Source organism: uncultured Sulfitobacter sp. (genome assembly GCF_947497275.1).
Classification (GTDB): domain Bacteria; phylum Pseudomonadota; class Alphaproteobacteria; order Rhodobacterales; family Rhodobacteraceae; genus Sulfitobacter.
The window spans coordinates 1-110730 of the sequence record NZ_CANMFS010000005.1 but is presented as its reverse complement, the minus strand read 5'-3'; the positions used below and the strand labels follow the sequence as shown (position 1 = coordinate 110730).

Here is a 110730-nt window from a genome sequence, read left to right as displayed (position 1 = left end):
TGACCCATTTTTCGCTTGATTTTCTGCGTGCGCAAAGTAATTAAGTTGCACGTCGGAGCTTTCGACGGTCACTTTATTACCGAAGGGTGTGAAATGTTGGATAATCTTCCGCGCGGCACAATCGTTATCGAAGACATCGAAATCGGCATGTTCCGCTATCTGCGCAAGCAGGTCACGGACGAAGATATCGAAATGTTCGCCACCGTCTCCACCGACCGCAATCCCGTCCACCTCGACGACGACTATGCGCAGGACACCATTTTCCAGGGCCGGATCGCGCACGGTATGCTGACGGCGGGGCTGATCTCCGCGGTGATCGGCGAACAACTTCCCGGTCATGGCACGGTATACCTTGGCCAATCGCTCAAGTTCCTGGCCCCTGTCCGGCCCGGCGATGTTGTCTATGCCGAGGTCAAGGTGACGGACATCAACCCGGCCAAACGGATCGTGAAGATGGACTGCCACTGCTCTGTCGACGGCAAGAAGGTCCTTGCGGGTGAAGCCACTGTTCTGGCGCCATCGCGCAAGTTTGACTGAGCTTGCACGCCCCCGCCCGCGCCGCTAATCAGGCGGTATGCGGATAATCACTGACTACGAACAAGTAGACCCTCTCCACCGCGGCGCCAGCGCCGCGATCGGTAATTTCGACGGCGTCCATCTGGGCCATCAGTCGGTGATCGCGTTGGCCCGCGATGCCGCCCCACACGCTCCGCTTGGTGTCGTGACGTTCGAGCCGCATCCGCGCATCTTCTTCGCGCCCGACGCGCCGCCTTTCCGTCTGATGAGCTCCGCAGCGCGCGCCAGCCGGCTGGCCAAACTGGGGGTCGACACGCTTTTCGAGCTACCCTTCAACGCAGACCTCGCGGCGCTGAGCCCGTTCGATTTCGCTCAGGCAGTGCTGAAGAATGGACTTGGCCTGTCGCATGTCGTGGTGGGTGCCGATTTCTGCTTTGGCAAGGCCCGGAAGGGCACAGCGTCGGATCTGGTTCGCTTTGGCACCGAGCTGGGGTTCGACGTGACCATCGCACCGCTGATGAAATCTTCCACGCAAACCGTGTCATCGACGGCCATACGCGCCGCGCTCAGTGACGCGCGTCCGCGCGATGCCGCCGCGATGCTGGGACACTGGCATCGCATCGAGGGACCGGTAATCGGTGGGGAGCGACGGGGCCGTACGCTCGGCTATCCGACGGCCAACATGTCCATCGAGGGGCTGCATCCGCCAGCCTTCGGCGTCTATGCGGTACTGGTGGACGTATTGGATGGACCACACACCGGGAGCTATCACGGCGTCGCGTCCCTTGGCGTGCGTCCGATGTTCGGCGAGAACCGGGCGAACCTCGAGACCTTTATCTTCGATTTTACCGGCGATCTCTACGGTGCCAACCTGTCCATCGGGCTTGTGGAGCACCTGCGCGGCGAGGAGAAGTTCGACGGGCTGGAGCAGCTTATCACGCAGATGGACGCCGACAGTGCGCGGGCTCGCACGATCCTGGCGGCGCTATGAGCGATCCGATCGACCGCAATGGACTGGCACGACGGTTCTGGGAGAAGAAACCGCTCAAATCATTATCACCGAAGGAATGGGAAGCCTTGTGCGACGGCTGCGGCAAATGCTGCCTGAACAAGCTTGAGGACGAGGACACCGGCGATGTGGCGCTCACCAACGTGGCTTGCCGTCTGCTGGACGACGGAACCTGCAGATGTTCGCAGTACGACATCCGGCACCAGTTCGTGCCCGATTGCATTGTGATGACACCCGAAAACATAGACGCGCACGCCTATTGGATGCCGGAAACCTGCGCCTACCGCCTGCTGTGGCAGGGCAAGCCATTGTACGATTGGCACCCGCTGATTTCTGGCACCCCCGACAGCGTTCACGCCGCAGGCGTATCAATGCAGAACCAAACCGTCAGCGAATGGGACACCCCGTTCGAGGATTGGGAAGATCACATCATAGAGGAGCCGACCTGATGTTTTTCGCAAGCGACAATTCCGGGCCGGTGCACCCGCAGATCATGCAGCGCCTCATGGACGCGAATACGGGCTACGCCATGCCATATGGCAACGATCCGATCATGGAAGAGGTCCGCGACAGCATCCGCACCGCATTCGAGGCCCCGGACGCCGCCGTCTATCTGGTGTCTACCGGCACGGCGGCCAACTCCCTCGCTCTCGCGTGCTATTGCCAGCCCTGGCAGACTATTTTTTGCTCCCGCGTGGCCCATATCGAGGAGGATGAGAGCAACGCGCCGGAATTCTACACGTCAGCCGCAAAGCTCACCCTGATCGACACCGACAACAAGATGTCGCCCGACGCCCTGCGGGCTGCCATCGGGCGGCGTCCCAATGGCAATGTGCATATTGCGCAGCCCGGCCCCGTTTCCATTACCCAGATCACAGAACGCGGAGCCGTCTATTCGCTGGATGAGGTGCGCGCACTGACGGCCGTGGCGCAGGAATACGGACTGCCCGTGCATCTGGATGGGGCGCGGTTCGCCAACGCGATTGCGAAACTCGGCTGCACACCTGCCGAGATGACCTGGAAATCGGGTGTCGACGTCGTCAGCTTCGGGGGCACAAAAAACGGCTGCATGGCGGTCGAGGCGGTTATCTTTTTCAATCCCGAAAAAGCATGGGAATTCGAAAAGCGGCGCAAGCGGGGCGCGCATCTGTTTTCCAAGCACCGCTATCTTTCGGCGCAGATGGCGGGGTATATGCAGGATGATCTGTGGTTGACGATGGCACAAAGCGCCAATGACAACGCCCGGCACCTCGCCGAAGGTTTGCGCGCCGCCGGGGCGGAAATGATGCACAGCCCCGATGCGAACATGGTCTTTGCCCGCCTGCCGCGCGCCTCGCATCAGAAACTTCACGCGGCGGGTGCCAAGTATTACCTTTCGGAGGGCGATCTTGACACCGGACCGGCGGATGAAATGCTGGGCGCGCGGCTGGTGTGCGACTGGTCGATCCGCAAAGAGCAAATCGACCAGTTCCTGAACCACCTTTGACCGTTAGCTGCGTGCCAGCAGCGCCTTGATCGGTTCTGCGACTGCGTCAGGGTGCGTAATCGGGGCCATGTGCCCCGTTCCCTTGATCACCACGCGCTCTACATCCGGCAGCCGCTTTTCGAGAGATGCCGCAACCTTGGCGCTCATCGGCGGCGACTGATCGCCCTCGATCAGCAGCGCCGGCATCGCCGCGCGGGCGAAGCGCCCCGGTTCAAGCAATCCGGCGCTGTCATGGTGCAGGAAGGCAGAGCTTGCGGGAACGTAGTGCACCAATTTCGTCATTGTCTCGCGCATCCGTTCCGGCAGGTCGTCCCACGGCGTCCCGTCGCCCCAGTCGCGGTTGAACACCCGCGCGGCCTCCCGTTCGTCGCCGGTTGCAAATGCATCATTCAGCGCCTTGTTCTGCGTCTGATAGGCACCGAGTAACTCCGGTTCATCCTGCAACGCCGCAGCGAAATACACCGGTTCGATCATCGTGAGGCTGCGCACCCGCTCCGGCGACTCGACAGCAATCCTCAGCGCGACGGTGGCACCGAACGAATGACCGATCAGATCCATGGGGTCATTGTCCATCAGCCCCCGCGCAATATCGGTGGCCACATCATGCACGTTTCCGGTCCGGTCCCATGCCTCTGACCTCCCGTGGGACGGCAGATCGAACGCAAGAATACTCAACTCGTCCTTTAGTGCCGAGGCAAGTCCCCGCCACGCCCCGGAATGGCCCAACGTGCAATGGATCGCCAGCGCGCGGCGCGCGCCGCCTTCGAACAGATGGGTATGGATTGAAAGGCTCATAGCTTGCCTTCCAGATGGAGGTCGAGGTCCTCGATCCGGTCCTGTCCCCAGAATCGGTTGTGCCCGACGATATAGAAAGGCGCACCAAAGACGCCCGCCTTGACCGCCTCTTCGAGGTTGCGCTCGTAGCTCTCGGCCCCTTCCAGCATGCCGTTGTCCGCCAGAGCCGGATCAAAACCGGCCTCCGTCAGACTTGCCCGTATCACGTCATCCTGGGCGATGTCCTTGTCTTCGGCCCAGACCGCCCGCATGAGCGCGTGCGCCAGCTGCCCCAGATCACCGCCGCCCGCGTTTTGCGCGGCGATGAAAGCATAGGACGCAGGGGCCGCGTTCGTGGGCCAGTGAGCCGGTTGAAGTTTGAACGGCATACCGGCCTTCTTGGCCTGACGCGGCAATTCCTGCGCGCGGTATTCGATCCGGCTGATATGGCGATCCTTGGGCGGTTGGCCCCCGGTGCGTCCGAACCCCTGCATCAGATCGAAGGGTTTGTAGTTGATTGTTGCACCGTGTTTTTTCGCGACCTCTTCGAGCCGTGTGCCGGCAAGGTAGCAATAGGGTGACAACAACGTGAAATAATAATCGATCTGGCTCATTTGATGCTCCGCTGGGGGGTGTCCACTTTGCCTGACCGTAGGCGCATGTTAAGGCGTGTTCAACGTAACGATTCTATTATACCGCTGCCACGGAGCCTCCCCCACATGCCCAGCACCCCTGAACCCAAGCTGATTTCCGGCAACGCCAACATGCCTCTCGCCAAGGCGATAGCGCGGCGCATGTCTTTGCACCGCGGCGTGAATGTCGGTCTGGTCGATGCAAGGGTAGAACGTTTCAACGACGGAGAGATCTTCGTCGAGGTGTTCGAGAACGTGCGCGGTGAGGATATGTTCATCATTCAGCCGACATCGAACCCCGCCAACGACAACCTGATGGAACTGATGATTATGGCCGATGCGTTGCGTCGGTCGTCCGCTGCGCGTGTCACGGCCGTGCTGCCCTATTTTGGCTATGCACGACAGGACCGTCGGACGAAAGCGCGCACACCGATTACTGCCAAGATGGTGGCCAATATGCTGGTAGGTTCGGGCATCGAAAGGGTGCTGACAATGGACCTCCACGCAGCGCAAATCCAGGGCTTCTTCGATATTCCGGTGGACAACCTTTACGCCTCGCCGGTCTTCGCGCTGGACATCAAACACGCGTTCAAAGAGCAGATGAGCGATCTGATGATCGTCTCGCCCGATGTGGGCGGTGTGGCGCGTGCGCGCGAGCTTGCCAAGCGGCTCAGCGCGCCGCTGTCGATCGTGGACAAGCGGCGCGAAAAAGCAGGCGAAGTGGCCGAAATGACGGTGATCGGCGATGTGACCGGCAAGACTTGCCTGATTGTAGACGATATTTGTGACACGGCCGGCACGCTGTGCAAGGCCGCCGAGGTACTGATGGAAAACGGTGCCAAAGAAGTGCACGCCTATATCAGCCACGGCGTGATGTCCGGTCCGGCGGTCGACCGTGTCGCCGCCTCCGTGATGAAATCGCTGGTCATTACCGATACGATCGCGCCGACAGCGGCGATCAAGAATGCGCTGAACATCCGCATCGTGCCGACCGCGCCAATCTTTGCGCAGGCGATCCTGAACATCTGGAACGGCACCTCGGTATCGTCACTGTTCGAAGCCGACACGCTTGGGCCGATTTATGACGGCATGTACGATCCGGATTAATCTCTGGGTAATCATTGGGTCGCGCTGGTTCGGCCTTGCGCGATAAGCCATCGGTGCGTTGGGATGCCTATTCTACGTCCCAATCATCCGCTTCGCGCAGTTGTCCGATGGATGTCCATTGCATGCGCACCCGCGCGACGCGGGTATCACCCCACGTCCGAAACACCATGTCGAAGCCCTTTTCCGTCACGGATTCGGCGACCACGTCCGCCCGCAGGACCGTTGAAGCGTCCATGTCCCATAGGGAAATCGAGACCATCACCGTGGGGATGTCGCGGTATTTTTCGCCGAACTTGATGTGCCGGCGCCGCTCCCGCTGGCCCCGGCCTGTCCACATTTCTCCACCGTCCTCGAAATCCGAGAACAGGACGACGTCGCCGCCATCGACGCCAACCAAACTACTGCGCAATCTCTTCATTCCGAGAGCCCCGGCATTTGCTGAACACATCCCACCACCCTGCGCTTATGCCTGAATTGTGGCAGCGTTGAAAGCAAAAGGCCCCGCACCTGCGGGGCCTTCTACGTTCATCTTTTTCGTCCGCTCAAAGGCTGGGCTGCTTGGTGGAAAGGCCGATCTCGTCGCCCATTGCCACCATATCGGACATCAGCTTGGCTGCGTCGTCCACCGGCCCCGGCTCATTCTGAAAGTTTTCTTTCACTTTCTTATAGGTGCCGTGGGCCTCTTCCATCATGTCGTCCATCGCGTCCTGCGTCATGTCGCCCTTGGCAACCGCACGTTCGGCCAGAACGGAAACACCCGACGCCGTAATCTCGGCGAAACCGCCGGTCACGACATACTCGGACGTGCCATCGGGTCCGCTTACTTTCAAAATGCCGGGACGCAGCGTGGTGATGGTTGGCGCATGATCGGGCATCGCCGTCATGTCACCATCCGCACCGGGGATCTGCACCGAGGCTACTTGAGCCGAGGCAAGGCGCCGCTCAGGCGACACCAGATCGAATTGCATCGTGTCTGCCATTGCTGGAGCCCTCCTTAGGCGGCGTCTGCCGCCATTTTCTCGGCTTTCGCCTTCACTTCATCAATGCCGCCCACCATGTAGAACGCGCCTTCAGGCAGGTGATCGTATTCACCGGCCACAACCGCCTTGAACGACTGAACCGTTTCGGAAAGCGGTACCTGCTTGCCATCCGCGCCGGTAAAGACTTTCGCAACGTCGAAAGGCTGGGACAGGAAGCGCTCGATCTTGCGCGCACGGGCCACCGCCAGTTTGTCCTCTTCGCTCAATTCATCCATGCCGAGAATGGCAATGATGTCCTGCAACGATTTGTACCGCTGAAGCACCTGCTGCACGTCGGTCGCAACCTTGTAATGCTCTTCGCCGATGACCTGTGGATCAAGCAGACGCGAGGTGGAGCCAAGCGGATCCACAGCCGGATAGATACCCTTTTCCGAGATCGAGCGATCCAGAACGGTTGTCGCATCGAGGTGCGCGAACGAAGTCGCAGGCGCGGGGTCGGTCAAGTCATCCGCAGGAACGTAGACGGCCTGAACGGAAGTGATCGAACCGGCCTTGGTAGAGGTAATGCGTTCCTGCATCGCGCCCATGTCGGTCGCCAGCGTCGGCTGATACCCAACAGCGGAAGGAATCCGGCCCAGCAAGGCGGACACTTCGGACCCGGCCTGCGTGAAGCGGAAGATGTTGTCGACGAAGAACAGAACGTCGGTTCCGGACTGGTCGCGGAACTGCTCGGCCAGTGTCAGACCGGTCAGAGCCACACGCATACGCGCGCCTGGAGGCTCGTTCATCTGGCCGTAGACCAGGGCCACTTGGCTGTCTTCGAGGTTGTCGGGGTTGATGACGTTGGATTCGATCATCTCGTGATAGAGATCGTTCCCTTCACGTGTCCGCTCTCCTACACCCGCAAATACGGAGTAGCCCGAGTGCACCTTCGCGATGTTGTTGATCAGCTCCATGATCAGAACCGTCTTGCCCACACCGGCACCGCCGAACAGGCCGATCTTGCCGCCCTTGGCGTAGGGGGCCAGGAGGTCGATCACCTTGATCCCGGTTTCCAGGACTTCGGATGTCGTGGACTGGGCCGCGAACTCGGGCGCGTCCGCGTGGATCGGACGACGCTCTTCGGATGTGATCGCGCCCTTCTCGTCGATGGGCTCGCCCACGACGTTCATGATGCGGCCCAGGGTCGCGTTACCCACGGGAATGGAAATCGGACCGCCGTTGTCGGTCACTTTCTGACCGCGGACCAGACCCTCGGTCGCATCCATCGCGATGGTCCGGACGGTGTTTTCACCAAGGTGCTGGGCAACTTCGAGGATCAGATCCTTGCCCTGGTTCTGGGTGGTAAGCGCGTTCAGGATGTCCGGCAGGTCGTTCTCGAACTGCACGTCAACGACCGCGCCGATGACTTGGGTGATTTTGCCGACTGCTTGTGCCATGTCGTGTCTCTCCGGTTTGTCTTACAGCGCTTCCGCGCCGGAAATGATTTCGATCAGCTCGTTGGTGATAACGGCCTGACGGGAACGGTTGTATTCGACGGTCAGATCTTCGATCATCTCGCCCGCGTTGCGTGTCGCGTTGTCCATCGCGGACATCCGCGCGCCTTGCTCGGACGCCCCGTTCTCGAGCAGAGCCGAGAAGATCGCCGTAGCGACGCCGCGTGGCAGCAGATCCGCAAGGATCGCTTCCTCGGAGGGCTCGTAATCGAACAATGTCGCGGCCGTATCGTCATTCTCGTCCGCTTCGAACTTTGCGGGAATGATCTGCTTGGCCTGAGGAATCTGGCTGACGACGTTGACGAACTCGGCGTAGAACAGCGTCGCCACGTCGAAATCACCCGCATCAAATCGACCGAGAACATCCTTGGCGATGCCTTGCGCATCAGGGTAGCTCACGCGCTTTACATCGGTCAGATCAACGTGACCGACAAAATACTTGCCATAGTCACGTTTCATCTGGTCGCGGCCTTTTTTGCCGACGGTCAGGATCTTGACTTCCTTGCCGTTCGCCAGAAGGTCGCGTGCAAAGGCGCGCGCTTTCTTCGCGATGTTGGCGTTGAAGCCGCCGCACAGACCGCGTTCGGATGTCATGACGATTAGCAGATGCACATCCTGCTTGCCCGTTCCGCTCAACAGTTTCGGCGCGCTGTCGGACTCGCCGACGGACGCCGCAAGCGATGCCATCACAGCATTGAAACGCTCGGTGTAGGGCCGCGACATTTCCGCAGCCTCCTGCGCGCGGCGAAGTTTCGCCGCGGCAACCATTTGCATGGCCTTGGTGATCTTACGCGTGGATTTCACGCTTGAGATCCTGTTTTTAAGGTCCTTGAGATTTGCCATTGGCTTATCTCTCCTTAAGCGAAGTCAGAGGCAAAACCGTCGAGAGCGGCTTTGATTTTCTCTTCAAGCTCGTCTTTCACCTTGCGGTCGTTGTTGGTGATGTCAGCCAGAAGATCGGCATGCTTGCTGCGCAAGTGGTTCAACAGACCCTGCTCAAAGCGGCCCACATCGGATACGTCGACCTTGTCGAGGTAGCCGTTCGTACCGGCATAGATCACGCAGACGATTTCGGCGTTGGTCAGCGGGTTGTATTGCGGCTGCTTCATCAGCTCGGTCAGACGGGCACCACGGGCCAGCAGCTGCTGTGTGGCGGCGTCGAGATCCGAACCGAACTGCGCGAACGCGGCCATCTCGCGGTACTGCGCGAGCGACAGTTTCACCGGACCGGCGACGGAAGACATCGCTTTGGTCTGGGCCGAGGAGCCAACGCGCGACACCGACAGACCGGTGTTCACGGCAGGACGGATGCCTTGGTAGAAAAGCTCCGTTTCCAGGAAGATCTGACCGTCAGTGATCGAAATCACGTTTGTCGGAATAAACGCGGACACGTCGCCACCCTGCGTCTCGATGATCGGCAGCGCGGTAAGCGAGCCGTTACCGGCCGCATCGCCCAGCTTTGCCGAACGCTCCAGCAGGCGGGAGTGGAGATAGAAAACGTCACCGGGATAGGCTTCACGCCCGGGTGGGCGGCGCAGCAGCAGCGACATCTGGCGGTAAGACACGGCCTGCTTGGACAAATCATCATACACGATCAGCGCGTGACGGCCGTTGTCGCGGAAATGCTCTGCCATCGCTGTTGCGGAATAGGGTGCGAGGAACTGCATCGGCGCAGGTTCGGACGCGGTCGCAGCAACGATGATCGAATAGTCGATGGCACCGGTCTCTTCGAGCTTCTTGACCAGCTGCGCCACGGTGGACCGCTTCTGACCGATCGCGACGTACACACAGTACATCTTCTTGCTTTCGTCGTCGCCCGCCGCCTTGTTGACCTGCGCCTGGTTCAGCATCGCGTCAAGCGCCACGGCCGTTTTGCCGGTCTGACGGTCGCCAATGATCAATTCGCGCTGGCCCCGGCCAATCGGGATCATCGCGTCGACGGACTTCAGGCCTGTCGCCATCGGCTCGTGCACGGATTTGCGCGGGATGATGCCCGGTGCTTTTACTTCGGCCAAGCCACGCTTGGTCGCGCCCAGCGGGCCTTTGCCGTCGATGGGGTTGCCCAAGCCGTCAACAACGCGGCCCAGCAGTTCGTCACCGATCGGCACGTCCACGATGGAGTTCGTCCGCTTGACGACGTCGCCTTCCTTGATGTCCCGGTCGGAGCCGAAGATCACGACACCGACGTTGTCGGCCTCGAGGTTCAGCGCCATGCCCTGAATGCCACCGGGGAATTCGACCATTTCGCCGGCCTGAACATTGTCCAGACCGTAAACGCGGGCGATACCGTCACCGACGCTCAGAACCCGGCCCACTTCGGCCACTTCAGCTTCCTGACCAAAGTTCTTGATCTGGTCTTTCAGGATCGCAGAAATCTCTGCTGCTTGGATACCCATTTATCCGACCTCTTTCATTGCATTCTGAAGGGAATCGAGCTTCGCGCGGATCGACGTGTCGATCATCTTGGAGCCCACTTTAACGACAAGACCACCGATGAGGCTTTCATCGACGGTCTGATTGAGAGTTACTTTCTTGCCGGTGCTGGCATTGAGCGATTTCGCCAGCTTGTCGGCCTGAGTCTTGGTCAGTGCCTTCGCAGAGGTCACGTCAGCGGTCACTTCGCCCTTTTCAGTGGCGATAATCTCGCGCAGGGTCTGGACCAGCTGCGGCAGCACGAACAGGCGACGTTTCTGCGCCATAAGTGCCAGCAAGTTCGCCATCATCGGGGACAGCTTCATTTTCTCTGCCAACGCGGTGATCGCGCCGCCCTGCTGTTCACGGGTGTAGATCGGTGAATGGATCAGATCGCGAAAGTCTTCGCTGCTGTTCATAGCCTCTTGCAGGGCTGTCAGATCGCCCTCGAGGGCCTTGATCTTGTCGGACTCTTTCGCAAGATCGTACACGGCTGTCGCATAGCGGTGCGCGATGCCGGTGGAAATCGAAGCTGGTTCGGACACGTCCATCCTCTCGTACATCAGATCCGGCGTACGCGAGGGTCGCGTCACCGGGGTGTTGGCGCGGCTTGAATATAGGCCCAAGCGGTTAAATCAGGGCGGATGTAGCAGACACCACCGTGTGCCGCAACACTCTATAGTGATGAACGAGGTTGCTCTGAACCGCAAGTTTTCAAGGCTTTCGCGATAGAAAGAGATTTTGCGGAACGCATTATTTTTGCCTGCCGGGCCATATTGATGCAGAATAAGGGCGGTTTTATTCGATTCCTTCGGTCCTGCTCTGAACGGAACGGGCTGCGGCGCTGACCATTCAGGTGCACAATACCCGCTCCAACCGCTTATTGTTTCTTAGGGCGCGTGCGTCACCGCTTGACCGGCCCAACTTTTTAACCAGACCTTGACAGGCCAGAGCAACGGGCAAACCATCATCGGCATCAAGGGAGAATTTCATGTCCGCGCTTGCACTGATGGCCCTGGTGGGGCTCACCGTATTCCTGTCTTTCTTTATCGATGACGCAGACGACACCGATGACACTGAAGAGGTCGACAGCACCGACACACCGGCCGATCCCGATGATCCGCTGGGTCCGGCTGTTGATCGCGACGAGATAGACGGCAGCGGGGACGCCGATACACTCACCGCGCAAAGCGGCGAGACGGTTGCCGGGCTGGGCGGCGCGGACGTAATGACCACCGCCCCCGGATCGGAAGGTGCCATAATCGACGGCGGGGACGGCGATGACACCCTGGAGCTTTTCGGCTCGAGTGCGACCGCCCGCGGCGGCGCAGGGGATGACACCATCGCGTCCTTCGATGTCCTCGACGCCGAGGTGGACGGTGGGGCGGGCAACGATAGTATCGTCTTCCAGCCCCTTACCCCCGGGACAAACCAGTCGGCCGCAGGCAGCGTAGATGGCGGCGCCGGGAACGACACGATCACCGCTTTTGGCATCGGAGGAGAGGTGTTCGGCGGAGAAGGCGACGACCTGATCCAGGGCCAGGGCAGCCTGTTGCGGCTTGACGGCGGGGCCGGTGATGACACGATCGGGGCCGACAGCGCGGACTACGGGGGCGGCACGCCGGTATTCGGTGGCGACGGTAACGATTTGATAAGCCTCACCAACTCACCCGGCTTTCAGGTCGGCTCGACCGCCGATGGCGGGGCGGGGGATGATGTAATCCAGACACAGACATTCCTCGACAGCGGCAAGTCCTTCGATACGCTTACCGGTGGTTCCGGGGCAGACCGGTTTGAGCTGTCGTTCCTTGGCGGTGCCCCCACGGGCGACCCGGTGGATGCCGGCATCGTGACGACCATCACCGATTTTCTGCCCGGCACCGATATACTTTTCGTCGATACACAGCTCGACCCGCTGGCCGATGGAACAGCGCCGACCCTTGCCCGCGTCACGCTCTCCGAAGAGCCGGACGGCAGCTTTACCGACCTTGTCTTCACCACTGGCACCGACGAGGGCTCGGCCCCCCTGATGGGCACGATCCGTCTGCTTGGCACGACGGGTATGACACTGGACGATCTTGCCTTCAGGGAAGGCAGCGAAATCAGCCTGATTTCCTAGACCGGCTTGGGAGCGCCTTCCAGTGCACCGACAGGTACACGTGCGCGTTTGCGCTGGACCTTTCCTTTGGGCGGATAAACCAGTTTCGTGGCCTCCACCATAAAGGCACCACCCGCCATCATTGTGGGAACATGACGACCGATCCTTTCGAACAGTCCCGCCGATTTCATCCAGAGCCGGTCACCGGACGGAAACTGGTAAAGCGCGCCGACATGACGTTCCGGCAGGAACTGGTGCTTGCGCAGTTGCGCGTCGAGCTGGCCCGGCGAATAGGGGCGACCGTATCCGAACGGTGTGCGATCACGCCGCGCCCAAAGGCCGCCGCGGTTCGGCACGATGAAAAGCGCCCTGCCGCCCGGTCCCAGTACGCGCCAGCACTCCTCCAGCAGGTCTGAGGCGCGCTCCGACGTTTCCAACCCATGTAACAGCACCAACTTGTCGACATGGCCCGTCTCCAGCGGCCAAAGCGTTTCTTCTGTCAGCACCGAGGTATTTGCCATTCCCGCAGGCCACGGCATGACGCCCTGGGGTCCGGGCATCAGCGTGACAACCCGCCGCGCATCTTTGAGATAGGGGCGCAGCAGGGGCGCGGCAAAGCCAAAGCCGACCACCGTCTGCCCCTTGGCTTCCGGCCAGATTTCCACCATTCGGCCCCGCAGTGATTTCTGCGCCGCCCGGCCCAACGCGCTGCGGTAGTAGAAATTGCGCAGATCCTGCACATCAAGATGCATTGCGGACAATCCTTCGTTGCGCCATTCTGGACTACCCTAGACCAGCAGCGGAGCCTTGAACATGCCCTCAGATCCCCATGTCGAAACTATCGCGACGGACACCCATACCCTCGTGACGATCCCGTGTTTGTCGGACAATTATGCATTCCTGCTGCGCGACAATAACAGCGGCGACGTCGCGCTGATCGACGTGCCCGAAGCGGCCCCGATCACAGCAGAACTCGACCGGCGCGGCTGGACCCTCAGCCAGATCTGGTTGACGCACCATCATTTCGATCACATTGACGGCTTGCCCGAGCTTGCCAAGACCCACAGCGCGCCCGTTTACGGTGCCAAGGCCGACGCAGAGCGCCTGCCCGACCTTGATTCAGCTTTGGCAGACGGTGACACTTTTACGCTGGGCACGCTCGATGTGCGGGTTATCGACGTATCCGGCCATACGGTCGGCCATATTGCCTTCTTCGTACCGCAAGCCAAGGCTGCCTTTACCGCCGACAGCCTGATGGCGCTGGGGTGCGGCCGCCTGTTCGAGGGCACGCCTGAACAGATGCACGCGAGCCTTGAGAAGATGCGCGACTGGCCGGACGACACGCTGGTCTGTTCGGGTCACGAATATACCGCATCGAATGCGAAATTCGCGCTCAGCGTCGATCCTGACAACACCGACCTGAAGAAACGCGCCAAGGATATCGACGCGATACGCGCCGAGGGCCGCTTTACCGTGCCCTCGCTTATGTCACTGGAACGCGCTACCAATCCGTTCCTGCGGTGCAATGATCCCGGCCTGCGGGCCAATATCGGGCTGGCGCAAGCTACCGATGTAGAAGTCTTTGCCGAAGTCCGCAAGCGCAAGGACAGCTTTTGATTGTCATGCAACAGGGGCACGCGGCGTTGTGCCGCGCGCTCCGCAACCGTGGCCATTGAAACACATGGGCATCCCTCCCATATCAAGGTTTCAGGACGCCTGAGATGGCGCACAAACCCCTCCAGCCCCCGGTCCGAAACAGCTTTGCGAAAGCACGCTCACATTAAATGTGACATCTTTATTTCAAAAAAGACTTGAAGCTGAGCCGCGATCAACCAAACTCTAATACTATCAGGCCATGGTCGAACCGAAGGCGCTGGCATCTTTCAGCCCCCCCCGCCGACCCTCATCGAAAAGGAGCACGCCCGTGCCTTCATTCTCGAACACACTAGAACAATCCATTCATGCCGCGCTCGCGCTTGCGAATGCACGCCGCCATGAATTTGCCACGCTTGAGCATTTGCTGCTCTCGCTTGTGGACGAGCCTGATGCATTGCAGGTCATGAAGGCCTGCTCGGTCGATGTGGACGAACTGCGCGAAACGCTGGTCGAATTCATCGACGAGGACCTCAGCAATCTCATTACCGACGTCGAAGGATCCGAAGCCGTGCCCACAGCCGCGTTCCAACGGGTGATACAGCGCGCGGCGATCCATGTTCAGTCCTCCGGCCGCACGGAAGTAACCGGCGCCAATGTGCTTGTCGCCATCTTCGCGGAGCGCGAAAGCAACGCCGCCTATTTCCTGCAGGAACAGGACATGACGCGCTATGATGCGGTGAACTTCATCGCGCATGGCGTCGCCAAGGACCCGGCATACGGTGAACAACGTCCCGTTTCCGGCGCGCCCGAGCATGAAGAAGAAGCGCAGGGCGTTACCGAAGGCGACAAGAAGGAATCCGCACTGTCGAAATATTGCGTGGATCTGAACGCAAAGTCCCGCGACGGCGACGTCGATCCATTGATCGGGCGTGATACCGAGGTGGAGCGTTGCATTCAGGTGCTGTGCCGCCGGCGCAAGAACAACCCGCTTCTCGTGGGCGATCCCGGTGTCGGCAAAACGGCCATCGCGGAAGGGCTTGCACGCAAGATCGTGGCTGGCGAGACGCCAGAAGTTCTGGCCAATACCACCATCTTCTCGCTCGACATGGGCGCGCTGCTGGCGGGCACACGCTATCGCGGTGATTTCGAGGAGCGGCTGAAGGCGGTCGTGACCGAGCTTGAGGACCACGATGACGCTGTACTGTTCATTGACGAAATCCACACGGTTATCGGTGCCGGCGCGACCTCGGGCGGGGCGATGGATGCATCGAACCTTCTGAAACCAGCGCTCGCAGGGGGTAAGCTGCGCACGATGGGCTCGACCACTTACAAAGAGTTCCGCCAGCATTTCGAGAAGGACCGCGCGCTGGCACGCCGGTTCCAGAAGATCGACGTGAACGAACCGTCCGTCGAGGACGCACAGAAGATCCTCAAGGGCATCAAGCCATATTTCGAAGATCATCACAGCGTCAAATACACCGCCGACGCGATCAAGACGTCCGTGGAGCTGGCGCATCGCTACATCAACGACCGTAAATTGCCGGATTCCGCCATTGATGTAATTGATGAAGCCGGTGCCGCGCAGCATCTTGTCGCAGCGTCCAAACGGCGCAAGACCATCGGAACCAAAGAGATCGAAGCCGTAGTGGCCAAGATCGCCCGCATTCCGCCGAAAAGCGTCTCGAAGGACGATGTCGTCGTCCTGCGCGATCTTGAGGCATCGCTCAAACGGGTGGTGTTCGGCCAGGACAAGGCGATCGAGGCGCTTTCGTCCGCGATCAAGCTGGCGCGTGCGGGTCTGCGTGAGCCGGAGAAGCCCATCGGGAACTACCTGTTTGCGGGTCCGACCGGTGTGGGTAAAACCGAGGTTGCCAAACAGCTCGCCGATACTTTGGGTGTCAAGCTGCTGCGGTTCGACATGTCGGAATACATGGAAAAGCACGCCGTCAGCCGCCTGATCGGCGCGCCTCCGGGTTATGTCGGATTTGACCAGGGCGGGATGCTTACCGACGGTGTGGACCAGGATCCACATTGCGTTCTGCTGCTCGACGAGATGGAGAAGGCGCACCCGGATGTCTACAACATTCTGTTGCAGGTCATGGATCACGGCAGGCTGACCGATCATAACGGTCGGACTGTCGATTTCCGCAATGTGGTTCTGATCATGACGTCGAATGCGGGTGCTGCGGAACAGGCGAAAGAGGCCGTTGGCTTTGGCCGCGACCGCCGCACGGGTGAAGACACCGCCGCGATCGAGCGGACGTTTACACCGGAATTCCGTAACCGTCTGGACGCCGTCATCTCCTTTGGCGCGCTGCCCAAAGAGACGATCCTGCGTGTGGTCGAGAAATTCGTACTGCAACTCGAAGCGCAACTGATGGACCGGAACGTGACCATCGAGCTGAGCAAAAAAGCCGCCGAATGGCTGGCGGACAAAGGCTATGATGACAAAATGGGGGCGCGCCCGCTGGGCCGCGTTATTCAGGAGTACATCAAGAAGCCGCTCTCCGAGGAGCTGCTGTTCGGCAAACTGGCCAAAGGCGGTGTCGTCAAGGTCGGCGTGAAGAAGGGCGAGCTCGATCTTCAGATCGACGGCCCCGACAGCCCGCGCCTGTCTGGCGACAAGCCGCCCCTGCTCACGGCAGACTGATCATGCTGAGAGCGGTCCTCGCTCTGTTATCCCTCGCCGTGCCAGCCACGGCGGGGGATTTTTTGCTTGTTCATCCAATCGACTGTGATCTCGACGGTCCCTGCTATATCCAGCAATATGTCGACCATGATGCAACGGACGCGGCAACCGATTTCACTTGTGCGGGCCTGACATACAACGGGCACAAGGGCACTGATTTCGCCTTGCCTGATCGGTCGTATATCAACCGCGGCATAGATGTCCTGGCCTCCGCTTCCGGAACGGTGAAAGGGATCCGCGACGGCATGCCCGACACCGGCTATTCCGATACGACTGCGGCTGCCGTTCAGGACCGCGAATGCGGCAATGGCGTGGTCGTTGGGCACGCGGAGGGATGGGAAACCCAATACTGCCACCTGCGCAGCGGCTCGATCCGCGTGAAACGCGGGGACGTGATTTCGGCGGGTACCGTTCTGGGGCAAGTCGGCATGTCGGGCCGCGCCGAGTTTCCTCATGTTCATCTGTCCGTGCGACAGGATGGTCGCGTGGTCGACCCCTTCGATCCAGACGGAGAGATCACCTGTGGCGCCCCGGACCGGACGACACTCTGGGCAGACGCACCGCAGTACAGGGCCGGTGGCATCATCAGCATCGGCACCAGTACCGCAATTCCGGATTTCGCCGAGATCCGCGTAGGTGACGTAGCCGGGGCTACCGCGCGCGGTGATGCTTTGGTCATCTGGTCCTATCTTTTCGGTGTGCGGAAGAATGACATCCTGCGCCTTGACCTGCGCGGTCCCGACAGGATCACGATCGCGCGCAACATAGAAATTGAGCGTAATCAGGCGCAGGCATTTCGTGCCATCGGAAAGAAACGCAAGAGTGAAAGCTGGCCTGCTGGGCGTTATGCTGGCGAAGCGACCCTGCTGCGCGATGGCGTCGAAATTGACCGTCAGTCCCTGACGCTTACCCTGCCCTGATCCCTATTTCTCAGTAAATTTCAATTCGATCCGGCGGTTACGCGCGCGTGCGGCCTCTGTGTCGGCAGTGTCGACCGGCTGATACTGGCCAAAGCCGTTCGCCGCGAGCCGGTCCGGCGGGATACCCAGAAAGTTGCTCATGTATCTGACGACGGAGAGCGCCCGTGCTTGGCTTAATTCCCAGTTGTCGGCGAATTCGCCCTGCCCCGACAGCGGCACGTCGTCCGTATGACCGTCCACACGCAGGACCCATTCGATGCCTTCGGGAATATCCGCCGCGACATTCCGCAAGATATCCGCAACCTTTGCGATTTCGCGGGTGCCTTCCGGTGACAGTTCCGCGCCACCGGACGGGAACAGCACCTCGGAAGAGAAAACGAACCTGTCGCCTTCGATTCGCACGCCGTCCTGCGTGCCCAGCACGTTGCGCAGACGACCGAAAAACTCTGATCGGTATTGCTCAAGATTCTTCGTTTCAGCTTCGAGACGCTGGCGCTCGGCCGCTTCCAGCTCGGCGCGTCGACGTTCTTCGGCGGCGACGCGTGCGAGTGCGGTGTTCAGTTGCGATCCAAGTGACTGCAACTCGACCTCGCGCGCCGCATCCACGGCCACGGCCTGATCCAGAAGGCCTTGCAGATTACCTAGCTGCGCACGCAGCGCGGCGACCTGCTGGTTCAGCAACTCGGTCTGCCGCTGCGATGCCGCGGAGGTTTCACGCTCCTGTGCCAACTGCCGTTCGGCTTGCGCAAGCAGGGCGGCCCGTTGTTCCGCCTCGGTCTGGGTGGTGCCCGCCTCCTGTTCGGCGGCAACCTTTGCCGCGAGCGCGGCGGCAAGACCGGCGCGTAGATCCGCCATCTCTTCGGCGGTCTCGCTTTGCGTCGTATCCAGCTGCTCTTCGAGCGTCGCAATCCGGGTCCGAGCGGTGCGCAAAGCGTCCCGCACATCTGCAAGCTCGACATCGCGTGCTTGCGCAGTTTCAACCTGTTTTTCCAACTCATCCGCATCCAGCAACGCCGCGGCCAGCTTCAGATCGAGATCTTTTTCCGCAGCCCGCGCCGCTGCCAGGAGGGTAAGAGTTTCCTCTGCCCGACGCCGTTGCGATTCCAGTGATAGCGTCATTGCGGTCAGTTCCGTATCGGCGTTTTTCAGACGCTCGCGCAGTGCCTCTGCCGCCGCCGCTTCCGCCAACCGCGTGCTTTCCTGCGCGCTCAACGCATTTTGCGCGGCAGTCACATCGGCGCTGAGTGTGTCGATCTCTTCCTGCGCTTGCGCGTTACGCACCCGCAGATCAGCCGTGAGCGCCTCCAGTGCCTCGCGGCGCGCAGCAGCAAGGCGCGCGGCCTCCGCCTGCGCATCCACCTCATCGCGGCTTGCCGCGAGGGCAAGGTCAAGCGCCTCGCGCTCGCTCAACAGCGTCTGCGTCCGTTCCTCAAGATCGGCAACCTCGGCCAATGCGGTATCCCGGTCGGTCAGCAACGCAGCGACCTGCGCTTCGAACCCCGTGATCCGGTTGCGCGCATTCGCCAGCTCCTCCGCCTGTTCGGCGCGTTGCGTGCGCAAGGATGCAATAAGCGTTGCCTGTTCCTCAGCCTGTTCCTGCGCCTCCTCTAACGTCGCGCTTAGTGCGCCGACGCGTGCTTGCAGGTTGGTATTGTCGCGCTCCTGCAAGCCGAGAGCCTGCGCCAACGCGGCCACTTCGGTCGACAACGAGTCCAGTTCTGTCTCCTGGCCCGATATCTGTTCAGTCAGCACGAACTGAACGACCATGAAAATGGTGAGCACGAACATCAGGACCAACAACAGACCAGTCATCGCATCGACGAAACCAGGCCAGATCGATGCCTGAAACCGCGATCCTGTCCGCCGCGACAGAGCCACGCTCAGCTTCCTCCGTTATCGGAGGTGTCGGATCCGTCCGGCCCCGCCTTGGCGCGCATACGGCGCGGTTCGGTCAAGCTGCGCGGTTGCGAAAGCGCCTTTGTGAGATAGGAAAGCTCTTGGCGCAGTTCCGCCATGGTTTCCTGGCGGCCGGCGGAGATTTCCTCGAGAATCCGCAGCATCTGTACATCAATGGACCGAAGGCGCATGCGGCTTTCGGCGTCGCCACTGCTGTCGCCGTGGTCTTGACCCTGCGTTTCGATAGCCGAAATCATCCGTTCCTGCCCATCGGCAATGCGGTCAAACGCGTCCGACACGCTGCCCTGATCGCCCAACTGTACGGCCATCCGTTCGATCGCCACCGCGAGGCTGCCCAGTTTGCCCTCCACCTCGGCGCGCCCGGTTTCGGAGCGGGCGAACATATCCTGCAACGTTTCCATCTGCTCGGCCACATGGTCCACCATGCTGGCCATCACCGCCTGCTCGGGCGTGCTTTCGTCACCGGCCGAAAAACCGACCCGCGTGATCGAGCTCAGCCAGTCCTCAAGCTCTTGGTAGAAACGATTTTGCCCGTGCCCCGCGAACAGCTCCAACAGCCCGACGATCAGCGATCCCGCAAGTCCCAGCAGCGAGGATGCAAAGGCCACGCCCATGCCGGCAAGTTGCGATTCCAGACCCGTCATCAGCCGGTTGAAGACATCCGTGCTGGCCTCGCCGTCCTGCGGCGCGAGGCTGCGGATGGTATCGACGATGGCGGGCACGGTCGTTGCAAGACCATAAAACGTACCCAAAAGGCCCAAAAAGATCAGCATGTTGACGATGTAGCGTGTGATTTCGCGCGCTTCGTCGATCCGGGTGGCCACGGAATCGAGGATCGAGCGCGTCGACGACGCGTTGATCTGCATACGCGCACCACGGGTACGCAGCAGTGCCGCAAGGGGCGCCAGCATTTGCGGTGGCGTCTCCGACGGTGCCTCTCCCTCGGAGGCGAAATTCTCGATCCAGCGTACAGAACCGATCAATTGCAGCACCTGATAGAAGCAGGCGACGACACCGATGAGAAAGACAAAGACGATGAACCCGTTGAGATAAGGGTTGGCCTGAAACACCGGCAGGACACGCGGCAACGCCACGAATATGCCAAAGCCCGACAATCCAAGCACAAGCAGCATCAAAGTGATCTGCCGCACCGGTTGCGAGAATTGTGTTTTTGCCCCACGGTCTGGTTGCGCCATGCGCTTCCTGCTCCTGACCTTATTGTTCTGTTATCGCAGCTTAACCCGAAATTCACCCAATCCCAAAGGGATTATGCCGCAAGCGCACGAACCCGGTTTGCCAACCATTCAAGCGCCGGATCGTGCAGACCCACTTTCACCAGATGGTCGAAGGTATTGAACAGATATTCGGTATTGGGTCCCCTCCCCCCGACCGCGCGCGCAATGATCTGCGCCTGCTCCTCAAGCGGCAGATCACCGCAATACTGGTTGTGGCTTTCATCAATCACATAGACCAGCGCGGTCACATACCGATCATCCGCAAGCTGGATCGTGATCAGTTTTTCGACATAGGCCGACGAAATCAATTCACGTTCGCGCAGGTAGGCCAAAGTCGTTTCTTCCGCGCCGTCCGCAACCCGCAGCGCAAGTCCTTCGCAGGCCTTCCCCTCCTGCCGGTCCAGTGCCAGAACCAGCCCCGGGTCCACGTCTGTGCCGCGATGATGGATCGAGCGCATGCAGAAAGACCTAGCGTACCCCGGCAACGTACCGATCACGCTTTCCGCCACCTCGAAACCTGGATTCCAAAGCAGACTACCGTACCCGAATACCCACATACTCATAGAACTGGTCCTCCTTCGAAGCACAGGGTAAACCCCATCGACGCAAGGATGGAAAGGGGCAATGCCCGTGGGACGCATGCTGTGGATAATCGTGATCGCCGTGACTGTTGCATGGGCGGGATGGTGGTGGATCGCCACGAAGACGTTGCAAGACAGCGTGGCCGGGTGGCGCAGCGCGCGGCAGGCGGAAGGCTGGCAGGCGGACATCGGTACCAGCACACGTGGCGGCTTTCCCCTGCGCATTGCCCTGACGCTCGAAGACCTGAGCCTTGCGGATCCGCAGACGGCGGTCGCTTTGATAGTGCCGGAATTGACGCTTTCTTCGCCGGTGTACTGGCCGGGACACGGCACCGTCGATATGCCGAGTGGTCCAGTGATCCTGTCCACCCCCTCCGACGCTCTGACTCTCGACACAGATGGCGCTGTCGCCGCATTTCGGCTGCGGCCAGGTACGGCGCTGCAACTGGAGAAGATGACAGCACAAACGGATGCCTTAACGCTTGATCTGCCCGATGGGCGGCTGGCAGACCTGTCCTTGCTCGAAGCAGAGGTACAGCAGACGCAAGATCCTGCAGCCTACGACATCCGCGTCGATGTGGTTGATTTGGCGCCCGGCGCTCTGCTGCGTGAGGCTCTGCGCCTGCCGCAGGCATGGCCCTCCGCGTTCGAGACCTTTGGGGCCGACATGACCGTCTTGTTCGATCGCCCCTGGGACCGCACGGCGCTGGATGTGCGCCGACCGCAACCGCGCGCCATCACACTGCGCCGCGCCGAGGTGCGATGGGCGGACATTGGCCTTGTTCTCAGTGCCGATTTGACGGTCAGCGATCGGGGCATTGTTTCGGGGACGATAACCGTAGAGGCATCCAATTGGCAGGCCATGCTGGATATCGCAGAAAGCGGCAGCGTGATCGGTGCCGAACAACGTCCGCAAATCGAGAACGGCTTGCGGATGCTGGCGGGACTGTCCGGTGGCGCGAACACGCTTGAGCTGGACATCGCGGTCCGCGATGGTCGCATGCAGATGGGCTTTATCCCGCTCGGCACCGCGCCACGTCTGATCCTGCCCTAGCGACAGTAGGTTCCCGATCTGTAACGTGCCGTGTCGAAGTGGAAGTGATCGAGATGATGACGGTTGGCGCGCGGCCCCAAAACGGTGCCGAACGGACCGCAGGCTTCCTTGTGCATCCGCTGCAGCGGTTTTTTCATCCCACGCTTGTTCCATCCGTGCAGGACCGTGATCTCGCTGCCATCGGCAAGCTGAAAACCCGAAATATCAATGGCACGTCCTTTGCCATGTTCGGAGATCTTGCCGGTTTTCGCGTTGTTGCGGCGGCGACAGGCATAGTGGGCGGCCACCTTCAATTCGCGCAGGCCACCACCCTTTTTGGAAAGCGCTGGCTTTGCGCTTTTGTCCACCCATGACTTGAGGGCGCGCGCAGTGCCGCAGTCCATCGTGGACCGTGCGCTGAGCGAGACGCCGGAAACCGAAGAGATCTGAACCGCGTTGTCCACACCACACCCGCCGGCCGACCCGGATACGCTGCCGATCGCCCTGCCCTGAATGGCAATGTCGCCACAGACTGCTCCGGCGGCCAATACCTTTTGCTGCTGACGCAGTTCCCGAGCCGCCTTGGGGGAACGGAAAATGGGACGCAATGACGCAAGGAACCCGCCTTGCTTGTTCTCTATCGCGGAGCGGTCGATCGTCCCGTCAGGCACGATCTCTATGAATTGTGTCATCGGGCGGCCTTCGGGCCGCAGCGAACTGTCCGGACCGCCGCAGGCAACCGTTGCGGAAAGACAAAGGAACAAGGTCAGCTTTTTCATGGTTTACGCCCCGGTACACGCCCGAAGTTCGGGGCGTCTGTGTCCTGTCCCGCGTCGATGATGCTGCGCCGAATGGCGCGCGTGCGGGTGAAATAGTCATGCAGGTGTTCTCCGTCACCCTGCCGTATCGCCCGCTGAAGCGCAAATAGTTCTTCGGTGAACCGCCCGAGAATCTCCAGGGTCGCTTCCTTGTTGGAGAGAAAAACATCGCGCCACATTGTCGGATCGGAGGCCGCGATACGCGTAAAATCGCGGAAACCTGCCGCAGAATATTTGATTACCTCGCTGTCGGTCACGCGGCGCAGATCGTCCGCCACGCCCACCATGGTATAGGCGATGAGATGTGGCGCATGCGACGTGACCGCGAGCACAAGATCGTGGTGATCCGCGTCCATTTCCTCGACGTTGGAGCCAAGACCCTCCCAAAAGGCGCGCAGTTGCGCCGTCACCGACGGATCGGTGCCTTCGCTCGGCATCAGCAAACACCAGCGGTTGTCGAAAAGCTCGGCAAAGCCCGAGCGCGGACCGGAATGTTCCGTTCCCGCCAAAGGATGGCCCGCAACGAAATTCACGCCTTCCGGCAAAAGCGGCGCGATCTGATCTATCACATCGCGCTTGACCGATCCGACATCGGTGATCGTCGCACCGGGTTTGAGACTGTCGCGAATGTCCTTCATGACGGTGCCCATGACCCCCACGGGAACGCACAGCACCACCAGATCGGCGCCTTTCACCGCGTCGTTGATATCGTCGCAGACGACATCGCACAGCCCGATGTCGCGCGCCGTCGCGCGGGTTTCTTCCGAGCGCGCGAAACCACGCACTTCGCGTGCAAGGTCCGCGCGCTTGATCCCCCAGAAAATCGAGGACGCGATAAGGCCCAGACCGATCAGTGCCACGCGGTCGTAAATCTGTGCCATCGCTCAGCCCCCCTTGAACTGGCGCACTGCGTGCACCACCCGACGGCACGATGCCTCATCACCCACGGTAATGCGCAGACAGTTGGGCAGGTTATATCCCCCCACCTGCCGCACGATCAGCCCCTGCGATTGCAGATAGGCATCACAGTTCTGCGCCTCGTCCTCACTCGCGAAGCGTGCCAAGATGAAATTCGCGCAGGAAACATCCGACGGCACACCGATCTCGGCCAGGGCCTCTGCCATCCAGTGCCGCCATCTGGCGTTTTCGGCACGGCAGTGATCGGCATACTTCCGGTCGCGCACGGCGACCTGTGCGGCATCAATTGCAGCGCCGCTCAGGTTGAACGGACCGCGGATCCGGTTCAGGACGTCGATCACCGGTTTGGGCGCGTAGCCCCATCCAATGCGCAAACCGCCCAGACCATAGAGTTTTGAAAAGGTGCGGGTCATGACCACGTTTTCGCGCGAGTCCACCAGCCCCGCACCCGCGTCATAATCCTCGACATACTCGGCGTAGGCCCCATCGAGCACCAGAAGACATTGCGCGGGCAGCCCATCCGCCAGCCGCGCGATCTCGGCGGAGCCGATCATGGTGCCCGTCGGGTTGTTGGGATTGGCGATGAAGACGAGCCGGGTCTTGTCCGTGCAGGATGCAAGAATGGCATCCACATCTGTCACCCGCTCGCGTTCTTTCACCTCGACAGGCGTCGCCCCCGCCGCCAGCGCATAGATCCTGTAGAGCGCGAAACCATGTTCGGTATGGATGACCTCCGTCCCCGGACCCGCGTAAGCCTGACACAGATAGTTGAGGATATCGCCGGATCCTGCCGCGCAGACGATCTTGTCTGCATCCAGGCCGTGCACCTCGGCGATGGCGTGGCGCAGGCCCGCGTGGTCCGATGACGGGTAGCGGTGCAGTTTGAAGGCCGCTTGTTGAAAGGCCTTGATCGCGCCGTCGCTGGGGCCAAGCGGATTCTCGTTCGAGCTGAGCTTGACCACATTCTCGACGCCGGCCACCTCCGACGCGCCTCCCTGATACAGGGAGATGTCCATGATGCCGGGCTGCGGTGCAATGGTCTGTGTCATATCGGGCGCTCTTTGGTTGCTTGGCGCCCTTCTAGCGCCTCGACCGCGCCCTCACCAGAAGCGATTTGCCCCGTCGCACGACCGGCGCGCAGCCTTGGCGAGATGCATATGGGCCCACCGGGTCTGGGTAAGCCGCATCAAACGAGGGTGAGCATGGGTTTGGCAGCCGCGCGGCGCAGCAGCGCGTCTGTGGTACTCTCGCTGGGTTCGGCACCGTACATCGTGTACAGGATCTTCCAGGCGTCGTCGATCAGACCCAGGGTGATATAGGTCGTATGCGGCGCCCGCGCGAGAAGGTCACCAGCGTACAGGCTGGTGGAGTAGACACAGTCGATTTCGTTGGGTGATTTGGAGAATGCTTCGATACAGGTCCGCTTAATTCGCGTCACGCCAAGCCGTGCGTTCTCCGCGCAAACCTGTTTGATCTGCTCGCGCATTCCTGCCACATCCCTGACCAGAAAATCGCCAGACAGTGTTTCGAATCTCTGGGGGCTGTTGAAAAACGAAATGAAAGTTTCAGAATCCCCCTGCTGCATCGCTGCTCGGGTTTTCTCCAGGACGGTCTCGGCAATTGCCAGCGCCGCTTTTGCTTCAATCACTTTCATTCTCCTCTAAAAGCGACCAGTCCCCAAAAAAAATCGCACCGGTCCGAAGGGCCATCACCACCGCCGAAATAGACGCGTGTCTGCTCCCTCAAGACGTTAATGCATGTCAAACCGGACGTGAGTATGTTCAAAAAATGTCAAAACGTACAAAAAACGCCCCGCCGGAAAGCCGGCGGGGCGTCAAAAAAACCGTTGAATGCAAAGATTAGTTCTTTGCGTAGAATTCGACCACGAGGTTCGGTTCCATCACGACGGGGTATGGCACATCGCCCAGAGTGGGTGTACGCACGAATGTCGCTGTCATCTTGGAGTGATCTGCGTCGATATAGTCGGGCACATCGCGTTCCGCGAGTTGCGTCGCCTCGATCAGCGCAACCATCTGCTTGGAGCGGTCACGGACCTCGATCACATCACCTTCCTTTACGCGGTAGGACGGGATGTTCACCAGCTTGCCGTTCACACGGACGTGACGGTGATTGACGAACTGACGTGCAGCAAAAACAGTCGCGACGAATTTGGCACGGTACACGACCGCATCCAGACGACGCTCCAGCAGGCCGATCAGGTTTTCACCGGTGTCGCCCTTGACCCGCTCCGCTTCGCCGTAGATGCGGCGGAATTGTTTTTCGGTCAGGTCGCCGTAGTAGCCCTTGAGCTTCTGCTTGGCGCGCAGCTGGATACCGAAATCGGAGATTTTACCCTTGCGGCGCTGGCCATGCTGACCGGGGCCATATTCGCGGCGGTTGACGGGGGATTTAGGACGGCCCCAGATGTTTTCGCCCATGCGGCGGTCAATCTTGTACTTGGCAGCGGTGCGTTTGGTCACGGCTGTTCTCCTTTATGTTGCCCCGGAAGGGGCGGTAAAGGGCGTTGTCCTCTGGGAAAACCCCGACAGGCCTCCCCTCACGGGGGCCACCAACACCAACGATTGCGCGCTTATACGGGGGATCGGGCGGGAGTCAATGCGCGATATGGCACCTATTCCCCCGGAGTTGCTTCAAGGCGCCGGATTACTTCTAAAACGCCACGCTCATGCGATCACGCTCGGGCAGATGCGGAATCCCACACCTCGCCACGGTCACCGGATGCTTCGAAACCTGCCGACTGACGTGTTTCGATGCGCGCCCGACGGGTGGCGCTGCCTGCATAACGCATGCGGTGGCCCATGACAAAAACGTTTCATTCGCTTCACCGACTCTTTCGCCTGGCCCGAAAACGCCGCCGATTCTGCAGCTGTCGCCCGAGGATCGGACGGACCTCCCCCAAATCCGCGAGCCAATGCCTAGCGTAGTGCCATCTGTTTGACTGCCGCGTGGCGCGGACAGCATGTAAGGTGGTCGTTGACCAATCCGCACGCTTCCATCCACGCATACACGATGGTCGGGCCGCAAAATTTGAAACCCGCCTTTTTCAGATCCTTCGACACCTGCTCGGACATCGCTGTTTTCGGGGGAACATCAGCCATGGTGGCAAACCTGTTCTGCAGGGGTGTTCCGTCGACGTAGCGCCACATGAAAGGCGCAAATCCATCGCGCTCCTCCAGCGCGATCCAGGCCTGCGCGTTTGTGATTGTTGCTTCGATCTTGCCACGGTGGCGAATGATGGCCGAATTACCGAGCAACCGCTGCACATCGGTCTCGCCCCAATGGGCGATCACCGCAGGGTCGAACCCTTCGAACGCCGCGCGAAAGGCGTCGCGCTTTTTCAGTATCGTGATCCAGCTGAGCCCCGCCTGAAACCCGTCGAGGATCAGCTTTTCCCAAAGCGCGCGGCTGTCATGCTCGGGGACGCCCCATTCGTGATCGTGGTAATCGATGTATATCTGTTCGGGCCCTGCCCAGTCGCATCTCGTCATGGCGTTTTCCTCACAGCGCAGGTGTAATCAATTTTCACAGGATTCGCACAAAAATCTTCGCTTAACATCTCTTTAGGGTCCACGCGCGCAGGGTAGCCGGACACGTTCAAAACAGGATTCTCGCACGATGGGCATTCCCAGACGCAAGCTTGCCGATATGGCGCCCGGTGCGGACAGCCCGCTCAACTTCGCCATCACCCAGCAGGATCAGAGCACCCTCGCGCTGGTGCAGGAGGCGATACGCTACAAACAGACGCTGCTTGCGTTTCAACCCGTAATGCGGGCCGATGGCGCGCGGGAGCCTGGCTTTCACGAAGGGCTGATCCGTGTTCTTGATCCAACCGGCCGGGTAATTCCGGCGGCACAGTTCATGGACAAGATCGAAACAACCGAAACGGGACGCGAAATCGACGTGCTGGCTTTGCGCCACGGCCTCCTGACGCTGAAGGCAAATCCCGCTTTGCGCCTGTCGATCAACATGTCGGCCCGCTCCATCGGCTATCATCCGTGGACCAGCACGCTCAACCGCTTCCTGCGCGAAAGCCCCACGATCGGGGAGCGCCTGATACTTGAAATCACCGAAAGCTCTGCGATGTCGGTGCCCGAACTGGTTATTGATTTCATGAAACGCCTCCAATCCAGGGGCATCTGCTTTGCCATGGACGATTTCGGTTCGGGTCAGCTGGCTATCCGCCACTTCAGGGAATTTCTGTTCGACATCGTGAAAATAGACGGGCAATTCGTGCGCGGGATCGCAGCCAATCCTGATAACCAGGTTCTCATGCGCGCCCTCTTGGCGGTTGCGAGGCATTTCGATATGCTGACCGTTGCCGAAAATGTCGAGACCGCTCAGGACGCGCAGATGCTGACCGATATGGGCGTCGATCTTTTGCAAGGTTATTATTTTGCCGCGCCCACGACCCGTCCACCGTGGTTGCAAGACGCGAAAATACGCCAGGGCTGACGGCTCTGGCCCGCCCACGCAGGACCGTGCCTGTTGCCGGTGCGCATCCGATGCGATATGCCTCGATCAGAAGGTGGGGAGCGCCACAGCGGACCGCGATGGCGGTCTCGCACGCCCCCTCCTACCCCGCGTCATAAGAGAGGACTGCATTCCATGACCAACGTTGTTATCGCCTCCGCCGCCCGCACTGCCGTTGGCAGCTTCGGCGGCGCCTTCGCCAACACACCCGCACATGATCTGGGGGCTGCCGTGCTGAAGGAAGTCGTCGCACGCGCCGGTATCGACGCCTCGGATGTGTCTGAAACAATTCTGGGTCAGGTGCTGACCGCGGCACAGGGCCAGAACCCCGCGCGCCAGGCGCATATCAACGCGGGATTGCCACAGGAATCCGCCGCCTGGTCGATCAACCAGGTTTGCGGGTCCGGACTGCGCGCCGTTGCCTTGGCCGCGCAACACATTCAGTTGGGCGACGCGAGCATTGTCGCCGCTGGTGGTCAGGAGAACATGACCTTGGCTCCGCATGCGCAGAACATGCGCGCGGGCCAGAAAATGGGCGATATGAAGCTTATCGACACGATGATCAAAGACGGTCTTTGGGATGCCTTTCATGGCTATCACATGGGGCAAACCGCCGAAAATGTCGCCGAAAAATGGCAGATCAGTCGCCAGCAACAGGACGAATTCGCTGTTGCATCCCAAAACAAGGCTGAAGCCGCGCAGAAGGAAGGCCGTTTCAAGGACGAGATTCTCGCCTACACCGTTCCCGGTCGCAAGGGTGACACCATCGTCGATGCCGACGAGTACATCCGCCACGGCGCGACTATGGATGCGATGGCCAAACTGCGGCCCGCGTTTACCAAGGACGGTTCTGTCACGGCGGCCAACGCCTCCGGCCTCAACGATGGCGCCGCCGCCGCCCTGCTGATGAGCGCGGACGAAGCCGAAAAGCGCGGCATCGAGCCGTTGGCACGGATTGCGTCCTATGCAACAGCGGGTCTTGATCCGTCGATCATGGGTGTCGGGCCGATCTATGCATCGCGCAAAGCGTTGGAAAAAGCCGGCTGGAAGCCCGAAGATCTGGATCTGGTAGAGGCAAACGAAGCTTTTGCCGCGCAGGCCTGCGCCGTGAACAAGGACATGGGTTGGGACCCCGAGATCGTCAACGTCAATGGTGGTGCCATCGCAATCGGCCACCCCATCGGCGCTTCCGGGGCACGCATCCTGAATACCCTGCTGTTCGAGATGAAGCGCCGCGGCGCCAAGAAAGGTCTGGCCACACTGTGCATCGGCGGCGGCATGGGCGTTGCCATGTGCCTCGAGCGCCCCTAATCCGAGCGCGGTGCGGCCCTTTTTCGAGGCCGCGCCGCATCTGTCCATGCCAGGGGGTGCACGATACCCACAATTCGACCAGCTAGTCTGCTCGGGCGGTGGGCCCCCTGCTTCTGGGAGGGTGGCTGGCTAGACATGATGCGCGACGTGATTGAACTTGCCCCCGTCCGGATCACCGGGGTCAGCGGCGGCGCGGGCACCGGAGCCGGGTTTATCAGCCGCCGGGGCGGGCACTTTATCCGTGCGATGTGCGCGGCCTTTTCGGACCTCTACAGCAATATGAATCCCCACGAAACTGGCGAAACCGGATTGTCTCCGCATCAATCGATCTACCGTGACGTCGTCTCGACCGTGTTCGATGCGCAAGCGATGGATATTGCTCACCCGGAACTACGACATATTGCAGGATGTGATTATATCGCGCCGGATAAGGCCGTACCGGCAGACAAAATCGATTTTACTTACCCTAAAAAAATTCGCCGCAGTTGAGATACAGGAGCAAGCGACTGCCATCCTTTTTTGGAAAACCGGCGGTGGCACGGGGCACCGTAAGAAATCTTCAAGCAGCCGCCGCTTCGGTGTTGCCATAGGCCGCGCGACTGCCTAAACCGAGATATAAGAAAGAAAATTGCGATTTTTGCGCGCAATTAGAAACATAGTTACCGGAGGAAACCAAATGTCCCGTGTCGCACTTGTAACCGGAGGCAGCCGTGGAATCGGCGCCGCCATCTCCAAAGAGCTGAAAGACAAAGGCTATACCGTCGCGGCCACCTATGCGGGCAACGACGATGCCGCAGCGAAATTTACCGATGAAACGGGCATCAAGACCTACAAGTGGAATGTTGCGGACTACGAAGAGTCCAAGGCAGGTATTGCAAAGGTCGAGGACGAACTCGGCCCCGTCGAAATCGTCGTTGCGAACGCCGGCATCACCCGCGATGCGCCCTTCCACAAGATGACGCCCGAACAGTGGCACGAAGTCGTCAACACCAACCTCACCGGCGTGTTCAATACAATCCATCCTGTCTGGCCCGGCATGCGCGAACGGAAGTTCGGCCGGATCGTCGTAATCTCGTCGATCAACGGTCAAAAGGGCCAGTTTGCACAGGTCAACTACGCCGCGACCAAGGCGGGCGATCTGGGCATCGTGAAATCGCTTGCACAGGAAGGCGCGCGGGCAAATATTACAGCCAATGCAATCTGCCCCGGCTATATCGGCACGGACATGGTCATGGCGGTGCCGGAAAAGGTCCGCGACAGCATCGTCGCCCAAATCCCTGCGGGTCGCTTGGGCGAGCCCGAAGAAATCGCTCGTGTGGTGTCGTTCCTCGTGGCGGACGATGCGGGCTTCATCAATGGCTCCACGATCTCGGCCAATGGGGCACAGTTTGTCGTCTGAACACGTTCGTGTCCGGAAAGCTCACGATTGAAAATGGCCGGTGGTGCGCCATCGGCCTTTTTTCTATGCGCGCGCTATGTGAACTGGCGATGCGGGCTTACGGATCGCGGACAGGCTTGCGGAGCCACGAAAAAAAATCAGTAAACGCGCGGGCGCGTTCCGCATGGGCGGTTTGCATTGCGTGACGGGCAGCAGTGTTTGTGGTGGCTTCTATCATCAGGACTTTCGTGTATGTGACCCTTCTTCGAGGTCCGTGCGTTTTACCTCTCCTCAATATGTGTGTCGTAAAGGCCCCTGACAAACGAGACGTGCCCCAGCTTCAGTCAAGATATACTCGAGTGTGGTGTCGAACCGTCTTCCTCCTTGCACCGCGTTACGTGCGTTCGACGCCGCCGCGCCCAAGCTGCTGCGGAATTGAACGTCACCCCTGCGGCTCCTTCCTTTAGGATCAAATCACTCGAAGAGCATCTGGGCACCCTGCTGTTCCGCCGCCTCAATCGCGCGGTCGAACTGACCGATGCCGGAAGGGCTTTGGCGCCTGACGCTGCTGAAGGTTTTCAGCCGCGACAACATCGATGTTGCGATCCGCTTCGGCCAGACGGCCTATCCCGGTCTTTACGCGCACCCCCTGGCCGAGGAGTGGGTCGTACCCGTTATGACGCCCGCCCTCGCCGCCCGCTATCCCACCGTGCAATGCCTGAAGGACACGCCTTTTATCTTTGACGATTCGATCAAGTTCATCGAGCCACCGGTCGATTGGACAGTGTGGTTTACGGCCATGGGCGAAGTCTACACTCCGGTTCACGGCCCGCGTTTTTTCGCAGGCCGATCATGCGCATGATGCCGCGATGGCGGGGATGGGGGTGGTGCTGGGGCGTCGTGCGCTTGTGGTTAAAGATATCGCCGACGGGTGTTTGGTGGCACCCTTTCCGACTGCTCTCGCAACCAGAGCGCGCTTCAGCTTTCTATGTCCTATGGGTCAGGAGCCGCGCCCACAAACCGCTGCCTTCCGTGACTGAATGTCGGCGGACATAGCGAAAATGGCACATGTCACCGACGCGGTCGCGCTTGCCACGCTATTGGATGATTAATCGGGAATTTCAGCACTTCGTCACCGAACGGTGTCGAAAATTTCGGTATTTCCTGCTAACCGTCCCCGGGGTATTTGATCGCTGGCGGCGCGCTGACCGTAGCGCGCGCCAGCTTTATCAGGTGAACTCTACTCTGAAAGTCGCGTAATTTCTTCTTTCAGACGCATTTTCTGTTTTTTCAGATCCGACAGATGCAAAGCGTCTGTCGCGGGCGAACGCTGAGCGGCTTCAATCGCCTCACTCATGTCGCGGTGCTTCTTTTTCAACGCCTCAAGATGTGCAGTCAGTGCCATACGTCCTCCAGTTGTTAAAGTGCCTGTTCAGATGAGCATGAATTAAAATCAAAGTCACGCTGCCATGCAGCATAGGGGCGCGATAGGTAAACAGCCGCTTAACGCGGCTTAAAATTCGAGCGCGGCACCAGAACGCAACGCCGCGCGAACGCGTTCTGTGTATTGGTCACCATCGCGGTGCACTTGTCCCTCGTGCATCACCAGCGGCGCGTGCAGCCGAAAATCCGCACGGCCTGATTTGCGTGCCCTCACGATCACCAGCTCGGCCTGTCGCCCGCCGCGCGGGGCCAGAGGCAAAACCTCGACCGACCCCATATCCGGCGGCAATGCCGCAAGAAGATCGGGCAGTCGTGCAGCACGGTGAATGAAGTGCGCCTGTCCGCGCGGAGCCAGCCGTTTCGCCGCTGTCTCGACCCAGACCTCAAGCGGTGTCTGCTCACCCAATGCCGCCTCTCGCTCGCCGTTGCGTGCCGCGATGGACGCCGCGCGCCGGTAATAGGGCGGATTGGCAAGGACGTGATCAAATTGTCGCTGTCTCAAATCAAGCGGCAGCGCCGCAATGTCCGCAGTAACCACCTCCAGGACCGGCCCGCCGTTGCGCACGGCAAGTTTCGCGTAGGATGCCTCACGCTCGACCCCGGTAAGCGTCAGCCCCGGTACCCGCGCCCCAAGGCACAGGATCGCGGCGCCCACGCCACAGCCCAGTTCAAGCACGCGCTGCCCGGAATTTGCAGGGATCGTCGCGGCCAGCAGGACCGGATCCACACCTGCGCGGTAGCCCTCGCGCGGCTGCCACAGATGAAGCAGACCGCCCAGAAATGCATCGCGGGTCAGGGTATCGTCGTTCACCGTCCCAGCGGGATCTCGTTGTCCCGCATCACGATTTCGGCGGCGGCGTGATCGCTGTCGCGCACCATCAGACGGCGGGGAAAAATTCCGATACCACCTTCGAGGATGCTCATATTTACGTCCATCTGAAAGCAGTCTATATCCTCGCCTTGCAGGAGAGCGGAGGCAAAGGCGATGATCGTCGGATCGGTGCTGCGCAGGAGTTCTTTCATATCAGCGATCTAAGCGCAGGCGTCACGCTTGTCGAGCGTTCGGATGTTTTTGTACGGGAATAAGCGATCATGACCACCCAGATGAGCCAGAAACCCCACGACCACCTTGCCGGGCTTCTGGCCCAGGATCTGGATGCCGTGAACACGCTCATCCGCGCGCGGATGGCATCGCAATACGCGCCGCGCATTCCCGAAGTCACAGCGCATCTGATCGACGCGGGTGGCAAGCGTCTGCGGCCCATGCTGACGCTGGCAGCGGCGCGGCTGTGCGGCTATGATGGTCCGTATCATGTACATCTCGCGGCAACGGTGGAGTTCATTCACACCGCTACGCTGTTGCACGATGACGTCGTCGACGAAAGCGAGCAGCGGCGCGGCAGACCCACGGCGAACCTGCTCTGGGACAACCAGTCTTCGGTGCTGGTGGGGGATTATCTGTTCGCCCGCAGCTTTCAACTGATGACCGAACCCGGGTCCATGCGGGTGATGAAGATCCTGTCGAACGCGGCGGCGACCATCGCGGAGGGCGAGGTACTGCAACTCACGGCGGCTCGCAATCTGGCCACCGACGAAAGCATCTATCTGCAAGTGGTGCGCGGCAAGACCGCAGCCCTGTTCTCTGCCGCGACCGAGGTGGGCGGCGTGATCGCGGATGCCGACGAAACGTGGGTGAGCGCGCTCTACGACTATGGCGACGCCCTGGGCATCGCATTTCAAATCGTGGACGACCTGCTCGACTATCAGGGCCAATCGGGCGCCACCGGCAAGAACATCGGCGACGATTTCCGCGAACGGAAACTGACGCTGCCGGTGATCAAGGCCGTTGCAAAGGCCGACGCGGACGAGCGCGCATTCTGGTCGCGTACCATCGAACGGGGCAAGCAAGGCGAGGGCGATCTGGAGCATGCCTTGGCGTTGATGGAAAAGCACGGCACTTTGCGCGCGACGCAGACCGATGCGTTGTCGTGGGCTGCCAAGGCGAAGGCGGCGCTTTCTCCCCTGCCCGACCACGAGATCAAGGACCGGCTGACCGATTTGTCGGATTACGTGGTGAGCCGGATCAGTTAAGACACCGGCCCCGCATGACCCACCAGTCAGGGCGCGCGGTGCGGATGCGCGCTTCGGCGTGCGCGGCATTTTCGTAGATCCCGAAACAAGTGGCCCCGGACCCGGACATGCGCGCCAAAAGGGCGTCGTCCATCGCTGCAAGCACATCGTCGATCTGTGGCGCGATGGTCCGTGCCGGTGCTTCGAGGTCGTTGCGCTGCCGTGCCAACCAGCGACACAGCGTCGCAAGATTGTCGAATTGCGGCAAAATTCGCTCCATCGGTGCGTTCGTTTTCTCCCGCAGCCCTGCGAATACCGCGCCCGTGGGCACCTCGATGTGTGGATTGACGAGCAAGAGCTCAAACTGCGGCAGGCCGCGCACCGGATCCAACTGATCCCCTATGCCACGCATTCTTTGTGGCGCATTGTTCAAGCACACAGGCACATCCGCACCAAGCTCTGCTGCGCGCGCTGCACCGCCGAATTGCCGCAGCACAGCCGCCGCGTCAGCCGATCCGCCGCCAATGCCCGCGCCGTGCGGCAAATTCTTTTCCAACCGGATCCGACCGGTCCATCCAGCCAGTTCGGCGGCACGCCAGACCAGGTTGCCTGCGTCCACCGGAACCCCTTGCGCAAAAGGACCGCTGGTTTCAATCGAAAGGGTCGGCGCGGAATCGAACGAAAGCCGGTCACCGATGTTTGCGAAAACGACGAGACTGTCGAGAAGATGGTAGCCGTCATTCCGCTGACCAGTGACATGCAGGCTGAGATTCACCTTCGCCGAAGCGAATGACTCAATCGCCATTGGCAACCTTCAAGGGTGCCGCTCCCTCTTCGCTCAGCACCTGGTCCAGTCCCACTTCGATCTTGCGACGGATCCGGTCGGGCTCGGCTTCGGTGTCGGTTTCAGCGAAATCCAGAAACGACAGGGCACGCTTCCATTGGAACTGCGCTTCGCGCTTGCGGCCAACGGCCCAATAGACATCGCCAAGGTGGTCGTTGACCACCGGATCGACGGCTTCCAATTCCACCGCCCGTTCCATTTGCTCGACGGCTTCTTCATAGCGCCCGAGGCGGTAGTAAACCCACCCAAGGCTATCGACGATGTAACCGCTGTCGGGGCTGGCAGCGACGGCGCGCTCGATCATGTCGAGCGCCTCGTCGAGTTTGCGCTGCTCTTCGACCAGCGAGTACCCCAGATAGTTCAGCACCTGAGGCTGATCGGGGTTGATAGCAAGAGCGGCACGAAAGTCCGCCTCGGCGGCGATGCTGTCGTCCAAGCGCGATTCCGAGATCCCGCGCGAGAAGTGAAGGAACCACGCCCGCGTGTCGTCGTCGGGGGTAAGGTCCAGCGCGCGGGTATAGGCCGCGATGGCGCCCGCGTCGTCGCCTTTGGCGCGCAGGGTATCGCCCAATGTCGAGTGCACGACCGCCAGATCACCGTGACTGCGTGTCAGCTGCGCCAGCACTTCGATTGCCTGATCGCCCCGGTCAAGACGCCGCAGCGCAGCGGCACGCCCCAACTCGGCCACGTGGTAAGCCGGATCATCCGAGGCGATTGCGCGATATTCGTCGATGGCAAGCTGGTGTTGCCCGAGGCTTTCGAGAAGATCCGCAGTCAGCAGGAGCGCATCGATATGATCCGGGCGCAGATAGCGCGCCATGCGTGCGTAGAGCAATGTGTAGTAATCATTGGCCTGCTCCGCCCGAAGCAGCGCAGAAAAAGTATAGAATACCTCGGCCAATCCTGCCCGCGTTGTCGGCGCCAATGTGAAGGGCAGCGTTTCACCGGTTTCAAGAACCGCAATCAACGCGTCAAGCTCGGGATCGCTTGTTCCTGCGAACGAGTCGCGGATAATATTCAGCGCGTCGTCGTTACGGCCCAGTTGCGACAAAATTTCCGCCTGCGCGAGGACACCGCGACGTGTCCGCGACGCAGCCCCCGGCGCACCGGCATCAAACAGGGCTTGGGCTTCGGCGTAGCGGCCAAGCGTACCAAGAGCCAGCACCTTGTGATAACTTACGATGCCCTGCATCCCCGCCTGTTCGGCAATGGCGTCGAATTGTGCCATCCCGGCATCTATATCGTCGGCGCCGATCAGCGCCCACGCCTTGACCAACCCGTCGACCCAAGGGCTGATACCATCACTTTCGACCTCGCGATCCGCGAGTGTGGCGTAATCACCTTCGTCGATGAGCCCGGCGGCAATCACCATCCGCGCCGCTTGCGACCGATGCCCAAGATCGACGATGGATTGCGCCAACGGCAACGCTTGGCGGATGTTCCCAAGCGCGAGATAGGCCAATGTGGCGTCTTCCATCAATCCGACATTCCCCGGATCGCCTGCCAGCGCACGACCGTAGTACTGCGCCGCCGTCGCATAATCGTTCTGCACCGATGCGTTGCGACCCGCAAGATACGCTCCGGCCAGTGAATCGGCCTGAGACGAAGGTGCGGGGAGGCTGACAGCGAAACCCACGCCAAGGGTCAGTGCGGAAACGGTACTCAGGAAAAAACGCATGTGTTCGGCCTTTTTGGAGTTCACTTCAGGCTAGCATGTTTGCGCTGACGTGCAATGGCAGGGCCCTGCCAGGATCGGCGGGAGATTGCTAAATCCGTTCAAAGTTCTGCGAGCTTCCAATGTCGTTCCGACAGAGGGTTAAGCGACGGCGGCCTTCGATCGGTCCTGGCTGTGCGCCGACAACAGCGCGCGAGACAACTCTTTGTCGCGGGCTGCAAAGGCAAAGAGGCGCACCCCGTCCGCGGGTGCGCCTCTTTTGATCCACAGATCATAGCGGTTTTTACATATTCGGATAATTCGGCCCGTCACCACCTTGCGGCGTGGTCCAGACGATGTTCTGCAGCGGATCCTTGATGTCACAAGTCTTGCAATGCACGCAGTTCTGGAAGTTGATGACAAAGCGTGGATCCTTGCCGTCTTCTTCGACGAATTCATACACGCCAGCGGGGCAGTAGCGCGCGGAAGGCCCGGCGTATTTCGGCAGGTTGACATCGACCGGGATGCTGTCGTCTTTCAACTTGAGATGCGCGGGCTGGCTTTCTTCGTGATTGGTGAACGAGAACGCGACGTTCGTCAGACGGTCAAAGCTGAGCTTGCCGTCGGGTTTGGGGTAGTCGATCTTCTTGTGCTTGGACGCTTCCTCGGTCACTTCGGCGTCTGATTTGCCGTGGCCCAAAGTGCCCAGTATCGACCCGCCGAACAAGGTGTTGCACCACATGTCGAAGCCGCCGATTGCCAGGGATGCGCTCAGACCGTATTTCGACCACAGCGGCTTCACGTTCCGGACCTTCCACAGATCTTTGCCGATCGCGCCGTTGCGTACATCCTCTTCATAGTCGGGCAGCTCGTCACCCGACCGGCCCGCCTGAATTGCGGCGAATGCAGCCTCGGCTGCGGCCTTGCCCGAAAGCATGGCATTGTGATTGCCCTTGATGCGCGGCACGTTGACCATGCCGACCGCACACCCAAGTAGTGCCACGCCGGGTGCCACCATTTTGGGCATCGACTGATAGCCACCCTCGGTAATCGCGCGCGCGCCGTATGCCACCCGCTTGCCGCCTTCCAAAAGATTCTTGACCATCGGGTGATGCTTGAACCGCTGGAACTCCATATAAGGGAACACATGGGGGTTCTTGTAACCAAGGTGGACGACGAAGCCGACGTACACCTGATTGTTTTCAAGATGGTAAATAAAGGATCCGCCCCCCGCGTTCTTGCCCAAAGGCCAGCCCATCGTGTGCGTGACCGACCCTTCCTTGTGCTTGGCCGGATCGATCTCCCAGATTTCCTTCATGCCAAGACCGTATTTCTGCGGCTGTTTGCCCTTGTCGAGATCGTATTTGGCGATGACCTGTTTCGACAGGGATCCGCGCACACCTTCGGACAGGAAAACGTATTTGCCATGCAGTTCCATGCCCGGCTCGTATCCGTCGCCCTTGGTGCCATCGGGACTGATGCCGAATTCCCCGGCCACGACACCTTTGACTTCGCCGTTATCGCCATAGACCAGTTCGGAACATGCCATGCCGGGAAAGATCTCGACCCCCAACGCTTCGGCCTGTTCCGCCATCCAGCGGCAGACGTTGCCCAGCGACACGATGTAATTGCCATGGTTGTTCATCAACGGCGGCATCGGGAAATTCGGCACCCGCACCTCGCCGGATTCGCCCAGCATATAAAAATTGTCTTCGACAACGGGTACATTCAGCGGCGCACCCTTTTCTTTCCAGTCTGGCATGAGCGCGTCGAGACCACAAGGATCGAGCACGGCACCGGACAGGATGTGCGCCCCCACCTCAGAGCCTTTTTCGAGCACGACAACGTTGCAATCCGCATCCAGTTGCTTCAGGCGTATCGCGGCAGACAGGCCTGCAGGTCCTGCACCCACGATTACAACGTCGTATTCCATCGCTTCGCGTTCATTCTCGGCCATGACAGGCGCTCCCTTTCGGTAAAAACGGTTTCACAGGACCTAGCGAACGGCGCCCACCTTTGCAATCACGACGGCACGTTAAAATTGACGCTGGGGCACCGGATCAGACTTCGTCGGACCTGTTGACATTGCGGTTATTTCCACCCTGACAGTTCCGCGAGACCTGCAACAGCACGCAGCCGTAGGTAACGACCCACACGAGGCTGACCACCCCCAGCCCGCGCTCCCACAGACCGTCGTATCCCGTTGGCATCAAGAAAAAAATTGGCGCTCCGACACACCACAAAACCGCCACACACCATGACACGATCCTAAGCCGGCCGCTGAGTTGATCGCCGACTAATCCCATAAGGATGAAACAGCCTGCAAAAAGCGCCCCCATCACATATACGATGTAGATGTGGATCACGAGGCCTTCGCTGTCGCCGTCCCCGTATTCGTTCCGGGCACCGATGATTACGACGCACAACGCCAGTAACACCAGGATGAATGTCAGTGCCGTCCACCGAAACGCGCCGTCATGAACATGTGCAGTGCCCAGGGCGAGCGCCAGAAGAGCACCGGCATATCCGTAGAGTGCCACGTCCTGAATAATCTCAAAGCGTCCGGCAGCCAGATCGCTCACCGTATCGGCGATCCAGTCGTGATCGGGCACGACAATCGAGCCTACGACATTCCCGATCAGCAATGCGGCACTTCCAAGAAGGGCGATCCAGCCCAAAGAAGACAAAAAGGCGGGCGCGAGTGTCGGGCGCATTTCATGTGACAACAGACGCGTTCCTTTTTCTGGGCGTACCCGTCCTAAACGCCGCTGGCCCCAAACGGTTCCGAAGCACCGGACTACGCCAGCTGATACGCAAAGATTGCCCTTTCACACCATTCCGGATCGGCGCGGCTCATTCTCTTGCGAAGGGTCCGGTCTCGGCAATAGATCGCTGCAACGGCCCGCCATATGCTCTTGCATTTGACGGTAAACTTGGGTCAGGTAATTGACAACAGAAACGCGCGCCCCGAAGCCCTTTCGGGGCGCGCCTTAGTATCACGGACCAGACGCCATGGAAAAAATCCCGATGACCCGCGCCGGTCATACAGCCCTTGAGACAGAACTCAAACACCTCAAGACCGTTGAACGTCCCGCCATTATCAAGGCGATCGCCGAGGCGCGCGAACATGGTGATTTGTCGGAGAACGCAGAGTATCATTCCGCCAAGGAAAAGCAGTCGTTCATCGAGGGCCGCGTCAAGGAACTGGAAGGGGCCATATCGCTTGCCGACGTGATCGACCCCGCCAAATTATCTGGCGCGATCAAATTCGGTGCCAAGGTAACGCTGGTAGACGAAGATACAGATGAGGAAAAAACCTATCAGATCGTTGGCGAATACGAAGCAAAGATCGAGGATGGATTGCTCAATATCAAATCCCCGATCGCCCGCGCGCTGATCGGCAAGGAAGTCGGCGACAGCGTCGAAGTCCGCACACCGGGGGGCCAGAAATCCTATGAGGTTCTCAAAATCGTCTACGCCTGATCGGAGCACGGTCCATGACTGACATCACGCCGCCCGATCCGTCCCGCGACACCCAAGACGCAGCGAAATCCGCAACAGGAAATCGCGGACGATCGCGCGGCAAAGCGGCGCGTCCGACGCCGCTGGGTATCTACGACAAGGCCCGACCTGGGGGAATCACCGGAATCGAAATTGCGGCCGTGGCGCTTTCCGTGGTCTGGCTTTTGGGGTGCATCATATTTTTCGTCGCGGTTCCGCGCGCACCCGGTCCCGCCGACCAGGACGGTCTGCGGTTTCTGATGACCATGCTTGCGGTATTCATGCCTGTCGCGATGATCTGGGTCGCCGCAACGGCGGCGCGGGCGAGCCGTGTCATGCGCGAGGAAAGCCAGCGCCTTCAAGCAGCGATCGACGCGATCCGGCAAGCCTATATCGCGCAGCAACAGGGTGGCACGCTGAACTCCGAACCGTCCGTCACCCGCAAACTTGACGAAATCGCCGCGGCAACCAAGAAAACGGAAAGCGCGCTGGCGACATTCTCCACCCGTCGCGACGAGATTCAGCGCACGGCGAAGCCGCTCGCACCGCCGCCCGCAATCGAGGAACAGTCCGTGCTCGCGCTCGGCACGCAAACCGCGGACACGCTGCCCCCCGTCGAAAGCGACGATTTGATCCGCGCGCTGAACTTTCCCGAAACGGCGGAGGATGCCGAAGGGTTCGCCGCTCTGCGTCGCGCGCTCAAGGACCGTAACGCCGCGCAACTTATTCAGGCCGCGCAGGATGTACTGACCCTGCTCAGTCAGGATGGCATTTACATGGACGATCTGCGGCCCGACCGTGCCCGTCCCGAGGTCTGGCGCACATTCGGCCAGGGCGCGCGCGGTCGCCCGATCGCAGCCCTTGGCGGCATCCGTGATCGGTCGTCACTTGCACTGACCGCGGGACGCATGAAGCAGGATCCGATTTTCCGCGACGCGGCGCACCACTTCCTCCGGCGGTTCGACAAGTTGTTCGCCGATTTCGAGAAAATCGCTACCGATGCGGAAATTTCGGCGCTGGCAGACACCCGTACTGCCCGGGCTTTCATGCTGCTGGGCCGGGTCGCGGGCACATTCGACTAGCAGTGTTCACAGGCAAACGAACGGCTGTTCGCGTCGCAGAACTCGACCGCTCCGCCGCGCAACTTGGATCGATCACGCGGCGCGATTTCGGCAGACCATCGCACATGAGATCTGCGCAGCCGTCGTCACGAACCAGGGCGCTGTCGTCCGTTTCGATATACCGATTCTGCGCCGCCTGAACATATCGCACAATTAACTTAGGCCGAAGCTGCTGAACGGAATGTATCGCACCATGTCCCCGTGGCCGATGTCGCGAGCCGGCGTGTCCAGTTCCACCAGCCCGTCGGCCCAGCTCAGCCCGCTGATCCGTCCGGATCCTTCGGAGCGGAAAACTTCGGCTTGACCGTTGACGATACGGGCGCGCAGATACTCCCGTCGACCCGCTTTCTTGCGTTTGATAAACGCGGCCGGGACTTCGAACCCCTGCGGCACTGTCCACGCAGCCCCTGCGAGTTGCGCGAGGGCCGGTCGCGCGAAGACAAGCGTGCAGACCATCGCAGCCACGGGGTTTCCCGGCAATCCAAAGACCGGAACGCCCCGCCACTGGCCCAACGCGAGCGGGCGTCCCGGTTTGATCGCGATCCGCCAAGTCGTCACGGTGCCCTCCGCACGCAAGAGCGCGGACATGTGATCCTCATCCCCCGCCGACGCGCCGCCACTTGTCAGGATCGCGTCCACCTGCGTCGCGCCCGCGTCGAGCATCTCGCGCAAGCCGGCGCGGTCATCCGGCGCCGTTCCCAGATCGACCGGCTCATGCCCCAGCTGCGCGATCATCGCCAGCAGCATCGGGCGGTTCGCATCAAAAATCTGCCCCGCGCCCGCCGCCTCGCCCGCCGACACAAGCTCGTCGCCGGTTGACAGGATACCGACACGCAACCGCTGCCGCACGTCGAGATCTGCCACGCCGGTGGCCGAAAGCAGGGCAAGATCAGCCGCAGTCAACCTGCGCCCTGCGCGCAATACGACATCACCCGATGCGACGTCTTCGCCCGCGCGACGTGTGTTGGCCCCCTGCTTGATCGCGCCGCTGAAGGCAATGTGATCCGATTGCACCGTTACGTCTTCTTGCAGGATGACGGTATCCACCCCATCGGGCAATGCGGCGCCGGTCAGCACACGGATCGCGTGGCTCGCCGGGACGGCACCGGGCGCATCCCCCGCCGCCGCCCGGCCCGCGACCAAAGGCAGGCGGTGCGTACCCTCGCATCTTCCGCCCGCAAATCCGTACCCATCCACGGCAGTGTTGGGCAGGGGCGGATTGGCGCGCTTTGCCTTGACATCGTTGGCGGAGATCCGCCCAGCAGCATCTATAACCCGCACGGATTCGGTGCCGGTCACTGACGTCAGTTGCACGCGCAACCGGTCCAGCGCATCCTCCACCGGGGTCCAGTGCACGCCCTGCGGCAGGGCAAAGCAATCGTTGCGCAAGGGCGGTGCGGGGCTCAGAACGGCGTCCAGTACGTCGGAAACCCCCGCGCCCAGGATCCACGCCTCTTCCCGTGCGCCCTCTGGCAGATCGTACATCAGGTCCGACAGGCGTGCGACCGGCAGCTGCGACAGCGCCTCGGCCAGCAGTCGTACCTGTTCGCGGTCCCGGATCGCATCTTGACCCAGCACGGAAAGCCGTGCCTTGACGGATTTTTCGATCACACCGGGCCAGATCTCGGCCAGCACGACTTCCGCCTGTGCACAATCCTCGAACGGCCAAACGCTGACACCCGTTATTCTCCGCAACCGGTTGAGCGTCGGAAGCCCCATCATCATCTGCCCGCCGACCGTCGGCGGAAAGGCAAGCTGAAAGCACGACGATGCCGCCTTGGCCAGCCTGTCGCACGCACGCTTTTCCGCGAACATATCATATACGATGTCTTTCTTGCGAAAAGGCACGTCGGGCCATTTGTCTTCGCTTGGCTTGCCCCAGAACGGGCCGGGTTGGGTAAAGAGCCGGTTCAGTGTCTCGGCCACCTCATAGCGGTTGTTGGTCCCGTCGGGGGCATCTGTGATCCGTGCCTCGAACCAATCCCAAAGCTGCAAAGGATCGTCGGAGCCGGTGACGTGCCGCGCAAAGCCCTGCGGATATCCGAACGGAAAATCGAACGCGCACAACATCCGGCGCCCAGCGGCCTTCTCAGTCATTACAAGGTCTTTGATCTGGTCCTCGGCCTCTTGGCGTGATCGGCAGTACACCGGCTCCTCGGACTGTCCTTCGCGGGTCAGCCCAAGCCAGATCGAATCTTTGCGCGGACTGGGGCCCGCGCGTTTGCCCGCCGACCAGTCGACAACCAGAAAGGTAGCAAAGCCGCTCACAACCCGACCTCGGCCAGTATGTAATCGGCGATTGCCACGGTATCGTCGAGGTCGAAAACAGGCCGATCAAGGGTCATTCCCGTATCGCTGGCCACGGCCCGCACCGTCGGGTCACCGGGCGCGATCAACGGATTTCCGGTAACCGCGCGGTGCGCCTCGATCTTTGGATGCGCATCGCGTTTGTAGCCCTCGATCAGCACCAGATCGACAGGAGACAAGCGCGTCAGTAGATCTTCCAGCGGCGGCTCCGGCGCATCGCGCAATTCGTGCATCAAAGCGATCCGGCTGCGCGATGCCAACAGCACTTCGGCCGCGCCCGCCTGTCTGTGACGAAAGCTGTCCTTGCCGGGATGATCCACGTCAAAGCTGTGATGGGCATGCTTCACGGTCGACACGCTGAAGCCCCGCCCGGTGATCTCACGGACCAGCCGTTCCATCAGCCCGGTCTTGCCCGCGTTCTTCCACCCGACGACGCCGTACAGTCTCACAGCATGGCCTCCGCCTTTGCCAGATCCTCGGGCGTGTTGACGTTGAAAAACGCGGCCTCCTGCGGAAACACCGCCTCGCGTCCGCCGTGCCTGTCGGTCCACAAGACGACCTTGCGCGTCCCGTCTTCAAGCGCCGCGCGCAGGTCTTCGCGCAGGGCGACGGGCCAGAGGCCAAAAGTAGGGTGCCGTGCGGTGCCACGCTTTGGGTCCGGCGTTGCGGCAAGGGCGACGGGGTGCGCCATGCCCTCGGCAGCGAGAAGCAATTGCGGCACCAGATCACAGGGAAAAAACGGCGTATCCGCCGCCGCCGTCACGATCGTATCAGCGCCCTGCGCCGCAGCCCAATCCAGACCAGCCAGCACGCCGGCCAGGGGGCCGGCGAAGCCGTCGATACTGTCGCCCAGCACCGGTAAGCCAAAATCCCCGAACCGCGCGGCATCGCCGTTGGCGTTGATCGCCAGCGCGGCCACTTGCGGTGCCAGCCGCTCGATCACCCGCGCCAGAAGGGTCTGTCCGCCGACCGACAGCAGGCCCTTGTCGCCACCGCCCATTCGGGTCGCCTGCCCGCCCGCGAGAATGACACCAAGCGGCTGTTTCATCCCGATATGTCCTGCCCGATGCTCATGCGGCCCCCTTGCGGGACGCGCGCTTGCTTTCCTCCGCGACGGTATCGGGGTCCGTGTCGCGGACGAGCCGCGATTCACCGCTCAGACAGATAAAGCGTTTGCCTTTCATCCGGCCAATGAGGGTCAATCCCACCTGTTGCGCGATTTCGACGCCCCAGGCGGTAAACCCCGACCGCGACGCAAGCACCGGGATGCCCATCATCGCCGTCTTGATCACCATCTCCGACGTCAACCTGCCGGTGGTGTAGAGAATCTTGTCCTCCGCTGGCACCTGTTCCGACAACATCCACCCCGCGATTTTGTCGACTGCATTGTGGCGACCGACATCCTCCATATAGACGAGCGGCCGGTCGCCGCAGCACAGCACCGTGCCGTGAATGGCCCCCGCCTCCAGATATAGACTTGGTGTGCGGTTGATCCTGGCCGACAGCGCGTAAAGCCAGGACGTGCGCACCGGTGTCTGCGGCAGCGTGACCGCCTCCAACCCCTCCATCATATCGCCGAACACCGTTCCGACGGCACAGCCGCTGGTGCGGGTCTTGCGGCGCATCTTGTCCTCGTAATCGGTCGCGCGTGCCGTCCGCACCACAACCGTCTCAAGCTCTTCGTCATAGTCTACGCCGGTTATCTCTTCATCCGCGCGCAGCATGCCCTGATTGCGCAGGAATCCCAGAGCGAGGTATGCAGGGTAGTCGCCGATGGTCATCGCCGTGACGATTTCCTGTGCGTTGAGAAAAATCGTCAGCGGACGTTCCTCCACCACCCGGATCTCAACTTGCGCGCCGGTGTGGTCACGGCCTGTCACCGCCCGCGTCAGCCGCGGGGCCGAAGGGTCCGGCGCAATAAGGTAGTCGGACAGATCACCGCTTTGTGCCAATTGCATACCCTTTCACAACCCGTTACCCCTTGCGCACAAGCTAGGCGTATCAGATGATCTCCACCACCCGAAAAAACTATTACCTTCAGGGCGTCGTCGCCAGCAGTCCATTTATTCTGGTTGTTGTTCCCTTCGCCGCGCTGTTCGGTGTGCTCGCGACCGAAGCGGGCCTTGATCTAGTTGAAACGATGGCGTTCTCGATCGTCGTCATTGCGGGTGCCGCACAGTTTACGGCTTTGCAGCTGTTGCAGGAAAACGCACCCACTGCGATTGTCCTGCTTTCGGCGCTTGCAGTGAATTTGCGCATGGCGATGTATTCCGCATCGCTCACGCCCTATATCGGGGCGGCGCCGCTGTGGCAGCGCGCGATCTGTGCGTATCTGACCATTGACCAGACCTATGTTGTCGGCGTGTCGCGGTACGAGGCGGAGCCGCAGATGACTGTGCCGCAGCGAATAGCCTTTTTCTTCGGGGCGGTGACGCCCATTGTGCCGCTTTGGTACATATTCACGCTGATCGGTGCGATCGCGGGCGCGCGGGTTCCTGACAGCTGGGCGCTCGATTTCGCAATCCCGATTGCTTTTCTGGCGATGATCGCACCGATGTTCCGCACGCCCGCGCATCTGGTTGCCGCCCTTGTCGCCGTCGCGGTCAGCCTGCCCGCGGCGATGCTGCCCTATTCACTCGGCCTAATCGTGGCGGGCATCGCTGGCATGATGGCCGGGGCACAGACCGAGCTTTGGCTCGCACGGCGCGGAGAGGTGGCATGACGGAAATCGAAACCGGCACTCTGTGGACGGTCATCATTCTGCTCGGCATCGGCAGCTTCGGTTTGCGCTTTGTTTTTACCGGATTGGTCGGGGACCGTGCGATGCCGCCCTGGCTGCTACGCCATCTGCGTTATACCGCTGTGGCGATTCTGCCGGCACTTGTGGCACCGCAGGTCGTCTGGCCCGTGGCTACGGACGGGGTATTTGACGTGCCGCGCGCCGCAGCGGCGGTAGTTACCCTTGCCATCGGCCTCGTGACACGCAACGTGATCCTCTCGATCCTGTGCGGCGCCGGGACGCTCTATGGATTGCTGTTCGTGATGGCGTAATCGGCCACGCCGTCGCGCACATCGCCGCTGTCGGTCTCGTAATAGCGATCCGTGATGACGTTAGGCATCCCCTCGACCTGCTCCATCAGCTTGAGCGGGTAAAAACCCTGTCGAATATTCTGAAACCCCGGTACTTGCCGCAGGATACCGGAGGTCGCATTGGCGCACATTGCGCTGGCCACTGCGCCATTCGCCTGCACGAGTTGCAAGGCCCGCTCGGCCTGTGCCGCCGTCAGCGGAATTTCCTGCGAGACGACATGAAAAGTGTCGCGTGCGTGGGCGGATTTATAGGAGCGCACCCACGAAGGCGTCATCCCGTAAAGCACATCACCGCGTTCAGGCACACGCGCGTGTTCGAACGAACCCGCTGGATCGAACAGCACGGATTGGCTGGCGTTGATCAATAACGCCGAATGCGCGCCGGCCCCGCTGTTGTTGTTCACCATGGTAAACAACGTCATCGAAGGCTGTCCCGTTGGTCGGTAGACGCTGGCTTCGATCTCTTGGGTTGACGATTCCTTACCCTTTTGGGCGCAACCGGCAACGAGCGCGCCCGCGACAGCGAGCGCCAGAAACAAGTTACTCATAACAGGGGTCCGGTCCGATCTCAGCGCGCGAAGATCGCCATGAAAATAAGAATGCCGATGATTACCATAATCGAACGGGTAACGAATTTGACGAAGCCTTCAAATGTCTTTTCCTGCGACTGCGTGTTCATCGTACCGTGTTCATGCTCTGCCATGGGGGGCGTCCTTCTATGGGTTGCTGTACAGCGTTACGCGCTAATTACGCGATTTGCCAGCATCTGTCACGCCGGTTTTGGCGGAAGAAGTGGCACATAGTGCGGCAGGTCATACTGCTTAGTCTTCCGCCTGTTCGAGATCCTGCACAAGCTTAAAACCAATCCGGTTCGGGCGGGCGGTCTTGACCGCCTTCGGCGCCGCACGAAGCACAACATTAAGCTGAGTGACATGCTGTACCAACTGCATCTTTGCACCCTTCGAATCCACGCCATAGAACGTCACGATATCGGGATCGAAATAGCCCATTCCCTCGATCCGCAGAACACCTGCATCCGCCCCGGCAAAGCCCATGGCGACCTCGTGATTCTCGTCGAGACTCTCCTCGAACTTCTTGAGATACATGACTGTCCGCTCATAGGCCCATTGCGCTGGCGACTTTTGTGCCACCGGCTTGCCGGTCATGCCCTTCGGAAGCGGCTGGTCCTGCGCGCATTTGGCGTCCGGATCGGAATGAACCTCATAGACGCGCGGCAGCGCATCGGCCTCGTGCGCCTCAGCGGCGGTCGCTATTACATCATCCATATCTATCCCTTGCGCTGGAACAGCCAGGCACCGTCGTCGCGCTGCGTGCGATTGGCAAGACCTGTCTGGTGAAGGTGGCTCAGATGCGCGAACGCTTCAACGAGGGCCAGACCATATTCAGTCTCGCCGATCTTGCGTTTGAACAGTGGCGCGAACACGTCACCGGCGGCCTTGGGATCGTCAATATACGCCAGCAAACGCTTGAGCGCGCCGTGGTGATTGTCGATCAGTTGCCGCATCCGCGAGGACAGACCGGTGAACGGCAGCTTGTGACCGCCCAAAACCAGATGATCATCTCCCCCCAGCGGCGCCAACCGTTCGCACGCCTCCAACCATTCTCCGATCGGATCGGCCATTGGTTCGGTCGCATAAACCCCTACGTTCGGGCTGATGGATGGCAGGATCTGGTCGCCAGCGATTACCAGATTGTCGTCACGGCTCCAGAACGTCGCGTGCTCGGGCGCGTGGCCGTTGCCCATGTGCACATCCCATATCCGCCCGCCGATCTCGATCATATCACCCTGCTGGATCCGGGTATAGCCCAGCGGCAAGGGGGCCACGATATCGGAGAAATTGAACGGCCGCTCGGCAGCGCGTTTGTCGTAGATCGCGCGGTCCATACCCGCGGAGCGGTAGAAAGCCAGCGTTTCGGGGTTCGGCGTGTCTTCGGTGTCCAGCGTCAGCATCCGCGCTGTCAGCCATGCCGTTCGCGTCGTGACCAGTTCCGCCCCATGCTCGGTCTGGAACCATCCAGCCAACCCGATGTGATCCGGGTGATGATGGGTGACGATAACGCGCGAGATCGGCTTGCCCTGCAACGGGCCATCCATGATCTGCTTCCATACCTTTTTCGTTTTGCCGGAGGCAAAGCCGGTATCGATGATGCTCCAGCTATCGCCCTCGTCCAGTGCATAGACGTTGACGTGGTCCAGCTTCATCGGCAGCGGCAGTCGGAACCACAAGATACCCGGCGCGACCTCGATAGCCTGAGCTCCTTCGGGAGGGGTTTTCCACGGATAGCGCAGTGCCACCGGTGCCTCGTTGCCCATTACGCTGCCAACTCGTCTGGGCTGAGCGCATAGAGATCCGCGGCCCCCGCCTGCGCGTGCGCGAGCAACGCCGCGTGTTCGGGCAGCATCCGCTGGATGTAGAAACGCGCCAGCTTTTCGCGCGCGCCACCCTGATCGGCCATCGCCGCCTTGAGGTGCAAATGACCGCCCAGAACCCGCGCAAAGGCACGCAGATATGGGAAAGCACCGGCGAACCGTTCCTGTAGATCGCTCTGCGCCACCAACCATTCGGTCGCCTCGCGCAGGCTTTCAGCAGCGTCCCAAACGTCCTTTGCCAGATCGGGAAAGACTTCCTTGGCCTTCTCGACATCCGCCTCGATTTCGTCAAGCAGTGCCATCGCCGCCTCGCCGCCGTCCATCATCTTGCGCGCCACGAGATCCATCGCCTGGATGCCGTTGGTGCCCTCATAGATTGCCGTTACGCGCACGTCGCGCGCGTATTGCGCCGCACCTGTTTCCTCGACAAAGCCCATGCCGCCGTGCACCTGAATACCGGTGTCGGCGACAGCGATGCCCATATCGGTGCCAAACGCCTTGGTGATCGGCGTCAGGAGCGCGGCGCGCGCTTTCCACGCCTTGTCACCCGTCGCGTTTGCCATGTCGATGGCGACGGCGTTGCTTGCCGCGATCGCACGACCGGCGAAAATATCCGCTTTCATCGTGGTCAGCATCCGGCGCACATCGGCATGCCCCAGGATCGAGCCTTTGCTCGTCTCGTCCTGAGTCTTGCCCTGCTTACGGTCCTGCGCGTAGGCCAGCGCGTGCTGGTACGCCCCTTCGGCCACGCCGATGCCCTGCCCACCGACACCGAGTCTTGCGTTGTTCATCATGGTGAACATTGCTGCCATGCCGCCTTCCTTGGCACCGACGAGCCAACCGGTCGCGTCAGCATATTCCAGAACGCAGGTCGGCGACCCGTGAATGCCCAGCTTATGCTCAAGGCTCACGACATTCACGCCGTTTCGTTTTCCAAGGCTGCCGTCCGCTTCGGGAATAAATTTTGGCACCAGAAACAGGCTGATCCCCTTGGTTCCCGCCGGCGCGCCGGGCAGTCGTGCAAGAACAAGATGGCAGACGTTGCCCCCGAAATCGTGATCGCCCCAGGTGATATAGACTTTCTGGCCGCTGATACTGTACGTGCCGTCGCCATTGTCCTCGGCCTTGGACGTAAGCGCCCCTACATCCGATCCGGCCTGCGGTTCGGTCAGGTTCATTGTGCCGGTCCACTCACCGGAAATCAGCTTGGGCAGGTACAGATCCTTGATCTCGTCGCTGGCATGATGCTCCAACGCCTCGATCTGGCCCTGCGCCATCAACGGTGCCAGCTGCAAAGAGAGGCACGCGCCACTCATCATGTCACCGACCGCCGCCGTCAAAGCCATCGGCAGCCCCATGCCGCCGTACTCGGGATCGGCGGCCATCCCGATCCAGCCGCCTTCGGCGATCGCCTTGAAGCCTTCCGCGAATCCGGGCGATGTCCGCACGACGCCGTTCTCCAGATGCGCGGGATGCAGGTCCCCTTCACGTTGCAGGGGGGCGATGATTTCGCTGCACATCTTGCCCGCCTCCGTCAGAATGGCCTGCGTCACATCATCTGTGGCGTCCTCGAACCGTTCGGTGCCGCGCACGGCCTCCAGGTCCACGACGTGTTCGAAAAGGAATTTGTAGTCTTCAACAGGCGCACGATACGGCATAAAGGGTCCTCTCAATGTCAAGTCATGCCCGCCGGTACAGGGGCGTCGGCGATGCGTTTGGATCACCGGTTTGGCTGTACGATGTAGAGCAAGTGCGGCGAGCGCAACCAAAACGCGGCGTCAAAGCTTCAGGAGTTTCGCATGGCTGAACAAACCAGACACCTCGTGGCGACGCACAAAGCACTGACGCAGGCCGCGTCACTCCTGCGCAGGGGGCATCTTGTCGCGTTTCCGACCGAGACTGTCTATGGCCTCGGCGCGGATGCGCGGCAGGGCGAAGCCGTCGCCGCGATCTATGCGGCAAAGGGACGGCCCAGCTTCAATCCGCTCATCGTGCATGTCGCGGATGTGCCCGCAGCGCGCCGTCTGGCAGTGTTCAATGCACAGGCCGATATATTGGCCGCTGCCTTCTGGCCCGGCCCCCTGACGCTCGTCCTGCCGCTGAAAGAAGGTTATGGGCTGTCGCCGCTTGTCACGGCGGGCAATCCCACGGTTGCCTTGCGCGTCCCCGCCCATCCTGCGGCACGCGCGCTCCTGCGCCTTTTCGGTGGGCCGCTTGCGGCACCCTCGGCCAATCCATCGGGCCGGATCAGCCCCACGACCGCCGCGCATGTGCATGCGGGTCTGGACGGAAGGATCGCTGCGATCGTCGATGATGGTCCCTGCCCCGTCGGCCTTGAAAGCACGATCATCGGCTTCGACGGCGATATTCCCGTGTTGTTGCGTGCGGGTGGCCTTTCTGCGGACACGATAGAGGCGCTGCTGGGCGCTCCGGTCCTTTCCCCGACCGGAGACGATGTTATCGCGCCGGGGCAACTGGCGTCGCATTACGCGCCGCGGTGCCTCATGCGTCTGAATGCGCGGGCGGCGCGAACGGGGGAGGTGATGCTCGGGTTCGGCGATATTCCGGGCGATCTTACGCTGTCGGCCAGCGGCGACCTCACCGAGGCGGCGGCAAATCTGTTCGGACATCTGCACAGGCTCGACGCGCTGGCCCGTCCGATTGCGGTCGCACCGATCCCGATGACCGGCCTTGGCGTTGCGATAAACGATCGTCTGACTCGCGCCGCCGCACCGCGCGACTGATCGCTCAGGCGCGGCCCGCCGTCGATGACAGGCTGACCGGTTCGATCCCGATACTGCGCACGGCAGCGTCCCATTTCCCGTCATCCGTCGTCCCGAACATCAGTTCTGCGGTCGCTGGCGCGGTGAGCCATCCGTTTTGCGCGATCTCTTCCTCAAGTTGGCCGGCGCCCCAACCGGCATAGCCCAGCGCGAAGAGAAATTTATCGGGGCCGGTGCCGTTACCGATATCGCGCAGAATGTCCTGCGTGCCGGTCACCGAAAAGGCCCCGGGCACTTCAAGCGAGGCGCGCAGGCTGGTTTGCTCGGCAGCGTGCAACACGAATCCGCGATCCGTTTCGACTGGCCCGCCGAAATAAACCGGCGCGTCGGCAAGCGCCGGGCCGGTGTCGAGTGACAGCTGCTCTATCACGTCGCGCAGCAATTTATCCTGCACGGGTTTGTTCACGATCAGCCCCATCGCGCCATCGTCGGAATAGGCGCATATGAAAATGACCGACCGCGTGAAGCGGGGATCGGTCATGCCCGGCATCGCGATCAAAAGCTGCCCTGCCAGTTCCATAGCCGATCCTTCCTCTTCATCCTGTCCGCAGTTTGCCCAGCGCGCACTGAGCCTGCAAGGGGCATCACTGTCACATCCCTATCTGATATGTGACTTGGCAAAATGAGCGGGTCCCGCCAAACAGGTCGCATGATGAACAAAATGCTTCTTGCCGTCTCCTTCATCGCCTGCGCCAGCACGGCGCGTGCCTCTGATCCCGTCGGCACGCCGGTACGCGGCGAGATTATCACCGGGTGGCAGCAGGCCGACGGCTCGCGCGTCAGCGCGGTGCGCCTTACGCTTGCTCCCGGCTGGAAAACCTACTGGCGCGCACCCGGCGATGCTGGCATCCCGCCAGACTTTTCATGGACTGGCTCCGACAATCTGGCAGGTGTCACGGTTAGCTGGCCAACGCCGAAAGTGTTCGACCAGAACGGCATGCGGTCCATCGGCTATGGCACGCAGGTGATCTTGCCGCTGAGCATCGCACCACGAGAGCCGGGCGCGCCGGTCACGTTGAAACTGCGCATGGACATCGGCGTATGCAGCGACATATGCGTGCCCGAAACCCTGCACCTTGACGCGACGCTCGAAACCGGCAGTGCCAAGATCGTCCCGGCGATTGCCGCAGCGCTGGCCGAACGTCCTCTGACTGCGCGCGAGGCAGGTGCGGGGCCCGTGACCTGCACGCTCAGCCCGACGCAAGACGGATTGGTGGTCACGGCACGCCTGACCCTGCCCCACACCGGAGGCGATGAACATGTCGTGATCGAAACAGGGCGCCGCGATGTCTGGGTCTCCGAGGCACAGACAATCCGCTCCGGCAATGTCTTGACGGCAAGGGCAGAAATGGTGCCCGGCGCGACGGTTCCACTTGCCATAGACCGCTCGAAAATGCGGTTCACGGTTCTGGGGGCATCACACGCGGTCGATTTGCAGGGGTGCAGCCCCGGCTGAAACAACGGTCTGCTAGACTAAACGGCGGCGCAGCAGCATCGTCGCAGCGCCAGCCGCGTATCCCGCAAGCGCACACAGCCCCGCCCCTGCGATGAACAGGACAAGTGCCGCGGCCATTGCGGACATGTTCGCTAGCATCGGCAGTGCCACCACGAACGCTGGAAAGAGCGCCCCTTGCCACGCGGCAAACCCCAGCGTCAGCGCGCCCCAGCCCAGGATCACCACCCAAAGCAATGCAAGCCCAAGCCGAAGCCCGACCGCAGGCGCGCGCAGCCCGCGCCGCATCGCTGTGATCTGGCGTCCGATATCGTGCTGTGCCGCGACCAGCGCCGGAACCACCAGCAGCACCAATATCATTCCAAAGCCCAACCCATAGACCAGCGTAATCACGGTCGGCTTGAGAAACTGTGCCTGCAGGCTACGCTCGAACAGCAAGGGGGCCATTCCGAGAACAGTGGTCAGCGTTGTCAACATGACCGGCCTCAGACGGTCGGCGGCGCCATCGATAATCGACGGGATCAGCCCGCGATCAACGGCGTATTCGTCGATCGTCGTTACCAGAACGATGGAATCGTTGATGATGATGCCCGTCATCCCGAGCAGACCCACCACCGTGAACATGCTCAGCGGCACCTCCCACACGGCATGCCCATAGATCGCGCCGACCAGCCCGAAGGGAATGATTGCCATCACCACCACTGGTCGCGTCCAACTTCCGAAAACCCACGCCAACACCAGAAAAATACCTGTCAGACACAGGATCAACCCGGTGAGCGCATCGGTCAGAAATTCGGTCTCTTGCTCGCTCAGCCCCGCAAGGCGGTATTCGACCTGCAGTTCCGATGCAATGCGCGGCAGAATATCATCGGTCAGCGCCTGATTGATCTCGCTGGCACGGGCAGGGTCGTCCTCCGAGATGTCGCCTGTCACGGAAATCAGCCGGATCCCGTTCTCGCGCCGCACGGTACTGAACCCGGTGCGTTGAGTAACGCTCACGATGTCACCCAACGCGACGTAGTTCCCCGCGGGCGTGCGCATGCGGGTACTGTCGAGAAAATCCGCAGATAGCGCGCCTTCGGGAAGCTCCACCCGGATCGCCGCTGAGCGCGGACCATCGGGATAGGTCGCCGCCTCGATCCCGCCCAGCCGGTTGCGCAGCACACGCCCAAGATCGTCGATGGTAAAGCCCAACGCCTGCCCCTGCGGCGTCAGATCGAGGATCAGTTCTTCCTTGTCATAGGCAAGATTGTCCTGCACCGCGCTCACTTCGGGGTATTGCAGAAGTGCTGTCTGAAGCGCTTCGGAGGCATCTTTCAGGGTCTGCGTGGCCGCACCATAGAATTCGACGCTCAACGAGTCGCCGCCCGGACCGGACCGCCAGCCCCGAAAACTGACAAGCTCCGCGCGCGGATGATTGACGACTTCCTCCTGCAGCTGGGCGACAAAGGCGAAGCTGGAATAGGGCCGCAGATCGGCATCGATCAATTCGATTGAAATACCGCCCAGCAGATCGCCGTCCTTGCCGTCGGCTGCCGACAGGCCAAAGCCGGAGTTGCCGCCGATCTGGGCCATGACATAGTCCAGCGGATTGACCCCGTGCTCGGCTTCGAGCCTCGCTGCAACAGCGTCGGTCGCGCGCTGCATCTCGCGCATCATCTCTATCGTGTCGGTGCGGCTCGCGCCTTCGGCCATGATGAAATTGCCGGTCACCGACCCACGCTCGGGCGCGTTGAAGAACCGCCATTGTACATCGCCACGGATGAACATCGCCACCTGCGACGCCAGTACCGCGACGACCCCGGCCAGCACCACATAGCGTGCCGCGATGACCCCCGCCATGAACGGACGGAACAGCCGCTCGCGCATCCAGACAAAGCCGCCGTTGACCACCACCGAAGGGGTGTCGATCCCGTGCAGGGCCAGCCCCCGCTTGATCGCGCGGCGGCGTGCCGGACGAACAATCATCCAAAGGACGAACGCCGCGAAAACTCCTGGCACGCCAACGAGGGCCAGCGCCTGTCCCGCCGCAAAAAGCCCGTCCATCTGCGCGCCGGTGAGGCGACGAAAGAGGTAGACACCAAGGAAACTCGCCGCCGTAGCCAGCGCTCCTGCGGTAGCTGCGCTTACCAAAGTACCGACGAGAAATTTACCCTTGCCCGCGATCCGCTTTTTGTCGGCGGCGGCAAGGGCGTGGTACATGTGGTGGGGCAGGATCAAAAAGCATTCGACGAGCGAGGCGACCAGAACGGCGATCACCGTAAAAGGAATGTCACTTATCAACCCGCCAAAACGCCCGCCCACGACCACCAAACCGAAAAACGCAATCACGGTCGTGAGCGTCGCTGCAAACACCGGCATCGCCATGCGCTGCGCCGCACCTTCGGCGGCTTGCGCGGCACTCATACCGCCGAGCCTGTATCGGTGATCGGCGTGTTCGCCCACCACGATGGCATCATCCACGACAATGCCCAGCGTGATGATCAACCCGAACAGCGAAATCATGTTGATCGTCAGCCCGCCCAGATACATCAGCGCAATCGCCGCGCCCATCGCAACGGGAATGCCCGCCGCCACCCAGAATGCGGTGCGCGCGTTCAGGAACAGGAACAGCAGCGCCACGACCAGTCCAAGGCCCATCAATCCGTTCTCGATCAGCAGATCGAGCCGGCCTGTGATCGCGGCGGCGCGGGTGCGGATCAGCTCCACGCTCACACTCGGCGGCAGGCTCGCCTGCAACTGGGTCACAACCTCTTCGACCGCGCGCTGGATGCCGATGGCGTCGCCCTTGTCGGCACGGTCCACCCGGATCGACATGGCCGGATTGTCGCCCACGAAAAACCCAACCTCTCGGTCGATCCCTTCGGCCCGGACCGTCGCCACATCCCCCAGAAACAGCTTTGATCCGTCCGGATTGGAACGCAGCGTGATCTGGGCGATTTCCTGCGGCGTACGTTTGGCGGTACCGGTACGCACCCGCGCGTTTGCCCCCGTCACATCGCCGGCCGGATCGGCGTTCACCTCCGCCGCAATGGCGGCGGCAATCTCGGCCATCGACACATCATAGGCGATCAGCCTGGACGAAGGCACCTCGACCAGCGTTTGCGGGGCGGCGACCCCCTGCACCGTAGTCCGCGTCACACCAGCCGCGAACAGCCGCGTCACAAGCTCGTCGGCGAAACGGCCCAATTGTGCCGGGTCGACGGGGCCGGTGATCACCACATCCGTGACACGGTCGCGCCAGACACCGCGACGCACTTCGGGATCTTCCGCATTCTCCGGCAGGCCGGTAACAGCGTCGACTGCTGTTTGCACGTCGTTGGCGGCGCGCGCCATGTTCCAGCCCGGCTCGAACTCCAGCGAAATCACACTGCTGCCCTCGCGCGACGCGCTGCTCGATCCTTCTACACCCTCGAGACTCAGAAGCGCCGTCTCAAGAACCTGGCTTATCGCCTCGTCCACATCTTCGGCGCCCGCGCCTTGCCAGATTGTCGTTACATTCACATTGTCGATGATCACATCGGGAAAGAACTGCGCGCGCATGTTGGGCGCCGCCGTGAATCCCGCCACCAGCAACAATACCAGCAACAGGTTTGCCGCCGTCCGGTGGCGGGTGAAATACGACAGGATACCTTGCGCCCGTCTTGGAATGTCGCGCGCCATGCTCTACCCGCCCATCCTGCTTTCGATGCGCTCCACCATCTTCACGGGAACCATCTGTTCGGCCAGCCGGGCAAGAACGCGTGCCTTGGCCTCCTGTGGCATCGTCTGGTTGCCTTTCACGAAGGCCATCAGTCTTGCCCGGCGGGCCTCCGTCAATTCCAGCATGTGCGGCTCGGGCTTTGCCGCTGCGTCCTCGTCCCGGCGCAGTGGCTTTACCGCGATACCGGCCCCCAAAAGCGGTGACCGGGCTTCGACGACGTCGCGCCCCACGATGTCACCCCGTACGAGCACGTCATCCCCCTGACGGCGCACCACCGTGACCTGCGCTTCTTCAAGCCGGTTTTCCGTACCCAACAGCAGCACAAGGCCCTCGGCATCCACCGCCGACGCCGGCAGGCGGATCACATTTTCCAGCGGTGGTTCCTGTACCCGCACGGTCACGAAATCGCCCGGCCTGAACCCCGGCGACGGCCCAAGCGAGGCAAAGACCAGACGCCCGGTCTGTCCTTCGCCGGCGGCTGCGGATGTGCGCGTCACACGGCCCATCGCGGTCAGATCCACGCCCGCCACTTCTAGCGTCACCACCACATCCGCCCGCCGGATTTCCCCGTGCGCATCCAGCAACCGTGCGTATTGCGCCGTGGAAAGCCGGAAGGAAACTTCGAGATCGTCAGAATCGATGAGATCCGCAAGACGTTCGTTTGCGCTGACGAGACGGCCTTCAACGACTGTCGGATCGCTGAGCGTACCATCGAACGGAGCGATCAGCACCGTGTCGTCAAGTCTCCGCTGCGCCTCGTCCAACGCAAGACCCGCTCGGGCGGCGCTGGTCGCGGCCTGATCGATGCGCGCTTCGCCCTGCGTTACGATCTGCCGGCGGGCCAGAACGGCCTGTTGCGCCGCCGAAGCGGCAAGTTCCGCCGTCTCCGTCGCCGTGGTCGTGCCCACGCCGCGATCCGCCAGGTCGATCTGACGGCGGTAGGCCCGTTCGCGCAGCTCGGCCTGTTGCTGAGCCGCAGTCAGCTCGTCGCGCGCCAGATCCAGCGCCCGCACCGCATCGCGCTGTTCGGCCTGCGCATCGGCCAAATCGCTTTGCGCACGGGCAACTGCGGATTGTGCATCAGCCGGGTCAATCCGCACAAGAACATCGCCTTGCGCCACAACCCCGCCATCCTCGAAACCCGGGGCAAGAGCCACAACGCGTCCGCCACCGGCTGCGCGCAACTCCAGCATCCGACGGCTTGCGATCTCTCCGAAACTCTCCAGAACGGGAGTCGCGCGCGACATTCGCGCTTCCGTTACGTTGACCGTAAAAACCCGCTCCCGTGCCGGTGGCGGTTCGGGCGCGTCGGCCATGCGCGTCTGCAAGGCGCTGCCGATCATCTGCACCGACCATACCAGCAAGCCAAGCGTTGCCGCCGCAAGGAATAGGCCGATCATACTTTGCCTAAGAAAACGCATGCTTATCCATTCATTGCCGATTTCTCCAACAAGATAGCACACATCGTGTGCGTGCCAGTCTAGTCGCGCACGCAGCGTTGTGCCATCATTCTGAAATTTACAAAGAGCGAAATGGTCGCAGCACCATCATTTCCGGCGTTGATGCTCGTCGAGACGCGGCAAGATTTCGACAAAATTGCAGGGACGGTGTCGATAATCGAGCTGCTTTTGCAGAATCTCGTCCCACGCGTCCTTGCAGGCACCGGGACTGCCCGGCAGTGCGAACAGATAGGTGCCGTTGGCCACGCCACCTGTCGCGCGGGATTGAACGGCGCTGGTGCCGATCTTCTGCATCGACACCATCGTGAACACCGTGCCAAACGCCTCGATTTCCTTCTCGTAGACGTCGCGGTGCGCCTCGACGGTGACATCGCGGCCCGTCAGCCCGGTGCCGCCGGTTGACAGGATCACGTCGATCTGGGGATCCGCGCACCAGGCGCGCAACTGCTCGGCGATCTCGTCGCGCTCGTCGCGGATAATCTTGCGGTCTGCCAGAACATGCCCCGCATCGGCAATCCGACCGGTCAGCACGTCTCCCGACCGATCCTGCGCCAGATCCCGTGTGTCCGAAACCGTCAGCACGGCGATGCGCACGGCGATGAATTCCTTGCTGTCGTCGATCCGGCTCATGTGTCTACTCCATTACAGCCATGCGCGCGGCGAGCGCCATGTAGATACTGCCGGTGAAATAGCCCAGCGCCTTGCTGCTCTGGATCAATGTCCGGCCTAAAGTGCCAGCATAGGCCCCAACCAGCCCGTTGACCACAAATCCACCCAGTGCGATCATCGCACCAAACGCGAGAAACTGCAAAAACACCGGACCGGCCTCCGGCACGACAAACTGTGGGATAAAGGCCAAGACGAACCAGATCACCTTGAGATTGCTAAGATTCGTAAACAGCCCTGCGCGGAACGCGCGCGCTGTGCTCATGCCCTTTGCATCCGTCCTGAGCGCACCGCCCCGCACAGCCTGCACTGCGAGATACACCAGATAGGCGACCCCGATCCAGCGGATCACCGTGAACGCCTGCGGCACTGCGGCGACCACTGCGCCCAGACCCAGTCCCGCCACCGTCACATGCACCAGCGCGCCCGCGCTGACCCCCGCACTTGCCGACCACGCGGCCATCCGGCCTGACCGCATGCCCTGCGCAAGACACAGCATCATATCCGGGCCCGGTGTCACGTTCAGCGCCAGCGCAGCGGGCACGAAGGCCAGCAGGATCACCGTATCAATCATCCGCTTACCGCCGCCTTCACCATCAACAGGTCGGCCCAAGCGTCTCTTTTCGCCTCAGGCGTGCGCAGCAGATACGCTGGATGGCACATCGGCAGCGCCGGCCTGTCCGCCGCTTGCGTCCACGCCCCGCGCAAGCGCGTGATCCCGCGCTTGCCCAAAAGAGCGGCGCAAGCCCAGTTGCCCATGATCACCAGCACCTTGGGATCGGCCAGTTCGATATGGCGCAGCAAGAACGGCTTCATCATGGCGATTTCTTCGGGTTTCGGGTCGCGGTTCTGGGGCGGTCGCCAGGGGAGCGTATTGGTAATGTAGATCGGCGCGTCTGCCTGCGTTCGCCCCATGCCGATCGCACTGAACATCTTGTCAAGAAGTTGTCCCGCTGCGCCAACAAACGGCAGGCCCAGCCTGTCCTCTTCGCGCCCCGGTGCCTCGCCCACGATCATCACGGGCGCGCCTGCGATACCGTCCGAGAACACCATATTGCGCGCCCCGCGCTTGAGATCGCACAGATCGAACGCTTCCATCGCAGCGCGCAACTCTTCCAGCGTAGTGGCCGCCTGTGCCGCGGGCGCAGCTTCGGCCACTGGATCCCGCTGCTCTTCCGCCACGGGGCCACGGGTCAGGTGGGGCTTGGCCTCCGCGCGCTGCGGCTTGGCCAGTTTATCCGGCAGCTCATAACGGTTGACCGGGACATCGCCGATGCACTCATCGACACCCAATTCGATCTGCCAGTCCAGCAGCGCCTTCGCCGTGTGAAAATCCACTGATTCCATTTCTTCAACCTACGCCGCCCACGCGCCGACCGAAATGGCCGATCACACGATATCCTGCCGCTTCTTGCCGCCCTCTGCATGGCCCCCTATAACAGCCCCGAACAGAGCAAGGTCCCGATATGAGTTTCGCCCATCGCCACCTGCTTGGCATCGAGCCGCTGCATCCGACAGAGATCACGGCGCTGCTCGATCTGGCAGACACCTATGCGGACCTCAACCGCCAGCAGCACAAACACGGTGATGCGCTTGCGGGGCTTACCCAGATCAACATGTTCTTTGAAAACTCCACCCGCACGCAGGCGAGTTTCGAGATCGCGGGCAAACGGCTTGGCGCGGATGTGATGAACATGGCGATGCAGGCGTCCTCGATCAAGAAGGGCGAGACCTTGATCGACACCGCGATGACCCTCAATGCCATGCACCCTGATCTGCTGGTTGTACGGCATCCGCAGTCTGGCGCTGTCGATCTGTTGGCCCAGAAGGTCAATTGCGCCGTGCTGAACGCCGGCGACGGGCGGCATGAGCATCCGACACAGGCGTTGCTCGACGCGCTGACGATCCGGCGCGCGAAGGGCCGGCTACACCGGCTGTCCATCGCCATTTGCGGCGATATCGCCCACAGCCGCGTGGCACGATCCAATATCATCCTGCTCGGCAAGATGGAAAACCGCATCCGCCTTATCGGGCCGCCCACCCTGATGCCCGCGCAGATCGCAGAATTCGGGGTCGAAGTATTCGACGATATGCATGAGGGGCTCAAGGATGCGGACGTCGTGATGATGCTTCGCTTGCAAAAAGAACGCATGGATGGCGGGTTTATCCCCAGCGAACGCGAGTATTACCATCGGTATGGCCTGGATGCGGAAAAGTTATCCCACGCCCGGCCCGATGCGATCGTGATGCACCCCGGCCCCATGAACCGCGGTGTCGAAATCGACGGTACGCTTGCCGACGATATCAACCGCAGTGTTATTCAGGATCAGGTCGAGATGGGGGTCGCCGTGCGCATGGCCGCGATGGATCTTCTGGCTCGCAATCTGTCCAAGAGCCGTGCGGAGGTACCATGACCGCATCAGCTTTCTGGGACAGCACACTGGAACCGAATGGAAAACTGCGTTTGGCCGGTCGATCCACGCCAAGTCTGCGCCGCCGCAATTGGCAGCTTTACGGTCTCACCGCCTTGGCTGTGGGCATCCTCGTCACACACCGCCCCTCGCGCAAGATGTGGCTGCTGGCGGCCTGCGGTATTCTGGTATTGATCCCTATCCGCGCAATTCGCGCGCTGTTCCTTCGCGTCGACATTGATCAGACCCGCGTCAAGGCCTACCTCGCCTCCATCATGACGACGCCGGTTGTGCATTTCCTGCGCGGCGTCGGTAACAAAACGCTCGGTTTCGATTTTTTTGAGACAGCGCCGAGCCTGCTAAAGACTATACGAAAGATACCTGCATGACCCACGCACGCCCCAACCCGCGAGGATGAACTGACATGGCCCCTATAGAGATTGCGCAGTCCGAAAGCGGTGTTATCCGCGTTTTCTCGGTTTCCCGACCGATGTCCGAAATGGCACGTGACCTGAAACAGCAGACCAAGGCGCAGGTCGCGCGCGGACTGCTCGACCATCCTGTCAGCGACGATGATTTCGAACTGTTCGCGCTGTCCGATCTGGCAGGTGTTGGCCTGCCCAGCTACCTTGCCGAAGGCTATGCGCTTGATCCGCAGGTCATACATTCCGACAAGCGGCGGCTGGAGGCGTTGGACGGCTACGTCCTGGTGCTGTTCTCCGGTGTGGCCAGCGAACAGTCGGTAAGTCTGACACCCGGACGTGATCTGACGCTTATCGGCACCTACGCCGAACCGCGCACCAGCCACGCCGCCGCGCCGATCCCGTCGGATTCGGCCAAACCATACACCGGTGTCGCCAAGCCCCCCGAAACGCCAAAGCGCGGCCGCGGCGGCAGCGCAATGGTTGCGATCACGGTAGTTGTCGCTCTTCTGCTGCTGTGGTGGATATTCGCATGAAGGAACCCAAACCCGATCCCAAGATGTCCGGTCGCATCGCAACGATTGCCCTGATTGTCGCTTTCGCGGTGGCAGCGGGTATGGTGTGGATGGCCGGATGACACCCTGCAGGGCTACATGGGCACCTGCGCTGCCGGTATATCTGCGCCGCACTGCTCTGGTCGGGGCGATCACTCTGGTCCTGACCGCGCTGGCGGGCTGGATCATCGGTGCGACCACCGGCTTCTGGCAGGCCCTGTATACGGCACCCGTGCTGGCGTTGGCCTATAATACCCTGTTCGAGGATCCGCTAAAGTGGCGACGGGTGCGGCAAGAGCGCTGGACGCTCGAAGAGTCCGCACTGATCTGCCACGGTACCGAAGGCGACAGCATCCTTCCGCTTTCGGATATTCTCGATGTGCGTGCGCGATTGGGATGGACCGTCGTGATTTATCTTACAGGGGGACAGCGTGTGCGCATTGCCTATGTCGAACGCCCGCGCGAAATCGCACAGCAGATCCTGGCAGCGCGGCAGCGGATACTTGCATGAACCGGCAATCGCGGAAAGAAACGCTATGACACTTCACTTTATCAACGCCGAGCTGATCGACCCCGAAGCGGGGACGGTGTTCACCGGATCGGTCAGCGTAGAGGACGGCCGCATTGCGGCGGTCATCGCGGGCGGCATCGACAATCCCGAAGGCGAGGTGATTGATTGCAAGGGCCGACTCCTTGCCCCCGGCATCGTCGATCTGGGTGTGAAGGTTTGCGAGCCGGGCGAGCGCCACAAGGAGAGCTACCGCTCCGCCGGGCTGGCGGCGGCGGCAGGCGGGGTCACTACGATGATCACCCGCCCCGACACGACCCCGGCGATCGACAATCCCGAAACGCTCGAATTTGTTACCCGTCGCGCCAATGAAGCGTCTCCGGTCAATGTCCTGCCGATGGCTGCGCTGACGAAGGGGCGTGCAGGCCGCGAAATGACAGAGATCGGATTTCTCATGGACGCGGGCGCGGTAGCTTTTACAGATTGCGACCACGTCGTCAGCGATACCAAGGTATTCTCCCGCGCACTGACTTACGCGCGCGGTCTGGGTGCGCTGGTCATCGCGCACCCGCAAGAGCCGATCCTGAGCAAGGGGGCCGCTGTCACATCTGGCAAGTTCGCGTCCCTGAGGGGCCTTCCGGGCGTGTCGGTCATGGCCGAACGCATGGGTCTGGACCGCGATATGGCTCTGGTCGAGATGACCGGTGCGCGCTATCACGCCGACCAGATCACCACCGCCCGCGCGCTGCCGCCGCTGGCCCGTGCAAAGCGCAACGGACTGGACGTGACGGCGGGTATCGGGATCCACCATCTGACGCTGAACGCGCTGGACGTGGCCGACTACCGCACGTTCTTCAAACTCAAGCCACCGCTGCGCGATGAAGACGACAGGCTGGCCGTGGTCGAGGCCCTGGCGTCCGGCCTGATCGACATTGTTTGCTCGATGCACACGCCGCAAGATGAGGAAAGCAAGCGCCTGCCCTTCGAGGAGGCCGCCTCAGGTGCCGTCGGACTGGAGACGCTGCTGCCCGCCGCGCTGCGCCTGTGGCATGCCGAGATGATCACCCTGCCTCAGCTCTGGCGCGCGATGTCGCTCAACCCCGCCTCACGGCTTGGCCTGCCGTCCGGGCGGCTGAGTTCCGGGGCGCCCGCCGATCTGGTGCTGTTCGATGCGCATGCTCCTTTCGTGATGGACCGTGCAGCACTGCGGTCGAAATCGCGTAATACCCCGTTTGACGGCATGCGCCTGCAAGGTAAGGTGCGCGCAACCTATGTCGCGGGCAACTGCGTCTTTGAAAGCTGAAACGAGGATCTCGCCATGCCTGCGTTCGAAACCGCCGCACCCCTGCTGATCCTCTGGGTCGTGATCGGCTATCTCATCGGATCAATCCCCTTTGGCGTCTTGATCGCGCGGATGATGGGTCTGGGTAATCTGCGCGACATCGGGTCCGGCAACATCGGGGCGACGAATGTCCTGCGTACAGGCTCCAAACCCGCCGCCGCCGCAACGCTGGTGCTGGATGCGGCGAAAGGGGCGGTTGCCTTGCTGCTCGCGCGCGCGCTGACGGGAGAGGACGCAGCCCAGATCGCGGCAGTGGCGGCGATGATGGGGCACTGCTACCCGATCTGGCTGAAATTCCGAGGCGGCAAAGGTGTGGCGACGTTTCTTGGCATCCTGCTGGCCTTTGCCTGGCCGGTGGGGCTGGCCAGCTGCGCGGTCTGGCTGGTCGCCGCATTCGCCAGCCGGATGTCCTCCCTCGGCGGGTTGGTATCGGCGGCCGCCTCGACATTCCTGATGGTGTTCATGGGCTACGGTTACGGGCTGGTGATGGGCGCGATACTGACGCTCATCGTGTTCTGGCGTCACCGCACCAATATCGCGCGGGTCAAAGCGGGAACCGAACCGAAAATCGGACAGAAGCAGTGAGCGTTCCGGCCCCCAAAGGATTTTCCCGCGCACTCGCCGGGATCCCCGAAGGCACCTCGACCGGTGAGGCGTGCGGCAAGCGGTACGCCGCCACGCGAACCGTTTTCAACGCGGGCCGCTCAACAAAGCTGGTCGCCGAAGCACTGGACCGTTCGGACTACATCAGCCTCAACTACTACGATCTCGCGGCGGGCGCACGATTGGCCCCCTGCGAGATGCCCGCTCCAAAGGTCATCGCCTTTGTCGAAGCCTACCGGGCAGATCGAGCGGTACAATCATGAAGATTACAACTGCCGTCTTTGCGGTACTGGCGCTGGCAACGCCGGTCGCGGCGCAGAACTTTGATGTCGTGCTGGGGGGCAAGACACTGGGGTGGATGGCAATCGACACCCGCGGAGCCGGGCAGTTGCGTACCACCCTCGACAATACGCCACTGGGCGTTTTTAACGGGACATTCGAGGGAACGCGCCGCACCTCCGGGGCGGGGACCACCACGTTTACCGGGATCAGCAGATCATCCCGTAAATCCAGAGCGGTGAGCGTGAATTTCTCGGAAGGACGGGCGACCGGCGTGGACGTGGAACCCGCGAGCGAGCGGACCGCCCTTTCGGACATTGCACAGGTGCCGGCAGCTGTGACCGATCCCATCACCGCCTTGGGCGCATTGGTCCACGCAAACGGCTGCCCGCCTACGCAACGCATCTATGAAGGGCGTCGCGTGATCGCGCTGATCCCTGAACCGGCGGAGCGGAACGGAGTGCTGCTTGTGTGTCCGGTGTCCTACCGGGTTATCGCGGGGCCTGGGCATTTGTCACCGCTGCGGATCTCGTCCGCGCGCATGCGCCTGACCTATGCAGTGTCGGGGTCGCGCCAGACTTTGCAACAGATACACCTCTCCTCGGGGATCTTCAGCGTGTCGATCAACCGGTCGAACGGCAGCTAGCAGCGGCGGACGCCTGCACCAAGCGCCGGTGCAGGATTTCCCTGTTCCAACCCATCACGTTTTTACCTTACTTTCCCCCTTTTAGCGCCTTGCTGCGATTCAAATGGTATTGGACACCATTTCAGGAAAGCAGCCATGACCGGACCCTTCACCGCCCTTACCCAGGCCTTTGCCTTGATCTTCAATGTTTCGGGTCGCGCCACGCGCGCTGAGTTCTGGTGGGTGTTTCTGGCGTTCTCACTTTTCGGCATCGCCGCTGTTGCGGCCGATGTCATTTCGATAATATCGCTAGTCCGGACATCCGGCGAGCCGGCTTTGGCAACGCTCAATCCGTTGACCTTCTATTCGACTGCCGTCGCGGCGATCACGCTCGTCCCCTTTACCACGCTTGGCATCCGCCGTTTGCACGACGCAGGCTTTTCCGGATTCTGGGGACTGGTCGGTTTGGTACCCGGCCTCGGCGGCTTGGTCTTGCTGGTGATGTACGCTCTGCCGACGCAGAACCGCACGACCATCTACGGCACGCCAAAGGTGGCATCGACAGACGCTGCGGGCAAACCCGTCGCCGTCGATGCCCAGAAGCGGGCCATGCAGGGCTACGCGGTGCTGTTCGAGAAAGACCGCCCCGTCACGCCGGAGATGGCGAATGCACGCAAGGCCGAGATTTCGGAGTACTACCGAAGTCGCGTCCTCAAACCTACCGCCTCAGTCTAGGCGTTCGGCTAGTAGGAAAATGCATCGTAGATCTGGCTCAGATCCCCGTTCCATGGCCCATGATAGCAGTCCAGCAATTCATCAGCGGGCACCTTGCCCGTCTCGACGCTTTCTTTCAGCGCATTGAGGAAATGTGTCTCGTCCGGCACCAAACCACCTGCACCGCTGCGCGCGCGGGCTTTCAGACCGGCCTCTGACAGCACAAGCACTTCGCGGGCCAGCGCGTGCATATCCACGCCGTTCACCTTGGCCTGCAGACCGTCGACAGAGGCTGCGACACGCAGGCCTTCGCGCGTTTCGGCATCCCAGCCTTTGACCAGATCCCAGGCACCGTCCAGCGCCGTCTGATCGTACATCAGACCGACCCAGAACGCGGGCAGCGCACACAGGCGCCGCCACGGCCCGCCGTCGGCACCGCGCATTTCGATGAACTTCTTCATGCGCGCTTCGGGGAAGGCGGTTGTCAGGTGATCCGCCCAATCGCTCAGCGTCGGCACCTCGCCCGGCAATGCGGGCAGCTTGCCGTCCATGAAGTCGCGGAACGACATCCCGAGGGCGTCGATGTATTTACCGTCGCGATAGACAAAATACATCGGCACATCGAGCGCATATTGCACCCAGCGCTCGAAGCCGAAACCACTGTCGAAGACGAAGGGAATCATGCCCGTGCGGGCGTCGTCCAGATCGCGCCACACGCGGCTGCGCCAGCTCTTATGGCCGTTCGGCTTGCCCTCGAAAAAAGGTGAGTTGGCAAACAGCGCCGTCGCCAGCGGCTGCAAGGCCACGGCCACGCGCATCTTTTGAACCATATCCGCTTCAGAGCCGAAATCGAGGTTCACCTGAACCGTACAGGTCCGCCGCATCATGACGCGGCCCATCGTGCCGACCTTCGTCATGTAGTCGTTCATCAGCTTGTAGCGGCCCTTGGGCATCAGATCCATCTGCTCGTGGGTCCACTCGGGCGCGGCACCCAGACCGATGAAGCCGACGCCGATCTCGTCGGCCACATCCTTGACCTCGCGCAGGTGCGCGTTCACCTCGTCGCAAGTTTCGTGAATCGTCTCTACCGGTGCGCCCGACAGCTCAAGCTGTCCGCCCGGTTCCAGCGAGACATTGGCCCCGTTCTTTTCCAGTCCGATCAACTTACCGCCCTCTTCGACGGGTGCCCAGTCATGGCGGTCCCGCAGCCCTTCGAGCATCACCCGGATCGAGCGTTCGCCCTCATACGGCAGCGGCAAATGCTTGTCCTTGCAGTAGCCGAATTTCTCGTGTTCGGTGCCGATGCGCCATTGATCCTTGGGCTTGCAGCCGTCTGCAAGATACTGGGCCAACTGGTCATGATGCTCGATCGGCCCGCCGCCGGACTGTGGAATGGACATATGGGCGCTCCCGCTTGGCCGTGTGATCTGTTGATCCGCAACCTTGCGGAGTTTCGGTGCCCCGTCAATGCAGCAGCGCGTGGGCCGGGCGCAAGGGGGTGCGCTCCCATATCACGACGGTTTGTGGTTTGCCGGACCGCAGTTCCGCCAGCATCCGCTCGGTTCTGATGCCCGGCAGGGAAACGAACGCGTCAAACAGAGCCTCTGATCCGGCGGCGTTCACGGGAATTGCCAATCCGTCACGTCCCTTGCTTTCCAGAAACCAGTGCGGAGGCGTCGCCGTAGCGTCAAGACTGAGCCGTTCCAGATCGGCCAAAGCGATAACCCCGCCCGTCAACGGCCCGAAATAGGCGATCTGCCCCCCTTCGACCTGAATCGCGCCGGGCCCGTCCGCATCACCTCGAAACCGGCCTCTTTGCACCCCGATCAGAGCCAGCGCGATTCCACCCAGCATCAACGCCGCGCCGGGAATTGCCAAAAGTTGCCCCGGCCCCCAGGTCCACCACAGACCTAAGACAAAGATCGCGGCCGCGACAAGAACCTCACGCCAGCGCCAGAGGGCGGTTTTTGCTTCAGGGCGAAAGAATGTCATCACGCGTCCTTTCAATCCCAGTCGCCAAAGTGCTGTTGCCACAGTGTCATCGCCGCGACGGCGGCCGTATCAGCGCGCAGGATACGCGGCCCCAAGCGAACCGCAACGGCGGCGTCAGACGCCGTGAGACGGGCGCGTTCGCGCGGTGAATACCCGCCCTCGGGTCCGATGAAGATCGCCCACGGGCCTGTTTCTCCGCCCAACCACGCTGCATCTCCACCGGCCAGCGCCTCGTCGCAGAACATGATCCGGCGCGCAGAATCCCAATCGTCCAAGAGGCGGTCGAACCGCTCCATGTCCGCGACATCGGGCACGTAGGTACCGCCGCACTGCTCCGCCGCCTCGACCGCATGGGCCTGCAACCGATCACGCTGGATCCGGCCCGCGTTGGTAAATTCGGTCTGAACCGGCACAATGCGCGCGGCCCCCATCTCGGCGGCTTTCTCGACGATGAAATCGGTACGCGCCTTCTTGATCGGGGCGAAACACAGCCACAGGTCCGGCGGCATCTGCAAGGGGCGTGTTCGCTCGACGCAGATCAGGACGCCGCCGCGCTTACCCGCCTGCGCCACCTGCGCGCGCCATTCGCCGTCGCGCCCGTTGAACAGAAGCACCTGTGCGCCGACAGGTTGACGCATCACGCCGAAAAGGTAATGCGCTTGCGCTCGGTCCAAAGGAACCGTTTGCTCCTCCCCCAAAGGGTGCTCTACATACAATCTGATTTTTGCGTCCATGGGGTTGGATATATGCAAGACGATGCGCCTGCGCCAGATGAAGACACAAAAGGTGTCGTTTCCGATGCCTATGCCCGCAACTGGGTCGACCGCTATGCCCCGGCGCCGACACGACCCTACCTGCGCCTGTCGCGCGCCGACCGCCCTATCGGCACCTGGCTTTTACTGCTGCCATGTTGGTGGGGGTTAAGCCTTGCGATGCTTTACGATGGGAAGGCATCATGGCACGACCTGTGGATTTTCGCCGGCTGTGGCATCGGCGCCTTTCTGATGCGTGGGGCGGGTTGTACGTGGAACGACATCACCGACCGCAACATCGACGCGCAAGTCGCGCGGACACGCTCGCGGCCCATCCCGTCGGGACAGGTCAGCGTGTCGGGTGCCGCAATCTGGATGGTGGTGCAGGCGCTCGTGTCCTTTGTGATCCTGCTGACATTCAACGCCGCTGCCATCCGTCTGGGCGTGCTGGCCCTGGTGCCTGTCGCCATCTATCCCTTTGCAAAGCGGTTCACATGGTGGCCACAGGTCTTTCTGGGCCTCGCCTTCAACTGGGGCGCGTTGCTGGCATGGACCGCGCATACGGGGCGGTTGGACGCACCTGCGGTCGTGCTTTATCTCGCCGGGATCGCATGGACGCTGTTCTATGACACCATCTATGCCCACCAGGACACCGAGGACGACGCGCTGATCGGCGTGAAATCCACTGCGCGGCTGTTCGGCGACGCTTCCTCGCAATGGTTGCGGCGCTTCCTGATGGCAACCGTGGGTCTGATGGGAATCGCCGTGATCTATGCGGCCTTGCCGCAGGCCTCTATCCTCGCGCTCGTCGTTGCGATAGCGGGGCCATGGGCAATGGGATGGCATATGGCATGGCAGTTGCGTGGCCTCGACATTCACAATTCAGCCAAAATGTTACGATTGTTTCGCGCAAACCGCGATACCGGCATGATCCCGCTGCTGTTTTTCGCCGTCGCGTTGCTCGTGTGATTGCACACACGCACCCGGCATCGTATCAGAAAGCCTAAATAATAATCGCCGCGAAAGAACGCATGCGCCTGTCCTCATTACTCACCATCTTTCTGGCCTTCGCTGCTGCGGCAGTTGTATCATTGGTCGCCGCCAACTTTTCGGTGCGCTTGATAGAGGAAACCTCGGAGATTGGCGTGCGCGACGCGCTGGATGACAAGGGAATGACCTGGGCCGAAGTCGAAGCGGACGGGCTGAAAGTGTCTCTTTCGGGCACCGCACCCACCGAAGCCGTGCGTTTTGCGGCCCTATCCACGGCCGGCAGTATCGTAGATGCGGCACGCGTCATCGACGAAATGTCGGTCGCGGCGCAGGAAGCCATCGCACCACCGAAGTTCTCCGTCGAAATTCTGCGCAATGACAGCGGCCTGTCCGTGATCGGCCTGATCCCTGCAGCGACCGACCGCGATTATGTCGTGAGTCGCTTCAACAGCCTTTCCGGCAGCGCCGGTGTGACGGATCTCTTGGAAACCGCCGACTATCCGGCCCCCGACGGATGGGACAGGGCGCTTGATTTCGCGCTGAGCGCGATGAGCAAACTGCCCCGCGCCAAAGTTTCGGTCGAGGCAAAGCGAATCTCCATTACCGCGATCACGGACAGTGGCGCGGCAAAAAACAAGCTGGAACAGGATCTGCGGCGTGCGGTCCCCTCAGGGATCAGCCTCACACTTGATATTTCAGCACCGCGCCCGGTTATTACACCCTTCACCACCCGGTTCGAAATCACCGAGGACGGCGCGCGTTTCGATGCCTGTTCCGCCGACACCGATGCCGCAGCTGAGCGGATCCTGGCCACGGCCACTGCCGCCGGTGCGGTCAATCCGCGCTGTACCGTTGGACTTGGCGTGCCGAGCCCGAAGTGGTCGGAAGCCGTCACCGCGTCCATCAACGCACTGGTTAAACTGGGTGCCGGATCCGTGACGATTGCGGATGCCGACATCAGCCTGACCGCGAGCGAAAGCACGTCGCAGTCCGATTTCGACACAGTTATTGGCGAATTGGAAAGTGCCCTGCCCGAGGTATTTGCCTTGCAGGCGAAGCTGCCGCAGGCACAGGATCCGAACGCCGGACCACAGGAATTTACCGCCACGCTCAGCCCGGAAGGTCAGGTACAACTGCGTGGGCGCGTCAGTGACGAGGCGCTGCGTGAATTGTCGACGAGCTATGCCAAAGCGCGCTTTGGATCAGACAGGGTCTATACCGCTACGCGGGTTGTCGACGGGCTGCCCGCGGACTGGACGACGCGTGTACTGGCCGGGATCGAGGCGTTGGGCATGTTGAGCAATGGCGCGCTGACCGTGGCACCCGACGCACTCAGTCTGAGCGGCGACACCGGCAGTCCCGACGCATCCACGCGGATTACGTCCCTGCTGGCGGGAAAACTGGGCGAAGGGGCGCAATTCGATGTCGAAGTGACCTATCTGGAAAAACTTGATCCTGTTCTGGGCCTGCCCACACCGGACGAATGCGAGGCAGAGATCGCCGCCGTTGCCACTGCGGGAAAAATCGTATTCGAACCCGGATCGGCAACCATCGACGCCTCCGCGCTCGGGACGATGGACGACATCGCCGCGATCATCAAACGATGCGGTGAACTGCAGTTGGAAATACAGGGCTACACCGACAGTCAGGGCCGCGAAGAGATGAACCTCGCCCTGAGCCAGAGCCGTGCCGAATCGGTCCTGAACGAATTGCGCGCACGCCGTGTTCTGACCGGCTCGTTCAAGGCCGTCGGGTATGGTGAGGACAACCCGATCGCGGACAACAAGACCGAAGAGGGCCGCGAAGCGAACCGGCGGATCGAGTTCCGCCTGATCCGCCCCGAAACAGTGGACGATCCGGACCAAACAACGCTGGAAAGCGTCGGCGAAGAAAGCGATACTCCGGCGACGGATACGACCGAAGAAAGCCCCGCAGAATGAGCCGTTTTGAATTTGTACTCGCCACCGCGATTGTTCTGTTCGTCGCGTTTTGCATGGGCTGGTTCGCGAACTGGCTTTTGCACCGGTTCACCCGTGTGGCCGCCAACGACGTCGCCGAACTGGACCGGATGAGCCAGGAGCTGCACGAGGCCGAAGAAACCCGAGATCAGGCAATCACCTATCTTCAGCAGCGCGAAGCGGAGCTGACCAACCAGCTATCACAGACCGAAGCAGAATTGCGCGCCGCGATGGAAGGCCTGCGCGACGCGCGGCACGAGGCCGAAGAAATGCGCGCCTACATCGAAAGCCAGCGCGCCGGCTGAACGCGAAAAACCCGCGCGGCGATGATGCGGCGCGGGCGTGTGATGGTCTGATTTCTCATCCGCTCACAGAACGGTCAGACAGTTACGGAACGGTCAGACAGGGGCATTTCGCATGTTTGCTGATCTGATGTGATGTGCTTCCCAGAACAAATGCGCCCAGATCACCCAACCCACGGCGCCCCGTCACGATCAGATCGGCACCCGCCGCATCGGCCCGGTTGAGCAAATCGCGTGCGGCGTCGGCGTGACCAATATGTACCTCGAGGTTAGGCACACCCTCCTCCGCCGCAATTTCCTGCGCCCGCTCCGCCAACGCCTCGGCCGCCGCACGCAAGGCCTCCTGATGCGCCATGTTCACCCCGACATAGAAGCCTGAAATCGCCTCTGCCGCGTAGGTGACTGTTTCGTCATGCGGCGTATGCGAGCCTTGTATGCTGGCGCCCAGCTTCTTCGACAGCCCACATGCCAACCGCAAAGCGCGCTCCGACGCATCCGACCCGTCTATTCCAACAACTATCGAAGTGATCATATCCTGTCCTCTTCTGGTGGATCCTGAACGCTACCGCGTCGCGCAGTACAAAACCTTGATCTGGGTCAAGGCTCCGCCAGCTTCTGTACCGCAGGCGCGATGTCAACCGAACAGATGCTACCAACGCCCGAGCGCGTCCTCGTCAGCCTCTTTCGACGCGACCCACTGTGCGCCCGATGCCATGATCTCGCGTTTCCAGAACGGTGCGCGTGACTTCAGGTAGTCCATCAGAAATGACGCCCCGTCGAATGCGTCCTTGCGGTGCGGTGCAGCGGTGGCGACCATCATGATCATCTCGCCGGGGACAAGCCTGCCGTGGCGGTGGATGATCAGAACATCGCCCAGAGCGAACCGGGCCTGCGCCTGCTCGGCGATGGCGTACAATGCTTTCTCGGTCATGCCGGGATAGTGTTCGATCTCCATCGCCTCCAACGGGTCGTCGGCCAGATCGCGGACAAGGCCCGTGAAGGTAACGATGGCACCCATATCGGTGTGACCGGCCGCAAATCCGGCGCTTTCCACGCCCAGATCGAAGGCGGCCTCCTGAACCGAGATCCGCATGTCAGCCCCCCGTCATCGGAGGGAAGAACGCCACCTCGCGTACCCCGTCCAGGGGCGCGCTGAAATCCGCAAGTTCCTGATCCAATGCGACGCGAAGCGCGCCCAGATCTTCGAACGCTGCCGCATACCGCTCTTCGCGCGCGCGCAGTTCTCCGACCAATTCATCCACCGTGCGCGCCTGCGTCTCGATGCGTTCACGCGGCAGGCCGATCCGTTCGCGCACCCAGGCGAAATACAATACATCCATCAGCGGTTCTCCTTCAGATGTGGCAATGCCTTGGCGAAATAGTCTACGCCGGTCAGCGCCGTCAGCGCCGCGGCGACCCACAGCAACAACAATCCGATACGCCCCGACCATTCCATCGCAAACAACTTCCAGCCGAGGCCCAGGATATCTTCCTCGTTGCCGTTCAGAATGTCCTGAATCAATACCTCGTCCATGCCGAACACGCTCATACCGAGGTAGTGTTCGAACACGCCCTGGGAAAACAGCACGGCAATGGCGGTCATCTGGAACGTCGTCTTCCATTTCGCCAGCTTGGTGACTTTCAACGTGCCTGCGGTATCGCCAAGATATTCACGCAAGCCCGATACGAATACCTCGCGGAATAGGATCAGTGTCGCGGGCAGGATCAGCCAGGGCGACCAACTGGAAAATCCGACGATGACCATCAGCGCGATGACGACCATCGCCTTGTCCGCGATTGGGTCCAGCATCGCGCCCAGCTTCGTCTCCTGCTTCCAGGCCCGCGCGAGATAGCCGTCGAACCAATCCGTCACCGCCGCCGACACAAACAGCAACAGCGCGAACCAGTCCGCATAGGGACGGGTGAAATACAAAAACATGACCGCCACCGCAGGTGCGGCAAGCAACCGCAGAACAGTCAGGATATTGGGTAAATTCCACTTCATAAGCGCACCCTACACCGCGCGCAGGCGGTGGAAAAGCACGAACCCCTTCGCCGCGCCTGCCCAAGCTGCAGTGTCGGTGCACACGCTAACCGCGCTCGTGGAAATAGGCATAAATCGTCTCTGCCAGCGCATCCGACACACCATCGACCGCCTTGAGATCGTTCAGATTCGCGCGGCCAACTGCCTTCGCCGAACCGAAATGCGCCAGCAATGACCGTTTACGTGCCGCACCGACGCCCGGCACGTCGTCCAACGGCGTGGCCCCCACCGCCTTGGCCCTCTTTGCCCTGTGCGTACCAATGGCGAAGCGGTGCGCCTCGTCGCGCATCCGCTGGATGAAATACAACACCGGATCGTTATGGCGCAGCGCCTTGACCGGTTTTTCCGTGCGATAGAATTCTTCCTTGCCTGCGTCACGGTCGATTCCCTTGGCCACGCCGACCATCGGAATATCGTCTACACCGTATTCTTTCATGATCGCATGCACCGCACTTACCTGCCCGGCTCCGCCGTCGATCAAAAGCAGATCCGGCCACATGCCGTTCGTACGGTCGGGATCTTCCTTGATAAGCCTCTTGAACCGGCGCATCAGTACTTCTTTCATCATGCCGAAGTCGTCCCCCGGTGTCAGGTCCTCGCCTCGGATATTGAATTTGCGATACTGGTTCTTCATCATTCCTTCGGGACCGGCGACCACCATGGCGCCCACTGCAAAAGAGCCTTGGATGTGAGAGTTGTCGTACACCTCGATCCGTTCCGGAACCTTCGGCAGGTCGAACGCCTCGGTCAGCCCGTTCAGCAGGTTCTTTTGAGTTGCCGTTTCTGCCATCTTGCGTGCGAGGCTCTCGCGTGCGTTGCGCAACGCGCCATCCACCAGTTCTGCTTTCTCGCCGCGGCGCGGCACCAAAAGCTCGACCTTGCGACCCAGCTTTCCAGACAGGGCTTCCGTCATCAGATCGGGGTTTTCGATCTGGTTACTCAGGATCAGCTGTCGCGGTGGCTCACGGGTGTCGTAGAATTGGCCGATAAACGCTTCGAGCACTTCTGCCGCATCCACATCCTCGCCCACGCGCGGGTAATAGTCGTGATTGCCCCAGTTCTGACCCGAGCGGATGAAAAACACCTGCACGCAGGCCTGCCCGTCCTGGAGGTGCAACGCGATGATGTCTGCGTCGTCGACGCCCTTGGGATTGATCCCCTGCGCGGTCTGCACCTGGGTCAGCGCCTTGATCCGATCGCGCAGGGCTGCCGCGCGCTCAAACTCCATCTCTTCGGACGCCTTCGCCATCTCACTGGCCAAACGGGCCTGGATGTCCGTGGTCTTGCCAGCCAGAAACTTTTGCGCATCGCGTACCGTCTGACCATATTCCGCCGCACTGATTTTGCCTACACAGGGCGCCGAGCAGCGTTTGATCTGGTATTGCAGACAGGGCCGCGTGCGGCTTTCGAACATCGCGTTAGAACAATCACGCAGCAGGAAAACGCGCTGAAGCTGGTTCAGGGTCCGGTTCACCGCACCCGCGCTTGCGAAGGGGCCGTAATAGGCGCCCTTCTCCTTCTTGGCGCCACGGTGTTTTTTGATCTGCGGATAGTCGTGGTCCGCTGTCACCAATATATTGGGAAAGCTCTTGTCGTCGCGCAGCAGGACGTTGAATTTCGGCTTGAGCTGCTTGATCAGGTTCTGCTCGAGCAGCAGTGCCTCGGTTTCCGTCTTGGTCGTCAGGAACATCATCGCGGCGGTGTTCGCGATCATCCGGGCAATGCGCGGCGAGTGGCCGGATGGACGGGCGTAACTGGCGACGCGCGCGCGCAGGTTGCGCGCCTTGCCGACGTAAAGCACGCGACTGTCACTGTCTAGCATCCGGTACACTCCCGGCGATCCATCCAAGGTTTTCAGATACCCTTGGATGACCTCGTGACCGGTTGCAGGGTTTTCAGCGGGTGCTGCCATGTCCGTCCGATTCTTCTTTCTACTTCATGTTTTGGCAACGGCATCAATAGGTAAGCTGTCCACTTTTGCTGTGGATAACTCTGCCTATAACTTTCACCGAACCGCATTTTTTCGTTGTTTTCAAACCGCTTCGTTAACCTGCCTATTTTTTGGGCACATATATAAGTCACTGTATATGCTCAACAATTAAAATTAGCTCCTTCTTTTTCGTTCATTTCCGCATGTTTCGGTAACATTTCACCCCTCTGGATTGCACAAGTGCAAAACTATCGCGCCGCCGAGCTATTCCATGCCGATCACGTCCGGGGTCTGCCACGCGAGATGTTGCCCGCCATCCACGCACAGGAGCTGACCTGTAACTGCGGGCGCGTCGAGAAAATACCCCAAAGCAGCTGTTATATCCTCCGCGTTTGCCCCCCTGCCCAGTACCGTTGCCGCGCGTTGGGCGTCGAAATGCGACTGTGACTGACGCGCGCCTTGCAACGTCGGTCCGGGTCCGATTGCGTTCACCCGGATCGCCGGCGTAAGCGCCTGCGCCGCGGTCTGCGTAAACGCCCACAACCCCATCTTGGCAATCGTGTAAGTCATGAATTCAGGCGTAAGTTTGCGCACCCGCTGGTCAAGCATGTTGATGACCAGACCGGCTGCAACCGGCTCGCCCTTTTCATCCGTGCCCGCAGCCAGCCCTTGCGCCGCCATCGCCTGGGTCAGCACGAAAGGGGCGCGCAGGTTGGACCTCATGTGTCTGTCCCAGCTGGTCAGGGTCGCATCCGTGATATTGTCGTATTCAAATATCGACGCATTGTTGATCAGGCAGGTAATCGGCCCGCCCAAGGCCTCGGCAGCATCGGGCAACAGCTGCGTCATCGCACTTTCTTCCAGCAGATCTGCCTGAATGGTTTCTGCGGAGCGCCCCATCGCGCGTATCGCTTGCGCAACGCTTTCCGCCTCTTCAGCAGAGGTCGCATAGTGCACGGCCACGTCATACCCGCGCTTACCCAGATACAGTGCCATCGCGCGGCCCAGCCGTTTGCCCGCGCCAGTCACCAATCCTTTTCTCATACCCAGATCCTCAGGTTGCCAGCAAAAGGAACAGGTAGCCCCCATAAAGCAGGGTCAAGATGACGCCCCAAAGCCGGGTCACGTTCCTGCCTAGATAAACAAACGGTATCAAGAGCAAGGATGCGCACAGCATGACCCACAGATCGAACCGGAGGAATTCGGGATCGACTGTGATCGGCCCGACCAGACTGGCGATCCCGATGATCCCCAACAGATTAAACATGTTGGACCCGATCACGTTGCCAAGCGCAACGTCGGCCTGCCGCCGCAAGGCGGCGACCACGGTCGTTGCAAGTTCGGGCAGGGATGTGCCGATGGCAACCAGCGTCAGCCCGATAACGGTTTCGCTGATCCCGAAAGTACGCGCGATGATCGTCGCGTTATCGACCAGCAGGGAGGCCCCCAGCGGCAGACCGACAAGGCCCAGAACGAGGTACACGCCGATGCGCCAGCCGGGCATGTCGGGATCGACGCCCTCGATCTCTTCTTCGTCCGTTGCGTTATCCGCCTGGTCCGCCTTTCGGTGCGCGTTGGCATCGCGCGCCGCATCCAACAACATTGCCGTGAGCGCAGCCAACAGCACGAGCGCGGCGATCCAGTCGAAGACGCCGCGGAACGCCAGTGCGATGAACAGCACGGAGGCCGCTATCATGTGCAGATAGGACTTGCGGGTGTTGAACTCGGACGTGTGCATCGTCGCTAGTATGGCCGGAACGCCAAGCACCAAGAGAACATTGGCAGTATTGGACCCGACGACGTTACCCAGCGCAAGACCGGGAACACCGTCCAGTACGGCCTTGATCGAAATAAGCAGCTCGGGTGCGGATGTCCCGAAGGCGACGATCGTCAGGCTGACGATCAACGCAGGAACACCCAACCGCAGGCTGAGGTTCACCGCCCCTTTCACCAGCGCATCACCCGCGAGCAGCAGGATGACCAGCCCCAGACCGCACAGAAGCCATGCTGTCATCATCCGTTTTTCTCCCCACAACCGCAGGGGCCTTTGCCAATCCGGTACCGTCCGCAACTGCGGCATTTGCGCTGTGTCAGCGCCTTGCCACCGATCCAGTGCATTTTACCGAACCAGCCGAGCACGCCGATAAACACGAGGAACAAGGCAACAATCTTGAGGATCATACTAAAGTCCGAACCGCGCGAATTGTGCGCGCTCTTCGACGCCGTGCAACGCGTCGCCGATGATTCGCGCACCAAAACGGCTGAGAAATCCGCGCTTTGCGCCGTATCGGCGCAACTGCACCTTTTCGCCGAAACGCTTCTGGAGATGGGGTTTCAGGTGTCCGATGCCGTCGATCAGGCCCAGCTCGGTCGCCTTGCGAGCCAGCCAGATCTCACCGGTGAACAGATCGCGGTCCTGGGGCAGCTTACCCGCGCGCCGTTCCGTGATGTGCTCCTTAAAATTGGCATGAATATCTTCGAGCAACTCCTTGAGCCGTGCCACGTCCTCCGGTTTCTCCGGGCGGAAGGGGTCCAGCATGGATTTTGAGTTTCCGGCAGTGTAGACACGCCGCTCCACGCCGTTTTTCTCCAGCAACTCATGCACGCCGAACCCTGCTGAGATCACACCGATGGAACCGACAACCGAATTCGAGTCGGCATAGATCTCGTCCGCCGCGACGGCGAGCCAGTAGCCCCCGGACGCCGCGACATCCTCGACGAAGGCAAGCACCGGAATGTTCTTTTCCTTCGCCAAGCGCCGGATCCGCGCCGCGATCAACGAGGATTGCACAGGGCTGCCGCCCGGCGAGTTCACCTCAAGAGCCACGGCGACGGGTTTGCCTTTCGAAAAGGCTTTCTCGATCACAGGGCCAATGGTCGCATCGTTAAGCGTCGCGCGTCCAGAGGACGCGATCATCCCCGACAGCCGAATGACGGCCACCGTAGGCTCGGATTTCAGAAAGAAGGGAAGCCAGCGTTTCATGACGCTACATGTAGAGCCCGACTGCCCCAGCAACAAGGAGGTCGGCACGAATAACTGCCCTCGCTCATTCTCGGATCCGCCAGCCGGTGCGGAAGATCCACCAGATGACCGCCAGACACAGGCCGGTGAATCCGGCGATTGCCAACAGGCTGATGCCGATCGGCACATCCGCCGTACCGAAGAACGACCAGCGGAAGCCCGAAATCAAATAGACCACCGGGTTGAAGTGAGAGATCACCTGCCAGACCGGCTGCAACATCGAGATCGAGTAGAAAGAGCCGCCTAGGAACACCAGCGGCGTCACGATCAGCAGCGGCACCAGTTGCAATTGTTCAAAGTTACCCGCCCAGATACCGATGATGAATCCCATCAACGCGAAGCTGATACAGGTCAGTACCAGAAAGCCGACCATTGCCAGCGGATGCTGAATTTCGAAATCCACGAAGAGGAAGGCCGTGAACAGGATGATCACACCGATAAAGAGCGCCTTTGTCGCCGCCGCTCCGACGTATCCCATCACGATCTCCAGAAAATTCACAGGCGCCGACAAGAGTTCGAATATCGTGCCTATGAATTTAGGGAAGTAGATACCGAAACTGGCGTTGGAGATCGATTGGGTGATGACGCTCAGCATGATCAGCCCCGGCACAATGAACGCGCCATAACTGACCCCCTCGACTTGGTCGATGCGGCTGCCGATGGCTGCGCCGAACACCACGAAATAAAGCGAGGTCGACAGCACTGGCGAAATGAAGCTTTGCGCCATGGTTCGGAAAAACCGGGCCATCTCGAAGACATAGATGGATTTTATCGCGGTCCAGTTCATGCAGCGTCTCCTTCGTGAACAAGGTCCACGAAAATGTCTTCGAGACTGGATTGGCGGGTCACTACATCGCTCAGCACGAGACCGGCGGCGGCGACTTCGGACAACAGCTTGGTGATGCCGGTCCGCTCGCTTCGGGTGTCATAGGTATAAATCAACGCGGTGCCATTGTGGTTCAGCCGAAGCGCGTCGGATTTCAGGCTGGCAGGAATTTCGTCGATTTTTGTCGTCAGTTGCACCTCGAGTTCCTTTTTGCCCATGCGCTTCATCAGCTTTTCCTTGTCTTCGACCAGCAGGATTTCCCCCGCCGCGATGATACCGATGCGGTCTGCAATGGCTTCGGCTTCCTCGATGTAGTGGGTCGTAAGGATGATGGTCACGCCGTCGCGTTTGAGCTCGGCAACGATTTCCCACATATCGCGACGCAGCTCTACATCCACGCCGGCCGTCGGCTCGTCCAGAAACAGCACGCGCGGCTCGTGCGCGAGCGCCTTGGCGATCAGCACGCGCCGCTTCATCCCGCCCGACAACTCGCGGATCTGGTTGTCGCGCTTGTCCCAGAGCGAAAGTTGTCTGAGGATCTTTTCGATCAGGGCGGGGTCTGCTGCCTTGCCGAACAGCCCGCGCGAAAACTTCACCGTGCTCCGAACCCTCTCGAAGGGTTCAAGGTTGATCTCCTGCGGCACCAGACCGATCAGAGTGCGCGCGGCGCGAAAATCCTTGAAGATGTCATGGCCAGCCACTGTTACGCTGCCCGACGTGGCGGTGGTAATCCCGCAAACGGTCGAGATCAGCGTCGTTTTGCCCGCTCCGTTGGGGCCTAGCAGCGCAAGGATTTCGCCCTCCTCGATCTGAAGGTTCACCCCCTTAAGCGCCTCGAAACCGTCAGCGTATGCCTTGCGCAGGTTTTGGACGTCCAGAATTGTAGGCATGGCACTCTCCGCTATCAGGTGCCACTACCTAGAACGGATCGTGCGCGGTCAACAAGGGGCCGCGGTTTCAGCCTTTGGCCCGTCCGAACCAGCCCTTTTTTGACGGTGCATCATCATCGCCCTCGTCTTCTGGTGCCGGTCCTTCCAGTTGTTCCTGAAGGTTGGAAAAGAACTGATCGGCCATCTTCTTGGCGAAACCGTCGATGATCCGGCTGCCAAGCTGCGCAAGCTTGCCGCCCACCTTGGCCTCCACATCATAGCTCAGCTCGCAGCCGCCGTCGTTTTCGACGAGCCGCACGTCGGCCTCGCCCTTGGCAAAACCTGCAGCCCCGCCCTTGCCCGTGCCCGACAGCTTCAACGATGTGTTCTCGACCATATCGCTGATCTCCACCTCGCCTTTGAAGGTCGCCTTCACCGGTCCGACTTTTTGCACAACGGTTGCCTCGAACCCCTCCTGGGGCGAGCCTGTCACCTCCTGCGCGCCCGGAACGCACGCCTTGAGCACCTCCGGGTCCAGCAACGCGGCATAGACCTGCGCCGGGGATACTGCGATCTGGCGGGTGTCGCTCATCTGCATGGGAAGCCTCCTCAATTCCTATGCCGCTACGCTAGGTATTTTTCTGGACACCCGCAACGGGATTGATGAGGGTGCGGGTATGAACGCCCTAGCCCAGAACCGTGCCGGCGCCGCGATTGCCTTCGTGTTGTTCGGCGTCCTTTGTATTTCCGGCAACGATATGCTGATCAAACAGCTGTCGTCGGGCTATCCGCTCCATCAGATCGTCTTTTTCCGCTCCGCCATTGCGATTTTGTTCAGCATGGTTTTCCTGCAATTCGAAGGCGGCTGGCCCGCGTTGCGCACCGATACGCCCTGGCTTCACATCCTGCGCGGCGTTCTTGTCGTGATTTCGAACATGTCGTTCTTTCTGGCGTTGGCGGTCTTGCCGCTCGCGGATGCGACGGCGCTGTTTTTCGCGGCCCCCCTTTTCATCACGCTTTTGTCGATCCCCATTCTGGGCGAACGGGTCGGCCCCCTGCGTCTTGGTGCGGTACTGGTCGGGTTTATCGGCGTGATCATCATGCAGCGGCCCTGGGTTCCGTCCGAAACGCTGATCGCCTCGCGTATCGTGCTGTTGCTTCCGGTGCTGGCGGCGCTGACCTATGCCCTGAACCAGTTGATGACCCGCAAGCTGGGCGTGAAGGCAAAGGCATCGGCACTCGCGATCTATATTCAGGGCGCATTCATCGTGGTGTCCATCGTGTTTTTCGCCATTGCCGGCGATGGCAGGTTTGCAGCAGGTACGGACAATGCGTCGATTCAGTTCCTGCTGCGTGCCTGGATCATTCCGCCGCCCGAAGACCGCTGGGTGCTGTTGGGTCTGGGTGTCAACGGGGCGCTGATCGGGTATTGCCTGTCGCAAGCCTACCGCATCGCGGATGCCGCAACGGTGGCACCTTTTGAATATATCGGCCTGCCGTTGTCGGTATTCTGGGGGCTGATGATCTTTGGCGACCTGCCGACGTGGGAGGTCTGGGTCGGGATCGCGCTGATCCTCGCATCGGGTCTGTTTGTGTTCTTCCGCGAACGCTACAAGGCGGCGCGTGTCACCCCGCGCCCCGTCGCGCGGCGGCACTAGCCTTTCAGGTCGATCACCACCTTGCCGGTCGCCTTGCGGGTCCGCAAAAGATCCAGCGCCTCATCCGCGCGCTCCAGCGGCAGCACGTTGCTTACATGGGGCTTAATGCGACCGTCGGTGTACCACGCCATCAGAGTGGCGAAACTGTCGGTCAGAACCTTCGGAGCAAGCGTTATATAGCCCCCGATATAGAAGCCCAGAACGCTCATGTTCTTGACCAGCAGGATGTTCGCCGGGATCTGCGGCACCTCGCCGCTGGCAAATCCCAAAGGCAGCAGGCGCGCTCCCCGATTGCAGGCACGAAAAGCGGCGTCGAACTGCGCGCCGCCGATGGGGTCATAGACAACATCAGCCCCGCCGAGCGCCTTGACCGTCTCGCGGATGTCGACGGTATCGGAATCAATAAGGTGATCAGCACCCATTTGGCGGCAGATCTCCAGCTTGTCCGCACCGCGCGCGCAGGCGATCACCTCCGCGCCCATCACCTTGCCCAACTCTACTGCCGTCAGCCCGATGCCGCCCGACGCGCCGAGCACGAGCAGCCGCTCACCCGCTTTCAGCTTCGCCTTGTGTGCGAGCGCGATGTGGCTGGTGCCGTAGGCGATCAGAAACGCCGCCGCGTCGCTGAAGGGCATCTCTTGCGGCATCGGTACGCACAGCGCGCCGGGGAGCTTTGCGTAATCCGCCAGTCCGCCATGGCCCGCGTAGGCCGCGACGTGCTGTCCAACCTGGAAATCAGTAACCCCTTCGCCCAGTTGCGTAACCGTCCCGGCCATTTCCATGCCCAGCGTCGCCGGCAGCAGCGGCTTTTCCTGATAGGTGCCCTTGATCAGCAGAAGATCCGCGAAATTGAGGCCACAGGTCGCGACCTCTATCACCACCTCGCCCGGACCGGCGACCGGCATCTCCACCTCGCGCAGCTTCGGTGGTGTGTTGTGGGCCAAGACCTGATATGCACGCATTGCCTGCCTCCCTCGAAAATCAACTTCCGCCGCAAAGTGAAAGCAGCCCGCGCACAAGGCAACCCCGATCCGAATAAAAAGCCGCGCCCGAAGGACGGGCGCGGCGCAGAAGCGGCTATGGGATCAGGACCGTCCTGATTGCGTATGCGATGGCCCCGAGCAGTGTGATGCTGAGCAGCCAGATCAGCACGAACCATCCAATCCGCCTGAACCACGGCTTTTTCATCAGTGATATCCTTCCGAGGGATCAATCTTTCCGCGGAACACCCAATAGGCATAGCCTGTATAGGCGAGGATCATCGGGACGAGCACAAGCGTCCCGACCAATGCGAACCAAAGACTGGAATCCGGGGCAGCCGCATCGACGATGGTAAGGCTGGGCGGCACGATGTGGGGATAGAAGCTGATCCCGATGCCGATGAAGCCCAGCACAAACAGCGCCTGCGCACACAGGAAGGGCCGCATTTCCTGCTGTCGTCGCAGGCCAAAGAACAAACCGGCCACCACCGCCGCCAAAAGAACCGGGACGATCACACTGAACCCCGCCGTCGGCCACGCGAACCAGCGCGCGAAATACACGTTGTCCAGAAACGGCGTCCAGATGCTGACCAGTACCATGCAGATGACGGTCCCGATGGCCGCAGGCCACGCAAGGCTGCGCATATGGCGCTGGATGCGGCCTTCGAGTTTGAGGTTAAGCCACGTCGCCCCCAGCATCGCATAGCCCACTGCGACCGAGACACCGCACAGGATGGAAAACGGTGTCAGCCAGTCCCACCAGCCGCCCGCATAGGCGCGGCCCTCGATTTCGATGCCCTGTACCAGAGCGCCCAGCGCGATGCCCTGACACAGCGCCGCCGTCAGTGAGCCGCCAAAAAACGCCATGTCCCACAAGGGTTTCCACCGCTCGGTGCGCCACCGGTATTCGAAGGCGACACCGCGAAACACCAGCCCCAGCAGCATCAAGATGATCGGCATATAAAGCGCCGGCATCACGACGGAATAGGCCAGAGGGAACACCGCAAACAGCCCTCCGCCGCCCAGTACCAGCCATGTCTCGTTGCCGTCCCACACGGGTGACACGGAGTTCATCATCACGCTGCGCTCGGATTCGTCCTTGGTTAGCGGGAACAGGATCCCGATGCCAAGGTCGAACCCGTCCAGCACGACATAGACCAGTACGGCGAAGGCGATGATACCCGCCCAGATGAAGGAAAGCTCAAGCCCGAACATTGCGGTTCACCTCTTTCTTGTCTGAGTATTGCCCCGCCGGTGTGATTCCGGAAGTCCGGATCGGACCCTCTTCGCGGAACCGCTTCTTGCCGATCGCCTTGACCGAGCCGTTCATCATGCGCAGCAAATAGTAAGTGCCTGCACCGAAGACGAAGAAATAGACCACGATAAAGGCCATCAACGAGGCGGCAACCGCAGGCGCCGCGACCGGTGCAAGACTATCGGAGGTTCGCAACATCCCGTAGACGGTGAACGGCTGGCGTCCGACCTCGGTCGTGATCCATCCGGCAAGCACTGCGACAAAGCCGGCCGGTCCCATCACCAGCGCCGCCCGGTGCAGCATCGGCGATTCGTAGAGGCGCCCCCGGAAACGCTGCAGCGCGGCCCAGCCGCCAAGTCCCAGCATCGCAAAGCCCAGCCCCACCATCACCCGGAATGACCAGAACACGATAGCCACCGGCGGTTCGTCCTCGTCGGGAATGGTATCCAGACCGTCCAGCGGCGCGTTGAGATCATGTTTGAGGATCAACGAACTGAGCTTGGGGATTTCGATCGCGTAGTCGATACGCTTCTCTTCGGGATCGGGAATGCCGAACAGGATCAGCGGCGCGCCGTCGGGATGGCTGTCATAGTGCCCCTCCATTGCCATAACCTTGGCCGGTTGATGTTCCAGAGTGTTGATGCCGTGGAAATCACCCGCCGCGATCTGCAGCGGCGTGACCACGATCAACATCCACATCGCCATGGAGAACATCTTGCGGCTGGCCATGTCGGTTTTGTCGCGCAGCAGATGCAGCGCCCCGACCGCTCCGACCACCAGAGCGGTGGTAAGATACGCGGCAAGCACCATGTGCAGCAGACGGTAAGGAAACGACGGATTGAACACGATGGCCCACCAGTCCTCGGGGACAAATTGGCCGACTTCGTTAATGCTAAAGCCCGCGGGCGTCTGCATCCAGCTGTTGACCGACAGGATCCACGTGGCCGACAAGAGCGTACCGAAGGCAACGACCGCCGTAGCGACCATGTGCAACCCGTTGCCGACCCGTTCGCGCCCGAACAGCATGATGCCAAGGAACCCCGCCTCGAGGAAGAAAGCCGACAGGACTTCGTAGCCCATCAACGGCCCGATGATTGGCCCGGCCCGGTCAGAAAACACCGACCAATTGGTTCCGAACTGATAGGACATCACGATGCCCGACACGACGCCCATCGCAAAGGCGACGGCAAATAACTTCTTCCAGTACTCGAACAGTATTCTGTACAGATCATTGCCCGTGCGCAGCCAAAGGGCATTCAACACGGCCAGATAGCTGGCAAGCCCGATGGAAAAGGCCGGGAAGATGATGTGAAACGAAACCGTGAAGGCGAATTGGAAGCGCGCCAGTACTTCGGCGGAAAACCCGTCAAGCATAACAGAATCCTTCTATACTCTGTGCATGATATAGGCTTTGTGGCCGGTCGGCGACAGGGGCGCTTTGCCGCATTCAAAGACCATGCGTCACGGTTCCGAACCGCTGGCACCCTGCCGCCCGCCGGTTATCCTGCGTTTTTGTCCGGCGCCGGAAACCGCAGTTCGACCACCAGGCCGGGCACCGCGTCCGCCAATGTCAGCGTCGCCCCATGCAGGCGCGCCACCCCGTCCACAAGGCTAAGCCCCAGACCATTCCCCGGTGCGGTGCGGCTTCGGTCAAGGCGGTACAGCCGTTGCAGGACGCGCGTTCGTTCGGGGGCCGGGATACCCGGACCGTCATCCTCCACGCGCAGGACGATCTGCCTGCCCTCGGCTGACAAGGACACCGTGATCCGGCTACCCTGCGGTGTATGATAGAACGCGTTCTCGATCAGATTGGCAAGCATCTGTCCAAGTAGATTCCGCTCTCCCGAAACCTCGACAGGACCCTCTGGAACGTCGATCTGCAAATGCTGCCCGCGCTCGGCCGCCGTAGGCTCGTACACTTCGACCATCGTGCGGCTGAGAGCGGCAAGATCAACGGGCGCGAACTGCGCCTTCAAAGCACCGTTCTCGACCTGTGCCAGCTGCAGCAGCGACTGGAACACAGCCGAAATGTGATGCACCTCCGCCTGTACTTGTGCGACCAGTTTATCTGCATCACTCGACCGTTCGATGGCATCCGACAACGCGCCTAGTTGCAATGATACCCTCTGGATCGGCGTTTTCAGATCATGGGCGATGTCCGAGGACACCTGCCGCAGCGCGGTGACCGAGCGTTCCTGCGCCTGTGCCATGTCGTTGACAGCCGCTCCGATGCGCAAAAGATCGTCCGACCAGCGCGGCCCGCTCACCACCCGCGCGCTCAGATCGCCGCCCGTCAACCTGTCGAGCGCGCGGCGGATAACCTCCACGTGCCGTTTGGAGCGCCGCGCGAGGATCATCCCGCCCCAGAGTGCGATCACAACAGTGGGAAGCAGGCTGATCCACAGAATATTGAAGAAAACGGGACCCAGTGCCTCGATCTCGGCACGGCTGCGCGCAATCGTCAGGCGCCCCCCGTAGATCCGCGCGCTCAATGCAAGGTATTCTCCCTCAAGCTCCGCGCGGCCCTCGCCCAGCGAGATGATGTGAAACCCTTCGTCATCGCGCGCGATGGCACCGTTGCCGTAAATTTGGCCGTTGCGGCTGACGTAACTGAGCACCAGACGCCCCGGATCGGTGCCTTCGGATTCGGCCTGCACCAAAAGCGCGACAGCCGCCGCCGATGGGGCCGCACGAAACCCTGCCATGTCCTGCGCCAGATCATCACGGATCGTCTGTTCGAACGCGGCACGTGTAACGGCGAAGCTGGCGGCGAGACTGAGCAGGCTCACGGTCGCGAACAGCATGACAAGCAAAAACGCCAGCCGCAGCGGCATGGATCGCCACAGCTGCCTCATCCATCGACCCGGTAGCCGGCCCCGCGCACGGTCTTGATGATCTCGGTATCGAAGGGTTTATCCACTTTGGCCCGCAGGCGGCTGACGTGGGTTTCCACCACATTCGTCATCGGATCGAATGACAGATCCCACACCCCCTCAAGCAGCATGGTACGGGTCTGCACTCGCCCCTTGCGCCGCAGCAGGAACTCCAGAAGCGCGAATTCGCGCGGCAGGAGGTCGATCTCCCTGCCTTGCCGAGTGACCTTGCGGGTCAGCAGGTCGAGCGTCAGATCCTGCGCGGTCAGTACGGTATCCTGCTCGACCGCCTGCGGCCTGCGGCCCAACGCAGCAACCCGCGCCGACAGCTCGCCGAACGCGAAAGGCTTGACTAGGTAATCGTCCGCGCCCGCATTCAGCCCGCCGATGCGATCCTCGACCGATCCCATCGCCGTGAGGAAAAGCACCGGGGTGGTGTTGCCCGCCCCGCGCAGTGTCCGAACAAGGGTCAGCCCGTCAACTTGTGGCAGCATCCGGTCGATGATGATCACTTCATACGACCCCGACGTCGCCGCGACCAACCCGTCGCGCCCGTTTTCCACGAGATCGACGACGTGTCCCTCCTCGCGCAAGCCGCGCGCGATGTAGGTGCCCGTGGTGGCGTCGTCTTCTATCACAAGTATTTTCATACCGTCTTTATATAGGGCGCGGTCGTCCCCGGTGCATAGACCGAACCGAATTACAGTTTTGTATAGCAAAGACAGGTGTGCGCGTAACACAAGGACCCCATCTTTGCTGCAATCGAAGTTGATGCACGAGGAGCATTGAATGCCGTCACTACTTACCAAAACCGCCCCGCTCGCCCTTGTCGCCGCGTTATCCGTGGCCCCCATGATCGCACCGACTGTCGCACTGGCCGTTCCGGCGGGCGGATACGGTGATCTGGTCGAGCAGGTTTCGCCCGCCGTCGTATTCATCGAAGTCACCGGGACAGCGAACGCTAATGCCCAGTTGCTCCAGGGTATGCCGGATGCATTGCGCAAACGCTTTGAGCAGCAGATGCCACAGGGTACGCCGCAACAGGGCCTCGGCTCGGGGTTCATAGTCTCGGACAGTGGTGAGATTGTTACCAACCACCACGTCGTCGCGGGCGCACAACAGGTCCGCGTGACGCTGGCAGATGGCCGCGCCTTCGACGCCGAGGTGATCGGCAGCGATGCAGCGACCGATATCGCCCTGATCAAGATCACCGCCGATGTGGACCTGCCTTTCGTCAGCTTCGGAACTTCAGACGAGATGCGTGTGGGCGACGAGGTTGTCGCGATGGGCAACCCGTTCGGGCTCAGCTCGACAGTGACCAGCGGCATCATCTCGGCCAAGGCCCGCAACATCAACTCCGGCCCCTATGACGAATTCATCCAGACCGACGCCGCCATCAACCGGGGCAATTCGGGTGGCCCGCTGTTCAATAACGCGGGCGAAGTGATCGGTGTGAACACCGCGATCCTGTCGCCGGGCGGCGGTTCGGTCGGCATCGGCTTTGCAGTGCCTTCGGATCTGGTCCAGGACATCGTGGACGACCTGTCGGACGATGGCACGGTAACGCGCGGCTGGCTTGGCGTTCAGATCCGCCCGATGAGCGATGAGGTTGCGCAGGTGCTCGGCTTGGATGCGCCCGAAGGCGCAGTGATCGAAGCGGTTTCCAAAGACAGCCCGGCCGCGAAAGCCGGTTTGAAGGCGGGCGATATTATCGTCTCGTTCGCAGGCAAGGAAATCACCGAATTACAGGATCTGACGCGCTCGGTCGCCCGCACCGCACCGGATGAGGATGCCGATGTTACGGTCCTGCGCCGCGGCGAGCGGATCGCCGTCCAGGTGAAGATCGGAACACTCGCACCGCAAGAAACCTGAGAACACCGAACCCCGCACGCCACCGTGAGATGCGGGGGCGGTCCTTCGACTTACCTCGGAGGCTTCTGCCCCGATGCCTGCCCCCGGCGTCGGGGCAGCTTTTTTGATCACCCGGGCACATTCTTGGCCGGACCAATGCGCCGCAGCGGGCGGCACTGGTACAGGTCCGCAAAAGGTTCTATTGTCACCGGCAATGCGGATGCAATCAAATACGTTGCGGACGGTCCTTGTCGGGTTGATCCTGTTTGCGCTGGCGGCCTTGCCGTTCGCGCACCGCGCGGATGCCGGCCCGCAAAACCCTGAATACTCCGCGTTCCTCGCGGTTGGCGGCACCCTTGCCGACATATGCGGGGATAACGGGACGCATCGGGGGGCCGCCGGATGCGAAGCGTGTCGCGTTATCGGTGCGACCCTGCTTCCTCCGGCCATCTCCATATTACGCGAGGAAGGTACCAGCCGTTCCCGGCCGGTTCGCCCCTGCGCGCGCAGGGCAGCCTTGCCGCGCGTATTGCCAGGCCCGCCACCCGCACGCGCACCGCCAGCCGGATGATGTAGTTTACCGTTTACATCACAACCCTGCGGCGCAGATGCGGCCGCCTACTTATACTGGACCTCAAATGAAAACCCTTCGTATCGCCGCACTTGCGGCACTTCTCGGCACGACCGCTGCTTTTGCGCATGACTATACCGTGGGCAGCATCACCATCGCGCATCCAATGGCCTTCGAAACTGCCAAGAGCGCCAGCGTCGGCGGCGGCTATATGACGTTGACCAACTCGGGCGACACCCCCGATACACTGCGCGATATCCGGTCCGACACGGTGCCGATGATCCAACTGCACAAATCCGAAACCGACGCCAACGGCGTGGCACGCATGTTCCACCTCGAAGACGGGATTCCCCTGCCCGCAGGTGAAACCGTCACGCTCGAGCCGGGCGGCCTGCACGTGATGTTCATGGGGCTCGATGGTGATCCCCTGGAAGACGGCGAAGAGGTCAAAGCGACCCTCGTGTTCGAGAACGCAGGCGAGGTCGATGTCATTTTCAACGTCGAACCACGCCGGGGCGGCATGGACCACTCCAACCACTCAAAGTCGGATTGATAACCATCCCCGTGCCGCCTGTCCGTCGGGCGGCACGGAACCACGAATGGTCAGAGCCGAGCGATCTTGTGCAGGCAGCGACCCAGTATTTCGCGCTCCTGCGGCGTAAATTGTGCCGACAGTGACGCGTCATAACTGCGCGCGGCCTCGTACAGCTCCCGATAGACGATCCCGCCTTGTCTGGTCAGGCACAGCTCCTCTACCCGGCGGTCCGTTTCCTGTGCCATTCGCGTGAGGTATCGCTTTTGCTCCAATGCATGCACCGCGCGGCTGATCTTTGTCTTGTGAAGAGACGCACGCGCGCAGATCTGCGTGGCAGTCATCGGACCATAGCGGCCCAGATGAAACAAAACCCGCCACTCGGTCCGCAACATGCCATACCGCACGCGATACTGTTTTTGAAATGCGAGACTGGCCGCTTCAGCCGCCTGATTGAGGGCGTAGGGCAGAAAATCGCGCAGATCGAAATCATCGGGGGTCTCCATTCCCGGAAACTAGCTGTTGTTAGTTACAAAACCAACTAATATCCGGGGGGAACGGAACGAGGGAAAGCCGATGAACCACGCACCATCTCCGCACGGCCTGCGCACCGCAAAAAACACCATCGGGATCACCGAAGGCTATATGCCCGGGTTTGGCAACGATTTCGAGACGGAGGCGCTGCCCGGTGCGCTGCCGCAAGGCATGAACTCTCCACAAAAGGTGAACTACGGCCTTTATGGTGAGCAGTTGAGCGGCACGGCTTTTACCGCCCCAAGCCACCAGAATGAGCGGACGTGGTGCTACCGCATCCGCCCATCGGTGAAGCACACCCATCGATTCCAGAAGATCGATCTACCCTATTGGAAATCGGCGCCCCACATTGATCCCGACGTGATCTCGCTGGGGCAGTACCGGTGGGACCCTGTGCCGCACAGCGATACGAAGCTGACATGGCTGACCGGCATGCGCACGATGACCACCGCGGGCGATGCGAACACGCAAGTGGGGATGGCCAGCCATATCTATCTGGTCACAACCTCGATGAAGGATGCCTATTTCTATTCGGCGGATTCAGAATTGCTGGTCGTGCCGCAGGAGGGTCGCCTCCGGTTTGCCACCGAGCTGGGCGTGATCGACATCGAACCGCAGGAAATCGCAATCATCCCTCGCGGTCTGGTCTACCGCGTCGAGATCATCGAAGGGCCCGCGCGCGGCTTTGTCTGTGAAAACTACGGGCAGAAGTTTCACCTGCCCGGCCGTGGCCCGATCGGGGCGAACTGCATGGCCAATCCGCGCGATTTCAAGACACCAGTCGCCGCCTTCGAGGACCGCGATGCGCCCTCGACCGTGACGGTCAAATGGGCGGGCCAGTTTCACGAGACGGAAATCGGGCACAGCCCGCTCGATGTCGTGGCGTGGCATGGCAACTATGCGCCCTGCAAATACGACCTACGGACCTATTGCCCCGTCGGCGCGATCCTGTTCGACCACCCGGATCCGTCGATCTTTACCGTGCTGACCGCCGATAGCGGCGTCGAGGGTACGGCCAACATCGACTTCGTGCTGTTCCGCGACCGCTGGATGGTCGCCGAGGATACGTTCCGCCCGCCATGGTACCACAAGAACGTCATGTCGGAGCTGATGGGCAATATCTTTGGCATCTACGACGCCAAGCCAAAGGGGTTCGTCCCCGGCGGCATGTCACTGCACAACATGATGCTGCCGCACGGACCGGACAAGAATGCGTTCGAGGGCGCATCGAACGCTGAACTCAAGGCCGAAAAGCTGGAGGACACCATGTCGTTCATGTTCGAAACCCGGTTCCCCCAGCACCTCACACGGTTTGCCGCTCAGGAAGCGCCGTTGCAGGATGACTACATCGACTGCTGGACCGATCTGCAAAAGAAATTCGACGGCACGCCAGGCAAGAAATGATGGAAAGCACGCTGATCGTCCTATCGTTTGTATACTTTGCGGCATAAAAATTCTGCGGGATCGCTTCAAGTCGGGCTGATTTCGCGCAAGTTGCCGCTTCGAATTCAAAGAAGACGATGCAGGCCGACGGCTGCGATTGATACAAGGTGGTGCCGCTGAGCCACTCAACTGCAAGGACTGATATGACTCTGATGAAATCATGGGTGGAAAGCGCCAACAGCGCGGACTGTCCCTTCCCGCTCAACAACCTGCCATACGGCGTTTTTGTCACCAACAGCCTTGAGGCCCGGTGCGGCGTCGCCATCGGTGATATGATCCTGGATCTCAGTACCGCCGAAGAAGAGGGGCTGGTGCAACTGGCCGAAGATCCGGTGTTCGACGTGCCCTACTGGAACGATGTGATGGAGCTGGGGCCGGAAGCCTGGGCCATGCTGCGCGCCCGTCTGATTGAATTGCTGGAAGACGGCGCGCCCGAACAGGCCGCAGTGGCGCCCTATCTTGTCGCGATGACGGACGCGCGGATGGAAATGCCCTTCGTCGTCGCGGAGTTCACTGATTTCTATTCGGGCAAGCATCACGCGGTAAACATCGGCACCATGTTTCGCGGCGCGCAGGACGCTCTGCCGTCGAACTGGCTGCACGTTCCGATCGGCTATAATGGACGGGCATCAACGGTGGTGGTGTCGGGCACCGACATCGCCCGGCCCAACGGTCAGACATTGACCACCGGAGCCGATGCGCCTGCCTTCGGCCCCAGCGCACGGCTGGATTTCGAGCTGGAGATGGGTGCCATTGTCGGTTGCGCCTCGGAACTCGGTCAACCGGTCACGGTGGCGCAGGCAGACGAGATGATCTTCGGGTATGTCCTGCTCAACGACTGGTCCGCGCGCGACATTCAGGCATGGGAGTACCAGCCCCTCGGCCCCTTCCAGGCCAAGGCCTTCGCCACGTCCATCAGCCCGTGGATCGTGACCCGCGCCGCGCTAGAGCCGTTTCGCACCGCGACACCGGAGCGCGAGAAAGAGCTGCTGCCCTATCTGCACGAACCCAAACCGATGCTCTATGACATCGAGCTGAGCGTCCTGATGAGAACCAAAGACGCCACGGATACCACGATCTGCCATACCAACTATTCTGAAATGTATTTTTCGGCCCCCCAACAGCTTGCACATCACACCAGTTCAGGATGCGCGATGACACCCGGCGATCTTTTGGGATCCGGCACCATTTCGGGGCCGAAAAAGGACCAGCGCGGCAGCCTGATCGAGCTGTCGTGGGACGGCAAGGAGCCGATCACCCTCGAGGGCGGTGCCACCCGCAGCTTTGTCGAGGACGGGGATACCCTGACACTGCTGGGCGTTGCCAAGGGAGACGGCTTTCAGATCGGGTTTGGTGCCTGCACCGCGACCATCCAACCGGCGGTCAAATTTCCCTGAGCCGCCATCCCACCCATTTGACGAAACCCAACACCAGACAGGACCCACCATGGCCAAAGCATTTGCCTCCCAAGGCGACCTTAGCGAAAAGACAATCACATTCGACGAGATCGGCCGCGATCTGTGGGCGTTCACGGCGGAAGGCGACCCCAATTCGGGCGTGATCATCGGCGAAGACAGCGTGATGATCGTCGAAGCGCAGGCCACCCCGCGTTTGGCGAACAAGGTGATCGAGAAGGTCCGCGACGTGACCGACAAGCCGATCAGCCATGTGGTGCTGACCCATTATCACGCCGTGCGTGTGCTGGGCGCATCGGCCTATGGCGCGAACCAGATCATTATGGGCGAAGCGGCACGCGGCATGGTGATGGAGCGCGGGCAGGAAGACTGGGACAGCGAATTCCAGCGTTTTCCACGCCTGTTCGAAGGCCATGAAAGCATCCCGGGCCTGACGTACCCCACCACCACGTTCAACGACAGGATGACTGTTTATCTCGGCAACCGCCGCGTCGACCTGATGCATCTGGGCCGCGCGCATACGGCGGGCGACATCGTGATCCATGTGCCCGACGAGAACGTCATGTTTACAGGTGATATCGTCGAGGACCATTCGGCCTGCTATTGCGGTGACGGGCATTTCGCAGATTGGGGCACCACGCTCGACGCGATCAAGGCGTATGACGTGAATTCCATCGCTCCGGGCCGGGGGGGCGCGTTGATCGGTCGTGATGCCGTCAATCGCGCCATCGAAAGCACACGCGACTTCGTTGACTCCACCTACGCCCCCGCCGCGCGCGTCGCGGCACAGGGCGGTACGCTGAAACAGGCGTGGGATGCTGTGCGCGCCGCATGTGACCCGAAATTTGCGGACTACGCGATTTACGAGCACTGTCTGCCGTTCAACGTGGCCCGCGCGTTTGATGAGGCGCGCGGCATCGCTCATCCGCGCATCTGGACCGCCGAGCGCGATCTTGAGATGTGGGCAGCCTTGCAAGGCTAGGCATACGCCCCCCCCGGCGCAGGAGGAATCTCGATGGCCAAAGCCCGCTACAAGACCGCCTTCCGGCTGTATCCTTACGCGCGCGTACCGGATCAATCCGCGCGCCCCGTGCGGCATCCCGTCGTGATCGTCGGCGGCGGTCCCGTCGGTCTGGCGCTGGCGCTGGATCTCGGGCTCAAGGGGACCCCTGCCCTCGTGCTTGACGATCACGAGGGAGCGGGCCTTGGAAGCAAGGCGATCTGCTTTGCCAAGCGCACCCTCGATATCGCGCACCGTCTGGGCGCGGGACAGGCGATGGTCGACAAGGGCGTAGTCTGGAATGTCGGGAAGGTGTTTCACGGGGATCACAAGGTTTTCGACTTCAATCTTCAACCAGAGTCGGGCCACCGCAATCCCGCGTTCATCAATCTGCAACAACCCTACTTTGAGAAGTATTTGGTCGATGCCATCCGGCAGGCGCAGGCCGCTGGCGCGCCGATCGAGATACGCGGCCTCAACTGTGTGACCGCAATTGCGCGGCATGACAGCCATACCACCCTCACCGTCGAAACGCCTGACGGGCCCTACGAGGTCGAGGCACAATATCTGATTGCCTGCGACGGCGCGCGGTCAAACTTGCGCGATATGATGGGGCTGAGCTTTGACGGGCGCGTGTTCGAGGACAACTTTCTGATCGCGGACGTCCGGATGAAAGCCGACTTCCCGACCGAACGCTGGTTCTGGTTCGAGCCGCCGTTCAAGAACAGCGGCCAGTCCGCCCTGCTGCACAAACAGCCCGACGACATCTGGCGAATCGATTTTCAGCTTGGCTGGGACATCAACCGTGAAAAAGAGCTTGACCCCGACCGCATCCGCGCCCGCGTCGATGCAATGCTGTCGTCGCAGGCCGGTCACGTTCCCGACTACGAACTGGAGTGGACCTCGATCTATACCTTCCAGTGCCGCCGGATGCAGAAATTCCGCCACGGCAATGTATTTTTCGCAGGCGACAGCGCGCATCAGGTCTCGCCGTTCGGCGCGCGTGGCGCGAATTCAGGGGTGCAGGACGCAGAAAATCTGGCTTGGAAGCTAAATCTGGTACTTAACAGGCTGGCCGACGATGCGCTGTTGGATACCTACGCGACAGAGCGCGAGCATGCTGCCGATGAAAATATCCTCAATTCGTCCCGTGCGACCGATTTTATGACGCCCAAAACCGAGATCAGCAGGATTTTCCGTAACGCGGTGCTTGATCTTGCTGATGCCCACCCCTTTGCCCGCCCTTTGGTGAACTCCGGTCGGTTGTCGGTGCCGTGCAGCTACGACGGGTTTGCGCCGTTCGGCGAAGACGCGCTGCGCGGTCCCGATGCCACCCGCCCGGGGGCAACCTGCGCGGATGCGCCTGTCGGGGACGGGTTTCTGCTCGATCTGTTGGACGGCGGGTTTCATGTGCTCGGCTTGGGATGCGAGGCGACGGACGTGGTCGCCCAGGGGCTCACGGCCAAAGCGGTGACCATCGCCGAAGTCAGTGAGGCGCTCAGATCACGGTATCTGGGGGAGGCAGCGCAGGCGGTCTATCTCATCCGCCCCGACCAGCACATCGTTGCCCGCTGGCCCACCTATGATGCAAGGACCGTGGCCCGCGCGATGCAGACTTCAATCGGAAAGGCCTGATCCATGTTGACACTGACCCCGAACATCTCTGATCCCGATGGCTTTTACACCGAACTGGTCCGCGCCCATGAAGGATTGTCGAAAGAACAAAGCGACGCGTTCAACGCGCGCCTGATCCTGATCCTTGCCAATCACATCGGGGACCGCGACGTGCTCAGCGCCGCTCTGAAAGCGGCGCAGTGAGCGATCCGGCCTAACCGAGAATATCGGCAATCGCCGATTTGGTCACATCCACGACCTGATCCGCTTCCTCGCGGGTCAGCGAGAAGGGTGGCGCGAAGCCTACGATGTCGCCCTGTGGCATTGCCCGCGCGATTACGCCCCGTTCCAGCATGGCGCCCACGATCCGCGGTCCGATCGTCTCGGCCGCGTCAAAGTACACGCGTCCCTCGCGTTCGCGCACAAATTCGACCGCGGACAACATGCCTTCGCCTCGAATCTCTCCCACGTTGGGGTGATCGCCCAGCGCCTTTTTCATCGCGGCGTTGAGGTGTGCGCCGACGTCGCCCGCGTTGCTGACCAGATCGAGGCTGTCCAGCAGCTTGAGGTTTGCAACACCCGCCGCCGCCCCGATGGGGTGCGCGGAATAGGTCCAGCCGTGGCCAATCGGTCCAAACTGGTCCGTGCCGCGCTCCAGCACATCCCACATCCGGTCGGATACGATGGACCCCGACAACGGCGCGTAGGCCGAAGTGAGACCTTTGGCGATGGTGATCAGATCGGGCTTCAGCCCGTAGTGGTCCGATCCCATCATCGTACCCAATCGCCCGAACCCGGTGACGACCTCATCCGCGATCAACAGGATGTCGTGCTTGTCCAGCACCGCCTGTATCGCCGCCCAATATCCCGCCGGCGGCGGCACGATACCGCCGGTGCCAAGGACCGGCTCTCCGATAAACGCAGCGATGGTGTCCGCCCCTTCGCGCGCGATCAGCGATTCCAGCTCATCGGCGCAGTGGGCCACGAAATCCGCCTCGCTCATCGACAGATCGTCGCGGCGGAAATAGTAGGGGGCGGTCGTGTGCACGACCTGGCTCAGCGGCAGGTCGAATTTATTGTGGAACAGCGTGAGACCGGTCAGTGACCCCGTCATCAGACCGGATCCGTGATACCCGCGCCAGCGCGAGATGATCTTTTTCTTCTTCGGGCGGCCAAGGATGTTGTTGTAGTACCAGACCAGCTTGATGTTCGTCTCGTTCGCGTCCGATCCGCTCATCCCGTAGTAGACATGGTTCATGCCCTCTGGCGCACGCTCGGCGATCATCCGCGACAGGGTGATCGAGGCTTCGGTGCCGTGACCCACGTAGGAATGGTAATATGCCAGTTCATGGGCCTGCGCCGCAATTGCCTCTGCGATCTCGGTCCGACCGTAGCCAACGTTCACGCAGTAAAGCCCCGCGAAAGCGTCCAGCGACGTACGACCTTCCCGGTCGGTGATGTGCACGCCTTCCGCTCCGGTGATGATCCGGTTTCCCATCTCGCGGCGCGCGAATTGTGCCAGATGTGTCGACGGGTGGAAAAAGTGATCGTGGTCCCACTGGCTGAGTTGATCGTTCGTCAGTTGCTTGTTCATGGCAGCGTCCTTTCTCTGCGTCTCGACACGATGGACAATTCGGTTCTATCGTGCACCGCACCGGCGCGGGGTCCTCCATCAGGCGAGGGAGGCTTCATGTCAATGCACTCCATTATTGCGCGCGGTTCAACCGGTCTCGCGCAAATAACTTCATCCGAAGGGCTGCGCACGTGACCACATACGAAAAAAACTTTACCACCGCCGAATACCAGCGCCGCATCGACAAGACACGCACCGCCATGACGGCCCAAGGACTGGACACCATCATAGTGTGCGACCCTTCCAATATGTCATGGCTAACCGGCTACGACGGCTGGTCTTTCTATGTGTATCAGGCAGTCATTCTGACACAGGAGGGCGAGCCCGTATGGTGGGGCCGGGCCATGGATGCGCAGGGTGCCCGGCGCACCGTGTTCATGGACGATCCCGACAGCATTCGCGGCTACGACGACACCTTCGTCCAAAACCCGCAAAAGCACCCGATGCGGGAATTGGCGAAACTGCTCGGCGAACTGGGGCAGGACGCAGGCCGGATCGGTGTGGAGATGGACAACTACTATTACTCCGCCGCCGCACACCAGAGCCTGATCGCGGGCCTGCCATCCGCACAGATCAGCGATGCGACCGGGTTGGTCAACTGGCAGCGCGCGGTCAAATCCGAGCGCGAGATCGAATACATGCGCCGTGCCGCGCGAATTGTTGAGGCGATGCACACGCGCATTTTCGAACTTGCGGAACCGGGGATGCGCAAAAACGATCTGATTGCGGAGATCTTTGCGACCGGGATCAAGGGCGCCTACGGGTTCTGGGGAGATTACCCGGCCATCGTGCCGATGGCGCCTTCGGGCCTCGATGCAACCGCGCCGCATCTGACATGGGACGACCGCCCGCTGGAAACCGGCGAGGCGACGTTCTTCGAGATCGCGGGCGCACACCGGCGGTACCAATGCCCGCAGTCGCGCACCCTTTTTCTGGGCGAGGTACCGCAGAAATTCCGCGATGCGGAGTCTGCCGTACTCGATGCCATCGACGCGGGACTTGAACAGGCCAGACCCGGCAACCAGGCGCAGGACATCGCCAACGCTTTCAACGCCACGCTCAACAAGGCCGGTTTCGAAAAGGACAGCCGCTGCGGCTATGCCATCGGCATCAGCTATCCGCCCGACTGGGGTGAACGGACCATTTCGTTCCGGCGCGGCGACACAACCGTGCTCGAACCGGGCATGACCTTCCATTTCATGCCCGCACTCTGGCTTGAAGACGGCGGGTTGGAGATTACCGAACCGATCCTGATCACCGAAGACGGCGTTGAATGCCTGTGCGAAACACCGCGCGAATTATGGGTGAAACCATGAGCGATACGTCCATCACGCCTACGATCCCACTCGATGCCGATGGCAGCCACCACGGCTTCCTCAAACTTCCCTACAGCCGGAACGACAGCGCATGGGGATCTGTTATGGTACCGATCACGGTCATCGCCAACGGCGCCGGTCCCACGGCCTTGCTGACCGGTGCGAACCACGGTGATGAATACGAGGGGCCGGTGGCGTTGCAGGAGCTTGCCGCGACGCTGACGCCCGAAGAGATCACCGGCAGGGTCATCATCCTGCCGATGATGAACCAACCTGCCTTTGCCGCAGGCACGCGGTGCTCTCCCATCGACGGGGCCAATATGAACCGCAGCTTTCCCGGCCGCCCCGACGGCACCGTGACACAAAAGCTGTGCCACTACATCGCGACGCGTCTTGTGCCCCACGCCGACATCGTGCTGGACTTCCACTCAGGCGGCAGCACGCTGGATTTCCTGCCTTTCGCCGCAGCCCACGTGCTTGACGACAAGAAGCAGGAGAGCGCCTGCATGGCTGCGATGCATGCCTTCGGCGCGCCCTATTCCGTGCGGATGTTGGAAATAGACAACGTCGGCATGTTCGATACCGAGGTGGAAAATCAGGGCAAGGTGTTCGTGACAACCGAGTTGGGCGGCGCGGGTATGTCGAGCGCGCGCACCGTCGCCATCGCGCGGCAGGGCATCCGCAATCTGCTGACCCATGCAGGCATCCTGCAAGGGACCCTCCAGAAAAATCCGACCGTGGAATTGGACATGCCGGACGCACGCTGCTTCATGTTTGCCGAATATCCCGGTTTGATCGAATACCTTGTCGATCTGGGAGAGCCGGTTGTACAGGGGCAGCCGCTTGCCCGCATATGGGCCGCCGATCGGACGGGCGTACCGCCTCAGGTTTGCCAAGCCACACGCGACGGAATCTTCACCGCCCGCCATATTCCCGGTCTGATCAAGATGGGGGATTTCATCAGCCTGATCGCGGTCAAGGTTTAAGCTTGGACCTGCGCGAAAAGGCGGCGCGGCGCCCGGGCGCCCGCGCGAACATACGCCCCTGCCCCGAAGGTAAGCAAGTCGGTGCACCCCCAGAACGCGTCGAGAGTTTCCCGTGGTCAAAACCTGCCGTACGGTGATTTCTCACGCCTCGCGTCCCAGATTGTTACCGTGCAGGACGTAACCCTGCACCATACCGCACGGCGACATGCCGACAGGAGAAACTCATCGAACATGCATCCGGAGTTCGGGATCGCCTTGAGCGCGCTGTACGCGCCGCGTCCTTTTGCATCATGTGCTATGGTTTTTTGGCGGTTTAAGCTCAGGACCCATTAATTTCCTTGAGGGTGATACTGTGATGTTGGCGCATGTCCCCGAACAGCACCGCCTGAGCCTGCAAAGCTATGGCCGCTCCCGCATGACCGAAGAATTGCACGAACCGAGGTTGCAATTGGGGCAACGGCGCGTTGGTGGTTTGATGAGCGAAGATGGCATCACGATCATCAGGACCCGGACATACAACGCCACAACGGACAGCAACCTTGCGTTCAACATCGCTCCAAAGTTGCTGTATCTGGCCGTCACCCTCGATCTGTAGCCCTGCCGCGTCATCGGTCGGGCCCTCTCTCGTGACAATGCTTTGTCGGCAGTGGATGAGCGGGAAAGGCATCTGCCACAACACTTCCGTGGGTAAGATGTTCTTCAAATCACTCAAGGCAGAGCTGATTTGGTGAACCCGTCGGGAAACCAGACGTCATGCAGAACGAGCGATATTTCAGTATATTAATCGGGTCTACAACCCACGCCGCCGGCGCTTGTCGTCAGATGGCAATAGCCCCTTGGCCTTCGAATGAAAGGCAGAAACAGCAATTCGCGGGGCGTCAGAAAACACGTCGCCCCGCGCACCACGTTTCGCGCAAGACGGGGATGCCGTCCCAGATCGCAAAGCGGATGCAGTCGGCCCGCTTGCCGGGACCGAGCACACCGCGGTCAGCCATACCGGCGACAGCCGCCGGCCGCGCGCTGACCGTGGCGATCGCCTGTGGCAGATCATCCCAAAGCGTCCCCAACTGTACCGCAGCCATAAGCAACCCGGCAGGCACATAATCCGACGACAGAATATCCAGCAAGTCCTCGTGCGCTAATTCGATTGCGGAAACATTGCCCGAATGCGAGGCACCCCGGATCACATTCGGGGCGCCCATGACCGTTGCGATGCCGTGCGCACGGCACGCCTGCGCCGCACCGGTCGTCGTCGGGAATTCAGCGATGCTGACTCCGCAGGCGTGGCTCGCAGCGACCTGATCAGCGGTCGTATCGTCGTGACTTGCGAGTGCAGCCTCCAGCCGCCGGGCCGCCGTGACGGTCGCCGCCTCGTGCCGTGTTCCGTTGCGGGACTGAAGTTCGTAGAGAAACGCGACATAGTCGCGGAATTCCTGATCGCCGAAGGCATACTTGCCGCGGACATAAGCCTCAAACTTTTCAAGGTCGGTAAACTGCCGCTGCCCCGGCGTATGATCCATCATGGATACGATGCCGATCCGATCAGCCGGCGAAAACTCCGCCAGCTCTTCCTCCAGCGTCTCGGAACATAATTCAGCACGCAAATGAATATGGTGGCTGATACGCAGCATCCCCCCAGCCTGGGCGGAGAGGATTTCATCGGCAATCCGGCGGGCGTATCTGCTGTAGCGTCTGCTGTTGCCCGATACGATAGATCCGACCCGGATGGCGTCGAACACCGTCGTAATGCCGTTGCCCGCCAGTTCCCGATCATGGGCGAGGATTGCTGCGCGATGCGGCCAATCCACATTCGGACGCGGGGTAAGATGCCGCTCAAGATTATCGGTGTGCAATTCTATCAGACCGGGTGCCAGATAATCGCCCTGCATATCAAGAGCGCCCGGAGGAATATGCGCACCTTGCGCGACGTCGGTGATCACACCATCGCGAATTGTGATCGACCCGGTAATCGTCTCATCCGTGAGGATGATCCGTGCATTCGCAAGGATCGTTTCGTGGGTCATTGGCTTTAGGTGTCCTTTGGCAGGCAAGATGCGAAATGGTCGGCCAACTGTACCGGGTCGTGTACGCGATACCAGTGGCGCTCTTGCCCCATGCTCGCTTGCGTCAGCATTGAACGCGCTTTTATCACTGATGGCCAGTGGATCGCGTTACACACCAGTCGACGAAAGATCACGCAAGAGTTTTTCTGATGACGATGACCACCGGACCCGTCTGTCAGTAGATCATAAACGCATGGTCTACGCCCGCTTTTCCTGCCCGTCCCGGTGAGGATGTGCACCTAACATTGATCCGCCGGAGCGTTGCGAAGTTCGCACCGCTAGCATTCGAATAGTCGTCCGCCGGTGCAGGCAGTCCTTCGGTCATTTGCAAAAGCGCCTTACCGTTCGCGCGGACGACAGCGGTGCTGCCTTTCGGGCACTTACGCCGCCGTTCTGTATGGCAGACGCCGGACCGGGGTCCTAAATCTCAAGGTCGAGCGATCTTTTCATCGTCTCCATAGACAGGCTCGAAGACACGTCGAAAATCGGGATCCGCGATACGAGATCCTTGTAAAAGCTGTCGAACGCTTCTGTAGAGGCGACCTGCACCTTCAACAGATAATCGGTCGTTCCGGCCAATCGGTGCGCCTCGGTAATCTGCGGCATGTCTGTCACCGCCTTGCGGAAAGTCTCGAGCCACTCGATATCATGCCGGGACGTGCGGATCGTGATGAAGAACGTCTGATCCAGTCCGACCATGCGCGGATCGATGATCGCCGCCTGCCGCAGGATCGTGCCGCTTTCCACGAGTTTCTGCATCCGGTTCCACACGGTTGTGCGTGACAGGCCGACACGTTCGGCGATTCGGTCCAGCGCCCGGGTACAGTCGCGCTGAACTTCGCGCAGTATCTTGCGGTCGTCTTCGTCGACCGAGGGTTTTCCGCTCTGCATGATCAACTCCGACAATCATTCCGTTTGACGCGCGAAATTGGAAATTATTCCAACTCAGCGCTTATGGACCTTGCTGTAGCGGACACTTTCGACCCACGTAAAGGCAGAAAGTGAAAAATGTTCACCAGAATTAAGAGAGTTTCGCCATGCAGTTCTTCCCCGTCTACATGAACACGACCAACAAGCGGATCGTTGTCTCCGGGGCGGGCGCATGTGCGCTTGCGAAAATCCGGCTGTTGATCCGCACCGAAGCGGAGATCTTGGTGTCGGGCGAAATGCCTGACGATGCGCTTTGCAATCTGGACCGGGCTGGGCGTATCACGCTGCTTTCGCGCCCGCTGGAGCCGCGCGATCTGGACGGTGCCCTGCTTCTCTACGCCGCGAACGATGATGCCATACGCGACAGCGATGCCGCGGCGCTGGGTCGGGCGGCGGGCGTTCCCACGCTGATCGTGGACAACACCGAATACAGCGATTTCATCACGCCCGCCATCGTTGATCGCGATCCGGTTACTGTGGCGATCGGCACCGAAGGCGCCGCCCCGGTTCTTGCGCGCAAGATCAAGGCTGACGTAGAGGAAATGCTGCCTGCCTCGATCGGTTCCCTCGCGCGGTTGGGCAAGGCGTTCCGTCCCGTCGTGAAGAAGCTGCCTGCGGGACGGCGGCGGCGGGAATTCTGGTCAAAATTCTATTTCGGGCGGGGGCCGGACGCGCTGGTCGCCGGTGAGCAGGCAGTCGAGCGGGCTTTGCACGGTTTGCTCGACGAGATGAACCGGGACGCATCACAAGCGGGACATGTCACATTCGTCGGTGCGGGCCCGGGCGATCCAGAGCTTCTTACGCTGAAAGCGCGCAAAATGCTGCACGAGGCCGATGTGGTGCTGCACGATGCGTTGGTGCCGCAGCCGATCCTAGATCTGGCGCGCCGCGAAGCGGTTATCGTCGAGGTCGGCAAGACCGGTTTTGGCCCGTCCTGGCGACAGGAAGATATCAACACGCTGCTGGTTGAACATGCCAAAAGCCAAAACGTCGTGCGGTTGAAATCCGGCGACAGCGGCGTTTTCGGTCGGATGGACGAAGAGATAGATGCGCTCGAACTGGCGGGTATCGGTTATTCCGTCGTACCCGGCATCACCTCGGCGGCGGCGGCGGCGGCGACCATCGGAGCGAGCCTGACGCAGCGTGGCCGCAATGCCGCAGTCAGCATATTCAGCGCCCACGACGTCAACGGGTTCTCCGAGCAGGACTGGGCGCGTCTGGCGCTGCCCGGCGCGGTCGCCGGAATCTACATGGGCAAGGCGATGGCGGAAATGCTGCGCGGTCGGCTGCTCATGCACGGAGCGCGCCCGGACACGCCCGTCACCATTGTCGCGCGCGCCTCTCAACCCGGTCAGCAGGTCATACCGGCCAGCCTTCTCACCCTGCCCGACCTGATCAGGGATACCGACGGTCCAGCCATCCTGTTGCTTGGTCTCGCACCGCGCACGGCACAAGCCGAACGTCTTCTGGAGGCGCTGTAATGACAAAAGGGTTCAAGCCGAAAGTCGCAACCGCGAACCACCTGATCGAAGGTGACGTGATCTATTTCACCAGCGAAGGCTGGTCCCGGCGCATCGAAACAGCCGCCGTGGCGCGGACCGCCGAGGATGCGGAGGCGCTGATCGAGCAGGCCGGTCAATGTCCACAGGAAACGGCGGGAGCCTCCCTGATCGACGTAGACTTGTCCACCGGCATACCGCGTCCAGTTCATTTTCGCGAAGTCTTTCGCACACGCGGCCCCTCAAACTATTTCCATGGAAAGCAAGCTGATCATGTATGAGTACACTGATTTCGACGAGGCGTTCCTGCGCGACAGGATCACCGAGTTCCGCAGCCAGATCGCGCGGCGGCTGGACGGGTCGTTGACCGAGGAGGAGTTCAAGCCGCTTCGGCTGATGAACGGGCTGTACCTGCAACTGCACGCCTATATGCTGCGCGTGGCGATCCCTTACGGCACGCTGAACAGCCGCCAGATGAGGCAGCTTGCCGAGATAGCCGAACGGTTTGACAAGGGATATGGCCATTTTACTACACGGCAAAACATCCAGTTCAATTGGCCCAAACTGTCGGACGTGCCCGACATTCTGACCGCGCTGGCGGATGTGGGCATGCACGCGATACAAACCTCGGGCAATTGCATCCGCAATGTGACGGCGGATCATTTCGCAGGCGCGGCGGCGGACGAGGTCGAAGACCCGCGCATCACAGCCGAGATCATCCGACAGTGGTCCACCGATCATCCCGAATTCACGTATCTGCCTCGTAAATTCAAGGTCGCCGTCACTGCCAGCGACACCGACCGTGCCGTCATCCGTTTTCACGACATCGGGCTGCGGCTGCGGCGTCAGGACGGAGAGATCGGCTATGAAGTGGTGATCGGCGGTGGCCTTGGACGGACCCCGATGATCGGCAAGGTCGTGCGGGAATTCTTGCCCAAACGCGATCTGCTGGCCTATCTTGAAGCGATCCTGCGTACCTACAATCTGTCCGGTCGGCGCGATAACAAGTTCAAGGCCCGCATAAAGATCCTCGTCCATGAAACAGGGCTGGAGGATCTGCGCACCCGGATCGAAGCCAACTTCGTGCAGCAAAAGCGCCTTTTGCCCGATCTCGATCCGGTGAAGCTCGCGCAAATCGAGGCGGGATTTCGTCCGCCGGCGTTCGCCGACAAACCGGTTACGCGCACGTTAAGCCCCGCCATGCGCGCCTTCGCCGACATCAATACAGCGCCGCACAAGCGCGCCGATCACGTGATCGTCACCGTCTCGACCAAGGCGGTCGGTTCGACCCCCGGTGATGTCACGTCCGCGCAGATGCGCGTGCTTGCAGATATCGCGCTGCGCTACAGCCATGACGAACTGCGCATCAGCCACGAACAAAACGTGGTGCTGCCGCATGTGCATCGCGCCGATCTGCCCGCGGTCTACGACGCGCTACGGGACGCGGGTTTGGCGACCGCCAATGTAGGGCTGGTGTCCGATATCATCGCGTGCCCCGGCATGGATTACTGCGCGCTGGCGACGGCACGCTCGATCCCGGTCGCCCAAGACATTGCCCGCGCGTTCGCCGACATCGACGCACAACGCGACATCGGACCTCTCAAGATCAAGATCTCCGGCTGCATCAACGCCTGTGGTCATCACCATGTCGGCCATATCGGTATACTGGGGCTGGAGAAATCCGGCGTCGAAAGCTATCAGATCACACTCGGAGGAGACGGCACAGAAGCCGCCGAAATCGGCAGCCGCGCCGGACCGGGCTTTGCCCATGACGAGATCGTGCCAGCCATCGAGCGGTTGATCGTTGCTTATCTCGATCATCGGTTGGACCGCTCCGAAACATTTCTGGAAACCTATCGCCGCCTTGGTGCCGCACCAATGAAAGCGGCGCTTTACGGAGGGGCCCATGACAAAGCAGCCTGAAAACATCACAGCCGCCCGGCTTGACGCGCGCTTTGGCGAGGCCTCGGCCGAAGCCATCCTGGCCGTGGCACTCGACCGGTTCGACGGGCGCATCGCGCTGGTCTCGTCCTTTGGCGCAGAGGCCGCGATCCTTTTGCACATGGTGGCGGAATTTGACCCCGGCCTGCCCGTGATCCTGATGGACACGGAATTGCTGTTCGAAGAAACGCTGACCTATCAGCGCGATCTGGCCACGCTTCTCGGCTTGACGGATGTACGGATCATCCGCCCCGACCCTCAGGTGGATCGCGATCGCGACCTGCACCGGCACGACACCACGGCCTGCTGCCGACTGCGCAAGGTCGAGCCGCTAGAGCGTGCATTGGAAGAGTTCGGAGCGGTCGTCAGCGGCCGGAAACGGTTTCAGTCGACATCGCGGCAAACATTGCGGGCTTTCGAAACCGACCCGGCCGGGCGCGTCAAGGTGAACCCGATGACCGCCTGGTCACCCAATGATTTAGCGCGGTACCGTGAAACGCATGCGTTGCCGCCACATCCGCTGGTCGCGCGCGGCTTCCCATCAATCGGCTGTCAGCCTTGCACGACACCGGTCGCCGACGGAGAGCCGGCACGCGCCGGACGCTGGCGCGACGAGCCGCGCGAGGAATGCGGTATCCACATCACGACGGACGGCAAGATCATGAGGAAAACCGGATGAGCACAGTTGTCGACAAGACCGGATTTGTACCGGACCTGTGGCAGGACAGTCCCCTGCACACCTATGAGGAATTGGGCGACGCAAGCGCCCTTCTGCTGACGGCGGACATGGACCCCGAGCTGATCGGCCCGCATCTGGAGCAATTGTCGTTGATCGTCATTCCTTTCGGCTCCAGCACGGACGGACGCGGGTTTTCGCTGGCCCGCACGCTGCGTGAGATGGGTTTTTCAGGTCATCTGCGGGCGCGCGGTCATATCCTGGTAGACCAGGCCCGCGCCGCTTATCGCTGCGGCTTCGACGATATCGAGATCGAAGATCCGCAGGCCGCGCGCAATCCTGAGGCGCAGTGGCGCTCGGTCTCGCAACGGTTTGATTACCGTAACGATTTGCTTGCAGGTTGATCGTTCCGGTGCGTGGAATGCCCCCATCATTCGCGTCCGCATCGCGCGCGTGATGCGCCTTCAGAACGTGGGTTTGTTACTACCCCAGTCGCTGCAGGTACAATGGCGCTAATCCGGTTTGGTTGTGCGTCCGGACCGGCCTGCCTTCGAATCTTGTGACTGGGCTCCGGGCCAGGCGTTGGTTCGAATTTCCATCCGTTGCGCCGCCTTCAAAACAATAGGTGCATTTGTTAATGGGAAAACAATGCCCGCAACCTGTACAGCAGTATCAGCCAGACGCAGTCTAGTCGGACATTGAAAAATCTGTGCCGATTACTGTGCAGAAGCGCCTCGCGACGAATCTAAACTGTCTGGAATATTACGGTATGGGCTTTATTCGGCGAAAGATGGCTCACGGCCGACCATCCATCGACACTCGGTCTATTTGCAGTGGCACGTGACCTGCTCCACTGGGAGCCCGTTAATGTGGGTCAGCTCTGTTTTGATTTTGGTCTCCCCTAGACCCGTCGGCATATTCTACTGGCGTCGGGCCGGCAAGACTTGCGTGGGGTTGGTGTTGGCTTAAATCGGTGCGCCATGCAGTGATCAATTTACGGGCATGTCGCAAACTGTGGAACAGGTGCTCATTGAAGCATTCATCTCTCATACTTTCCACGAACCCGTTCTGCATTGGCCTGTCTCCTGTCGGGATCATGCTGTGCTTTACCCTGCCAGGCAGCGCGGCGCGATGTAATGCCAATCTGACCTGAGCCCCAGTTTCCTCCATCTTTGCGCGGGGTCCTTGGGGTTAAATCCTTGACCTTAGGCGGCTCTTATCCATCATCTTTCTCTGCATGAATTCCATCGGGGTCAGGTTCCCCAAGGGTGAATGTGGTCTGCGCCAGTTGTAATCCTCCTATCATTCTTCGAGCGTTTTGCGAACGTCGCCCGATGTGTCAAAGAGCGTTTCATTCAAACATTCGTCCCGCAGCTTACCGTTAAAGCTTTCGATAAAGCCGTTCTGCTGGGGTTTTCCAGGTGCGATCTAATGCCAATCGATGCCGGTTTTCTGCACCCACTGGAGTATCGCCATGCTTGTGAATTCAGTAAGAAACGATTGTCTGCAGCATGCCCCGTTCAGCAATTATTCGATTCAACTCACGCGCGATCCGTTGACTAGACAATCGCGTGTCGGCCAGATGTTGCTGCAATGTCGAGACAAAGTCTACGCCTTAACAACCTTTTTATAATATGCGTGTAAACACGTCAGCTTAGTGCTGGATGTCCTGTTTGGTTTTGGGGCAAGCGGCACTGATTGCATGTTCGCTATATCATTCCTCGCAATCTTGATACTGATCCCATCGGTTATGATGGAGTTACCTTTGATCAAGGTCACGCAACATCTTCTAAAACGTTGATATTTGAGTTTGGGCCAGCGGCAGCGAGCTAATTCGCGCTTTGCTAGCATTTATCTGTCTGACGTCAGCGCCTATGGGTCCAAATAGGCCGATTTGATAAGAGAGTGTTCTTGGCTCATCGTAACCACCGAG

The 110730-nt window shown here is 60.9% G+C and carries 116 protein-coding genes and 3 pseudogenes (1 of these 119 only partly in view); 51 read left to right on the top strand and 68 right to left on the bottom strand.

The features are described from left to right. The 5 genes from Q1A06_RS12045 to Q1A06_RS12025 form a co-directional block, all read left to right on the top strand. Window positions 1–3: the final stretch of a TIGR01459 family HAD-type hydrolase gene (locus tag Q1A06_RS12045; protein WP_299563665.1), read on the top strand. 870 nt of this gene lie to the left of the window's left edge; only the last 3 of its 873 coding nucleotides appear in the window; its start codon lies beyond the left edge, outside the window; the stop codon is at window positions 1–3. A 90-nt stretch (window positions 4–93) separates the two neighbouring features. Continuing rightward, complete coding sequence (locus tag Q1A06_RS12040) at window positions 94–537, top strand: MaoC family dehydratase (RefSeq protein WP_299563662.1); 444 nt, start codon at window positions 94–96, stop codon at window positions 535–537. Window positions 538–574: 37 nt separating this feature from the next. Next, the gene (locus Q1A06_RS12035; RefSeq protein WP_299563659.1) at window positions 575–1507 is read left to right on the top strand and encodes a bifunctional riboflavin kinase/FAD synthetase; all 933 of its coding nucleotides are present in this window, start codon (window positions 575–577) and stop codon (window positions 1505–1507) included. Continuing rightward, complete coding sequence (locus tag Q1A06_RS12030; protein ID WP_299563656.1) at window positions 1504–1974, top strand: YcgN family cysteine cluster protein; 471 nt, start codon at window positions 1504–1506, stop codon at window positions 1972–1974. The genes Q1A06_RS12035 and Q1A06_RS12030 overlap by 4 nt, the downstream gene beginning before the upstream one ends. Continuing rightward, window positions 1974–3011, top strand: a complete 1038-nt coding sequence (locus Q1A06_RS12025; protein ID WP_299563654.1) for a low specificity L-threonine aldolase — start codon at window positions 1974–1976, stop codon at window positions 3009–3011. Before Q1A06_RS12030 ends, Q1A06_RS12025 begins: the two co-directional genes overlap by 1 nt. Before the next feature lie 3 nt (window positions 3012–3014). Here Q1A06_RS12025 and Q1A06_RS12020 read toward each other — a convergent pair whose 3' ends face one another. Both Q1A06_RS12020 and Q1A06_RS12015 read right to left on the bottom strand, forming a co-directional pair. Next, the gene (locus tag Q1A06_RS12020; RefSeq protein WP_299563651.1) at window positions 3015–3806 is read right to left on the bottom strand and encodes an alpha/beta fold hydrolase; all 792 of its coding nucleotides are present in this window, start codon (window positions 3804–3806) and stop codon (window positions 3015–3017) included. After that, entirely contained in the window at window positions 3803–4399 is a 597-nt protein-coding gene (locus tag Q1A06_RS12015; protein WP_299563649.1) for a 2-hydroxychromene-2-carboxylate isomerase, read from the bottom strand. Before Q1A06_RS12015 ends, Q1A06_RS12020 begins: the two co-directional genes overlap by 4 nt. Before the next feature lie 105 nt (window positions 4400–4504). On the opposite strand from Q1A06_RS12015, the gene Q1A06_RS12010 reads away from it, so the two are divergent. Then, entirely contained in the window at window positions 4505–5524 is a 1020-nt protein-coding gene (locus Q1A06_RS12010) for a ribose-phosphate pyrophosphokinase (RefSeq protein WP_299563646.1), read from the top strand. Between the two features lie 67 nt (window positions 5525–5591). Here the strand turns inward: Q1A06_RS12010 and Q1A06_RS12005 are convergent, their stop codons facing one another. From Q1A06_RS12005 to Q1A06_RS11980, 6 genes are all read right to left on the bottom strand, one after another. Next, entirely contained in the window at window positions 5592–5942 is a 351-nt protein-coding gene (locus Q1A06_RS12005; protein WP_299563643.1) for an H-type lectin domain-containing protein, read from the bottom strand. A gap of 124 nt (window positions 5943–6066) precedes the next feature. Further along, window positions 6067–6504: a F0F1 ATP synthase subunit epsilon gene (locus Q1A06_RS12000; RefSeq protein WP_299563640.1), complete on the bottom strand. Its 438-nt coding sequence runs from the start codon at window positions 6502–6504 to the stop codon at window positions 6067–6069. A gap of 14 nt (window positions 6505–6518) precedes the next feature. Next, complete coding sequence (gene atpD, locus Q1A06_RS11995; protein WP_299563637.1) at window positions 6519–7943, bottom strand: F0F1 ATP synthase subunit beta; 1425 nt, start codon at window positions 7941–7943, stop codon at window positions 6519–6521. 21 nt (window positions 7944–7964) lie between these two features. Next, window positions 7965–8843: a F0F1 ATP synthase subunit gamma gene (locus Q1A06_RS11990; protein ID WP_299563634.1), complete on the bottom strand. Its 879-nt coding sequence runs from the start codon at window positions 8841–8843 to the stop codon at window positions 7965–7967. 14 nt (window positions 8844–8857) lie between these two features. Further along, window positions 8858–10396, bottom strand: a complete 1539-nt coding sequence (gene atpA / locus Q1A06_RS11985; protein ID WP_299563631.1) for a F0F1 ATP synthase subunit alpha — start codon at window positions 10394–10396, stop codon at window positions 8858–8860. Beyond that, complete coding sequence (locus Q1A06_RS11980) at window positions 10397–10957, bottom strand: F0F1 ATP synthase subunit delta (RefSeq protein ID WP_299564257.1); 561 nt, start codon at window positions 10955–10957, stop codon at window positions 10397–10399. 446 nt (window positions 10958–11403) lie between these two features. Here Q1A06_RS11980 and Q1A06_RS11975 point away from each other — a divergent pair, with 446 nt between their 5' ends. Then, the gene (locus tag Q1A06_RS11975; RefSeq protein WP_299563628.1) at window positions 11404–12531 is read left to right on the top strand and encodes a hypothetical protein; all 1128 of its coding nucleotides are present in this window, start codon (window positions 11404–11406) and stop codon (window positions 12529–12531) included. Here the strand turns inward: Q1A06_RS11975 and Q1A06_RS11970 are convergent. After that, the gene (locus Q1A06_RS11970; protein WP_299563625.1) at window positions 12528–13262 is read right to left on the bottom strand and encodes a class I SAM-dependent methyltransferase; all 735 of its coding nucleotides are present in this window, start codon (window positions 13260–13262) and stop codon (window positions 12528–12530) included. The two genes, Q1A06_RS11975 and Q1A06_RS11970, sit on opposite strands and share 4 nt — an antisense overlap. A gap of 61 nt (window positions 13263–13323) precedes the next feature. On the opposite strand from Q1A06_RS11970, the gene gloB reads away from it, so the two are divergent. The 3 genes from gloB (at window position 13324) to Q1A06_RS11955 (ending at window position 17715) form a co-directional block, all read left to right on the top strand. Further along, entirely contained in the window at window positions 13324–14127 is an 804-nt protein-coding gene (gene gloB / locus Q1A06_RS11965; protein ID WP_299563622.1) for a hydroxyacylglutathione hydrolase, read from the top strand. A gap of 307 nt (window positions 14128–14434) precedes the next feature. Further along, window positions 14435–16756 carry an ATP-dependent Clp protease ATP-binding subunit ClpA gene (clpA, locus tag Q1A06_RS11960; protein WP_299563619.1) on the top strand — a complete coding sequence of 774 codons (2322 nt, stop codon included), beginning with the start codon at window positions 14435–14437 and terminating at the stop codon, window positions 16754–16756. A 2-nt stretch (window positions 16757–16758) separates the two neighbouring features. After that, window positions 16759–17715: a M23 family metallopeptidase gene (locus Q1A06_RS11955; protein WP_299563616.1), complete on the top strand. Its 957-nt coding sequence runs from the start codon at window positions 16759–16761 to the stop codon at window positions 17713–17715. A gap of 3 nt (window positions 17716–17718) precedes the next feature. On the opposite strand, the gene Q1A06_RS11950 is transcribed toward Q1A06_RS11955, so the two are convergent. The 3 genes from Q1A06_RS11950 to Q1A06_RS11940 all read right to left on the bottom strand — a co-directional run bounded on the left by Q1A06_RS11950 (window position 17719) and on the right by Q1A06_RS11940 (window position 21430). Next, entirely contained in the window at window positions 17719–19593 is a 1875-nt protein-coding gene (locus Q1A06_RS11950) for a peptidoglycan -binding protein (protein ID WP_299563613.1), read from the bottom strand. 2 nt (window positions 19594–19595) lie between these two features. After that, the gene (locus tag Q1A06_RS11945; RefSeq protein ID WP_299563610.1) at window positions 19596–20828 is read right to left on the bottom strand and encodes a biopolymer transporter ExbB; all 1233 of its coding nucleotides are present in this window, start codon (window positions 20826–20828) and stop codon (window positions 19596–19598) included. Between the two features lie 71 nt (window positions 20829–20899). Next, window positions 20900–21430 (bottom strand): gamma-glutamylcyclotransferase, encoded by a 531-nt coding sequence (locus Q1A06_RS11940; protein ID WP_299563607.1) that lies wholly within the window; start codon window positions 21428–21430, stop codon window positions 20900–20902. A gap of 76 nt (window positions 21431–21506) precedes the next feature. Here Q1A06_RS11940 and Q1A06_RS11935 point away from each other — a divergent pair, with 76 nt between their 5' ends. After that, complete coding sequence (locus tag Q1A06_RS11935; RefSeq protein WP_299563604.1) at window positions 21507–22502, top strand: DUF2125 domain-containing protein; 996 nt, start codon at window positions 21507–21509, stop codon at window positions 22500–22502. Here the strand turns inward: Q1A06_RS11935 and Q1A06_RS11930 are convergent. The 6 genes from Q1A06_RS11930 to Q1A06_RS11905 all read right to left on the bottom strand — a co-directional run bounded on the left by Q1A06_RS11930 (window position 22499) and on the right by Q1A06_RS11905 (window position 27726). After that, window positions 22499–23260, bottom strand: coding sequence for an extensin family protein (locus Q1A06_RS11930; protein WP_299563601.1), 762 nt, complete (start codon window positions 23258–23260; stop codon window positions 22499–22501). The two genes, Q1A06_RS11935 and Q1A06_RS11930, sit on opposite strands and share 4 nt — an antisense overlap. Next, the gene (locus tag Q1A06_RS11925; RefSeq protein ID WP_299563598.1) at window positions 23257–24180 is read right to left on the bottom strand and encodes a prephenate/arogenate dehydrogenase family protein; all 924 of its coding nucleotides are present in this window, start codon (window positions 24178–24180) and stop codon (window positions 23257–23259) included. Before Q1A06_RS11925 ends, Q1A06_RS11930 begins: the two co-directional genes overlap by 4 nt. 3 nt (window positions 24181–24183) lie before the next feature. Further along, entirely contained in the window at window positions 24184–25266 is a 1083-nt protein-coding gene (hisC, locus tag Q1A06_RS11920; RefSeq protein WP_299563595.1) for a histidinol-phosphate transaminase, read from the bottom strand. A gap of 137 nt (window positions 25267–25403) precedes the next feature. Then, on the bottom strand, window positions 25404–25865 hold the full coding sequence (locus tag Q1A06_RS11915; protein ID WP_299563592.1) for a hypothetical protein: 462 nt from the start codon (window positions 25863–25865) through the stop codon (window positions 25404–25406). 211 nt (window positions 25866–26076) lie between these two features. After that, window positions 26077–26697: a 30S ribosomal protein S4 gene (rpsD, locus tag Q1A06_RS11910; RefSeq protein ID WP_299563589.1), complete on the bottom strand. Its 621-nt coding sequence runs from the start codon at window positions 26695–26697 to the stop codon at window positions 26077–26079. A 456-nt stretch (window positions 26698–27153) separates the two neighbouring features. Next, the gene (locus Q1A06_RS11905) at window positions 27154–27726 is read right to left on the bottom strand and encodes a DNA-3-methyladenine glycosylase I (RefSeq protein WP_299563586.1); all 573 of its coding nucleotides are present in this window, start codon (window positions 27724–27726) and stop codon (window positions 27154–27156) included. Between the two features lie 127 nt (window positions 27727–27853). On the opposite strand from Q1A06_RS11905, the gene Q1A06_RS11900 reads away from it, so the two are divergent. The 5 genes and pseudogenes from Q1A06_RS11900 to Q1A06_RS11880 form a co-directional block, all read left to right on the top strand. After that, window positions 27854–28690 (top strand): EAL domain-containing protein, encoded by an 837-nt coding sequence (locus Q1A06_RS11900; protein WP_299563583.1) that lies wholly within the window; start codon window positions 27854–27856, stop codon window positions 28688–28690. A gap of 153 nt (window positions 28691–28843) precedes the next feature. After that, the gene (locus Q1A06_RS11895) at window positions 28844–30019 is read left to right on the top strand and encodes an acetyl-CoA C-acetyltransferase (protein WP_299563580.1); all 1176 of its coding nucleotides are present in this window, start codon (window positions 28844–28846) and stop codon (window positions 30017–30019) included. A 135-nt stretch (window positions 30020–30154) separates the two neighbouring features. Continuing rightward, on the top strand, window positions 30155–30508 hold the full coding sequence (locus Q1A06_RS11890) for a hypothetical protein (protein WP_299563577.1): 354 nt from the start codon (window positions 30155–30157) through the stop codon (window positions 30506–30508). Between the two features lie 187 nt (window positions 30509–30695). Then, the gene (phbB, locus tag Q1A06_RS11885; RefSeq protein WP_299563574.1) at window positions 30696–31418 is read left to right on the top strand and encodes an acetoacetyl-CoA reductase; all 723 of its coding nucleotides are present in this window, start codon (window positions 30696–30698) and stop codon (window positions 31416–31418) included. Window positions 31419–31761: 343 nt separating this feature from the next. Continuing rightward, window positions 31762–32434: pseudogene (locus Q1A06_RS11880) on the top strand (LysR substrate-binding domain-containing protein); the annotation flags it as partial. Window positions 32435–32637: 203 nt separating this feature from the next. Here the strand turns inward: Q1A06_RS11880 and Q1A06_RS11875 are convergent. The 3 genes from Q1A06_RS11875 to Q1A06_RS11865 all read right to left on the bottom strand — a co-directional run bounded on the left by Q1A06_RS11875 (window position 32638) and on the right by Q1A06_RS11865 (window position 33863). Continuing rightward, window positions 32638–32802 (bottom strand): YdcH family protein, encoded by a 165-nt coding sequence (locus Q1A06_RS11875; protein ID WP_299563571.1) that lies wholly within the window; start codon window positions 32800–32802, stop codon window positions 32638–32640. A 108-nt stretch (window positions 32803–32910) separates the two neighbouring features. Further along, on the bottom strand, window positions 32911–33651 hold the full coding sequence (locus tag Q1A06_RS11870; RefSeq protein ID WP_299563568.1) for a methyltransferase: 741 nt from the start codon (window positions 33649–33651) through the stop codon (window positions 32911–32913). Next, a complete protein-coding gene (locus tag Q1A06_RS11865) occupies window positions 33648–33863 on the bottom strand; it encodes a DUF2007 domain-containing protein (protein ID WP_299563566.1) in 216 nt (71 codons plus the stop codon). The genes Q1A06_RS11870 and Q1A06_RS11865 overlap by 4 nt, the downstream gene beginning before the upstream one ends. Window positions 33864–33932: 69 nt before the next feature. On the opposite strand from Q1A06_RS11865, the gene Q1A06_RS11860 reads away from it, so the two are divergent. Then, window positions 33933–34931 (top strand): polyprenyl synthetase family protein, encoded by a 999-nt coding sequence (locus Q1A06_RS11860; protein ID WP_299563563.1) that lies wholly within the window; start codon window positions 33933–33935, stop codon window positions 34929–34931. On the opposite strand, the gene Q1A06_RS11855 is transcribed toward Q1A06_RS11860, so the two are convergent. The 4 genes from Q1A06_RS11855 to Q1A06_RS11840 form a co-directional block, all read right to left on the bottom strand. Continuing rightward, on the bottom strand, window positions 34924–35715 hold the full coding sequence (locus Q1A06_RS11855) for a 4-(cytidine 5'-diphospho)-2-C-methyl-D-erythritol kinase (protein WP_299563560.1): 792 nt from the start codon (window positions 35713–35715) through the stop codon (window positions 34924–34926). The genes Q1A06_RS11860 and Q1A06_RS11855 overlap by 8 nt on opposite strands. Continuing rightward, window positions 35705–37432 (bottom strand): tetratricopeptide repeat protein, encoded by a 1728-nt coding sequence (locus Q1A06_RS11850; protein WP_299563557.1) that lies wholly within the window; start codon window positions 37430–37432, stop codon window positions 35705–35707. The genes Q1A06_RS11855 and Q1A06_RS11850 overlap by 11 nt, the downstream gene beginning before the upstream one ends. Window positions 37433–37712: 280 nt before the next feature. Further along, window positions 37713–39365 (bottom strand): electron transfer flavoprotein-ubiquinone oxidoreductase, encoded by a 1653-nt coding sequence (locus Q1A06_RS11845; RefSeq protein WP_299563554.1) that lies wholly within the window; start codon window positions 39363–39365, stop codon window positions 37713–37715. Window positions 39366–39468: 103 nt separating this feature from the next. Further along, window positions 39469–40134, bottom strand: coding sequence for a DUF998 domain-containing protein (locus tag Q1A06_RS11840; RefSeq protein WP_299563551.1), 666 nt, complete (start codon window positions 40132–40134; stop codon window positions 39469–39471). Window positions 40135–40420: 286 nt separating this feature from the next. Between Q1A06_RS11840 and greA the strand changes: the two genes are divergently transcribed. Continuing rightward, a complete protein-coding gene (greA, locus tag Q1A06_RS11835) occupies window positions 40421–40891 on the top strand; it encodes a transcription elongation factor GreA (RefSeq protein WP_299563549.1) in 471 nt (156 codons plus the stop codon). Window positions 40892–40905: 14 nt separating this feature from the next. Then, window positions 40906–41991 carry a hypothetical protein gene (locus tag Q1A06_RS11830; protein ID WP_299563546.1) on the top strand — a complete coding sequence of 362 codons (1086 nt, stop codon included), beginning with the start codon at window positions 40906–40908 and terminating at the stop codon, window positions 41989–41991. A 192-nt stretch (window positions 41992–42183) separates the two neighbouring features. Here the strand turns inward: Q1A06_RS11830 and glp are convergent, their stop codons facing one another. The 4 genes from glp to Q1A06_RS11810 are packed head-to-tail and all read right to left on the bottom strand — an operon-like array spanning window position 42184 to window position 46295. Continuing rightward, window positions 42184–44298: a gephyrin-like molybdotransferase Glp gene (gene glp, locus Q1A06_RS11825; protein ID WP_299563541.1), complete on the bottom strand. Its 2115-nt coding sequence runs from the start codon at window positions 44296–44298 to the stop codon at window positions 42184–42186. Continuing rightward, window positions 44295–44786 carry a molybdopterin-guanine dinucleotide biosynthesis protein B gene (mobB, locus tag Q1A06_RS11820; protein ID WP_299563537.1) on the bottom strand — a complete coding sequence of 164 codons (492 nt, stop codon included), beginning with the start codon at window positions 44784–44786 and terminating at the stop codon, window positions 44295–44297. The genes glp and mobB overlap by 4 nt, the downstream gene beginning before the upstream one ends. Beyond that, window positions 44783–45385 (bottom strand): molybdenum cofactor guanylyltransferase MobA, encoded by a 603-nt coding sequence (gene mobA, locus Q1A06_RS11815; protein WP_299563531.1) that lies wholly within the window; start codon window positions 45383–45385, stop codon window positions 44783–44785. The genes mobB and mobA overlap by 4 nt, the downstream gene beginning before the upstream one ends. Before the next feature lie 22 nt (window positions 45386–45407). Then, window positions 45408–46295, bottom strand: coding sequence for a formate dehydrogenase accessory sulfurtransferase FdhD (locus tag Q1A06_RS11810; protein WP_299563526.1), 888 nt, complete (start codon window positions 46293–46295; stop codon window positions 45408–45410). Between the two features lie 47 nt (window positions 46296–46342). Between Q1A06_RS11810 and Q1A06_RS11805 the strand changes: the two genes are divergently transcribed. Together Q1A06_RS11805 and Q1A06_RS11800 are read left to right on the top strand one after the other, a co-directional pair. Continuing rightward, window positions 46343–47059 (top strand): AzlC family ABC transporter permease, encoded by a 717-nt coding sequence (locus Q1A06_RS11805; RefSeq protein WP_299563523.1) that lies wholly within the window; start codon window positions 46343–46345, stop codon window positions 47057–47059. Then, window positions 47056–47388, top strand: a complete 333-nt coding sequence (locus Q1A06_RS11800) for an AzlD domain-containing protein (RefSeq protein WP_299563520.1) — start codon at window positions 47056–47058, stop codon at window positions 47386–47388. Before Q1A06_RS11805 ends, Q1A06_RS11800 begins: the two co-directional genes overlap by 4 nt. On the opposite strand, the gene Q1A06_RS11795 is transcribed toward Q1A06_RS11800, so the two are convergent. The 5 genes from Q1A06_RS11795 to Q1A06_RS11775 form a co-directional block, all read right to left on the bottom strand. Beyond that, window positions 47361–47975 carry a hypothetical protein gene (locus tag Q1A06_RS11795; RefSeq protein ID WP_299563517.1) on the bottom strand — a complete coding sequence of 205 codons (615 nt, stop codon included), beginning with the start codon at window positions 47973–47975 and terminating at the stop codon, window positions 47361–47363. The genes Q1A06_RS11800 and Q1A06_RS11795 overlap by 28 nt on opposite strands. 20 nt (window positions 47976–47995) lie before the next feature. Next, a complete protein-coding gene (locus Q1A06_RS11790; RefSeq protein WP_299563514.1) occupies window positions 47996–48130 on the bottom strand; it encodes an aa3-type cytochrome c oxidase subunit IV in 135 nt (44 codons plus the stop codon). Between the two features lie 118 nt (window positions 48131–48248). Then, a complete protein-coding gene (locus tag Q1A06_RS11785) occupies window positions 48249–48713 on the bottom strand; it encodes a DUF6173 family protein (protein WP_299563511.1) in 465 nt (154 codons plus the stop codon). A 2-nt stretch (window positions 48714–48715) separates the two neighbouring features. Further along, window positions 48716–49762, bottom strand: coding sequence for an MBL fold metallo-hydrolase (locus Q1A06_RS11780; protein ID WP_299563508.1), 1047 nt, complete (start codon window positions 49760–49762; stop codon window positions 48716–48718). After that, window positions 49762–51477 (bottom strand): acyl-CoA dehydrogenase, encoded by a 1716-nt coding sequence (locus tag Q1A06_RS11775; protein WP_299563505.1) that lies wholly within the window; start codon window positions 51475–51477, stop codon window positions 49762–49764. Before Q1A06_RS11775 ends, Q1A06_RS11780 begins: the two co-directional genes overlap by 1 nt. Window positions 51478–51618: 141 nt before the next feature. Here Q1A06_RS11775 and Q1A06_RS11770 point away from each other — a divergent pair, with 141 nt between their 5' ends. Then, window positions 51619–52563, top strand: coding sequence for an L-threonylcarbamoyladenylate synthase (locus Q1A06_RS11770; protein ID WP_299563502.1), 945 nt, complete (start codon window positions 51619–51621; stop codon window positions 52561–52563). Between the two features lie 4 nt (window positions 52564–52567). Here the strand turns inward: Q1A06_RS11770 and Q1A06_RS11765 are convergent, their stop codons facing one another. After that, window positions 52568–53122 (bottom strand): YqgE/AlgH family protein, encoded by a 555-nt coding sequence (locus Q1A06_RS11765; RefSeq protein WP_299563499.1) that lies wholly within the window; start codon window positions 53120–53122, stop codon window positions 52568–52570. Window positions 53123–53251: 129 nt separating this feature from the next. Here Q1A06_RS11765 and Q1A06_RS11760 point away from each other — a divergent pair, with 129 nt between their 5' ends. Beyond that, complete coding sequence (locus tag Q1A06_RS11760) at window positions 53252–54058, top strand: protein-disulfide reductase DsbD domain-containing protein (protein ID WP_299563496.1); 807 nt, start codon at window positions 53252–53254, stop codon at window positions 54056–54058. A gap of 12 nt (window positions 54059–54070) precedes the next feature. On the opposite strand, the gene Q1A06_RS11755 is transcribed toward Q1A06_RS11760, so the two are convergent. From Q1A06_RS11755 to Q1A06_RS11735, 5 genes are all read right to left on the bottom strand, one after another. Further along, the gene (locus Q1A06_RS11755; RefSeq protein ID WP_299563493.1) at window positions 54071–57718 is read right to left on the bottom strand and encodes an efflux RND transporter permease subunit; all 3648 of its coding nucleotides are present in this window, start codon (window positions 57716–57718) and stop codon (window positions 54071–54073) included. A 3-nt stretch (window positions 57719–57721) separates the two neighbouring features. Further along, entirely contained in the window at window positions 57722–59179 is a 1458-nt protein-coding gene (locus Q1A06_RS11750) for an HlyD family efflux transporter periplasmic adaptor subunit (RefSeq protein ID WP_299563490.1), read from the bottom strand. A gap of 126 nt (window positions 59180–59305) precedes the next feature. Further along, on the bottom strand, window positions 59306–59848 hold the full coding sequence (moaB, locus tag Q1A06_RS11745; protein ID WP_299563487.1) for a molybdenum cofactor biosynthesis protein B: 543 nt from the start codon (window positions 59846–59848) through the stop codon (window positions 59306–59308). 4 nt (window positions 59849–59852) lie between these two features. Further along, window positions 59853–60458 (bottom strand): LysE family translocator, encoded by a 606-nt coding sequence (locus tag Q1A06_RS11740; protein WP_299563484.1) that lies wholly within the window; start codon window positions 60456–60458, stop codon window positions 59853–59855. Next, on the bottom strand, window positions 60455–61231 hold the full coding sequence (locus tag Q1A06_RS11735; protein ID WP_299563481.1) for a uracil-DNA glycosylase: 777 nt from the start codon (window positions 61229–61231) through the stop codon (window positions 60455–60457). The genes Q1A06_RS11740 and Q1A06_RS11735 overlap by 4 nt, the downstream gene beginning before the upstream one ends. 119 nt (window positions 61232–61350) lie before the next feature. Here Q1A06_RS11735 and Q1A06_RS11730 point away from each other — a divergent pair, with 119 nt between their 5' ends. From Q1A06_RS11730 to Q1A06_RS11690, 9 genes are all read left to right on the top strand, one after another. Next, window positions 61351–62298 (top strand): aspartate carbamoyltransferase catalytic subunit, encoded by a 948-nt coding sequence (locus Q1A06_RS11730; protein WP_299563478.1) that lies wholly within the window; start codon window positions 61351–61353, stop codon window positions 62296–62298. Further along, window positions 62295–62684: a hypothetical protein gene (locus Q1A06_RS11725; protein ID WP_299563475.1), complete on the top strand. Its 390-nt coding sequence runs from the start codon at window positions 62295–62297 to the stop codon at window positions 62682–62684. Before Q1A06_RS11730 ends, Q1A06_RS11725 begins: the two co-directional genes overlap by 4 nt. Window positions 62685–62719: 35 nt before the next feature. Next, window positions 62720–63253: a hypothetical protein gene (locus Q1A06_RS11720; protein WP_299563472.1), complete on the top strand. Its 534-nt coding sequence runs from the start codon at window positions 62720–62722 to the stop codon at window positions 63251–63253. 97 nt (window positions 63254–63350) lie between these two features. Further along, on the top strand, window positions 63351–63782 hold the full coding sequence (locus Q1A06_RS11715) for a hypothetical protein (protein WP_299563469.1): 432 nt from the start codon (window positions 63351–63353) through the stop codon (window positions 63780–63782). 25 nt (window positions 63783–63807) lie between these two features. Continuing rightward, window positions 63808–65082, top strand: coding sequence for a dihydroorotase (pyrC, locus tag Q1A06_RS11710; RefSeq protein WP_299563466.1), 1275 nt, complete (start codon window positions 63808–63810; stop codon window positions 65080–65082). Window positions 65083–65097: 15 nt separating this feature from the next. Next, window positions 65098–65706 (top strand): glycerol-3-phosphate 1-O-acyltransferase PlsY, encoded by a 609-nt coding sequence (gene plsY / locus Q1A06_RS11705; protein ID WP_299563463.1) that lies wholly within the window; start codon window positions 65098–65100, stop codon window positions 65704–65706. Next, a complete protein-coding gene (locus Q1A06_RS11700; protein WP_299563460.1) occupies window positions 65703–65987 on the top strand; it encodes a hypothetical protein in 285 nt (94 codons plus the stop codon). Before plsY ends, Q1A06_RS11700 begins: the two co-directional genes overlap by 4 nt. Next, on the top strand, window positions 65984–66649 hold the full coding sequence (locus Q1A06_RS11695; RefSeq protein WP_299563457.1) for a hypothetical protein: 666 nt from the start codon (window positions 65984–65986) through the stop codon (window positions 66647–66649). Before Q1A06_RS11700 ends, Q1A06_RS11695 begins: the two co-directional genes overlap by 4 nt. A 135-nt stretch (window positions 66650–66784) precedes the next feature. Then, window positions 66785–67363, top strand: coding sequence for a DUF805 domain-containing protein (locus tag Q1A06_RS11690; protein WP_299563454.1), 579 nt, complete (start codon window positions 66785–66787; stop codon window positions 67361–67363). 8 nt (window positions 67364–67371) lie between these two features. On the opposite strand, the gene Q1A06_RS11685 is transcribed toward Q1A06_RS11690, so the two are convergent. The 3 genes from Q1A06_RS11685 to Q1A06_RS11675 form a co-directional block, all read right to left on the bottom strand. Continuing rightward, on the bottom strand, window positions 67372–68742 hold the full coding sequence (locus tag Q1A06_RS11685) for a glutamate--cysteine ligase (protein ID WP_299563451.1): 1371 nt from the start codon (window positions 68740–68742) through the stop codon (window positions 67372–67374). Window positions 68743–68806: 64 nt separating this feature from the next. Beyond that, window positions 68807–69334 carry a hypothetical protein gene (locus Q1A06_RS11680; RefSeq protein WP_299563448.1) on the bottom strand — a complete coding sequence of 176 codons (528 nt, stop codon included), beginning with the start codon at window positions 69332–69334 and terminating at the stop codon, window positions 68807–68809. Window positions 69335–69345: 11 nt separating this feature from the next. After that, the gene (locus Q1A06_RS11675; RefSeq protein WP_299563445.1) at window positions 69346–70068 is read right to left on the bottom strand and encodes a 16S rRNA (uracil(1498)-N(3))-methyltransferase; all 723 of its coding nucleotides are present in this window, start codon (window positions 70066–70068) and stop codon (window positions 69346–69348) included. Window positions 70069–70080: 12 nt separating this feature from the next. Between Q1A06_RS11675 and ubiA the strand changes: the two genes are divergently transcribed. From ubiA to Q1A06_RS11660, 3 genes are all read left to right on the top strand, one after another. Further along, the gene (ubiA, locus tag Q1A06_RS11670) at window positions 70081–71055 is read left to right on the top strand and encodes a 4-hydroxybenzoate octaprenyltransferase (protein ID WP_299563443.1); all 975 of its coding nucleotides are present in this window, start codon (window positions 70081–70083) and stop codon (window positions 71053–71055) included. Window positions 71056–71117: 62 nt separating this feature from the next. Beyond that, entirely contained in the window at window positions 71118–73016 is a 1899-nt protein-coding gene (locus Q1A06_RS11665; protein ID WP_299563440.1) for an OmpA family protein, read from the top strand. Further along, a complete protein-coding gene (locus Q1A06_RS11660; RefSeq protein ID WP_299563437.1) occupies window positions 73013–73339 on the top strand; it encodes a hypothetical protein in 327 nt (108 codons plus the stop codon). The genes Q1A06_RS11665 and Q1A06_RS11660 overlap by 4 nt, the downstream gene beginning before the upstream one ends. Before the next feature lie 82 nt (window positions 73340–73421). On the opposite strand, the gene Q1A06_RS11655 is transcribed toward Q1A06_RS11660, so the two are convergent. The 12 genes from Q1A06_RS11655 to Q1A06_RS11600 form a co-directional block, all read right to left on the bottom strand. Then, on the bottom strand, window positions 73422–73868 hold the full coding sequence (locus Q1A06_RS11655) for a universal stress protein (protein WP_299563434.1): 447 nt from the start codon (window positions 73866–73868) through the stop codon (window positions 73422–73424). A 117-nt stretch (window positions 73869–73985) separates the two neighbouring features. Next, on the bottom strand, window positions 73986–74429 hold the full coding sequence (locus tag Q1A06_RS11650; RefSeq protein ID WP_299563431.1) for a molybdenum cofactor biosynthesis protein MoaE: 444 nt from the start codon (window positions 74427–74429) through the stop codon (window positions 73986–73988). Window position 74430: 1 nt separating this feature from the next. After that, window positions 74431–74676: a molybdopterin converting factor subunit 1 gene (gene moaD / locus Q1A06_RS11645; RefSeq protein WP_299563428.1), complete on the bottom strand. Its 246-nt coding sequence runs from the start codon at window positions 74674–74676 to the stop codon at window positions 74431–74433. Next, on the bottom strand, window positions 74676–75341 hold the full coding sequence (gene pgsA, locus Q1A06_RS11640) for a CDP-diacylglycerol--glycerol-3-phosphate 3-phosphatidyltransferase (RefSeq protein WP_299563425.1): 666 nt from the start codon (window positions 75339–75341) through the stop codon (window positions 74676–74678). Before pgsA ends, moaD begins: the two co-directional genes overlap by 1 nt. A gap of 85 nt (window positions 75342–75426) precedes the next feature. Continuing rightward, window positions 75427–77292 (bottom strand): excinuclease ABC subunit UvrC, encoded by a 1866-nt coding sequence (uvrC, locus tag Q1A06_RS11635; protein WP_299563423.1) that lies wholly within the window; start codon window positions 77290–77292, stop codon window positions 75427–75429. A 282-nt stretch (window positions 77293–77574) separates the two neighbouring features. Next, on the bottom strand, window positions 77575–78354 hold the full coding sequence (locus Q1A06_RS11630) for an SDR family oxidoreductase (protein ID WP_299563420.1): 780 nt from the start codon (window positions 78352–78354) through the stop codon (window positions 77575–77577). A gap of 10 nt (window positions 78355–78364) precedes the next feature. Next, window positions 78365–79324, bottom strand: a complete 960-nt coding sequence (locus Q1A06_RS11625; protein WP_299564254.1) for a calcium/sodium antiporter — start codon at window positions 79322–79324, stop codon at window positions 78365–78367. Then, window positions 79324–79491, bottom strand: coding sequence for a hypothetical protein (locus Q1A06_RS11620; protein ID WP_299563417.1), 168 nt, complete (start codon window positions 79489–79491; stop codon window positions 79324–79326). Before Q1A06_RS11620 ends, Q1A06_RS11625 begins: the two co-directional genes overlap by 1 nt. Before the next feature lies 1 nt (window position 79492). Beyond that, on the bottom strand, window positions 79493–80293 hold the full coding sequence (locus Q1A06_RS11615) for a S49 family peptidase (protein ID WP_299563414.1): 801 nt from the start codon (window positions 80291–80293) through the stop codon (window positions 79493–79495). Window positions 80294–80357: 64 nt separating this feature from the next. Continuing rightward, on the bottom strand, window positions 80358–81119 hold the full coding sequence (locus tag Q1A06_RS11610) for an ABC transporter permease (protein WP_299563411.1): 762 nt from the start codon (window positions 81117–81119) through the stop codon (window positions 80358–80360). After that, window positions 81116–82048, bottom strand: coding sequence for an ABC transporter ATP-binding protein (locus tag Q1A06_RS11605; RefSeq protein ID WP_299563408.1), 933 nt, complete (start codon window positions 82046–82048; stop codon window positions 81116–81118). Before Q1A06_RS11605 ends, Q1A06_RS11610 begins: the two co-directional genes overlap by 4 nt. Window positions 82049–82115: 67 nt before the next feature. Next, a complete protein-coding gene (locus Q1A06_RS11600) occupies window positions 82116–82625 on the bottom strand; it encodes a carbon monoxide dehydrogenase subunit G (RefSeq protein WP_299563406.1) in 510 nt (169 codons plus the stop codon). Window positions 82626–82704: 79 nt separating this feature from the next. Here Q1A06_RS11600 and Q1A06_RS11595 point away from each other — a divergent pair, with 79 nt between their 5' ends. Beyond that, window positions 82705–83685: a DMT family transporter gene (locus Q1A06_RS11595; protein WP_299564251.1), complete on the top strand. Its 981-nt coding sequence runs from the start codon at window positions 82705–82707 to the stop codon at window positions 83683–83685. Here the strand turns inward: Q1A06_RS11595 and Q1A06_RS11590 are convergent. The 6 genes from Q1A06_RS11590 to Q1A06_RS11565 all read right to left on the bottom strand — a co-directional run bounded on the left by Q1A06_RS11590 (window position 83682) and on the right by Q1A06_RS11565 (window position 89443). Further along, window positions 83682–84647, bottom strand: a complete 966-nt coding sequence (locus Q1A06_RS11590; RefSeq protein WP_299563403.1) for an NADPH:quinone oxidoreductase family protein — start codon at window positions 84645–84647, stop codon at window positions 83682–83684. The genes Q1A06_RS11595 and Q1A06_RS11590 overlap by 4 nt on opposite strands. A gap of 115 nt (window positions 84648–84762) precedes the next feature. After that, window positions 84763–84873 carry a DUF2474 family protein gene (locus Q1A06_RS11585; protein WP_299563400.1) on the bottom strand — a complete coding sequence of 37 codons (111 nt, stop codon included), beginning with the start codon at window positions 84871–84873 and terminating at the stop codon, window positions 84763–84765. After that, entirely contained in the window at window positions 84873–85880 is a 1008-nt protein-coding gene (gene cydB / locus Q1A06_RS11580) for a cytochrome d ubiquinol oxidase subunit II (RefSeq protein ID WP_299563397.1), read from the bottom strand. The genes Q1A06_RS11585 and cydB overlap by 1 nt, the downstream gene beginning before the upstream one ends. After that, a complete protein-coding gene (locus tag Q1A06_RS11575) occupies window positions 85867–87294 on the bottom strand; it encodes a cytochrome ubiquinol oxidase subunit I (RefSeq protein WP_299563394.1) in 1428 nt (475 codons plus the stop codon). Before Q1A06_RS11575 ends, cydB begins: the two co-directional genes overlap by 14 nt. Before the next feature lie 125 nt (window positions 87295–87419). Further along, window positions 87420–88775: a HAMP domain-containing sensor histidine kinase gene (locus Q1A06_RS11570; protein ID WP_299563392.1), complete on the bottom strand. Its 1356-nt coding sequence runs from the start codon at window positions 88773–88775 to the stop codon at window positions 87420–87422. Continuing rightward, window positions 88772–89443, bottom strand: a complete 672-nt coding sequence (locus Q1A06_RS11565) for a response regulator transcription factor (protein WP_299563389.1) — start codon at window positions 89441–89443, stop codon at window positions 88772–88774. The genes Q1A06_RS11570 and Q1A06_RS11565 overlap by 4 nt, the downstream gene beginning before the upstream one ends. Window positions 89444–89582: 139 nt before the next feature. Between Q1A06_RS11565 and Q1A06_RS11560 the strand changes: the two genes are divergently transcribed. Further along, window positions 89583–90665 carry a Do family serine endopeptidase gene (locus Q1A06_RS11560; protein ID WP_299563386.1) on the top strand — a complete coding sequence of 361 codons (1083 nt, stop codon included), beginning with the start codon at window positions 89583–89585 and terminating at the stop codon, window positions 90663–90665. A gap of 205 nt (window positions 90666–90870) precedes the next feature. Here Q1A06_RS11560 and Q1A06_RS11555 read toward each other — a convergent pair whose 3' ends face one another. Beyond that, entirely contained in the window at window positions 90871–91032 is a 162-nt protein-coding gene (locus Q1A06_RS11555) for a hypothetical protein (RefSeq protein WP_299563383.1), read from the bottom strand. 250 nt (window positions 91033–91282) lie between these two features. On the opposite strand from Q1A06_RS11555, the gene Q1A06_RS11550 reads away from it, so the two are divergent. Beyond that, a complete protein-coding gene (locus Q1A06_RS11550; protein WP_299563380.1) occupies window positions 91283–91768 on the top strand; it encodes a copper chaperone PCu(A)C in 486 nt (161 codons plus the stop codon). A gap of 50 nt (window positions 91769–91818) precedes the next feature. Here the strand turns inward: Q1A06_RS11550 and Q1A06_RS11545 are convergent, their stop codons facing one another. Next, a complete protein-coding gene (locus Q1A06_RS11545; RefSeq protein WP_299563377.1) occupies window positions 91819–92253 on the bottom strand; it encodes a MarR family transcriptional regulator in 435 nt (144 codons plus the stop codon). Between the two features lie 139 nt (window positions 92254–92392). Here Q1A06_RS11545 and hmgA point away from each other — a divergent pair, with 139 nt between their 5' ends. The 5 genes from hmgA to Q1A06_RS11520 all read left to right on the top strand — a co-directional run bounded on the left by hmgA (window position 92393) and on the right by Q1A06_RS11520 (window position 97957). Beyond that, the gene (hmgA, locus tag Q1A06_RS11540) at window positions 92393–93685 is read left to right on the top strand and encodes a homogentisate 1,2-dioxygenase (RefSeq protein ID WP_299564248.1); all 1293 of its coding nucleotides are present in this window, start codon (window positions 92393–92395) and stop codon (window positions 93683–93685) included. Between the two features lie 182 nt (window positions 93686–93867). After that, the gene (gene fahA / locus Q1A06_RS11535; protein ID WP_299563374.1) at window positions 93868–95121 is read left to right on the top strand and encodes a fumarylacetoacetase; all 1254 of its coding nucleotides are present in this window, start codon (window positions 93868–93870) and stop codon (window positions 95119–95121) included. 49 nt (window positions 95122–95170) lie between these two features. Next, window positions 95171–96121 (top strand): MBL fold metallo-hydrolase, encoded by a 951-nt coding sequence (locus Q1A06_RS11530; protein WP_299563371.1) that lies wholly within the window; start codon window positions 95171–95173, stop codon window positions 96119–96121. Window positions 96122–96154: 33 nt separating this feature from the next. Continuing rightward, window positions 96155–97774 carry an FAD-dependent oxidoreductase gene (locus tag Q1A06_RS11525; protein WP_299563368.1) on the top strand — a complete coding sequence of 540 codons (1620 nt, stop codon included), beginning with the start codon at window positions 96155–96157 and terminating at the stop codon, window positions 97772–97774. Window positions 97775–97777: 3 nt separating this feature from the next. Then, window positions 97778–97957, top strand: coding sequence for a DUF2783 domain-containing protein (locus tag Q1A06_RS11520; RefSeq protein WP_299563365.1), 180 nt, complete (start codon window positions 97778–97780; stop codon window positions 97955–97957). A 10-nt stretch (window positions 97958–97967) separates the two neighbouring features. Here Q1A06_RS11520 and Q1A06_RS11515 read toward each other — a convergent pair whose 3' ends face one another. Next, window positions 97968–99347 (bottom strand): aspartate aminotransferase family protein, encoded by a 1380-nt coding sequence (locus tag Q1A06_RS11515; RefSeq protein ID WP_299563362.1) that lies wholly within the window; start codon window positions 99345–99347, stop codon window positions 97968–97970. 170 nt (window positions 99348–99517) lie between these two features. Here Q1A06_RS11515 and doeA point away from each other — a divergent pair, with 170 nt between their 5' ends. The 3 genes and pseudogenes from doeA to Q1A06_RS11500 form a co-directional block, all read left to right on the top strand. Then, on the top strand, window positions 99518–100702 hold the full coding sequence (doeA, locus tag Q1A06_RS11510) for an ectoine hydrolase DoeA (protein WP_299563359.1): 1185 nt from the start codon (window positions 99518–99520) through the stop codon (window positions 100700–100702). Then, window positions 100699–101688 (top strand): N(2)-acetyl-L-2,4-diaminobutanoate deacetylase DoeB, encoded by a 990-nt coding sequence (doeB, locus tag Q1A06_RS11505; RefSeq protein WP_299563356.1) that lies wholly within the window; start codon window positions 100699–100701, stop codon window positions 101686–101688. Before doeA ends, doeB begins: the two co-directional genes overlap by 4 nt. 346 nt (window positions 101689–102034) lie before the next feature. Beyond that, window positions 102035–102539: pseudogene (locus tag Q1A06_RS11500) on the top strand (IS3 family transposase); the annotation flags it as partial. A gap of 27 nt (window positions 102540–102566) precedes the next feature. On the opposite strand, the gene Q1A06_RS11495 reads toward Q1A06_RS11500, so the two are convergent. After that, on the bottom strand, window positions 102567–103712 hold the full coding sequence (locus tag Q1A06_RS11495) for an alpha-D-ribose 1-methylphosphonate 5-triphosphate diphosphatase (RefSeq protein WP_299563353.1): 1146 nt from the start codon (window positions 103710–103712) through the stop codon (window positions 102567–102569). A gap of 459 nt (window positions 103713–104171) precedes the next feature. Next, on the bottom strand, window positions 104172–104642 hold the full coding sequence (locus Q1A06_RS11490) for an Lrp/AsnC family transcriptional regulator (RefSeq protein WP_299563350.1): 471 nt from the start codon (window positions 104640–104642) through the stop codon (window positions 104172–104174). Window positions 104643–104788: 146 nt separating this feature from the next. Here Q1A06_RS11490 and cysG point away from each other — a divergent pair, with 146 nt between their 5' ends. The 5 genes from cysG to Q1A06_RS11465 are packed head-to-tail and all read left to right on the top strand — an operon-like array spanning window position 104789 to window position 109201. Beyond that, window positions 104789–106162 (top strand): siroheme synthase CysG, encoded by a 1374-nt coding sequence (gene cysG / locus Q1A06_RS11485; protein WP_299563347.1) that lies wholly within the window; start codon window positions 104789–104791, stop codon window positions 106160–106162. Then, the gene (locus Q1A06_RS11480; protein WP_299563343.1) at window positions 106162–106461 is read left to right on the top strand and encodes a DUF2849 domain-containing protein; all 300 of its coding nucleotides are present in this window, start codon (window positions 106162–106164) and stop codon (window positions 106459–106461) included. Before cysG ends, Q1A06_RS11480 begins: the two co-directional genes overlap by 1 nt. Then, window positions 106454–108103 carry a nitrite/sulfite reductase gene (locus tag Q1A06_RS11475; RefSeq protein WP_299564246.1) on the top strand — a complete coding sequence of 550 codons (1650 nt, stop codon included), beginning with the start codon at window positions 106454–106456 and terminating at the stop codon, window positions 108101–108103. The genes Q1A06_RS11480 and Q1A06_RS11475 overlap by 8 nt, the downstream gene beginning before the upstream one ends. Continuing rightward, the gene (locus tag Q1A06_RS11470) at window positions 108087–108800 is read left to right on the top strand and encodes a phosphoadenylyl-sulfate reductase (protein ID WP_299563341.1); all 714 of its coding nucleotides are present in this window, start codon (window positions 108087–108089) and stop codon (window positions 108798–108800) included. The genes Q1A06_RS11475 and Q1A06_RS11470 overlap by 17 nt, the downstream gene beginning before the upstream one ends. Continuing rightward, entirely contained in the window at window positions 108797–109201 is a 405-nt protein-coding gene (locus tag Q1A06_RS11465) for a DUF934 domain-containing protein (protein WP_299563338.1), read from the top strand. The genes Q1A06_RS11470 and Q1A06_RS11465 overlap by 4 nt, the downstream gene beginning before the upstream one ends. Window positions 109202–109661: 460 nt before the next feature. Here the strand turns inward: Q1A06_RS11465 and Q1A06_RS11460 are convergent, their stop codons facing one another. Beyond that, window positions 109662–109967: a transposase gene (locus Q1A06_RS11460; protein ID WP_299563335.1), complete on the bottom strand. Its 306-nt coding sequence runs from the start codon at window positions 109965–109967 to the stop codon at window positions 109662–109664. 165 nt (window positions 109968–110132) lie between these two features. Next, window positions 110133–110379 (bottom strand): annotated as a pseudogene (locus Q1A06_RS11455) (integrase core domain-containing protein); the annotation flags it as partial. Window positions 110380–110730 lie beyond the last annotated feature (351 nt).

What these genes read in the sequence shown, in the direction of transcription:
- Q1A06_RS12040 (WP_299563662.1), top strand. Translation starts at nt 94, where the DNA reads ATGTTGGATAATCTTCCGCGCGGCACAATCGTTATCGAAGACATCGAA.
- Q1A06_RS12035 (WP_299563659.1), top strand. Translation starts at nt 575, where the DNA reads ATGCGGATAATCACTGACTACGAACAAGTAGACCCTCTCCACCGCGGC.
- Q1A06_RS12030 (WP_299563656.1), top strand. Translation starts at nt 1,504, where the DNA reads ATGAGCGATCCGATCGACCGCAATGGACTGGCACGACGGTTCTGGGAG.
- Q1A06_RS12025 (WP_299563654.1), top strand. Translation starts at nt 1,974, where the DNA reads ATGTTTTTCGCAAGCGACAATTCCGGGCCGGTGCACCCGCAGATCATG.
- Q1A06_RS12020 (WP_299563651.1), bottom strand. Translation starts at nt 3,806, where the DNA reads ATGAGCCTTTCAATCCATACCCATCTGTTCGAAGGCGGCGCGCGCCGC.
- Q1A06_RS12015 (WP_299563649.1), bottom strand. Translation starts at nt 4,399, where the DNA reads ATGAGCCAGATCGATTATTATTTCACGTTGTTGTCACCCTATTGCTAC.
- Q1A06_RS12010 (WP_299563646.1), top strand. Translation starts at nt 4,505, where the DNA reads ATGCCCAGCACCCCTGAACCCAAGCTGATTTCCGGCAACGCCAACATG.
- Q1A06_RS12005 (WP_299563643.1), bottom strand. Translation starts at nt 5,942, where the DNA reads ATGAAGAGATTGCGCAGTAGTTTGGTTGGCGTCGATGGCGGCGACGTC.
- Q1A06_RS12000 (WP_299563640.1), bottom strand. Translation starts at nt 6,504, where the DNA reads ATGGCAGACACGATGCAATTCGATCTGGTGTCGCCTGAGCGGCGCCTT.
- atpD (WP_299563637.1), bottom strand. Translation starts at nt 7,943, where the DNA reads ATGGCACAAGCAGTCGGCAAAATCACCCAAGTCATCGGCGCGGTCGTT.
- Q1A06_RS11990 (WP_299563634.1), bottom strand. Translation starts at nt 8,843, where the DNA reads ATGGCAAATCTCAAGGACCTTAAAAACAGGATCTCAAGCGTGAAATCC.
- atpA (WP_299563631.1), bottom strand. Translation starts at nt 10,396, where the DNA reads ATGGGTATCCAAGCAGCAGAGATTTCTGCGATCCTGAAAGACCAGATC.
- Q1A06_RS11975 (WP_299563628.1), top strand. Translation starts at nt 11,404, where the DNA reads ATGTCCGCGCTTGCACTGATGGCCCTGGTGGGGCTCACCGTATTCCTG.
- Q1A06_RS11970 (WP_299563625.1), bottom strand. Translation starts at nt 13,262, where the DNA reads ATGCATCTTGATGTGCAGGATCTGCGCAATTTCTACTACCGCAGCGCG.
- gloB (WP_299563622.1), top strand. Translation starts at nt 13,324, where the DNA reads ATGCCCTCAGATCCCCATGTCGAAACTATCGCGACGGACACCCATACC.
- Q1A06_RS11955 (WP_299563616.1), top strand. Translation starts at nt 16,759, where the DNA reads ATGCTGAGAGCGGTCCTCGCTCTGTTATCCCTCGCCGTGCCAGCCACG.
- Q1A06_RS11945 (WP_299563610.1), bottom strand. Translation starts at nt 20,828, where the DNA reads ATGGCGCAACCAGACCGTGGGGCAAAAACACAATTCTCGCAACCGGTG.
- Q1A06_RS11940 (WP_299563607.1), bottom strand. Translation starts at nt 21,430, where the DNA reads ATGAGTATGTGGGTATTCGGGTACGGTAGTCTGCTTTGGAATCCAGGT.
- Q1A06_RS11935 (WP_299563604.1), top strand. Translation starts at nt 21,507, where the DNA reads ATGCTGTGGATAATCGTGATCGCCGTGACTGTTGCATGGGCGGGATGG.
- Q1A06_RS11930 (WP_299563601.1), bottom strand. Translation starts at nt 23,260, where the DNA reads ATGAAAAAGCTGACCTTGTTCCTTTGTCTTTCCGCAACGGTTGCCTGC.
- Q1A06_RS11925 (WP_299563598.1), bottom strand. Translation starts at nt 24,180, where the DNA reads ATGGCACAGATTTACGACCGCGTGGCACTGATCGGTCTGGGCCTTATC.
- hisC (WP_299563595.1), bottom strand. Translation starts at nt 25,266, where the DNA reads ATGACACAGACCATTGCACCGCAGCCCGGCATCATGGACATCTCCCTG.
- Q1A06_RS11905 (WP_299563586.1), bottom strand. Translation starts at nt 27,726, where the DNA reads ATGACGAGATGCGACTGGGCAGGGCCCGAACAGATATACATCGATTAC.
- Q1A06_RS11900 (WP_299563583.1), top strand. Translation starts at nt 27,854, where the DNA reads ATGGGCATTCCCAGACGCAAGCTTGCCGATATGGCGCCCGGTGCGGAC.
- Q1A06_RS11895 (WP_299563580.1), top strand. Translation starts at nt 28,844, where the DNA reads ATGACCAACGTTGTTATCGCCTCCGCCGCCCGCACTGCCGTTGGCAGC.
- Q1A06_RS11890 (WP_299563577.1), top strand. Translation starts at nt 30,155, where the DNA reads ATGATGCGCGACGTGATTGAACTTGCCCCCGTCCGGATCACCGGGGTC.
- phbB (WP_299563574.1), top strand. Translation starts at nt 30,696, where the DNA reads ATGTCCCGTGTCGCACTTGTAACCGGAGGCAGCCGTGGAATCGGCGCC.
- Q1A06_RS11875 (WP_299563571.1), bottom strand. Translation starts at nt 32,802, where the DNA reads ATGGCACTGACTGCACATCTTGAGGCGTTGAAAAAGAAGCACCGCGAC.
- Q1A06_RS11865 (WP_299563566.1), bottom strand. Translation starts at nt 33,863, where the DNA reads ATGAAAGAACTCCTGCGCAGCACCGATCCGACGATCATCGCCTTTGCC.
- Q1A06_RS11860 (WP_299563563.1), top strand. Translation starts at nt 33,933, where the DNA reads ATGACCACCCAGATGAGCCAGAAACCCCACGACCACCTTGCCGGGCTT.
- Q1A06_RS11855 (WP_299563560.1), bottom strand. Translation starts at nt 35,715, where the DNA reads ATGGCGATTGAGTCATTCGCTTCGGCGAAGGTGAATCTCAGCCTGCAT.
- Q1A06_RS11850 (WP_299563557.1), bottom strand. Translation starts at nt 37,432, where the DNA reads ATGCGTTTTTTCCTGAGTACCGTTTCCGCACTGACCCTTGGCGTGGGT.
- Q1A06_RS11845 (WP_299563554.1), bottom strand. Translation starts at nt 39,365, where the DNA reads ATGGCCGAGAATGAACGCGAAGCGATGGAATACGACGTTGTAATCGTG.
- greA (WP_299563549.1), top strand. Translation starts at nt 40,421, where the DNA reads ATGGAAAAAATCCCGATGACCCGCGCCGGTCATACAGCCCTTGAGACA.
- Q1A06_RS11830 (WP_299563546.1), top strand. Translation starts at nt 40,906, where the DNA reads ATGACTGACATCACGCCGCCCGATCCGTCCCGCGACACCCAAGACGCA.
- mobA (WP_299563531.1), bottom strand. Translation starts at nt 45,385, where the DNA reads ATGAAACAGCCGCTTGGTGTCATTCTCGCGGGCGGGCAGGCGACCCGA.
- Q1A06_RS11810 (WP_299563526.1), bottom strand. Translation starts at nt 46,295, where the DNA reads ATGCAATTGGCACAAAGCGGTGATCTGTCCGACTACCTTATTGCGCCG.
- Q1A06_RS11805 (WP_299563523.1), top strand. Translation starts at nt 46,343, where the DNA reads ATGATCTCCACCACCCGAAAAAACTATTACCTTCAGGGCGTCGTCGCC.
- Q1A06_RS11800 (WP_299563520.1), top strand. Translation starts at nt 47,056, where the DNA reads ATGACGGAAATCGAAACCGGCACTCTGTGGACGGTCATCATTCTGCTC.
- Q1A06_RS11795 (WP_299563517.1), bottom strand. Translation starts at nt 47,975, where the DNA reads ATGAGTAACTTGTTTCTGGCGCTCGCTGTCGCGGGCGCGCTCGTTGCC.
- Q1A06_RS11790 (WP_299563514.1), bottom strand. Translation starts at nt 48,130, where the DNA reads ATGGCAGAGCATGAACACGGTACGATGAACACGCAGTCGCAGGAAAAG.
- Q1A06_RS11785 (WP_299563511.1), bottom strand. Translation starts at nt 48,713, where the DNA reads ATGGATGATGTAATAGCGACCGCCGCTGAGGCGCACGAGGCCGATGCG.
- Q1A06_RS11780 (WP_299563508.1), bottom strand. Translation starts at nt 49,762, where the DNA reads ATGGGCAACGAGGCACCGGTGGCACTGCGCTATCCGTGGAAAACCCCT.
- Q1A06_RS11775 (WP_299563505.1), bottom strand. Translation starts at nt 51,477, where the DNA reads ATGCCGTATCGTGCGCCTGTTGAAGACTACAAATTCCTTTTCGAACAC.
- Q1A06_RS11770 (WP_299563502.1), top strand. Translation starts at nt 51,619, where the DNA reads ATGGCTGAACAAACCAGACACCTCGTGGCGACGCACAAAGCACTGACG.
- Q1A06_RS11765 (WP_299563499.1), bottom strand. Translation starts at nt 53,122, where the DNA reads ATGGAACTGGCAGGGCAGCTTTTGATCGCGATGCCGGGCATGACCGAT.
- Q1A06_RS11760 (WP_299563496.1), top strand. Translation starts at nt 53,252, where the DNA reads ATGATGAACAAAATGCTTCTTGCCGTCTCCTTCATCGCCTGCGCCAGC.
- Q1A06_RS11755 (WP_299563493.1), bottom strand. Translation starts at nt 57,718, where the DNA reads ATGGCGCGCGACATTCCAAGACGGGCGCAAGGTATCCTGTCGTATTTC.
- Q1A06_RS11750 (WP_299563490.1), bottom strand. Translation starts at nt 59,179, where the DNA reads ATGCGTTTTCTTAGGCAAAGTATGATCGGCCTATTCCTTGCGGCGGCA.
- moaB (WP_299563487.1), bottom strand. Translation starts at nt 59,848, where the DNA reads ATGAGCCGGATCGACGACAGCAAGGAATTCATCGCCGTGCGCATCGCC.
- Q1A06_RS11740 (WP_299563484.1), bottom strand. Translation starts at nt 60,458, where the DNA reads ATGATTGATACGGTGATCCTGCTGGCCTTCGTGCCCGCTGCGCTGGCG.
- Q1A06_RS11735 (WP_299563481.1), bottom strand. Translation starts at nt 61,231, where the DNA reads ATGGAATCAGTGGATTTTCACACGGCGAAGGCGCTGCTGGACTGGCAG.
- Q1A06_RS11730 (WP_299563478.1), top strand. Translation starts at nt 61,351, where the DNA reads ATGAGTTTCGCCCATCGCCACCTGCTTGGCATCGAGCCGCTGCATCCG.
- Q1A06_RS11725 (WP_299563475.1), top strand. Translation starts at nt 62,295, where the DNA reads ATGACCGCATCAGCTTTCTGGGACAGCACACTGGAACCGAATGGAAAA.
- Q1A06_RS11720 (WP_299563472.1), top strand. Translation starts at nt 62,720, where the DNA reads ATGGCCCCTATAGAGATTGCGCAGTCCGAAAGCGGTGTTATCCGCGTT.
- Q1A06_RS11715 (WP_299563469.1), top strand. Translation starts at nt 63,351, where the DNA reads ATGACACCCTGCAGGGCTACATGGGCACCTGCGCTGCCGGTATATCTG.
- pyrC (WP_299563466.1), top strand. Translation starts at nt 63,808, where the DNA reads ATGACACTTCACTTTATCAACGCCGAGCTGATCGACCCCGAAGCGGGG.
- plsY (WP_299563463.1), top strand. Translation starts at nt 65,098, where the DNA reads ATGCCTGCGTTCGAAACCGCCGCACCCCTGCTGATCCTCTGGGTCGTG.
- Q1A06_RS11695 (WP_299563457.1), top strand. Translation starts at nt 65,984, where the DNA reads ATGAAGATTACAACTGCCGTCTTTGCGGTACTGGCGCTGGCAACGCCG.
- Q1A06_RS11690 (WP_299563454.1), top strand. Translation starts at nt 66,785, where the DNA reads ATGACCGGACCCTTCACCGCCCTTACCCAGGCCTTTGCCTTGATCTTC.
- Q1A06_RS11685 (WP_299563451.1), bottom strand. Translation starts at nt 68,742, where the DNA reads ATGTCCATTCCACAGTCCGGCGGCGGGCCGATCGAGCATCATGACCAG.
- Q1A06_RS11680 (WP_299563448.1), bottom strand. Translation starts at nt 69,334, where the DNA reads ATGACATTCTTTCGCCCTGAAGCAAAAACCGCCCTCTGGCGCTGGCGT.
- Q1A06_RS11675 (WP_299563445.1), bottom strand. Translation starts at nt 70,068, where the DNA reads ATGGACGCAAAAATCAGATTGTATGTAGAGCACCCTTTGGGGGAGGAG.
- ubiA (WP_299563443.1), top strand. Translation starts at nt 70,081, where the DNA reads ATGCAAGACGATGCGCCTGCGCCAGATGAAGACACAAAAGGTGTCGTT.
- Q1A06_RS11665 (WP_299563440.1), top strand. Translation starts at nt 71,118, where the DNA reads ATGCGCCTGTCCTCATTACTCACCATCTTTCTGGCCTTCGCTGCTGCG.
- Q1A06_RS11660 (WP_299563437.1), top strand. Translation starts at nt 73,013, where the DNA reads ATGAGCCGTTTTGAATTTGTACTCGCCACCGCGATTGTTCTGTTCGTC.
- Q1A06_RS11655 (WP_299563434.1), bottom strand. Translation starts at nt 73,868, where the DNA reads ATGATCACTTCGATAGTTGTTGGAATAGACGGGTCGGATGCGTCGGAG.
- Q1A06_RS11650 (WP_299563431.1), bottom strand. Translation starts at nt 74,429, where the DNA reads ATGCGGATCTCGGTTCAGGAGGCCGCCTTCGATCTGGGCGTGGAAAGC.
- moaD (WP_299563428.1), bottom strand. Translation starts at nt 74,676, where the DNA reads ATGGATGTATTGTATTTCGCCTGGGTGCGCGAACGGATCGGCCTGCCG.
- pgsA (WP_299563425.1), bottom strand. Translation starts at nt 75,341, where the DNA reads ATGAAGTGGAATTTACCCAATATCCTGACTGTTCTGCGGTTGCTTGCC.
- uvrC (WP_299563423.1), bottom strand. Translation starts at nt 77,292, where the DNA reads ATGGCAGCACCCGCTGAAAACCCTGCAACCGGTCACGAGGTCATCCAA.
- Q1A06_RS11630 (WP_299563420.1), bottom strand. Translation starts at nt 78,354, where the DNA reads ATGAGAAAAGGATTGGTGACTGGCGCGGGCAAACGGCTGGGCCGCGCG.
- Q1A06_RS11625 (WP_299564254.1), bottom strand. Translation starts at nt 79,324, where the DNA reads ATGACAGCATGGCTTCTGTGCGGTCTGGGGCTGGTCATCCTGCTGCTC.
- Q1A06_RS11620 (WP_299563417.1), bottom strand. Translation starts at nt 79,491, where the DNA reads ATGATCCTCAAGATTGTTGCCTTGTTCCTCGTGTTTATCGGCGTGCTC.
- Q1A06_RS11615 (WP_299563414.1), bottom strand. Translation starts at nt 80,293, where the DNA reads ATGAAACGCTGGCTTCCCTTCTTTCTGAAATCCGAGCCTACGGTGGCC.
- Q1A06_RS11610 (WP_299563411.1), bottom strand. Translation starts at nt 81,119, where the DNA reads ATGAACTGGACCGCGATAAAATCCATCTATGTCTTCGAGATGGCCCGG.
- Q1A06_RS11605 (WP_299563408.1), bottom strand. Translation starts at nt 82,048, where the DNA reads ATGCCTACAATTCTGGACGTCCAAAACCTGCGCAAGGCATACGCTGAC.
- Q1A06_RS11600 (WP_299563406.1), bottom strand. Translation starts at nt 82,625, where the DNA reads ATGCAGATGAGCGACACCCGCCAGATCGCAGTATCCCCGGCGCAGGTC.
- Q1A06_RS11595 (WP_299564251.1), top strand. Translation starts at nt 82,705, where the DNA reads ATGAACGCCCTAGCCCAGAACCGTGCCGGCGCCGCGATTGCCTTCGTG.
- Q1A06_RS11590 (WP_299563403.1), bottom strand. Translation starts at nt 84,647, where the DNA reads ATGCGTGCATATCAGGTCTTGGCCCACAACACACCACCGAAGCTGCGC.
- Q1A06_RS11585 (WP_299563400.1), bottom strand. Translation starts at nt 84,873, where the DNA reads ATGAAAAAGCCGTGGTTCAGGCGGATTGGATGGTTCGTGCTGATCTGG.
- cydB (WP_299563397.1), bottom strand. Translation starts at nt 85,880, where the DNA reads ATGTTCGGGCTTGAGCTTTCCTTCATCTGGGCGGGTATCATCGCCTTC.
- Q1A06_RS11575 (WP_299563394.1), bottom strand. Translation starts at nt 87,294, where the DNA reads ATGCTTGACGGGTTTTCCGCCGAAGTACTGGCGCGCTTCCAATTCGCC.
- Q1A06_RS11570 (WP_299563392.1), bottom strand. Translation starts at nt 88,775, where the DNA reads ATGAGGCAGCTGTGGCGATCCATGCCGCTGCGGCTGGCGTTTTTGCTT.
- Q1A06_RS11565 (WP_299563389.1), bottom strand. Translation starts at nt 89,443, where the DNA reads ATGAAAATACTTGTGATAGAAGACGACGCCACCACGGGCACCTACATC.
- Q1A06_RS11560 (WP_299563386.1), top strand. Translation starts at nt 89,583, where the DNA reads ATGCCGTCACTACTTACCAAAACCGCCCCGCTCGCCCTTGTCGCCGCG.
- Q1A06_RS11555 (WP_299563383.1), bottom strand. Translation starts at nt 91,032, where the DNA reads ATGCGTCCCGTTATCCCCGCATATGTCGGCAAGGGTGCCGCCAACCGC.
- Q1A06_RS11550 (WP_299563380.1), top strand. Translation starts at nt 91,283, where the DNA reads ATGAAAACCCTTCGTATCGCCGCACTTGCGGCACTTCTCGGCACGACC.
- Q1A06_RS11545 (WP_299563377.1), bottom strand. Translation starts at nt 92,253, where the DNA reads ATGGAGACCCCCGATGATTTCGATCTGCGCGATTTTCTGCCCTACGCC.
- hmgA (WP_299564248.1), top strand. Translation starts at nt 92,393, where the DNA reads ATGCCCGGGTTTGGCAACGATTTCGAGACGGAGGCGCTGCCCGGTGCG.
- fahA (WP_299563374.1), top strand. Translation starts at nt 93,868, where the DNA reads ATGACTCTGATGAAATCATGGGTGGAAAGCGCCAACAGCGCGGACTGT.
- Q1A06_RS11530 (WP_299563371.1), top strand. Translation starts at nt 95,171, where the DNA reads ATGGCCAAAGCATTTGCCTCCCAAGGCGACCTTAGCGAAAAGACAATC.
- Q1A06_RS11525 (WP_299563368.1), top strand. Translation starts at nt 96,155, where the DNA reads ATGGCCAAAGCCCGCTACAAGACCGCCTTCCGGCTGTATCCTTACGCG.
- Q1A06_RS11520 (WP_299563365.1), top strand. Translation starts at nt 97,778, where the DNA reads ATGTTGACACTGACCCCGAACATCTCTGATCCCGATGGCTTTTACACC.
- Q1A06_RS11515 (WP_299563362.1), bottom strand. Translation starts at nt 99,347, where the DNA reads ATGAACAAGCAACTGACGAACGATCAACTCAGCCAGTGGGACCACGAT.
- doeB (WP_299563356.1), top strand. Translation starts at nt 100,699, where the DNA reads ATGAGCGATACGTCCATCACGCCTACGATCCCACTCGATGCCGATGGC.
- Q1A06_RS11495 (WP_299563353.1), bottom strand. Translation starts at nt 103,712, where the DNA reads ATGACCCACGAAACGATCCTTGCGAATGCACGGATCATCCTCACGGAT.
- Q1A06_RS11490 (WP_299563350.1), bottom strand. Translation starts at nt 104,642, where the DNA reads ATGCAGAGCGGAAAACCCTCGGTCGACGAAGACGACCGCAAGATACTG.
- cysG (WP_299563347.1), top strand. Translation starts at nt 104,789, where the DNA reads ATGCAGTTCTTCCCCGTCTACATGAACACGACCAACAAGCGGATCGTT.
- Q1A06_RS11480 (WP_299563343.1), top strand. Translation starts at nt 106,162, where the DNA reads ATGACAAAAGGGTTCAAGCCGAAAGTCGCAACCGCGAACCACCTGATC.
- Q1A06_RS11475 (WP_299564246.1), top strand. Translation starts at nt 106,454, where the DNA reads ATGTATGAGTACACTGATTTCGACGAGGCGTTCCTGCGCGACAGGATC.
- Q1A06_RS11470 (WP_299563341.1), top strand. Translation starts at nt 108,087, where the DNA reads ATGACAAAGCAGCCTGAAAACATCACAGCCGCCCGGCTTGACGCGCGC.
- Q1A06_RS11465 (WP_299563338.1), top strand. Translation starts at nt 108,797, where the DNA reads ATGAGCACAGTTGTCGACAAGACCGGATTTGTACCGGACCTGTGGCAG.
- Q1A06_RS11460 (WP_299563335.1), bottom strand. Translation starts at nt 109,967, where the DNA reads ATGGAGGAAACTGGGGCTCAGGTCAGATTGGCATTACATCGCGCCGCG.